At 41.8% G+C, this 89480-nt stretch carries 57 protein-coding genes and 1 pseudogene; 35 read left to right on the top strand and 23 right to left on the bottom strand.

What is annotated here, in order from left to right:
- From G3T18_RS00595 to psbM, 4 genes are all read left to right on the top strand, one after another.
- Window positions 1–443, top strand: a 443-nt coding sequence (locus G3T18_RS00595; RefSeq protein WP_224408570.1) for a pentapeptide repeat-containing protein, incomplete at its 5' end; no start/stop codon positions are given.
- Window positions 444–927: 484 nt separating this feature from the next.
- Window positions 928–3414 carry a TolC family protein gene (locus tag G3T18_RS00590; RefSeq protein WP_224408569.1) on the top strand — a complete coding sequence of 829 codons (2487 nt, stop codon included), beginning with the start codon at window positions 928–930 and terminating at the stop codon, window positions 3412–3414.
- A gap of 188 nt (window positions 3415–3602) precedes the next feature.
- Entirely contained in the window at window positions 3603–3905 is a 303-nt protein-coding gene (locus G3T18_RS00585) for a 2Fe-2S iron-sulfur cluster-binding protein (protein WP_224408568.1), read from the top strand.
- A gap of 92 nt (window positions 3906–3997) precedes the next feature.
- Window positions 3998–4111 (top strand): photosystem II reaction center protein PsbM, encoded by a 114-nt coding sequence (gene psbM / locus G3T18_RS00580; protein ID WP_224408567.1) that lies wholly within the window; start codon window positions 3998–4000, stop codon window positions 4109–4111.
- A gap of 200 nt (window positions 4112–4311) precedes the next feature.
- On the opposite strand, the gene G3T18_RS00575 is transcribed toward psbM, so the two are convergent.
- From G3T18_RS00575 to G3T18_RS00560, 4 genes are all read right to left on the bottom strand, one after another.
- Window positions 4312–5166: a universal stress protein gene (locus tag G3T18_RS00575; protein ID WP_224408566.1), complete on the bottom strand. Its 855-nt coding sequence runs from the start codon at window positions 5164–5166 to the stop codon at window positions 4312–4314.
- 73 nt (window positions 5167–5239) lie between these two features.
- On the bottom strand, window positions 5240–5476 hold the full coding sequence (locus tag G3T18_RS00570; protein ID WP_224408565.1) for a hypothetical protein: 237 nt from the start codon (window positions 5474–5476) through the stop codon (window positions 5240–5242).
- Between the two features lie 736 nt (window positions 5477–6212).
- Window positions 6213–8123, bottom strand: coding sequence for a CHASE2 domain-containing protein (locus G3T18_RS00565; protein WP_224408564.1), 1911 nt, complete (start codon window positions 8121–8123; stop codon window positions 6213–6215).
- Window positions 8124–8194: 71 nt separating this feature from the next.
- Window positions 8195–8383, bottom strand: coding sequence for a hypothetical protein (locus tag G3T18_RS00560; protein ID WP_224408563.1), 189 nt, complete (start codon window positions 8381–8383; stop codon window positions 8195–8197).
- Between G3T18_RS00560 and G3T18_RS00555 the strand changes: the two genes are divergently transcribed.
- From G3T18_RS00555 to G3T18_RS00540, 4 genes are all read left to right on the top strand, one after another.
- A complete protein-coding gene (locus G3T18_RS00555) occupies window positions 8366–9859 on the top strand; it encodes a folate/biopterin family MFS transporter (RefSeq protein WP_224408562.1) in 1494 nt (497 codons plus the stop codon). The two genes, G3T18_RS00560 and G3T18_RS00555, sit on opposite strands and share 18 nt — an antisense overlap.
- Before the next feature lie 79 nt (window positions 9860–9938).
- The gene (locus tag G3T18_RS00550) at window positions 9939–11441 is read left to right on the top strand and encodes a carotenoid oxygenase family protein (RefSeq protein WP_224408561.1); all 1503 of its coding nucleotides are present in this window, start codon (window positions 9939–9941) and stop codon (window positions 11439–11441) included.
- Window positions 11442–11646: 205 nt separating this feature from the next.
- The gene (locus tag G3T18_RS00545) at window positions 11647–12633 is read left to right on the top strand and encodes a glycosyltransferase family 2 protein (protein ID WP_224408560.1); all 987 of its coding nucleotides are present in this window, start codon (window positions 11647–11649) and stop codon (window positions 12631–12633) included.
- A gap of 134 nt (window positions 12634–12767) precedes the next feature.
- Complete coding sequence (locus tag G3T18_RS00540; RefSeq protein ID WP_224408559.1) at window positions 12768–13097, top strand: hypothetical protein; 330 nt, start codon at window positions 12768–12770, stop codon at window positions 13095–13097.
- A gap of 58 nt (window positions 13098–13155) precedes the next feature.
- On the opposite strand, the gene G3T18_RS00535 is transcribed toward G3T18_RS00540, so the two are convergent.
- Complete coding sequence (locus G3T18_RS00535; RefSeq protein WP_224408558.1) at window positions 13156–14598, bottom strand: sensor histidine kinase; 1443 nt, start codon at window positions 14596–14598, stop codon at window positions 13156–13158.
- 123 nt (window positions 14599–14721) lie between these two features.
- On the opposite strand from G3T18_RS00535, the gene G3T18_RS00530 reads away from it, so the two are divergent.
- From G3T18_RS00530 to G3T18_RS00520, 3 genes are all read left to right on the top strand, one after another.
- The gene (locus G3T18_RS00530) at window positions 14722–14859 is read left to right on the top strand and encodes a hypothetical protein (RefSeq protein ID WP_224408557.1); all 138 of its coding nucleotides are present in this window, start codon (window positions 14722–14724) and stop codon (window positions 14857–14859) included.
- A gap of 234 nt (window positions 14860–15093) precedes the next feature.
- Window positions 15094–16938 (top strand): ATP-dependent zinc metalloprotease FtsH3, encoded by a 1845-nt coding sequence (gene ftsH3 / locus G3T18_RS00525; protein ID WP_224408556.1) that lies wholly within the window; start codon window positions 15094–15096, stop codon window positions 16936–16938.
- Between the two features lie 198 nt (window positions 16939–17136).
- Entirely contained in the window at window positions 17137–17481 is a 345-nt protein-coding gene (locus G3T18_RS00520) for an ArsR/SmtB family transcription factor (protein ID WP_224408555.1), read from the top strand.
- A gap of 104 nt (window positions 17482–17585) precedes the next feature.
- Here G3T18_RS00520 and psbA read toward each other — a convergent pair whose 3' ends face one another.
- A complete protein-coding gene (gene psbA / locus G3T18_RS00515; protein ID WP_224408554.1) occupies window positions 17586–18668 on the bottom strand; it encodes a photosystem II q(b) protein in 1083 nt (360 codons plus the stop codon).
- Between the two features lie 168 nt (window positions 18669–18836).
- Window positions 18837–19400, bottom strand: a complete 564-nt coding sequence (locus G3T18_RS00510) for an NUDIX hydrolase (RefSeq protein WP_224408553.1) — start codon at window positions 19398–19400, stop codon at window positions 18837–18839.
- Window positions 19401–19975: 575 nt separating this feature from the next.
- On the opposite strand from G3T18_RS00510, the gene G3T18_RS00505 reads away from it, so the two are divergent.
- The 6 genes from G3T18_RS00505 (at window position 19976) to G3T18_RS00480 (ending at window position 24457) form a co-directional block, all read left to right on the top strand.
- Window positions 19976–21202, top strand: coding sequence for an RRXRR domain-containing protein (locus G3T18_RS00505; protein ID WP_224408552.1), 1227 nt, complete (start codon window positions 19976–19978; stop codon window positions 21200–21202).
- Window positions 21195–22499: an NAD(P)/FAD-dependent oxidoreductase gene (locus tag G3T18_RS00500; protein ID WP_224408551.1), complete on the top strand. Its 1305-nt coding sequence runs from the start codon at window positions 21195–21197 to the stop codon at window positions 22497–22499. Before G3T18_RS00505 ends, G3T18_RS00500 begins: the two co-directional genes overlap by 8 nt.
- Entirely contained in the window at window positions 22490–22987 is a 498-nt protein-coding gene (locus tag G3T18_RS00495) for a DUF3122 domain-containing protein (RefSeq protein WP_224408550.1), read from the top strand. Before G3T18_RS00500 ends, G3T18_RS00495 begins: the two co-directional genes overlap by 10 nt.
- 44 nt (window positions 22988–23031) lie before the next feature.
- Entirely contained in the window at window positions 23032–23754 is a 723-nt protein-coding gene (hetL, locus tag G3T18_RS00490; RefSeq protein WP_224408549.1) for a heterocyst differentiation pentapeptide repeat protein HetL, read from the top strand.
- A gap of 95 nt (window positions 23755–23849) precedes the next feature.
- Window positions 23850–24086 carry a helix-turn-helix domain-containing protein gene (locus G3T18_RS00485; RefSeq protein WP_224408548.1) on the top strand — a complete coding sequence of 79 codons (237 nt, stop codon included), beginning with the start codon at window positions 23850–23852 and terminating at the stop codon, window positions 24084–24086.
- On the top strand, window positions 24086–24457 hold the full coding sequence (locus G3T18_RS00480; protein WP_224408547.1) for a hypothetical protein: 372 nt from the start codon (window positions 24086–24088) through the stop codon (window positions 24455–24457). Before G3T18_RS00485 ends, G3T18_RS00480 begins: the two co-directional genes overlap by 1 nt.
- 212 nt (window positions 24458–24669) lie before the next feature.
- Here G3T18_RS00480 and acsF read toward each other — a convergent pair whose 3' ends face one another.
- The gene (acsF, locus tag G3T18_RS00475; protein ID WP_224408546.1) at window positions 24670–25734 is read right to left on the bottom strand and encodes a magnesium-protoporphyrin IX monomethyl ester (oxidative) cyclase; all 1065 of its coding nucleotides are present in this window, start codon (window positions 25732–25734) and stop codon (window positions 24670–24672) included.
- 280 nt (window positions 25735–26014) lie between these two features.
- Here acsF and G3T18_RS00470 point away from each other — a divergent pair, with 280 nt between their 5' ends.
- The 4 genes from G3T18_RS00470 (at window position 26015) to G3T18_RS00455 (ending at window position 30229) form a co-directional block, all read left to right on the top strand.
- Window positions 26015–26743, top strand: a complete 729-nt coding sequence (locus G3T18_RS00470) for a biliverdin-producing heme oxygenase (protein ID WP_224408545.1) — start codon at window positions 26015–26017, stop codon at window positions 26741–26743.
- A gap of 243 nt (window positions 26744–26986) precedes the next feature.
- Window positions 26987–28372, top strand: a complete 1386-nt coding sequence (gene hemN, locus G3T18_RS00465) for an oxygen-independent coproporphyrinogen III oxidase (protein WP_224408544.1) — start codon at window positions 26987–26989, stop codon at window positions 28370–28372.
- Between the two features lie 139 nt (window positions 28373–28511).
- On the top strand, window positions 28512–29612 hold the full coding sequence (locus tag G3T18_RS00460; protein WP_224408543.1) for an NAD(P)H-dependent flavin oxidoreductase: 1101 nt from the start codon (window positions 28512–28514) through the stop codon (window positions 29610–29612).
- Between the two features lie 17 nt (window positions 29613–29629).
- Window positions 29630–30229, top strand: coding sequence for a 4Fe-4S single cluster domain-containing protein (locus G3T18_RS00455; RefSeq protein WP_224408542.1), 600 nt, complete (start codon window positions 29630–29632; stop codon window positions 30227–30229).
- 69 nt (window positions 30230–30298) lie between these two features.
- Here G3T18_RS00455 and G3T18_RS00450 read toward each other — a convergent pair whose 3' ends face one another.
- The 7 genes from G3T18_RS00450 to G3T18_RS00420 all read right to left on the bottom strand — a co-directional run bounded on the left by G3T18_RS00450 (window position 30299) and on the right by G3T18_RS00420 (window position 40857).
- Window positions 30299–30595, bottom strand: coding sequence for a hypothetical protein (locus G3T18_RS00450; protein WP_224408541.1), 297 nt, complete (start codon window positions 30593–30595; stop codon window positions 30299–30301).
- A 333-nt stretch (window positions 30596–30928) separates the two neighbouring features.
- Window positions 30929–32629: a glycoside hydrolase family protein gene (locus tag G3T18_RS00445; RefSeq protein WP_224408540.1), complete on the bottom strand. Its 1701-nt coding sequence runs from the start codon at window positions 32627–32629 to the stop codon at window positions 30929–30931.
- A gap of 193 nt (window positions 32630–32822) precedes the next feature.
- Window positions 32823–37514 (bottom strand): Ig-like domain-containing protein, encoded by a 4692-nt coding sequence (locus G3T18_RS00440; RefSeq protein WP_224408539.1) that lies wholly within the window; start codon window positions 37512–37514, stop codon window positions 32823–32825.
- Between the two features lie 518 nt (window positions 37515–38032).
- A complete protein-coding gene (locus tag G3T18_RS00435; RefSeq protein ID WP_224408538.1) occupies window positions 38033–38317 on the bottom strand; it encodes a DUF1971 domain-containing protein in 285 nt (94 codons plus the stop codon).
- A 258-nt stretch (window positions 38318–38575) separates the two neighbouring features.
- Window positions 38576–39355 carry an ABC transporter permease gene (locus G3T18_RS00430; protein WP_224408537.1) on the bottom strand — a complete coding sequence of 260 codons (780 nt, stop codon included), beginning with the start codon at window positions 39353–39355 and terminating at the stop codon, window positions 38576–38578.
- Between the two features lie 4 nt (window positions 39356–39359).
- Complete coding sequence (locus tag G3T18_RS00425) at window positions 39360–40298, bottom strand: ABC transporter ATP-binding protein (RefSeq protein ID WP_224408536.1); 939 nt, start codon at window positions 40296–40298, stop codon at window positions 39360–39362.
- Window positions 40299–40464: 166 nt separating this feature from the next.
- Entirely contained in the window at window positions 40465–40857 is a 393-nt protein-coding gene (locus tag G3T18_RS00420; protein ID WP_224408535.1) for a hypothetical protein, read from the bottom strand.
- 552 nt (window positions 40858–41409) lie between these two features.
- Here G3T18_RS00420 and G3T18_RS00415 point away from each other — a divergent pair.
- Window positions 41410–42393: an aldo/keto reductase gene (locus G3T18_RS00415; protein WP_224408534.1), complete on the top strand. Its 984-nt coding sequence runs from the start codon at window positions 41410–41412 to the stop codon at window positions 42391–42393.
- Window positions 42394–42410: 17 nt separating this feature from the next.
- Here the strand turns inward: G3T18_RS00415 and G3T18_RS00410 are convergent, their stop codons facing one another.
- The 4 genes from G3T18_RS00410 to G3T18_RS00395 all read right to left on the bottom strand — a co-directional run bounded on the left by G3T18_RS00410 (window position 42411) and on the right by G3T18_RS00395 (window position 47682).
- Entirely contained in the window at window positions 42411–42800 is a 390-nt protein-coding gene (locus tag G3T18_RS00410; protein ID WP_224408533.1) for a hypothetical protein, read from the bottom strand.
- Between the two features lie 17 nt (window positions 42801–42817).
- Window positions 42818–43165 carry a papain fold toxin domain-containing protein gene (locus G3T18_RS00405; RefSeq protein WP_224408532.1) on the bottom strand — a complete coding sequence of 116 codons (348 nt, stop codon included), beginning with the start codon at window positions 43163–43165 and terminating at the stop codon, window positions 42818–42820.
- Window positions 43166–43292: 127 nt separating this feature from the next.
- The gene (locus G3T18_RS00400) at window positions 43293–44999 is read right to left on the bottom strand and encodes an ABC-F family ATP-binding cassette domain-containing protein (RefSeq protein ID WP_224408531.1); all 1707 of its coding nucleotides are present in this window, start codon (window positions 44997–44999) and stop codon (window positions 43293–43295) included.
- A 187-nt stretch (window positions 45000–45186) separates the two neighbouring features.
- Window positions 45187–47682 (bottom strand): DNA gyrase/topoisomerase IV subunit A, encoded by a 2496-nt coding sequence (locus tag G3T18_RS00395; protein WP_224408530.1) that lies wholly within the window; start codon window positions 47680–47682, stop codon window positions 45187–45189.
- Window positions 47683–47923: 241 nt separating this feature from the next.
- On the opposite strand from G3T18_RS00395, the gene G3T18_RS00390 reads away from it, so the two are divergent.
- The gene (locus G3T18_RS00390) at window positions 47924–48319 is read left to right on the top strand and encodes a response regulator (RefSeq protein ID WP_224408529.1); all 396 of its coding nucleotides are present in this window, start codon (window positions 47924–47926) and stop codon (window positions 48317–48319) included.
- 51 nt (window positions 48320–48370) lie between these two features.
- Here the strand turns inward: G3T18_RS00390 and G3T18_RS00385 are convergent, their stop codons facing one another.
- Window positions 48371–49249: a tetratricopeptide repeat protein gene (locus G3T18_RS00385; protein WP_224408528.1), complete on the bottom strand. Its 879-nt coding sequence runs from the start codon at window positions 49247–49249 to the stop codon at window positions 48371–48373.
- Between the two features lie 286 nt (window positions 49250–49535).
- Here G3T18_RS00385 and G3T18_RS00380 point away from each other — a divergent pair, with 286 nt between their 5' ends.
- Window positions 49536–50975 carry an efflux RND transporter periplasmic adaptor subunit gene (locus G3T18_RS00380; RefSeq protein WP_224408527.1) on the top strand — a complete coding sequence of 480 codons (1440 nt, stop codon included), beginning with the start codon at window positions 49536–49538 and terminating at the stop codon, window positions 50973–50975.
- Window positions 50976–51274: 299 nt separating this feature from the next.
- Window positions 51275–52492, top strand: a complete 1218-nt coding sequence (locus G3T18_RS00375) for an ABC transporter permease (protein ID WP_224408526.1) — start codon at window positions 51275–51277, stop codon at window positions 52490–52492.
- 228 nt (window positions 52493–52720) lie between these two features.
- Here the strand turns inward: G3T18_RS00375 and ilvD are convergent, their stop codons facing one another.
- Window positions 52721–54406 (bottom strand): dihydroxy-acid dehydratase, encoded by a 1686-nt coding sequence (gene ilvD, locus G3T18_RS00370; protein WP_224408525.1) that lies wholly within the window; start codon window positions 54404–54406, stop codon window positions 52721–52723.
- Between the two features lie 439 nt (window positions 54407–54845).
- Between ilvD and G3T18_RS00365 the strand changes: the two genes are divergently transcribed.
- Window positions 54846–55808 (top strand): pentapeptide repeat-containing protein, encoded by a 963-nt coding sequence (locus G3T18_RS00365; RefSeq protein ID WP_224408524.1) that lies wholly within the window; start codon window positions 54846–54848, stop codon window positions 55806–55808.
- A 29-nt stretch (window positions 55809–55837) separates the two neighbouring features.
- On the opposite strand, the gene G3T18_RS00360 is transcribed toward G3T18_RS00365, so the two are convergent.
- Window positions 55838–57067, bottom strand: a complete 1230-nt coding sequence (locus tag G3T18_RS00360) for a serine/threonine protein kinase (RefSeq protein WP_263480219.1) — start codon at window positions 57065–57067, stop codon at window positions 55838–55840.
- A 76-nt stretch (window positions 57068–57143) separates the two neighbouring features.
- On the opposite strand from G3T18_RS00360, the pseudogene G3T18_RS25825 reads away from it, so the two are divergent.
- From G3T18_RS25825 to G3T18_RS00330, 6 genes and pseudogenes are all read left to right on the top strand, one after another.
- Window positions 57144–57311 (top strand): annotated as a pseudogene (locus tag G3T18_RS25825) (DUF3854 domain-containing protein); the annotation flags it as partial.
- Between the two features lie 1283 nt (window positions 57312–58594).
- Complete coding sequence (locus tag G3T18_RS00350) at window positions 58595–79456, top strand: PA14 domain-containing protein (RefSeq protein WP_224408522.1); 20862 nt, start codon at window positions 58595–58597, stop codon at window positions 79454–79456.
- A gap of 23 nt (window positions 79457–79479) precedes the next feature.
- Window positions 79480–80151, top strand: a complete 672-nt coding sequence (locus G3T18_RS00345) for an SMI1/KNR4 family protein (protein WP_224408521.1) — start codon at window positions 79480–79482, stop codon at window positions 80149–80151.
- A 39-nt stretch (window positions 80152–80190) separates the two neighbouring features.
- Window positions 80191–80826 (top strand): RHS repeat-associated core domain-containing protein, encoded by a 636-nt coding sequence (locus tag G3T18_RS00340; RefSeq protein WP_224408520.1) that lies wholly within the window; start codon window positions 80191–80193, stop codon window positions 80824–80826.
- 10 nt (window positions 80827–80836) lie between these two features.
- Complete coding sequence (locus tag G3T18_RS00335; RefSeq protein WP_224408519.1) at window positions 80837–81037, top strand: hypothetical protein; 201 nt, start codon at window positions 80837–80839, stop codon at window positions 81035–81037.
- A gap of 243 nt (window positions 81038–81280) precedes the next feature.
- Window positions 81281–82510, top strand: coding sequence for a HEAT repeat domain-containing protein (locus tag G3T18_RS00330; RefSeq protein WP_224408518.1), 1230 nt, complete (start codon window positions 81281–81283; stop codon window positions 82508–82510).
- A gap of 70 nt (window positions 82511–82580) precedes the next feature.
- On the opposite strand, the gene G3T18_RS00325 is transcribed toward G3T18_RS00330, so the two are convergent.
- Window positions 82581–82781 (bottom strand): hypothetical protein, encoded by a 201-nt coding sequence (locus G3T18_RS00325; protein ID WP_224408517.1) that lies wholly within the window; start codon window positions 82779–82781, stop codon window positions 82581–82583.
- A 183-nt stretch (window positions 82782–82964) separates the two neighbouring features.
- Between G3T18_RS00325 and G3T18_RS00320 the strand changes: the two genes are divergently transcribed.
- The 3 genes from G3T18_RS00320 to G3T18_RS00310 all read left to right on the top strand — a co-directional run.
- Window positions 82965–87878, top strand: a complete 4914-nt coding sequence (locus G3T18_RS00320) for an RHS repeat-associated core domain-containing protein (RefSeq protein WP_224408516.1) — start codon at window positions 82965–82967, stop codon at window positions 87876–87878.
- 238 nt (window positions 87879–88116) lie between these two features.
- Window positions 88117–88872, top strand: coding sequence for a tetratricopeptide repeat protein (locus tag G3T18_RS00315; RefSeq protein ID WP_224408515.1), 756 nt, complete (start codon window positions 88117–88119; stop codon window positions 88870–88872).
- A 135-nt stretch (window positions 88873–89007) separates the two neighbouring features.
- Window positions 89008–89480 (top strand): putative Ig domain-containing protein (locus tag G3T18_RS00310; RefSeq protein ID WP_224408514.1); only part of this gene is annotated, 473 nt, incomplete at its 3' end.

Genomic DNA, 89480 nt, shown 5'->3' with positions numbered 1-89480 from the left:
GCGGATTAGAGTTGAGTGGAGTAAGAATGAGCGGTGGAGATTTTCGAAGAGCAAATTTGCTCGGAGCAAATTTAAGCAAAGCAGAATTGCGTGTAGTCAAATTTGAACAAGTAAATTTGAAACAAGCCAATTTGCATCAAAGTAATTTGAAAGCAGGTCATTTTAATCGAGCGAATTTTACGAAAACTGATTTAAGTGAAGCTGATTTAAGAAAAGCAGATTTGAGCGAAGCCAATCTGAATCTGGCTAACTTAACAGGAGCAGATTTAAGTGGAGCCAACCTCCAGGGAGTGTCTTTATGGGGAGCAAACTTAGAAGGAGCTAATTTACGAGGTGCTGACTTGACTGGAGCCAGTTTACGAGATGCAATTTTGACTGGTGTTGACTTACGAGATGCGATCTTGACAGGAGCAGTAATGCCAGATGGTAAAATTCATGGTTAAGTCCGGATTGACTGTTGAAAACTGAGAATTACCAGGAGAGTACCAGAGATTAGTTAAATTAAGTTGATCGAAGCTAAGTTTAAACTTTGGTTAGAAGGTAAAATTGACGCGATTGGTGCGGTAGCGCCAGCGTCAAAGTTTTCCTGTCTACCATCTGCAATTTAGCTGGAGAAGGAATTGTATGGAAACATGAAAATAAATCGTTAATTCGCAAATAGGCTCATGCCACAGAGAATCACCGCTAAGTTTAAGCTCCATCCACCTCTCTCAAGGACAAAAATGCTGCTTGAGAGAGGTCTGTTTATCTTACTGGGATATCTTAAACTCAGCTTCGCAAGTTGCTTTGCTCAAGGAAAAGACAGCAAGTGGTAGCAAGTTAGAAAAGTTGGTCGCTGTCGATGTCAATATTGACTTGTGCTTGGCAGATGGCTTAATGATTGACATACAATCGCACTCTGAGACTAGAAACTAAACTAAGATACTGATGCTAGCTTTTCGTCATTTCATGGCAGTTTCGAGTGCAGTAATTGCTCTCGGTTACGGTTTATCAACCGATACGCAAGCGTTGCGCTCTTTGCATAAGTCAAAAACTGACTCTAATTCCTCCAGTTCTCCAGAATCGGTGACAAATCGGTTAAATTCCCAACTGGATTCGGCGACAGGTGAGTCAGAAACGGTTTTATTGCCAATTCCGTTGAATTCCCAGCCTCAAGCTAACTCGCTATTGGCAGAAGTTGTTCCCGCTTTTCCGGCGCCGTCCTCTGAAAATAGCGACTTTTTTACCTTGGAGTCTCTTCCAGGAAAGTTAAATATTGAGAAAGAGATTAATTTGGCAGCGATGGCTAATCCGGGAGAAGCGGTTTTTACTCCTAGGGTTTTTCCGTTGCCTTCTCATGAGGCAGAAATGCCTGATTTGGAGGAATCTAACTCTGTTAATGCTAATGAAGGGACGGTGGAGGAGGCGTTTCCTGCGCCGACAGCAGTTAGTGAGAGTCAAGGAGAGGGGTTTTTCCCTTCACCTTACGATGAGGAAGTTGGAACTCAATCTGCTCAAAATTCAGATAACTTGTCTGAGTCAGAATTTCTCTTGGCAGCGCCAAGTGAGTTAAACGATCGCCCTTCGGGAACTCAAGTGAGAGACTTTCTGGCTTCAGCAAACGAGCGGGCTCACGCTACTCAGACTCAATTTGTAGGCAAGTTTGTCGAACAAACCACGGCGACAAATAGTCAAGAAAATACTGAATCGCCCCAAAGACTTGCTCAACTACCGAATGTAGAAACACTTCCGCCCAAACTACCGCAACCGGACAATCGCGAACAGGAACAAACGCGACCTTTTGTTCCGGAAAATCTTCCTCCCTCTGCACCAATTAATCCCGGAACTCCTTTACCCGAAGATTTACAACCTAGTGGCAATCCTTTACTATTTCCCACTCGCAGGAATGAAGTAGAGATTGATACGCTTCAGCCGATTACTCTCCAACAAGCGATCGAATTAGCCAGACGCAACAACCGGGAACTAGAGGTTGCCCGACTTAATTTAGTAAGAGCGAGGGAAAGCTTACAAGAAGCGTTAGCTACGGAATATCCCAACCTTAGCACTCAGGTAGATTTTACTCGTACTGAATCAGCTACTGGTCAGTTACAGATCGATCAACAATTCCTGAATATCGATCGCCAAATTGAAGGAATTCAGACACAACAGCGTCAAGTTGAATCCCAATTAGGTGAAGTTGGGGGGCAAATCAACGAGGTTACTGAACAATTAACTAACCTCGACCCCCAAGCTCCCGATTTTGCTCAACAACAAGCACAACTTCAGCAGCAACAAGCACAACTTCAGCAACAACAAACTCTACTTCAGCAGCAACAAACTCAACTCGAACAACAAGCGACTAATACTGAAGCTTCTCGCCCAATTCGAGATACGACTAGTACATCTTTGGATGCGAGACTACAGTTAAGTTATAACCTTTACACTGGTGGACGTAGACCTGCCCAAATTAAAGCGGCTGAGGAACAAGTACGTTTAAATCAATTGGAGGTGGAACGCGTTTCCGAGCAAATCCGTTTTGATACCACCAGCGATTACTACGATTTACAAAATGCTGATGCTCAAGTGGCGATCGCTCAAGCCGCAGTGGAAGAAGCACAGCAGAGTTTGGCGGATGCAGTTTTGCTCGAACGCGCTGGGTTGGGAACCAGGTTTGATGTTTTACGCGCTGAGGTGGATTTAGCTAATGCACGGCAAGATTTAACTTTGGCTATTTCTAGTCAGCTTGTGGCTCGTCGCCAATTGGTACAGCGTTTGTCTTTAGCTCAAGGGGTAGAATTAGTTGCCGCCGATCCGATTGAGGTTGCAGGTGCTTGGGATTTGGGTTTAGAAGAAACTATTCTCTTGGCTTATCAAAATCGGGCGGAGTTACAACAACAACTTGCTCAAAGAGAGATCGACGAACAACAAAGGCGGATTGAATTGGCGGCAATTAAGCCTCAAGTGAGTTTGTTTGCTAACTATAATGTTTTAGGCGTTTTGGATGATGAACTCGATCCTGGTGATGGTTTTCAGTTAGGCGCAAGATTACAATGGACGCTGTTTGATGGGGGAGCAGCTAGAGCTAGGGCGGAACAGGAGAAAATTGATAAGGCGATCGCGGAAACTAATTTTGCCGATCGACGTAATTTGGTTCGTTTTGAAGTCGAAAGAGCTTACTACAACCTCCTCGCTAACGAGGAAAATATTCAAACGGCTACCGTGGCTGTGGAATTAGCTGAAGAAAGTCTTCGCCTGGCTCGTTTGCGTTTTCAAGCTGGTGTCGGTACTCAAACAGACGTAATTGCTGCTCAAAGCGAACTTACTACTGCTAGAGGTAATTTGTTGAGGGCAATTATTGATTACAATACTGCTCTGGCAGCTCTCCAACGTGCAGTTAGTAATCTTCCTGATAGTAATTTGTTCGATTTACCCTAGTTTTTGACTCCTGACCGTTTCTTCTCTAGAGCCTTTAGCACACCTTAGTATTTTTGTCAAATCAGTTCAAGCGATCGCTGCTCTAGGGAAAACCGAAGTTTTCCGCCTGAATATCCGAACTAGAAAAGGGCGGAATTCCTTATAATTTCTTAATAAAATAGCGGTAGATGTGTCGTCCAGGAGGGCTAATGGCTAACATCAAATTTGTCAAGGAAAATCAAGAAATTGTTGCTGCCGACGGAGCTAATTTAAGACAGAAAGCCCTAGAAAATGGCATTGACCTTTACACCTTAATGGGCAAAATGATGAACTGTGGGGGATACGGTCAATGTGGCACTTGTCTGGTTGAGGTGGTGGAGGGAATGGAAAACCTTTCTCCTCGCACCGAAGCAGAAAAGCAAAAGCTGAAAAAAAGACCAGACAACTACCGCCTAGCTTGCCAAACTTCAGTCAATGGTTCAGTAAGCATTAATACTAAACCAAAACGTTAAGAGAGAAACTTTGCCCGAAAAAGCACTCTTCGGCTCAACTCGATGATATGCTAAAAGTTGTTGGTTGAAGTAACGAGCGAGGCAGTGCTTCGATGCAAGTAAATGAGCTTGGATTTGTAGCCAGCATTTTGTTCGTGCTGGTTCCCGCAGTTTTTCTACTAATCCTGTACATTCAAACAGCTAGTAGTCAAGGTAAGAAAGAGTAACTGCATTCAGAAAATCTCAATCTATTTTTTGATTTGCAGTCTATTGTGACTTACTTTAAAAAACTTTAAAAAGAGGAATAGGGTTACGGTAACCACCGCGACCCTATTCTTTTAGCTGGTTTTCAGGGGGAGATTTTGGCTTTTGAAAGTAAATTTGAATGAAAAATTATACAGCCAAGTTCCCCATTGAAAATCCTCTTTTAAGGACTAATCGGGCGGGTTAAGAGAACTGGACAGTCGGCGTAAACTCTTACATAGTCGGATAGAGAAGTTCCCAATAGCCGATCTAAGTCGGGTAAAGCTTTAGCGATCGAAGGACGGCGATCGGGAGAACCCAGCATGAGTAAGTCAACATTATTGTCCGCAGCAACTTGACAAATTTCTTCTCCCGGTCTGCCCGCCGTGACAATACAACGGTAGCTAATTCCGAGTCTTTTCACCTTGGCAACAGCAGGCGCTAAGACTGGGTTTTTTTCTGCCTCTTGGGGAGGAATAGGTAGCAATTCTTTTTTCAAGTCGGGGTTGACTCGTACCAATAATAGTTCGCCGCCAGGAATATCGCGTACGAGGAACAAAGCTAAATCAAGACATTGTTGGGCAGCCTCAGACCGATCCATTGCGACCATTACCCGTTTGAGTTTTTTAACATAAATGTCATCTTTCACCAGTAACATTGGGCGATCGGTCAGTTGAAAAACGTATTGGCTGACAGAATTTTCTAAGATCGACTCTAGCCGTTTGAGTCCTCGCGAACCCATGATAATTAAATCGGCATCGATTTCTTCTGCTACTTTGCAAACCGTATCTTTGGGATCGCCCTGTCGCAGCATGGTGGAAACCTTGGTGGGATCTAGTTGTAAATTCTGGAGGCTGTTAGCAAGGATTTTGCCACCCTCTTCCCACTTATCAGTCATTGCGTTTGAGCTAACTTGAGGAGAAACCACGTGCAAAATTGCGATTGAGGCATTTTTGAGGGAAGGAATTTCCATCAGGTATTTCAGCAATTCTTCCGAATGTCCTGTTCCGGAATCGGCAAATAAAATTTTCTGGATCATATAACTGTCTCGCGAAGTGGCTATTATTGCTTGTTGACTGCTCTCCGCCGAAGAAGGAGCGGAGATTCTCACTTCATAGGGAGAGTCTAGCTGGAGTATAAACCCCAGCCCCGAAACGGGGCTTACAAGGTGCTTCTATAAATTCCGCACACAGCCCCTCCTCTTTACCCTCAGTGAGCATTATTCCCGTCTGCCCGACGGTACTTAGTCCTCTTTCTTTGACAACTTGTGCTGCGGCTACGATTAAAGTCAGTGAAGGAGTCACCTTCCCCACTGCTCTCCAAAACGGTACGTGAAAGTTTCCCTTCATGTAGATATCTGGATTACTTCGTTCCTAATAACCATTGGTTCGTCCGGTTAGGATGGTACTCTCCGCCTGTGTTCGGGATGTGCTTATCAACTAGGTGAGAACCCTGTTGATTCCCTTAGTATTTGACCTTTTGGTTCGCCTAACGTTTCAATCTCCTTTCGCTAGTAAGACCGTGAAGACGGTTCAAATGTACCTTTGCTTGCGCTATCCATACGGACTTGCTCAGTCTGCCTTGACCCTGAGATTGGGTGTGCTTTTGACCTTTTACCCCCGCTTTACCGATTGATGACCAGTCGCTACAGTAGGGAATATGCTTTAACCCATGCACCTTGGGTGTAGGACTTAGAGGTTCTAGGATACTTCCCCTCACCTACATGGCTATTAAGTTGTCATCTGTAAAGGATTAAAGTGCGAACTCTACCCCATTTAGGTTACTTTACAGATGCCAGTCGTCCCCCTATTTCTAGGTTTAGACTGAACGAATGGCACTCCCTATCAGTTTGATAGCCACAACTATTGCAGTGAAGGATTCTCACAGACAAATCCTTCTTACCACAATTAAACCTACAGTTTGGTAATCGATCTTGAAGAGGTATTTATTATCTAGTGTTCAGGATACTGCTAATTTTGCTGGAAAAATTTAACTTTTTATAACTATCTGACTGTTAATGAAACAAAAATTAATTTAAATTTTATTAACAAATTGTTTTTTTTTGTAGTTTTTATTAAAGAGAAATCACCTACGTCCAAGCACTAGATAAACATCAACCATTTGTTTTTTTCCTTTGAGGGCTAAAAGTCCCCAGGATTCTACTTTAAACTTATCCTCAAGAAAAACTAAGGTTTCTTTAGCAATCAGAATGCGACAGTTGTTAGGTTGGCGATCTTTTTCACAAGCTTCGAGACGGGCAGCAGTATTAACGCTATCACCAAGGACACCGTATTCTAGGCGATCTTTTCCTCCCAAACTGCCCACTACCACAGGACCTGTAAAAATGCCGATGCGCATTTGGATTGTAGGTAAGCCAAGCGATCGCCAATTTTGGTTCATCGCTTCCAGATGTTCGGCGATCGCCACAGCACATTCTACTGCTCGTTGAGCATCGAGAAGCACTTCTTGTTTGTGTTGGCGAGACATCGGGACACCAAAAACTGCCATTACGCCATCGCCAGTAAACTTATTAACTACACCGTGATGGGACAATACCTCATGAGTAATCACTTCTAAGAGTTGATTCAACCAATCCAGCAAATCTGAGGGAGCCATTTGTTCGGAGATGGTACTAAACCCTTTAAGATCCAGAAACAACATCGTCGCCGTTAGTTGCACTCCCGGTAACTTACCCGATTCCAAGAGGCGATCGCGTTTTTGCCAAAGCGCCTCAGCAATCTCTGGCGAAGTATTTTGTCCCAATAACTTCATGACGATTTTATGTTGTTGACGATCCTGATAAGACTGATAAGTCAGCACCGTACCCACAGTGAAGATAAATCCTAAAGCCGGGGTTGCTAAAGGTACCCATCCCGAACGAGTAAATAAATAAAAGCCACTGCCTGAGAGAATAACTAAACAGCCACTAACGAGCAAACTAATCGTCAGAGGATGGCGAAACCACCAAGCAACAATCCCACCCAGTAACACCCAGACAATAATCCAAAATATTTCTTGTTTTTCAGACCAATACCAAAATAAAGGTCTTTCTCCCGTAGCCGCATCCAAGATTTGAGAAACCATTTGAGCGTGAATAACCACCCCTGCCATTTGGCGAGATTCACTTAATCCTGGGCTATAAGGAATAAAATGAGTATCTTTAAGACTAGGAGCAGTGCTACCCATCAAAACAACTTTATCTCTCACCCAATTTGGGTCGATCGAGCCATAGAGAACCTGAGATAACGTCACTTCTCGTGCGAAATTCTGCCGAGAACGGTAGTTGAGTAAAATTTGGTAGCCTTGAGCATCAATATTTTGATAACCACCAGATTCTGGTTGCAGAGGAACAAAAACTTCATCTCCCAACTTTAGATAGTTTGTTCCTTCTTCTCCCTTGGGGAAGATACCTTCTCCTTGTAAATAAGCTAAAGCCAAACGTAAAGAAAAAGAGAAAATCGTGCCATCTTTCGCCTCAGAAAACAAAATATTGCGGCGAACTACACCATCGGGATCGAGGGCGAGATCGTTAAATCCGACTCGCTCCGGAGGAACTTCAGGCGGTGCAGGAGTTCCCGACAGAGTATCGATACTGCGAATCGCAACCAGATTGGGTTTTTCCAGTTGTGCGACTAATTGTTCGTGACCTGGAGGGACAGGAAAATCGCGATAAATATCGATCCCGATCGCTCTCGGTTGATAAGATTGTAATCTAGCTAAAGCTTGGGCGATCGCTGAATCCGGAATTGGCCATCTCTGCTGCGCTCGTAAATCATCTTCGGTAATTGTTACCAGTAATAACCTCGGATCGGTTGGTTCATCCTCTCGCCAACGCATCAATTGGTCATAAGCTAGCAACTCCAGAATTTGCAGCCCACCCCAATGCCGTCCACCTACTAGCACACCAGTGATGGTTAAAACTGTAATCGCAACAAATCTTATCTCAGCCCAGTTTGCCCATGAATGGCGAACCTGACCCATTAGCTTCTTAAGCATAAATATTTTTGTGGCAATTGTCCCAGCCAGAGTGTCAATAAATCAGCGAAAAACAAAATTTTGGTATTATACTATCTTTTGACAGTTTTGCTACTAGGGGTAATACCTCCAAACACTGCTTCTAGTGTAATTCCTCTTTCTCCACATTCAGCGCGATCGAAGCCAATTTGAGAAAACTGGTGACCAGAAAATTCCCAAACCCTAGATAAGATAGAAAAAGAAAGAAAACTTAAAAAATATTCATGATCGTATCTGACCATTGGTTGACTAGCCTGAAAGAAAGCCTCAAAGAGAAACTTTTCTTCGGTAACGAGCCAAACCCAGAGCTAATAGCCATCATAACCGTCTATTTTGTTCAAGGTATTCTCGGCTTAGCACGTCTAGCAATTAGCTTTTTTCTCAAAGACGACCTCGCCCTCAGTCCGGCGGAAGTAGCAGCCTTATCAGGAATAGCTGCCCTCCCTTGGGTAACAAAACCTCTTCTCGGCTTTCTCTCTGACAGTTTGCCCTTATTCGGCTATCGCAGACGACCCTACTTAATTTTGTCAGGAATTTTCGGAGCCGCAAGTTGGCTCGCCCTAGCAACTGTGGTGAATAATGCTTGGACAGCGATCGCCGCAATTTTACTTACCTCCCTTTCAGTTGCCATCAGTGACGTAATTGTAGACTCCCTCGTCGTAGAAAGAGCCAGAAAAGAATCTCTCGCTCAATCTGGTTCACTACAATCATTATGCTGGGGTTCCTCAGCCTTGGGAGGGATAATTACTGCTTACTTAAGCGGTTGGTTATTAGAACAATTCAGCAACCAAACCGTATTCGCCATTACCGCCACCTTTCCCTTAATTGTTTGCGGCGTTGCTTGGTTAATTGCCGAACAACCCGTAGAAAAAGTTTCCCCAGAAAAAGACGAAGACAAAGACGATCGACAAAAACCAAACTTAGGAGTCAAACAGCAAATTAAGCAACTTTGGCGTGCGATTAGCCAAAAAACAATCTTATTACCCACCATCTTTATTTTTATCTGGCAAGCCACTCCCAGCGCTGACTCAGCTTTATTCTTTTTTACCACCAATGAACTCGGCTTTCAACCCGAATTTTTAGGACGAGTTCGTCTGGTTACTAGCATCGCTTCCTTAGTAGGAGTCTGGTTATTTCAACGTTTCTTGAAAAATGTTCCTTTCCGAGTCATTTTCGGATGGAGTACAGTAATTGCCTCCGTCTTGGGTATGACAATGCTACTATTAGTAACTCATACCAACCGAACATTAGGAATTGACGACCATTGGTTTAGTTTAGGAGATAGTCTGATTCTGACTGTAATGGGACAAATCGCCTTTATGCCCGTGTTAGTTCTCGCCGCTCGTCTCTGTCCAGAGGGAGTGGAAGCAACACTGTTTGCTTTGCTAATGTCAGTTAATAACCTAGGCGGACTTTTATCTCACGAAACCGGAGCTTTACTGACGCATTGGCTAGGCGTAACTGAAAGTAATTTTGACAATCTTTGGTTATTAGTTTTGCTTGCTAATCTTTCCACACTTTTACCACTACCATTGTTAGGCTTTTTGCCCGCCGGAGATCCTCAACAAGAAGCAAGAAAATCTTTACCAATGGCAGAAATTTACGAACATCATTCGTTAGGTTCGCAAACAGAAGAGTCTTTCTTGCCAGATGTTTTGCCCGATCTTGCTACTACCAGAACAGCGAAAGAAAGAGATAGTTTGCATCAGCATGAGTGAGACTTGGGCGAATAGGCTTAGGGATGCACGCAGGAGAGTTAAGTACCATTTTGATTGAAATTTTAAGGAAGAAAATTAAATGCAAAATCTACCAACAAAAGAACATTTTTCTGTGCCAACAACTGAGCAAAATTATCAACTTCAAGATTGGCAAAAAGGTTATGAATCTCAACGTCAAGAATCTGCTTATTGGCTAGAAGATATTGAAGGAGAAATCCCCAAAGATTTGCAGGGTACTTTATTTCGTAACGGACCGGGTTTATTAGATATAAATGGTCGAGAAATTGCTCATCCCTTTGATGGAGATGGTCTAATTTGCGCGATTACTTTCAAGGGAGGTCGTGCTTACTTCCGTAACCGTTTTGTGCGTACAGCAGGATTTATTAAAGAACAAAAAGCAGGAAAAATTCTTTATCGGGGGGTATTTGGGACACAAAAACCTGGTGGTTGGTGGGCTAATGCTTTTGACTTTAAGATCAAAAATATTGCTAATACAAATGTTATTTATTGGGGTGAAAAACTACTAGCACTTTGGGAAGCAGCCGAACCGCACAGCTTAAATCCAGCAACATTAGAAACATTTGGTTTAGATTACCTTGATAGTATTTTAGCACCTGGAGATCCTTTTGCTGCCCATCCTAAAATTGACCCCAGTTGTCAGATGGATAATGGTGCGCCTTGTTTAGTTAATTTTGCAATTAAACCAGGTTTTTCGACGACAATTATTGTTTATGAATTAGCTCCCGACGGTCAATTATTGCGTCGTCGGGAACATCAAGTTCCTGGATTTGCTTTTATTCATGATTTTGCGATTACCCCCAATTATTGTATCTTTTTTCAAAATCCTGTTAAGTTTAATCCAATTCCCTTTGCTTTAGGGTTTCAAGGTGCGGGTGAAGGTGTGGAATTTCAGCCTAAACAACCAACTAAAATTGTGGTTATTCCTCGCAATCCCAGTCAGAAGTCAATTCAAATTTGGGAAACTAAAGCAGGTTTTGTTTTCCATCATGCTAATGCTTTTGAAACCGAGGATAATCGGATTTGTATTGACTCGATTTGTTATGAATCTTTCCCAAAAGTTGAAGAAAATACGAGTTACAAAGAAGTTGAATTCGATCTACTTTCTCCGGGACAACTGTGGCGATTTACACTTGATTTAAAAGCTGAAAGAGTGAAACGTGAGTTAGTAGAAAGTCGTTGCTGTGAGTTTCCCGCGTTACATCCGGAGAAAGTAGGACGAACCTATCAATATTTATTTCTGGGTGCTGCACATCAAGCAACTGGGAATGCTCCTTTACAAGCAATTCTCAAATTGAATTTAACTACGGGTGAAAGACAGTTGTGGAGTGCAGCACCAAAAGGGTATGTCAACGAACCGATTTTCGTTCCCAAACCCAATGCAATTAGTGAAGATGATGGTTGGGTGTTAACAATGGTGTATGATGCTAGTCATCATCGTTCGGATCTGGTAATTTTAGATGGACGGGATTTAAATGGTCAACCTGTAGCTAAACTGCACCTGAAGTACCACATTCCTTATGGTTTGCACGGTAGTTGGACACCTCAGTGCTTTAATTTTTAAAGAAACTTCACTGGAGATAATGCGGAAAGTTGATGCTAAACCTTGATTCTTTATTAAGCAATTTTTTTAGGTAGCAAATATTTCTTAAAGAGGATGCGGGAAATTTTTCACGGCGAATAAGTTAGTGATAATTAATTTAATCAGCCCAGATTTCTCTTTTTGAGCGCAAAAATAGGAATAGTGGGGTTCATCAGTAGGTAACTATATGAAATTCAGTATTGTTATTACCACCTACAATCGCTTATCGTTATTAAAACGCGCGATCGCTACTGCTCTTGCTCAAACTATTCCTTGTGAAGTGATTGTGGTTGATGATGGTTCTTCAGATGAAACTAAATCAACGATAATCTCTTGGTGCGAACAATTAAAGGCTCAAGGAAATCAGCATCTAATCTATCATTGTAACTCAGAAAACCTCGGTCACTCAAAATCAGTTAATCGAGGTGTGGAGTTAGCTAGTGGAGATTGGGTTAAGTTATTAGATGATGATGACTATCTGGCTCCTAATTGTATCGAAGAAATGATTCGCGCGATCGCCCTTCGTCCACAAGCGGTTATTTGTTCTGTACAAGCGGCTCAAGTTGACGATCGCGAAACTGTTCTCAGTGTAACTCGACGAGTAGGTCCAGGTAAAGCTTTTTATATTCCTCAAGAGGACATTCATTATGGTATGCTTCTCGAACAAGTTCCTTTTGGAACTCCAGTACAAGTTGCTTTTCGTCGAGATGCTTTTTTAAAGACTGGTGGCTGGGATTCTACTTTAGATGCAAATTTTGATGATATTGACTCTTGGATTAAAATTGCTCAGTTTGGTGATGCAATTTTTATTAATAAATGTCTAGCTTATCGCACAATTTGGGCTGGAGCTTTGAATCAAAAATTTACTTTACAAACAAGATTAAATACTAATATTTTAATTAAAGAAAAAATCCACGCGCTAGTTAACAGCAAGTACCGAGAGCGAATTCCTAGTAAAGAAAATATTAGTAAATATATGAAGTTGCACTGGAGTTTGGTTGCGCTCAAAAAAGGTAATTTAGTTTCGGCTTTACAGTTTTCGTTTCCAGCTTCTCTTTCTTTGGTTGCTTGGAAATTACTTTTAGAAAGAGCTTTGGCTGATGAAAGTCTTACTTCGCAGAATCTATCCGCTCAAAATCAAGAAAAAAAAATTGGTTATGCGCTGAAAATCTAAACCCAAAAACTCAAGAGTATCTCTACAGCTATTTAAAGCTGCGTCTGGGAATTAAAGCATGGCAAAAAGGACAAATAATTAGCGGTAGTAAAATCGCGCTGCTCTCGTTAATTACTCCTTCTGTATGGAAATTATTGCTATTTGCTGTTTTTCCAAAAATAGCGAAGCAAAATGCTATTGTTAAAAAACAAATTAATCAAAATATTTCTGTGATGGAAAGATTATATGGTTTAATTAACGCCAAAAATAATCAGTCTGTCGCTAACTTTCAAGAAATTCAAAATTTTAGCAAACTCCGAAGGTTTTTATTATCTCTTCAAGAAGGGAAGAAAATGAATACGCTTAGGTATGCTTTCCCTACTATGCTATCACCAACAGCTTGGAAAATATTAGCTCGAATTGCTCAGTTGCATCAGCATAAAGAGCAGAGAAATTTAATTCGTAAGTTGGTATTAATCGAATAATATTTATTCTCGATCTCTGGAAAAATTTATTTATAAATTAATTTTATTTAAGTTAAATTTAGTAAATTTCCCCTGGTAAAATAACAGTAAATATGCTACCTTTACTTAATTGAGAACGGACAGAAACGCTACCTCCCATTTCCTCAACTAAAGTTTTCACAATTGATAAACCTAAACCTGTCCCTCCGGTAGAATGAGAACGAGCTTCATCAAGGCGATAAAAGCGTTCAAAAATGCGGGTTTGATGTTGTAGGGGAATACCGTTACCGCGATCGCAAACCTGAACGATCGCTTGGGACTTTGAACTTGCTAGTTTAACAGTAATAGCTTGGTCAGAATCCGAGTATTTAACTGCATTATCAATCAAATTTAGCAACACTTGTTTGAGACGAGAAGCATCTGCTTTGACTAAAATATGCTCTTGATTTGTTTCGAAATTAATAATCCGATTGCTATATTGTTTAGCCATTTCGACGATTTCTTTAACTAAATCATTCAGCAGAAAAGTATCCAAATTTAGATGTAAGTGACCGCTATCTGCTCTTGCTAAATCGAGTAAAGTTTGTAATAAACTAATAGTACGAGCAGTTTCTGAAGAAGCAATTTCTAAAGCTTCTCGCTGTGGTTCCGTCAAATTACTTCCGCGACGCAAAGTGCTTTGGAGATAACCAGAAACAATTGTTAAAGGAGTACGTAATTCGTGAGAAACATTGCTAACAAATTGCCGTTGCTGTTCCCAAGATTCATGGAGCCGCAGTAACATTTCATCGAAAGTTTGTGCTAATTCTCTAACTTCGCTGGGAGCATTATCTAAGTGAATAGTAGCTTCACCGAGACTTTCAGCATCAATTTTTTTGGTTAGCTGACTCATTTTTTGTAGAGGTTGCAGCGATCGCCGTACGTGAAGTGCAATTAAAATTGTAATTGCCGCGATAGAAAGCAAGCTGACAATGCTGAGACGGGGAATCATGTCTAGAAACATTTTTAAGTCTCTGGTAACATCTTTGGCAACGTAGAGTTTCCCTAATGTTTCGCCATCTAGCTGTAAATTTGTTCCGCAAAGTACCCAGTAACGTCCCTCTACTTCTAATACTCTAGGTTCAGGCGGTACTGAGGATAAAGATTTGAGAAAAGAAGTATTGTCTGGCGATTTAAATATACTTGACTGGACAATAATACTTCGATCGGGACGCTGTACCCAGAGTACAGTATTAGCATCAGTGCGATAATCGATCGCCTTTTGCATGGCTGCGGTTGACGACATCATCTGACTGTAAATTTCTATATCTTGGGGCAGTCGTTCGGCGATATATTGGATATCCTCTTTATGTGTGGTAATTAGGATATGCTGCATTTTCAGTGTTGTCCAAATGGTAACACTACCTAATCCGATTGCGGAGACGGTAGTAATTCCTACTGTTAGCCGTACACGCAGTGAATTGAGGTTAAGTTGATGCCAAATTTTCCTCTTGGTTTTGAGAATCCGACTAGGTAGTGTCATTTGTGAACTGTGAGGCTGTAAATTTTTCTCATCTTTGAGCTTAAGCGTAAATGCTGAGAACTAGATTAAAGATGAATAAAGCTGTTTTCGACGCTCCAGCCTAAAACTAGCTAGAATTGGTTTATGCCACCCCTAAGCGTCGGAATTTGGCTAGGGATCGCGCGATCGCCAGTCTTTCCCTTCCTGAAGCGTTACAATCAAACTATTGTCGAAAACTCAGATAATGAGGATTTTGTCAAGGAATTTAGTGGCGATCGCTGACACCAAGTAATACCCCTTCAGACAATTCTCTACCACAATCAAACCTGGCATTACCAAGTTTCTTTCACTAGAGGTGCAATTTTCTGAAAACTGTTAACATAAGTTAATATAAGCGTAGTTAATAAAAATAGCTCGCAAGTAAATTCTCAGTAGAAGCCATCTGGGAAAGTACCAAGGCACAATAATAAGCAAGCAAACTATTCCCAAATCCTCAAATAATAGGAGGTTAACCCTGTGAATAAAAATAAAAAGTGGCGTAACGTAGGGCTATATGCACTCTTAGCAATAGTTCTGCTCGCACTAGCAACAGCATTTTTAGACCCAAAAACTAAAGGACAAATCACTTGGAGATACGACGAATTTATCAATAAAGTAGAAAGCGGTCAGGTAGAAAGCGTTAAACTTACAGCCGATCGCTCTCAAGCCAGAGTTCCCGCCCAAAATGGTAATTGGGTAGTAGTCAACCTACCAAACGACCCCGAACTAATCGACATTTTGACCGAAAATAACGTCGATATTGCCGTTCTCGCGCAAAACAACGATAGCGCTTGGTTCCGAGTCTTAAGTAGCTTATTCTTACCAATCTTGCTACTCGTAGGTTTATTTTTCCTTCTCCGACGCGCCCAAAGCGGTCCTGGTTCGCAAGCAATGAACTTTGGTAAATCAAAAGCCAGAGTCCAAATGGAACCCCAAACCCAAGTTACCTTTGGCGACGTTGCTGGTATCGAACAAGCCAAACTCGAACTCAACGAAGTTGTTGACTTCCTCAAAAATGCCGATCGCTTCACCGCTATTGGTGCAAAAATCCCCAAAGGCGTACTTTTAGTTGGACCTCCGGGAACAGGTAAAACCCTCTTAGCCCGTGCGGTTGCTGGAGAAGCTGGCGTACCTTTCTTTAGCATCTCTGGTTCCGAGTTTGTGGAAATGTTCGTTGGTGTGGGTGCTTCCCGCGTTCGCGACTTATTCGAGCAAGCCAAACAAAATGCTCCTTGTATCGTCTTTATCGACGAGATCGACGCAGTTGGTCGTCAACGGGGTGCAGGTTTAGGTGGTGGTAACGACGAACGCGAGCAAACTCTGAACCAACTACTTACCGAAATGGATGGCTTTGAAGGCAATACCGGGATTATTATCATTGCCGCTACTAACCGTCCCGATGTTTTAGACCAAGCCTTATTGCGTCCTGGTCGTTTCGATCGCCAAGTGGTCGTCGATCGCCCGGACTATGCAGGTCGTCTCGAAATTCTCAAAGTTCACGCTCGTGGCAAAACTTTAGCCAAAGACGTAGACTTAGACAAAATTGCTCGGCGTACGCCTGGTTTTACAGGTGCGGATCTTTCCAACCTCCTCAACGAAGCCGCAATTTTAGCTGCGCGACGTAATCTCACCGAAATTTCAATGGATGAGGTAAATGACGCGATCGATCGCGTGCTTGCAGGTCCGGAGAAAAAAGACCGCGTGATGAGCGAAAAACGCAAAACCTTAGTTGCTTATCACGAAGCAGGTCACGCCCTCATTGGTGCGTTAATGCCTGACTACGACCCGGTACAAAAAATTAGCATTATTCCTCGCGGTCGTGCTGGTGGCTTAACTTGGTTCACCCCTAGCGAAGATCGGATGGACTCTGGCTTATATTCCCGCGCTTATCTGCAAAATCAAATGGCTGTCGCTTTAGGTGGTCGTGTCGCTGAAGAAATTATCTTCGGTGAAGAAGAAGTGACTACTGGTGCTTCTGATGATTTACAGCGAGTAGCTAGGGTCGCGCGACAAATGATTACTCGTTTTGGAATGAGCGATATTCTCGGTCCAGTGGCTTTAGGTCGCCAAAACGGTAACGTTTTCCTCGGTCGCGATATTGCTAGCGATCGCGATTTTTCTGACTCCACTGCGGCGACAATTGATGAAGAAGTTCGTCAGCTTGTGGAGACAGCCTACAAGCGGGCGAAAGATGTCTTAGAAAGTAATCGTCATGTCCTTGACAAATTGGCACAAATGCTGATCGAAAAAGAAACTGTTGATGCTGACGAATTGCAAGAATTGTTAGCCACTAATGATGTGAAAATGGCAACTTTGGCTTAAATTTTTGAGCTTAAGATTAGTTGGAGATGTGGGTTTCGCCCGCATCTCTTTTTTTGTCAAAGTTAATTTCTTGGTTGAAATAATAACTTCACTAGAGTTTCTGTTGATTTGCTCTGGGAAGAAATTATAAAGCAAGGCGAAGAATTAGCTAAAATACTATATAGGAATTTAATGAAGTTAGGAAATCCCAATTCCGTTATGCAAAAATCTCTTTCACCAAAAACAACTCCAGAAGCTTTAGCTCCCATTGCTGAATATTTTAAAGTCCTCTCAGAAGTGAGTCGGCTGCAAATTTTAAGCTGTTTGAGATCGGGAGCAATGAATGTGACGGAACTGGGTGATGCGACGGGGTTGGGACAAGCAAATTTGTCTAAACATCTGAAAATGTTAACTCAAGCAGGGCTTTTATCTCGTCAGCCTCAAGGAGTAAGTGTTTATTACGAAATTAGCGATCCCGTCATCTTTGAGCTATGCGAGTTAGTCTGCGATCGCGTCGGCGATCGTATCCAACAACAAGCAGCTAAATTTGAACGGTTTATTTAATTCCCAACTTTCTTTTGCCACCTCGATAAATTAATCATAAAAAGAAAACGCCCTCCGTAGAGAGCGTTTTTTAACTAATCAGTAGGAAGAAGAATCAAGTTAATCTAGCTATTGATACTGGGAGCAGTGAAAGCTACAGGTTCAGCTTCGTTGAAGGCTAAATCGAGGGGGAAGTTATGCGCATTACGTTCGTGCATTACTTCAATACCCATGTTGGCTCGGTTGATAATATCAGCCCAAGTATTAATTACTTCACCATTGCTGTCTAATAGTGACTGGTTAAAATTGAATCCGTTCAAATTGAAAGCCATTGTGCTAATTCCTAGTGCAGCAAACCAAATTCCGATAACGGGCCAAGTAGCTAGGAAGAAGTGCAGCGAACGAGAATTATTGAAGCTGGCATATTGGAAAATTAAGCGTCCAAAATAACCATGAGCAGCAATAATATTGTAAGTCTCTTCCTCTTGACCAAAGCGATAGCCAGTATTCAAGGATTCGGTTTCGGTTGTTTCTCGAATTAAGCTGGAAGTGACGAGAGAACCGTGCATAGCTGCAAATAAAGCTCCACCAAAAACTCCTGCAACTCCTAGTTGGTGGAAAGGGTGCATGAGAATGTTATGTTCTGCCTGGAAGACAATCATAAAGTTGAAGGTTCCAGAAACACCAAGCATCAAACCGTCAGAAAAGCTACCTTGTCCAATCGGATAAATTAATAAAACTGCTGTGGCGGCGGCTACAGGTGCAGAAAAGGCAACGGCAATCCAGGGACGCATCCCTAAACGATAGCTTAATTCCCATTCGCGACCTAAATAGGCAAAGATACCAATCAAAAAGTGCAAGACAATCATTTGATAAGGACCGCCATTGTATAGCCACTCATCAATTGAACCTGCTTCCCAAATTGGATAAAGGTGTAAACCTACAGCAGCAGATGTGGGAACGACGGTAGCTGTCATGATGTTGTTGCCGTAAAGAAGCGAACCGGAAACAGGCTCGCGAATGCCATCGATATCTACTGGGGGAGCGGCAATGAAGGCAAGAATAAAGACAATTGTTGCGGTTAAGGCTGTGGGAATCAGCAATACTCCGAACCAACCAATATATAGTCTATTTTCGGTGCTGACAATCCAGTTACAGAATGTATCCCAGAGATTAATGCTTCTGGGTTGCTCAAATGTTGTCGTCATGATTTTTGGCTGAATGTTGATTTGAGAATGTATATGTCGATGAATTGCTTGAGCGCAAAACTCGCTTATTTATTTATATAACTAAATAGTTAAATAAAAGTCAAGTTGTTAAGGGGATTTTTTTTCTAGAGAACTTGTATCGACGGCAGAACAAGACTTGTAGCGAATTTAATTTGAGAGAGATTGAGATAACCACCACTCCAATAACACATTGCGGCACTGAAGACAAGTTAAATCTTGGAGTAAATTCTGGAAACCTGTTAAGCTAATTGGATAGGTAGCGCCTAACTGGTCGGGATTGATAGTAACTTGGTTGTCAATTTCGGCGCTGAAGCCGTAAAGTCGTTGATTGGAAAAAGAGCTATTAATCGCCCAACCTTCTTGATTGAGAGATTGAAGCTTGCTAATCGCTGAGGCTTCGATATCTAACTCGCGCTGAAGAATTGCCGCTACAGCCATGACTGGAGTTTGTCCAGCAGGAATTCTGCCCCCAGGAAAATCTAATGTTACTTTACCCACACCGGGACGATAGGATGGAATAGGTAAGAGAAACTGATGATTTTGCATTGGCAAAATGATTGCGGAATCTGGCTTTTCCACACGCCAGTAGTCGAGAATTCGTTGCTGAGAGTCCTCCAGCTTTTCTCCCATGAGAGTCAGCCAAGGAGAACGAATTTCGAGAAAACATTCTAATGTCCGCCAGCGATCGTGGTTGAGATTATCTCCAAGCATATCTATAGCAGTGAACAGCTAACAGTGAACAGTCAACAGTGAACAGTCAACAGGGAACAGCGATCGCAGCTTATTCTAGCAAGGTTTTCCAAAAATGAGGATGTCCTAACCAACTTGTTCTATAGCAGAGGACAACCTTTGATTTTCTAGTCAAAGTTTACCAGGTGAGGATCGAGTTATTTGACGGTTAATTTGCTGAAAATTAGCTGAGATATGAGTTTCAAAGGATGCGGGTGTTTCGATTTGTTGACAAGTGCTGTGAAGCTGATAAAATAAATTTATAACTAATTAATTAAATAAGTTTATAAAATAATGACGATTGAAAGAGTGAAAATTTACTTTTGGTGGAAAAGGAGAGTTCAATAACCCTCACCTGCTGTAAGCGAGGTGGGGGAGTGAGGAGCCAGTCTCACTTTAAACATTGAATAGCCCTTGAGCCGAATCCTGCTACACACTTCCGAGTGCTTCTCTAGTTCGGATTATCTGTAAGCCTCCTGGTTAGAGACGTTGGGAAAGCCAAGCCATGTTGGGTTCGGTGGGCGAAGAGACTCAAACTCGCGTAGAGGTTTATCACCATGTTACGAGTTCCAGTTAGATCGCCTGATGGCAAGCCATTGATGCCTACCAAACCGAGTCGCGCACGTCGTTGGATTCGGGATGGACTAGCAATAGGAAAATGGTCAGATTTAGGAGCATTTTATGTACAACTAAAAAACCAACCATCGGGCGAAAAAACTCAGCCGATTGCTTTAGGAATTGACCCAGGCAAGCGTTATTCAGGAGTTGGAGTACAATCAGCCAAAGTGACTTTATTTATGTCTCATTTGGTGCTACCATTTGAGTCAATTAAAGACCGAATGGAACAGCGTCGAATGATGCGACGTGGACGCAGAGGAAGAAGAATCAATCGGAAGATTCCTTACTCTCAACGCGCTCATCGTCAAGTTAGATTTAATAATCGCAGAGGCAATAAATTACCTCCCAGTATTCGAGCCAATCGGCAACTAGAATTAAGAGTTGCTACTGAGCTATGTCGAATCTATCCAATTAGTCAGATTGTCTATGAGTACGTTAAGGTAGATGTTGACTTAACCTCTGGACGCAAAACAGCTAAGAAAGGAGTAGGTTTTTCCCCTGTTATGGTAGGGCAAAAATGGATGATTAAACACTTATCAAAACTGAGTACTACATCTACCTTGTACGGATGGGAAACAGCAGCTATTCGACAGCAACTTGGATTAATCAAAGAAAAGAAAGCTAAATCAAAGCGATCGCCTGAAACCCATGCTGTTGATGGAATAAGTCTGGCATCAAGTCAGTTTGTTCGGTATCGACAACTCAAGGGGAGACTTGGATGGTGGGATGGATTTGTATCTATCACTCCAGCCCCATTCATAATTATTCGTCGTCCGCCAGTTAGCCGTCGTCAATTGCATTTAATGATTCCTACAAAAGGTGGGAAACGCAGAAAATATGGTGGCACTACAACTCGTCATGGATTTCGTAAAGGAGATTTAGTCAAGGCAGAAAAAGCGGGACGTATTTCTATCGGATGGGTAAGTGGGGACACGCAAAAACTCTTAAGTGTTTCTGACATTAATTGGAAAAGACTTGGGCAATTTAGTGCCTCTAAAGTCCAGTTACTTTGCCGCGCAACAGGGTTGCTGGTGAGTCCCCAAGTTATTTGTCAATTGCTGGGGCATTCAACCCCAGTAGCAGCAATTGACGTTGTTTCCTCCCCCACCTGGTGCGCTCCGGTGGGGGTATCCACAAGAATATTTTTGGTGAATACTCATGGCTGAGGTGGTGGTAATTGGTGCGGGACTGGGAGGACTGCCAACAGCTTACGAATTAAGGAATTTACTGCCCCGTCAGCATACTGTAACCTTAATTTCTGACCAGCCAAAATTTACATTTATACCAGGGTTAATTCAAGTTGCTTTAGGGTTAAAGCCATTAAATAAGCTTCAGCTTGACCTCAAGGAACTAACGAAACGACAGGGGATTAAATGGATACAGGGCAAAGTAACAAAGCTCGATCGCCAAAAAAAACAGTTACAAGTAGGCGATCGCCAGATAAATTATGATTATGTCGCGATCGCCACAGGAGCATCTTTAGCTTTTGACGAAATTCCTGGTTTGGGAGTGGATGGAGGATATACCCATTCAGTTTGTACGCCAGATCATGCTTTAGCTGCTAAAGTAGCTTGGAAGGAATTTCTGCAAAATTCAGGCGCGTTAGTAGTCGGTGCAATGCCCGGTGCAGCTTGTTTTGGACCCGCTTACGAATTCGTTTTAATGGCAGATTGGGAACTACGTCGTCGGGGACTACGAGAACAAGTATCGATTAGCTTTGTTACCCCAGAACCCTATCCAGGACATTTAGGAATTGGTGCATTAAAAAATACCGCAGAATTAACCTCTGGACTCTTGCGAGAGCGAGGAATTAAAGTTATTTCTAATGTAGCGATCGCCAAAATCGACCCTCAAGAAATTCATTTAGCGAACAGCGATCGTTTACCTTTTCAATATGCGATGATTTTGCCTTCATTTCGGGGCGTACAATTTCTCCAAGAAGTGCCAGAATTAACCACACAAAAAGGATTTATTCCCGTACTACCCACTTATCGCCATCAACGATTTTCTTCTATTTACGCTTTAGGAGTCACCGTTGATTTAGAACAACCGGAAAAAACACCGATTCCGATTAGCTTGCCGAAAACAGGTCAGATGACAGAAGCAATGGGACTCGCAGTAGCCCATAATATTGCAGTTGAGTTAGGAGCGATCGCAGCACCTTTCCAGTCAGCAACACTAGAAAGCATTTGTTTCGCTGAATTTGGTAATACAGGTATCGCCTACATTGCTGCGCCGATTTTACCCGATCCTGTAACCGGAAAACGACGCTACTTTGTAGCAATTCGAGGACGTTGGGTGAAGTGGGTTAAAGAAGCTTTTGAGCGTTACTTTCTCTGGAAAATGCGTTTAGGAATGGGTGTACCTTGGTTTGAACGTTGGGGTTTGCGAATTTTGTTGGGACTATCGCTATTGAAACCGCTACCAGAATTTCTGCAAAAGGAAAATAGCTCATGCGCTTGATTTTATCTTTACTTTTAAGTTTAATGCTGCTGTTGGGCTGGAGTTGGGCTAGTTCCGAACTCGCTTGGGCTGCTATCCGACAGCAAGAAGAAGCCCCCGGACAAATGCTCTACCAATCTCGTCATACTTTGCGCGACGATCGCGGACAAGCTTGGCAATTGGTATTGTTTAAGCGGGTGAAAAACGGTACAGTTGCAGAACTTAGCTTGCGCTTAGTTGGGTTTCCTGGTGTAGCGGAATTTGCTCATCCCCAAAGTTTAACTTTGCGTACTTCAGACGGGAAAAGTTTTTTGGGAGGCGATCGCTTTGCGAAAGCTTCTCCGGCTGCTAATGTGGGTGAATATGACTTACAGGAAATTCTGCCCCAATTAGCTCAAACTCAGTCAATTAAACTAATTTTGCCTCTCAAACCTGCCTCACACCAGATTAACATTCCTTTTCCCGTTCTCCTTGAATGGCAGGAAATCGCGAAATCCTCTACCGACTAACTGATATTCTCGAAGACAAACACGAGTAGTCAAAGTGAATTAATATGGATGTTCGGGAAATTCTGACGCGCTATGAACAAGGACAACGTAATTTTTCTCAGCTTAAACTAGTTGAGGCAGAATTGATTAACCTTAATTTGCAGGGTGCAGATTTTAGTTACAGTGATTTTCGACAAGCAAGATTAGGTCGTACTAACTTTAGTCAGAATAAACTGATTGAAGCTGATTTTAGTGAAGCGTTGCTGTGGGGTACAGATTTAAGCGAAGCAGATTTATCGAGAGCTTTGTTGCGTGAAGCAGATTTAAGTGGCGCTAAACTGAGAAAAGCTTGTTTAGAGGCAGCTAACCTGAGTAAAGTTATTTTGAATGGGGCGAATTTGAGTCAAGCTAACCTCTCGAAAGCTATTTTATTTGAAGCTGATTTGCAAGCGAGTCCGGAACGAAGTACCGATTTAGAAGCAGCTAATTTGAGTTATGCTGATTTAAGTTATGCGAAAATTAACGGTGCGATTTTGGTGAAAGCTAATTTAGAGAAAGCTAGACTTTGTCGAGCTAACTTAAGTTTAGGAAGCCGACAGAAGGCGATCGCTACCGATCTCAGTGAAGCTAATCTTCAAGGTGCCGATTTGAGTTATGCTGACTTAAGCGGTGCGATTTTGGTTAAAGCTAATTTGCAAGGTGCAGACTTAACCGGAACTATCTGCGATCGCGCTCTTTTTGAAGGTGCGATTATGCCTGATGGTACTCAATTTAAATCAATCAGGTAACTTAAGTTTTTCCCAATCAACAAAATTAAAAATTTTTTACTTAATGTGACTGTGAGTCCCTAGACTTAGAGTCACATTCGCTTTTCAATAAAAGCATGACAGATGATATTTTGGCTAAGTTTGGCAAATGTTTACGAAAAGCGCGGCTTGACAAGAGATTGTCTCAGGAACAATTAGCTGAAATTGTCGATTTAGATAGAACTTATATTAGTCTTCTAGAGCGTGGTAAAAGAAACCCTTCTCTATTGTGCATTGCTTCCTTATGTGAAGCTTTAGATATAAGCATTGCTGAGTTTTTTACCAAAATGAAAAGCGATCGACTTGAGAACTAATGACATTACCAGAATGGGTAGAAAAGTTAAATCAATTTTGTCAGCGCTATGATTTAGAAGCAGAATATTTGGCTGAGATTTTAAACGATCCTAAAGTTATTCCGATGATTAGAGGAAAATCTTTTGAGTTTACCGTTCAAAAGCTAATCTCGGAAATTTTACCAGAAAAATATCGAGTATTCAATCCTCGTCTTAATGCTCAAACAGCTTTACAAGATGTAGATTTTGCTATTATTAATCGGGAAACAGGTAAACAATATTCCCTCGAATGTAAATTAGCATCTAAGGGAAGTTTTCGGATTGATAAAAAAAGTAAACAACCTTATCTAAAATCTAAAAGTAAAGTGTATGCGCTCAAGAACTTTAGGTGAAGAAGCCGCATCTCAGAGAGCAAAAACAAAAGGAATATCGAAGAGTTTATTAATGACTCACAACGATCAATATCTTCAAAATTAACTAGCGGTCAACTAGACTAAGCAAGAAGATTACAAGATTTAGTCTCAGTAAATACCGCGCGATCGCGTCTCAAAATATTATCAGCCAAGGGCGCAAAACTTTGCGCCCTTTTTGAGAATTAGAGAAATTAACGAACCGTACCCCGCAAAGATTCAACTTCAATCGGTTTAATCAAGTAAAGTCGTAATAAATTCCAAATGATTGCACAGAAGAAAGGAAATTGGCGGAAGAGTTTGATGATTTTAGGTTGCTTGGATTTACCAATTTCGCCTAACTTTTTGTTGTAGTCGGAGCAACGGTGTAACCGACGGAAAAATTGTGGGTGTTGGAGGTTTAAAATCAGTGGAAACGCTCTACCCGAAGTTTCGTTAGTTTTCTCTAGCACTTGGCGATCGTATTCGGTGGGATCTAAACCTACAGAGTGGTAAAAACCCGATCGCTCGTGGACTGTCATGGTGTGGGTAGCAAATACACTTAAGAGAAAGAAGCGAATCCACAATTTTGCTCGCCAATTATTCCACAGTCGAGGCTGCGATCGCAATAATGCTTTGAAGATATCTCCGTGGCGATTCTCATCTTGACACCAACTCTCGAAGTAGTTGAAGAGAGGATAAAATTTGTTCTCTGGATGGGCTTCTAAGTGACGGAACATGATAATGTAACGCCAGTAACCGATTTTTTCCGAGAGGTAAACGGTGTAGATTACCCACGAAAGCGGAAAAAATGTATAGGTGCGAGATTTGGTGAGATCGCGTAAATCTAACGAGAAGTTAAAATCGTTCATCGCCTTATTTAAAAATCCGGCGTGACGGGCTTCGTCGCGAGCCATTAAATGGAAAATTTCTGATAGTAAGGGATTACGCTCTTTGAGGTGACGGGATAATTCTTTAAATAGTAAAAATCCCGAAAATTCGGAAATGCAGGAACGTTCGAGAAATTCTTTGAACGCCGAACGAGTTTCTGCGTCGATATGCTCCCAAGTCTGTTTAAACTGGTCATCGCGGACAAAGTGATAGCGGTTATAATCTGCCCGCATTTCGTTTAACATCACTTCTAAATCGTTTTGTCGAGCCGAGAGATCTAAGTTCGCTGCCGCTTCAAAGTCGGTGATGTAAAATCTCGGTGTAAGTGCTGTTTCTTGAATTTCTGAATTGACTTCTGCGGTTTTTACTGGAGGGGGAGCAGTAACCATGAGTATTTGAATCCCTGTTACAACTTTTGATAACTATTCAGTTATACATGGTTCGGAGAATCAATGCAAGACCCGATCGCTAATAATTTTCTTTTGAGTCAACCAAACCCGATTCTGCTTGAATTTGCGGCTTTTTTACGTCAGCTACACCGCAACCACGTTTGTTAAGTTATGATAAGTTACTTCCCAAAATCCTTTAATCACTATACAGTTATCAAAGGAGGTTCGCGAGAAAACGCGATCGCCAGACCTCCGATACTGTTTTGATGAGGAATTTAGCATGAGTAATAATCTCGCTATCAGCCTACGAGCAGGAACAAAAGAGTCTCATACAGCCGCCGAAAATACGGCATTTATGAAATGTTTCCTCAAAGGAATTGTTACCAAACAATCCTTCCAGAAATTATTGGGAAATTTGTATTTTGTTTATAATGCTTTAGAAGAAGAACTACTACGTCATTCCCAGCATCCCGTAGTTAGTTTAATTTACTTTCCCGAATTAAACCGCCAAGCTAATTTAGAAGCAGATTTAGCCTTTTATTATGGTAATAACTGGCAAAATTTAATTAGTGCTGCTGAAGCCGGAAAAGCTTATGTAAACCATATTCATCACATAGCTAACACCGAACCTGCACTTTTAGTCGCTCATTCCTACGTGCGGTATTTAGGCGATCTTTCCGGAGGACAAGGATTAAGAAATATTGTGCGTTCAGCACTCGATTTACCTTTAGATCGGGGAACTAAATTTTATGAATTTGACCAGATTCCTACGGTAGAAGCGAAGCGAGACTTTAAGCAAAAGTACCGCCAAGCCTTGGATTCACTACCTGTTGATGAAGCAATGGTGCAAAAAATTGTTGATGAAGCAAATTATGTTTTTACGCTCAATCGTAATGTTATGCACGAGCTAGAAGCAGATGTGAAAGCTTCACTCGATCCAGATGTATTTGAGGCAATTGTCAATCAAAATCGACCGGGAAGTACCTCAGAAGAATTAGTTAATGCCTAGACAAAATAGGCAAGCATAATTAATTGATTTTGTCAATAAAAATCAAGCAACTATCCGAAAATTACTTTGAGACAAACTCTGTTTGTAAATCCAGATAAAAGCCAAATTTTTTCAGTATTTAACATATTTTCGGATAGTTGTAAATATCCTCGATAAGTTAACTGTCGCTTGTCATTTTAATTACTTAGCGACACAAGCCAGATTTTTGTTCTCTTTTTTTCTTAGCCAAAGGTAATTTAGAAGATGAAACTTTTGTCCCAGAAAGTAAAATTCGATTCAGATTTACTCATCAAATATGACAAACCACTACCTCGTTATACTAGCTATCCACCTGCTACAGAATTAAAAGAGAACTTTACTGAAACTGACTTTCACAACGCGATCGCAGCAGGAAATTCTCAAAATATACCACTTTCTCTCTACTGTCACATTCCTTTTTGTGAATCACCTTGCTACTTTTGTGGCTGCAATACAATTATTACCCAACGCAAAGAAGTTGTCGATCCTTACTTAAACTATATTGCCAAAAATATCACCAAAGTTGCTTCGGAAATCGACCCCAAACGTCAAGTCGAGCAACTACATTGGGGTGGCGGTACACCAAATTATTTAAACTTAGATCAAGTTGAGAAATTATGGACAATTCTTAACGAAAATTTTAACTTCAGCGATCGCGCAGAAATTTCCATTGAAATTAATCCCAAAAATGTAGACAAAAATTATCTTCTTTTGCTGAAAGATTTAGGCTTTAATCGGATTAGTTTTGGCATTCAAGACTTTAATCCTCAAGTCCAAGCAGCAATCAATCGAATTCAATCAGAAACCATGCTATTTCAAGTCATGGAATGGATTCGAGAAGTAGGATTTGAAAGCGTAAATGTTGATTTAATTTATGGCTTACCATACCAAAACTTAGCCACATTTACAGACACAATTCAAAAGACAATTAAACTCAATCCCGATCGCATTGCCGTCTTTAATTTTGCTTACGTTCCCTGGTTAAAACCAGTACAAAGACGCATTCCTCAAGAAGCATTACCCAAAGCCCAAGAAAAACTAGATATTTTTCATTTTACCATTGATGAATTAACCGAAAAAGGTTATGTTTTTATTGGCATGGATCACTTTGCTAAACCAAACGATGAACTAGCGATCGCGCAACGGGAAGGAAAGCTACACCGGAATTTCCAAGGTTACACGACAAAACCCGAATCAGATTTATTTGGATTTGGCATTAGTTCGATTAGTATGTTACAAACAGTGTACGCTCAAAATAACAAGCGTTTAAAAGACTACTACCAAGCCATCGATAGTGAAATTTTACCTTTAGAAAAAGGAGTAAATTTGCATCGGGACGACCTCATTCGTCGTGCGGTAATTATGGAATTAATGTGTCAATTTCAGTTAGATAAATCTGAATTTGAGACCCGATATCATCTCGACTTTGATACTTATTTCGCCGAAGAATTAGTGAGACTATCCTTATTAGCAAACGATGGCTTAGTCGAACTATTTCCCCATAGTATTGTCGTCACAGCTAGAGGGCGTTTATTAATTCGGAATATTGCTTCTGTGTTTGACAGTTACTTGCAACACAAACAAGTAGAAAAATTTTCCAAAGCTATTTAGCTTAGGCGATCGAGAAGAATTCAGCGTCAAAGAAAATTTGCCTGAATTCTCTGCCAACTTGGTTGTAGTTTAATAATGCCACCAAGCACGCCAAAATCCAATCTAAAAAAATCAGTTCTCCAGTAGAGAAAGGCAAAACATGAAAACTCTTACAACTCTTCGCATCGGCAAATATACTCCCAAATATCCAATTATTCAAGGAGGAATGGGAATTAGAATTTCTGGTGCGAATTTAGCGAGTGCAGTTGCTAACGCTGGCGGAATTGGGGTAATTTCAGCCGTAGGTTTAGGATTAAAATCGCCTTACTTCGACCGTCAAGAAAAAAATGTTAAACAGAGACAAGAAAAGTTTTTTGCAGCTAATCGTTTAGCTTTAATTGACGAACTGAAAAAAGCGCGTCTCTTGAGTCCTAATGGAATTATTGGTGTTAATATAATGGTGGCAGCGCGAGACTACGAAACATTAGTTCGTACTGCTGCGGAAAATGGGGCAAATTTGATTATTTCTGGTGCAGGTTTACCGATGAATTTGCCAGAATATACAGCTAATTATCCCGATGTTGCCTTAGTACCAATTATTTCTAGCGATCGCGCGGCGAAATTGATTTGTCGGCGTTGGGAACGTCACCACCAACGGCTTCCTGATGCTTTTATTGTCGAAAATCCTCAAACCGCCGGGGGACATTTAGGAGTTAAAAAAGAAGAATTAGCAAATCCGGCTTTTTCCGACGCACAAATTATTCCCCAATTAGTTAAATATTTGCGTGACGAACTTGGCGTAAATATTCCCATCATTGCGGCTGGCGGTGTTTGGGATCGCACAGATATCGATCGCGTGTTAGCCTTGGGAGCAAGTGGCGTACAAATTGGCACTCGCTTTATTACCACTCATGAATGCGACGCAGATATTCGCTACAAAGAATTTCATCTTCATGCTACTCCAGAAGATGTCGTAATCGTCCCCAGTCCCGTAGGAATGCCGGGGCGGGCTTTAAAAAATGCCTTTGCCGAAAAAGCGATCGCCAATTCCCCCGATCTCGAAAAACGCTGTCTTGCTAACTGTTTGCACACTTGTCGCTGTCGAGATTCCCAAGAAACCTACTGTATTATTCAAGCTTTAGATAATGCCGTTCGTGGCAATGTAGACAATGGTTTAATCTTTGCGGGTTCTAACGCCGGACGTAGCCAAAAAATGATGTCTGTGGCAGAATTGATGGCAGAACTAACTGACAATAACTGAGAGGAAAAATAAGCAAAATGAGCAATCCTACCCTTCCGGAAATTCCTCCTGGCTATCTAAATGTTATGGGTTATGTTGATGAATCAGAAGTCAACGGACCCGGTTGTCGTGCAGTTGTGTGGCTGCAAGGATGTGCGCGAGAATGTTTAGGATGCTTTAATACTCAATCTTGGTCATTTGAAATTAATCAGTTATTTTCTGTTGAAGAACTTGCCGAAAAAATCCTCAGCAATTCTAACAATCAAGGCGTAACCTTTTCCGGGGGCGAACCTTTTTGGCAAGCAACAGCTTTAGCAGAATTAGCCGCAAAACTTAAAGCAAAAGGCTTAAATGTAATGTCTTTCACCGGATTTACTTTAGCCGAGTTGCGATCGCCAAAAGCCCCTCCCGGCGCAGAAAAATTACTCGCCCAGTTAGACATTCTCATCGACGGACCTTATGTAGAATCTTTAGCGATTAATTCCCCTGATTCTCCCGTATCTTCTCGGAATCAAAAAATACACATCTTTAATCCTGCTTTTGAAGATAAAATTAGTTGGGCAAGCGACCAAATCGAGGTTCATATCCTCAAAGATGGCAGCCGGATTATTACTGGTTTTCGAGGTAAGTTAGGCTAAAATTAAGTTCTGGGTTATTTCCTAAAAAAGCTTTTGTAATTAAATTGTTTCTTGGTTAATTCATAAGATTTAACCAGCTTGGATAAGATTTTCCATATCATCTTCTTGAGCAGTTCCTTCAATTAGTTGTTGAAAATGCTGATTAAGACTAATCTCTCGACTTACTTGTACTAAAATAATTCTTTCGTCATTGAAAATCTCAATTACTTGTTGTGCTTTTTTCCTTTCTAACGAATCGATTTGGCAAAAGCTATTGTCATCTTCACTAAAGGTGAGTAAATAAGTGAGAGCTAAGAAAGCATTCTGTTTATACTGATAATCAAATTCGCGAGGATTTTTGGATAGCAAGTAATCTAAAATTTTCATCTCATTCCTAGGCTCCAGCCAGATAAGAAGACAAATTTGACTGCTCCCCTCCCTCCGCGTTACCTAGGCTCCGCCTGGGTACGCCACCCCAAAGAAACTCTCGTACCTAGGCTCCGCCTGGGTACGCCACCCTAAAGAAACTCTCGTACCTAGGCTCCGCCTGGGTACGCCACCCCAAGGCTCTGCCTTGATTGCCATGGAGGCGGAGCCTCCTTATCTCATTCCCCGGCAGAGCCAGGGAACGAGTTAGCCTCCGGATCTCATTCTCCGGCGGAGCCAGGGAATGGAGGCGGAGCCTCCCGATCTCATTCCCCGGCAGAGCCAGGGAACGAATTATATTATTTGATACAAACCTAACAAACTAGAAATATTATGCTGGATGTAGTCGATGCGAATTTCAAAATTTGTCAGACTACGATGAAAACCACCGATCGCGCGGCGCGGATTTGGCAAATATAAGACTGATTCTGCTTGAAATTGGGTTTGTAATTGAAATTTAATTCCTCGTTTCATGGCTGCTAAAAAGGTTTTTGCGTCTTCATCTTTGCCGACAAATTTTGCTAGTTGATAGGCTGCATAAAGCCCTTCGCTGCGGGTTGCTGTGGGTGTGGATCTGGGGGGTTGGTAATAGCTTCCTTGCCAATCGGGATAACTGGGATTAACATTTTGTTTGTCTGCGATCGCGTGAGCCAACCTCAAACTATGATTCAAGTACAATTGTTCGGGGCGATGACGATATAATTCGTTTAAGCCGTAAAGTAGCCAGTGATCGTGAGGTAATTTGGAGTCGGGTAAACCGCGATCGCGTACTTCTATTAAAAATTTAGCAGCATTGGCGGCGACATCCAACCACCTATCTTGAGAGTCAAGTTGATAAAGCCGTAGCATGGCTAAAATCGCTTCTCCGGGGTAATATTCGGAGAGGAAAGACCTAACTTTGCCTTCGGGGTATGATTGTTTGTGAACGACAAATTCGCCAGTTTCGTTTTGTACGCTTGCCATCCAGGTTGCTAATTCTTGAATAATTGCTAAATACTCTTGACTTTTAGTGACTTGTGTGTATTTAGATAAGGCGATCGCCGCTAGCGCATTTCCTCCTAATTTGACGAAACCGTCTTCAACAACGCATTTCACCTTACCTTGGGGTGTTTCGTAAGGATGGAAGGTTTGTAAGAGAAACGCGATCGCGGTTTCTGCTGTTACTAAAAATTGCTTATTTTGAGTTATTTCGTATAATTCTAACAACGAATAAATTGTCCCAGAATGACGCAAAATGTTATATTTATTGGGGACATTGTTAGTTTTTGGTTGGTAAATATAGACAAATTTGCCGTTAGGTTCGATTGCGCGAGTGAGATATTCACCACCATCAAAAGCAGCCGCTAAAAGTTGTTCTCGTTCAAGTTTATCGAACAAACGATGACCGCGATAAAGTGAAATAGATTGATTATTTTCGCTAAATAAACTTGTTGTGGTGAAGCGATAAATTTGGATGCGATCGGAATCTAATATTCTTTGATATGCTTGTGCTTTTTCCGAGTCATTTCCTAAATATTTGATAATATTTTGCGGACGAATATTTAAATCTGTATTTAACAAATTATTGGTTAATAATTCTTCTGGTAAAAAGGCAATTTGAGATTCGCGATCGAAGGCTAAACCGTAAAGACTTCTTTGTTTATATAAAGGTCGTTTTAAATTCAAACGAGATAAAGAAAAAACACTTTGGACAATATCTAGTTTAATCCATTTAATATTTTGTAGTTGACGAGGAATTTGACTAATAGCTTCCTCAATAGCTTTAGTTATTCCACGTCCAGAACCGAAAATTACGCTAGCAGTTTTTTGTCCGTCACTCAGCGAGAGAAATACTAAACGAGGTTGGCGATCTTCCTGAAGATTATTAGTTAATTTTACCTTTTTTTGCTGTTGCCCTAAAGCTACAGTCACGTATTGAATTAATGATTTTTCTTCCTTTGTTGTGAGTGGCAATGTATTGCGAAAATCGCTAAACCAAAGTTGTTCTTTATTCATTTAATTATTGAGTAAATTCTGGTTATAAATTAATTTTCAGGGGGCAGCCACGGGGGGACTGCCCCTACATAAATATTTGTGTGTTTTTTTATTTTACCTTTCATATTAACCTGACTTTTTTTATTGTAAACCAAGGGGAAAAAAATAGGGGCAACGCGGAACGTTACCCCTATTTTTAATCAGTCAAACTGAATTAAACTGTGAGTGAACTATCGAAGACAAAGCTAGCAGCAGTTAGGTCTTCTTCAACACCTAAAAGTACAGCAATGTCTTGACCTTGGGCTGAGACTGTGGTATTGCCATCAGTTACAGTCAAGGTCAAATCGGCAAATTCGCTGATATTTGCGAATGTACCACCGAAGCCGAGGACATCGACACCAACTTCAAAGTCAGTAATCGTGTTGGCTGCATCGGGTAAGCTACCACCTGTAGCAATCCAGAATTGGTCAGCAGCTTCGCCACCTGTGATGGTGTTACCACCACCGTTAGTAACGAAGAAGCGGTCAACATCATCGCCACCAACCAAACGGTCATTACTACCAAGCAGGAAGTCATCGTTACCGTCACCACCGTAGAGACGGTTGTTACCGCCACCTGCGGTCGCATCAATGAAGTCATCACCGTCACCAGCGATTACGCGATCGCCAGTACCAGCAATAATTTCATCGTTGCCGTCGCCAGCTAAGATGCGGTTGTTGCTACCAGCAGAAGCGTCGATGAAGTCATCACCGTCACCGCTAAAGACTAGGCTGTTGCTGGTGTCGTCGTCAACTTCGATAACGTCGTTACCATCGGAACCGAAGAGAGGTTCGTCAGGAGTGGTTCCACCGTTGTCGGTACCATCGTCAACGCCATCGTCAGTACCGTCATCGGTACCATCATCAGTACCGTCGTCAGTACCATCATCAGTACCGTCATCAGTACCATCATCAGTACCATCGTCAGTACCGTCATCAGTACCATCGTCAGTACCATCATCAGTACCATCATCGGTTCCGTCATCAGTACCATCGTCAGTACCATCATCGGTTCCATCATCAGTACCATCGTCAGTACCGTCATCAGTACCATCATCAGTACCGTCGTCAGTACCATCGTCAGTACCGTCATCAGTACCGTCGTCTTCGCCGACAGTAACAATCACCTTACCAGTATCGACCTTACCCTCTTCGTCGATAATTTCGTAATAGAAATCTTCCTTACCACGGAAGAAGGAAGCAGGAGTAAAGAGAATTTGACCATCTTCGGTAATTTCAATCGTACCGTTAGCAGCACCGACCAGGCTACCAGGAACGATTTGTAAATCTTCAGGACGGCGATCGTCATCGGTGTCGTTAGCCAGAACATCAATCAGGATAGACGTTCCCGGTGTAGTTGTCACCTCATCATCTTCAGCAACAAAGAATTTAGCTGCCGTACCGACATTGATGATTATTGTACCGATGCTGATATTACCTTCTGAATCAGAAACTTCATAAGAGAAGTCTTCGCTACCGTTGAAGCCAGCATTCGGAGTATAGGTAATCGTACCATCTTCGTTAACTGTGACAGTACCGTTACCCGCACCGACAATGCTTTCAGGATCGAGTTCTAAATCTTCACCTTCATCATCGCTATCGTTAGCCAGAGGATCGAAAGTTACAGGTTCGCCATCAGGACTATTTAACTCGTCTTCAGTAGCGATCGGTGCATCGTTAACTACATTAATTGTGAAGTCAACGCTGATTTCCTCACTCTGAGTACCGTCGCCATCATCAACGGTAAAGCTAAAGCTATCGTCGGTAACATCGCTACCATCGTTTTCGTAACTGACTAAACCGTTGTTGATATCTTCTTGGGTGAAGGTATCGCCAACTGCTAATTCTTCTCCGTCGAGGAAGATGGTACCGTAATCTGCTAAATCAGTGAGAGTGTAAACTACTTCACTCGCAGCAGCATTAGTGTTTACCAGTTCGAGGTTACTGTCGTCAAAAACTTGACTTCCACCTTCATCAAGGGTGATATCAAAAGCTTCGATATAGGTATCAGCAGTGATGTTTTCTTGTCCTTGGATTGCTTCAGCATTACCTCGGACAATCAAAGTCTTGACGTTGAAGCTGCTATTGACAACTAAGCTTCCTGAGAACAATTCAAACTTGGTTAAGCTGAATTCTTCATCAATGGTAAGGGTTCCGCCAGTTTGTTCAAATCCAGTTTCGATGGTGATGGATTTGTCGATTGTCAAATTGCTGGATGATTCAACTGAACCTTGACCTGTGATGGTTGTTCCTTCGCGGAAGGTTTGAGTTTCTCCGGTGAACTTCAAGAAACCATTAGCAGAGATTTCGTATTCTCCATTGATTTCACCGCTAAAGGCGAGTGAAAGTTTGGCTTCTTGTTCGATCTTGACGCTACCGCTATTTTCAAACTCAACTTCGATGGTGACTGTATCTTTGTCGTCGCCGTTTCCGCCGTCGTCGTCATCATCATCGTCGTCGTCATCGTCGTCATCGTCGTCGTCGTCGTCACCTACGCCGCCGTCATCATCGTCGTCATCGTCGTCATCGTCGTCATCGCCGTCGCCATCGCCATCGCCATCGCCGTCGCCATCGCCATCGCCATCGCCATCGCCATCGCCATCGCCATCGCCATCGCCATCGCCGTCGCCATCGCCATCGCCATCGCCATCGCCATCGCCATCGCCATCGCCATCGCCGCCGTCGTCATCGCCATCGCCAACGTCAATGACGAGGGTACCACCTTCGAGTAATTCGAGTAAGCCTTCTCCGGTAATGTCGATACCAGTCTCGAAAGTGACTTCACTGCTTAACTCTAGGGATGCTTGTTGAGAGATTTCGATGCTGCTTTCAAATTCAGCACCTTTAACTAAAGTTAGTACGCCTCCGCTTTCAATTTCGACGATACTGCTGCTGGAGAAGAAAGTTTCCAGACTGAACGATCGCTCGATACTGAGGAAGCTATTTTGGGCTAGTTCGAGGATACCTTCACCAAAGAAGCCAGCGCCTTCAGCAAACGTAAATGCTGCACCAGTTAGGCTGACAAAAGCATCGGTATCAATTTCGTAGTTACCAGTAATTTCTCCCTCGAAAGCGAGATCTAAACTTGCGCCAGTTTCGATCGCGATCGTGCCTTTGTTGACAAGGTTGATGTCGATGGTTAGAGATTTCTTACCTTCGTCATCGTCATCGTCGTCGTCGTCACCTGTACCGCCGTCATCGTCATCATCGTCGTCGTCGTCACCTGTACCGCCGTCATCGTCATCGTCATCGTCATCATCGTCATCGTCATCGTCATCGTCATCATCGCCATCGCCATCGCCATCGCCATCGCCATCGCCATCGCCATCGCCATCGCCATCGCCATCGCCGTCACCATCGCCGTCACCATCGCCATCGCCATCGCCATCGCCATCGCCGTCACCAACGATCGCTTCGGTAATCGTTACGGTACTACCTTCTTCAATTTCTAAAGTACCTTCTCCTTCAAAGACGGTTTCGGTGTCGAAGCTATTTTCCTCTCCACCTAACGTGAGGCTACCACCTTCACCGATCTGGAAGCGATCGCAGTTTCCGGTTACTTCCCCATTAACTAGCAAGATAACGCCATTTTCAATTACGACTCTGCCGCTATTGAAAAAGTCAAGATCGAGAGTAAAATTTCGACTGACGGTGAAAGTAGTTTGTGCGTCGATGGCGATCGATCCTTCACCAGCAAAACTAACTTCTGAACCAAAAGTTTGTGTTTCACCACTAAATTCTATCGATCCATTAGCGCCAATTTGGTAGTTACCGCTAATTTCACCGCTAAAGGCTAACTCTAATGATGCTTCGCTGCTGACTTCGACTGTACCGTTGTTAACGAAGTTCACATCGATGACTAAAGATTTGCGATCTTCTCCATTACCATCGCCATCATCATCGTCGTCGTCATCGTCGTCGTCATCGTCGTCGTCGTCACCTACGCCGCCGTCATCATCATCATCATCATCATCATCATCGTCGTCATCGTCATCGCCATCGCCATCGCCATCGCCATCGCCATCACCATCGCCATCGCCATCGCCATCGCCATCGCCATCGCCATCGCCATCGCCATCGCCATCGCCATCACCATCGCCATCGCCATCGCCATCGCCATCGCCATCACCACCAGTAGCGACATTAACGACAAAGCTACTGCCTGCTTCAATTTCTAAAGTACCTTCTCCTTCAAAGCGGGTTTCGGTATCAAAGGTATTAGTTGCCCCACCGAGAAGTAAAATTGCACCTTCAGCGATCTCAAAGCGATCGCAGTTTCCGGTAACTTCACCATTGAGAATTAATGTCCCAATGTCTAATTCGACGGTTCCGGTATTGAGAAAAGAAATGTTTTCACTAAAAGAAGTTTCAACATCTACCGACTTAGTAAAAGTACCTACATTAGAAAAAGTACCACTCCCGTCACCTTCAAACTCGAAGTCGCCTTCTCCAGTAATTTCAAATGTAGCGTCTACTTCATTAGTAAAGGTTGCTTCTCCACTAAAAACAAAAGTTGCGACACTACTAAAAGTTCCCGTACCAGCATTAATAAAAGTACGTTCGGAGAGAAAGTTGTCTACATCCCCACCAATTGACAAAGTAGCAGTTTCTGCTACGGTTGTGGTTCCCGTACCAGACATCGTACCACCAGTCCAGTTTAAGGCTTGTGTTGTAGTTAGCCCACCACTACCAGTTAAAGTACCGCCATTGAGATTAAGTACCGCAACGGTAACATCTTCGTCGAGAGTTACACTGTCTCCGTCGTTAATAACAACCGTATTTGATAATCCTGGGACTTCACCAGTATCCCAGTTAGCTGGATCGTTCCATGACGTACCATCGCCACCTCCAGTCCAGATAATTGTCATCAGAGTCACCTCAAAATTTGTAAATTATTTTTCTCTGCACCCTGCTTGTTAGTTGGGCGTTAAAAGAATTTATGCTTAAATCGCCCTATATGCGATCGCCTACTGGCTACAGTTTGGCTTTTAGTAATTCCAGAGAAATTTAGCATTAATCTTCAACTAGCTACTCTAAAACGCCCACTACCTTCCTGGTTGTCGAGTTTATCGCGTCTTAAGTTTCCTTTTTCCGAGTTTTTACTTAAGTATGGGGGCTGGTGACTGGTGAGGAGGGGACTGGGTTCAGTTAGCAGTGAACAGTGAACAGTAAACAGTGAACAGTTTATCTCCTAAGTCTCCCCCGTCTTCCCCCTCTCCCCCAATCCCAAGTCTCCCTAGTCTCCACTCTCTATGGATAACTGATAACTTACAACTGATAACTGTTCACTGTTCACTGAAAACCCCCTCTTGCTTGCTTGTCTCTAATCTCTACTCTCTACTGATAACTGATGACTGTTCACTGAAATCCCCAATCCAAGGGTTCCCTATTTCGGTAAGCGGTAAAATTCCACGTAAAATTCAACCTCACCAAGGGGTTGTACTTGATGCGGAACTTCTGGTTCGACTATGCCAAACTTAGTGGGTGTAAGGGTATGTTCTTCAAGTATATCTGCGTTAATGCGATAACGCAGAGATCCTGAAACGACGTTAATTTTTCCCCAGATACCTTTTTTCGTCGAATGTCGAGTCAAAAAGCCTTCGGGGATTTGATCTTGGGTAAATACGGGTGTTTTCCGATAACAAATTGCGTCTTTAGGAAGTGTTTTCATTAGTACAAAAGTCTCCAGATCGACAAAAGGGCGACGTAGCGATCGCCCTTAATTTCATTTAAGCTGTTATTAACCACGGCTTCTCTTCACACACGCCATGATTTGTCTTTTCTGTCCTGCCAAACTGGTACTACTAGGATCTTTCTGTTTAGTTCTCCTGACGCGAGCCAAGATGCTTTGTTTCTTTTCTTCCAAGTTAGCCATACTTAGTAGTTGATTGGTAATGGTACTGTTTACTAAGGTAGCGAAAAAATCATCTTAACGGAATAGTTGGGGATAGATTCGTCGCCAAGCTAAAATTGCAGATATTCCTGCCAATGCGACTAACCCAATTAAGGACAAAAACCACCACGGCGATAGTCCTAGATGCCAGCGTAGCAAATCGACTAACCAGGCTAAGGGTAAAATATTTGCTAGTGCTTCTAACCAGGAAGGTAAGGTGTCGCGAGGGAAGTAAGTACCACAGAGAGTAAACATCGGGATGATCAACAAAAATATGGGTACGTTTAATTGATCGACGGTTCGTACTGTTCCTGCGGTTAGTAATCCGATCGCGCTAAATAGTAAACTTCCTAAAAGCATTATTGGTAAGGATACCAATAAATTCCAACCGGAGTAAAGTCCCCAAATTGATGCTACTATTCCGGTTAAGGTTCCGGCAAATAATCCTTTGGTTGTCGCCCATAACCAATCGCCAACAAATACTTCGCTAAAGGTTAACGGTGCAGTTAATAAAGCTTGCCAGGTTTTTTGAAAGGTTAAACGAATAAAACTACCATAAGACCCTTCAACAAATGATTGAAATAATACGCCAATGGCAATCATTCCTGGTGCAATAAATTCTAAATAGCTAACTGTTTCACCTTGATAAGTTATTTCTCCGATTAAGGGAGTTAAACCATAACCAAAAGCTATGAGATAAATTATTGGTTCGGAAAGCGGGGGTAAACTATTTACTAACCAGGTTTTCCGATAAACTCTGGCGTGACGCAGCCACACTGAATATACGCCCCAAATTGTTAGCGGATTTTCTTTCATTTTCTTAATCCAAAATTTTTCCAGTTAGTCGTAAGAATACGTCTTCTAAGTTGGCTTGACGACGACTGAGTAAAATGGGTTTAGTATTACTTAAATTTTCCCACATTTTCTCTGGGTTATCTATTGGTAAACCAATTAAATAACTACTGCCAAAAGGACGATACCAAGTGCTAAATTTGTTTGTTAACTGTTGCAAAATTTCCTCTTTTATGCCGGCAATCTCTACAACTTCTAAACCTGCTGTCCGGGCGATTAATTCCTTGGGAGTTCCTTCATCAATTACTTTTCCTTGTTGGATTAAAATTAGGCGATCGCATAAACGCTGCGCTTCGTCCATGTAGTGTGTCGTCAGCAATATGCCAGCCCCCTTCTCTTTTAATTCTATTACTAACCGCCAAAAATCTTGCCGCGCATCTGGGTCTAATCCGGTGGTTGGTTCGTCTAAAAATACTACCTGGGGATGATTGATTAATGCCCTCGCTAATACTAAGCGTCTTTTTAACCCTCCGGAAAGTTCGTCGATGCGATGTTGGGCGTAATTTTCTAAGCCAACTCTTGCTAATAATTCTCCTGCCCTCGCTCTTGCTTTTTTGCCAGTAATGCGGTAAAATTGAGCAAAATAAATTAGATTTTCGATTACCGTAAAATCAGGATCGAGATTGTCTTCTTGGGTGACAATTCCCATCCGCATTCGAGCTTTTCTACCTTGGTTTTTGACATCATAGTTACCCAATTTGACAAAACCGCGAGTAGGAATTACTGCACCATATAACATTCCCACTGTGGTTGTTTTTCCGGCACCGTTTGCGCCTAGTAAACCGAGAACTTCTCCCCGATCGAGGTTAAAGCTGACTCCTTGGACTACGGCACGCTGATTGTATTCTTTCCAGAGATCGTAGGCAGTTAGCGCCGCCGTTTCTGGTTCGTTCCTTAAGGAAACCATTGTTAGTTTTCTAGTCGATTGTTAATCTAATATATTTTATACTACATTGATAATTCAAATGCAACAACTAAGCAATTTTTTTCCTCAAGAAGTGAAAGGCAGCGAGCGAGCGAGTAACCAGATATAATTGAGAAGCGGAAGGTGGGCTTAACCCACCTCAGTAAGTTTACTTACCTGTAATATTTTCGATCGCGTCTTTGGTTTTTTCCACCAAACCTTCACCAGGATTACTTTCTTTGTATTCCTTGAGGTTTTCTTCGTATAATTTCTCTACAGCTTTAGTACCTGTACCTGCTTCAACTTCCTCCTCATAGGATTTTTGTCGCATCTCTTCCTGTATCCCAGTCCCTTCGCGGAAAGTATAAGCGCGATCGATTTTATCTTCTGGAGTCAAGGGGGTTGTTTGTGGGTTAGCTGGAGGAGGTGGGGGCTGAATTTGCGCGTAGCTAGGTTGACTGGTAGTGAGGAAGATACCTCCCAAGCTGAGTAAACAGGTTAAAGCGAGAAATAACAGACGTTTGGCTAATTTTTGTCCAAAGTTGGGAAGAATTTGTTGCATATATGCCTCCGATCGCTTTTTTTGGTTAAAAGTGAGATTTCTGGCGCGATACCTTTTTCTCAAGACAATATCCTACGCTTTTGGTAAGAAAGGTTACTTCAACCAAAAGATACATTTGCTACAATTCAGGCAAAAGTTGCGATCGCGGATTTACCAAAAAAAATGGGTTTAAAGCCTCGCTGTTCTACGGCGACTTTGATTGAAAAGAAACTAGAAAGTTAGTACAATAGTTGATAGCGAGTAAAACGAAAATCTACGTGATTCTTCGCTCTAGTAGGTCGAAAACCCGGTAAGTAAGAAACAACGGTTAGATTGGCTCTAACGGCAGTATGACTAAACCACTGCCAGCTTTCTTCAGAGCGAGGAGCGTACTAAACTAGCTGAGTGATGGATGTTTGAAAGCATAAAACTCAAAAAAGTAAGCGCAATATATGCGGCTATATGTCAACATATTGAGCGTCTAGAGGCAACTTGACTGTGCCTGCAAGAGGAAAGAGAACTACTTGTGAATCCCCTCCCTTTAGCAACGCGGAGGGAGGGGAGTAGTCAATTATGACCAGCAGACGCAAATTTATCACCACTTCGGTTAGTGTTGCTGGTGGAGTTATTGGAGGAGTAGCTTTGACAAAAACTCTTAACTCTACCCAGCAACCAATATCGTCAACTACAGTTTCTCTTCCTACCGTCACTATGCCCAAACGAGTGTTCGGAAAAACAGGAGTTTCTGTTCCAATTTTAGGCTTAGGTGGTGCAGGACAAACGCCTTTGTCTTGGGATGGTCGGGAAAAAGAGGCGATCGCGATCGCACAACGGGCTTTAGAATTAGGTATCCGCTATTTTGATACTGCCGCGAGTTACGGTCCTTCGGAGGAATATCTTGGTAAAATTTTACCCAACTATCGCCAAGAAATCTTTCTAGCCTCCAAAACAGCCAAGCGATCGCGTGACGATGCGTGGCGAGAATTAGAGCGATCGCTAAAACGCCTAAATACAGATTACCTCGATTTGTGGCAACTGCACCACGTTTCCTTCAGCGAAGAATTAGACGAAATTACCGCCCCCAATGGCGCAACCAAAGCCCTCGCAGAAGCCAAAGCCCAAAAAATCGTCCGTTTCGTGGGTATCACCGGACACCACGAACCAGATATAATTGCCGCAGGACTACGCCGCTATCCCTTCGACACTGCCCTCATTCCCGTCAACGCCGCCGATAAACATCACCCTCGTCCTTTCATTCCCGTCGTCCTTCCCGTCGCCCAAGAACTAAATGTTGGTATAATTGCCATGAAAGTACCAGCCTACGGACGCATCTTCAAACCGGGCGTACTCAACGGAATGCACCAAGCCCTCGGTTATACTTTATCTCAGCCCGGAGTCCACAGCGCCGTTATTGCTGCCGAAACACCAGCACAACTTGAGTCAAATGTCAAGGCTGCCCAAGAATTTCAAATTTTGACAAATCGTGAGATAGTAGCGATCGAACAACTGACAGCCAACGCTTGGGAAGATAACACCTTCTTTCGCAGTTGGACTTAATTATCATACCTTGATTTTTATTTACGTTTAATCGCAGTTTGTTTAATTTGCTTATTCTCATTCTTCGCTATTTCTTCCAACCAGTCTCCATCTAAACTTTTATCTCGCTGTTTAAACTCCTCTAACAACTTAAAAAAATATGCAAAACCCTCCTCTTCATCAACAGAATAAAGCATAATCATTTTCGCCCAAGAATTTACCGTTTGTACCTTCAGCCTTCGTTGTAAAAAATTCTGAAACTCCCTATAAAATTCCTTTTCTGCTGTGGTTGGTTCAATTTTCAACTCTCGTCTCGCAGTTTTGTATCCTGCTAAAAACATAAATAAGTTACTAACTGAAGGCTGACCAATATACATTCCTGGTCTTGCTTTTATTTTTGCTAAAATATCGAATAATCCGTCGTCCATATTACCTCAAATTGTAACTATTCTAACTCCTCAAGAATAAACTCTTCACTTGGACAGTGAAAATCATTTAGCCAGTCTTCGCGTCTCATTCCCTCATTTGAAAGATTATCAAATACTTTCCCTCTCACTTCTACCCCATAATGCCTACCATTAATAGTAATCGATTCAGCCACGTCTACGCGATCGCTAACAATATAATCTTCATCTGGATATCTCGTTCTCAGCCGCAAAACTTTCCCTTCAATACCGTTAGCTGTTAACCAATTTATCACAGCTAAAGCACACTCATCACATTCAAGTAGCTGAAATTGACTTGTAATTGTGCCAATTTCAGCGTATATTTCTTCATCACTTAAATTACTCACACTTGATTTTATGCAAGTTATTTTTTATCAATTTATTTTAATTTTTTCTAGCTGAATTTAACTTTAGAGTCACTAATATCTTTTTTAGCTGATAGAGACGTTGCACGCAACGTCTCTACAACTGAAATCACTTTGCGCCGACTTTTTTCTTATTCTTTTTCTTCGCTTCCTTGGCGGCTTTCTTCGCAGCTTTTTTCTCCGCTTCTATGCGACGACGTTCCGCTTCTTTTTCCTCTGCCAATTTATCTAAATAATAGTGATAATCTCCCAAATAACTAATCAATTCACCGTTACGAATTTCGACAATTTTATTAGCCACCTTAGAAATAAAGTAGCGATCGTGAGAGACAATAATTACTGTACCATCGTAATTATGTAACGCCTCTTCTAACATCTCCTTCGCGGGAATATCTAAGTGGTTTGTCGGCTCATCTAAAATTAGCAAATTCGCTGGACGTAGCAACATTTTCGCTAAAGCAACGCGGGCTTTTTCGCCACCACTTAAAGCTTCGACTTTCTTAAATACTGTGTCACCACTAAACAAAAATTGTCCTAACAAATTGCGAACTTCTTCGTTTTTCCAGTCGGGTACTTCGTCATGAATAGTATCCATAACTGTCTTATTTAAATCGAGAGCTTCCGCTTGATTTTGCTCGAAATAACCGGGAATGATATTATGTTGACCAAGGCGAACAATTCCATCTTCTGGTTGTTCCATTGCCATCAACATTCGCAGTAAGGTTGATTTCCCGCAACCATTAGGACCGAGGAAGGCAATTTTATCGCCTCGTTCGATTTCTAAATTTGCGCCTAAAAAGAGAATTTGGTCGTTATAAGTATGACTCAAATCTTTAATTAAACCTACTTCGCGTCCGCTACGAGGACAGTCGGGAAAACGAAAGCGTAACGTTCTTAAATTTGCAGTCGGCGCTTCAATTTTCTCAATTTTTTCTAATTGTTTCTCGCGGCTTTTCGCTTGGGTGCTGCGCGTCGCACTAGCGCGAAATCGTTCGATAAATACTTGCTGTTTGGCAATTTCTTTTTGTTGCTGTTCGTAAGCACTTTCGGTAGCAGCAAGATTTTCAGCTTTTTGAGTTAAATATGAGCTATAATTACCTAAATAGGTTGTAGAAACACCGCGCTCAGTTTCGACAATTTTTGTGCAAAGACGGTCGAGAAACTCGCGATCGTGAGAAACAATTACCATTGGCGTGTTTAAATTTTTCAGGTAATTTTCCAGCCATTCGATTGTTTCTAAATCCAGGTGGTTAGTCGGCTCGTCAAGTAACAAAACATCCGGATTTTGGAGGAGAATTTTACCTAAACTCATCCGCATTTGCCAGCCACCACTGAAAGAAGATACCAGGCGATCGCCGTCTTCGGGAGCAAACCCCATTTCTGGTAAAATTTTCTCAATTTGGGCTTCTAAACCATATCCGTCGAGAGCCTCAAACTTACGTTGTAGCTTATCCAACTTCTTGATTAATTGGTCAAGTTCCTCTCCTGACGCCGTTTCCATCTCGCGAGTCGTCTTTGCAATACCTTCCTGGACTTGATTAGCTTCGCGGAAAACCGTCCAAAACTCTTCCCTGACAGTGCGACTGGGTTCAACTTCAAACTCTTGCGTCAGATAAGCAATGTGCATTGATGCAGGACGAATTACCTCACCAGTCGTCGGTTCCACCTCTCCTGTGATAATCTTCAACTGAGTAGACTTACCTGCGCCATTCACACCAACCAAACCCACTCTTTCTCCCGGTTTTACCTCCCAGTTGATGTCTTTCAGCACTTCGCCCGTCGAATAAATTTTAGTAATATGTTCCAGTCGCAGCATTCGAGTCTCCAAGATAGATCGCAGCTTGAGGGATTAACTTTTGTAACAGCTTCTCGATCGATTGTAGCTTATCCTTGGTTCTTGTTCCGTCGGTGAAAAGCTTTGACAATTAAGAATAATCAACTATCCCAGATTCGGGAATACCCAAAACCGAGAGTTTCCGCTCGAGCCAACTCTCGGTTAGTAGCTACAAACAAATAACAGATTCGACAGTTTCATTTGCTTTCAATTTCGGAAGCCGATCGCCGATACCGTCTTTACCCCAAAATGAAACAGACTCAGTAACAATGGGTATTTTTCTTTGAGTGTTAGTAAGGGCGATTATTTGAGTATTTGGTCGATCTAATACCATGGCAGCTAAAGTATCTTTTTTGGCAAATTGAAGGGCGTTTGTGCCGATATCGCCGAGACTTCCTAACCTAATTTTACTAACCCTCAAACCTTTAATGTAACCTTGTTGAGAAATTAGGAGTAAGTTATTGTCTGAATTAACAACGTAACAGCCAACTATTTTTTCATGAAAACGCAGTCTGACAGCAAGATTTCCTAACGCATTACGCCCCATAACTGGTAGCTGTTCGTCATTAACTACAAAGCGTAAAATCCGACCTCCAGAAGTAGCGATCGCCATTTCCATTCCTTCTTTAACAAAATCAATCTGCTGGAGGCGATCGCCATCTTTGAATTTAATCAGCATCAAGCCGCGATTGGTTAAGTTTTCTAATTCTGAGGCGGGAATGCGTTTAATTCGCCCCTTCTCGCTGAGTAAAATCAGGTCGAGGGGTTTGGCGTTATAAGGACGGAAAAACTGCGCGACAACTCGATTAGCGTCTCTTTGAGCGCTTGCTGGTAATAAACTTAGTAAAGAAGTTGGCGTGGTTTGGGAAGCCGGGGGAATCTCGTTAATATCTACCGGATAAGCTTTTCCCGTATCCGCGATCGCAATTAATTGGGCGTTTTTAGCTACCGGTTCGCTATACACGACCAAATCATCACTTTTTTTCGCGGATATTTCTGGCTGTTGCCAATAAATATTACCTTTCTCAGTAACTTCGATCGCCGCATTATCGGGTATTGTCGGAGTAGATTCAGAAACGGTAGCAACGGTGGCAGTTGTTTCCTTAGTTTTCCTAGTAGCCTTAGAAGTAGCAGAAGTCAGCGCTGATTTTTTCACTTCCGCAGGGCTGAGGATGCGAGTACGACGATCGTCCCCATATTTACGCTTGAGCGATCGCAACTCTTTTTTCAGCGCCTTCATCAATTCGTGGCGAGATCCGAGTAACAACTCCAATTCGCCAATTCTCGTTTCTAACTCTTCGTACTCCGACTGTAACTTTTGCCGTTCTAAACCCGTCAAACGGCGCAAAGGCATCGCTAAAATCGCATCAGCTTGAGCCTCGCTAATGGCTAACTCTTCAATTAAAGCGATTTTAGCCGTACTACCATCAGCAGCTTGACGCAGAAGATCGATCGCGCGATCGATCTTCTTCAGCGCCGCTAATAAACCTGCTACCAAATGTAACCGACGTTGGTTAAGTTCGAGTTCGTGGTTATATTGTCGAGTGAGAGTTTCCTCGCGAAAATCGATAAACTCCTGCAAAATCTTCCGTAGCGGTAACTGAAGCGGTTCATTATCCACCAGCGCCAACATAATCGCCCCAAAATTAGATTGTAGAGGCGTTTGCTTGTAAAGTTGACGGAGAACCTTTTTCGCCGTCGCATCCCGTTTTAGTTCGACCACCACCCGCATCCCCGAGCGATCGCTTTCGTCGCGAATATCCGCAATTCCTTCCAGTCGCCCTTGATTCACTAAATCCGCAACTTTTTCAATCCAAGCTGCTTTATTCACCTGAAACGGCAACTCAGTCACCACCAGCGCAGTTCGTTCCTTCCTACGTCTACCAGGAATAACTAAGCGCTCAGTTTTCACCACCCCTCGAACAGGAATAATACCTCGTCCAGTCGCATAAGTATCTTTAATTCCCGCAGTATCGACAATTTCCCCACCCGTAGGAAAATCAGGTCCGGGAATCAACTCCCATAACTTCTCATCCGGCAAATCTGGCTTATCGATCAAAGCAATTATGCCATCTACCACCTCAGTCAAATTATGAGGCGGAATATTAGTTGCCATCCCGACAGCAATCCCAGCACAGCCATTGAGCAATAAAATAGGTAACTGGGCAGGCAGAACCACCGGTTCTTGCTGAGAGTTATCAAAATTGCTAGTAAAATCAACTGTTGCTTCGCCAATCGAAGTCAACATTGCTTCATTAGCAATTTCCCCCAAACGCGTTTCCGTATAACGCATTGCCGCAGGAGGATCGTTGTCCACCGACCCAAAATTACCGTGACCCTGTAACAATGGATAGCGACTGGAAAAATCCTGCACCATCCGTACCAAGGCATCATAAACTGCCCGATCGCCGTGAGGGTGATATTTACCCAAAACATCCCCCACCACGCGAGCGCACTTACGGAAAGGTCGGTCGGGAGTTAAGCCCAGTTCGTGCATCGCGTACAAAATACGTCGATGAACTGGTTTCAAACCATCGCGGACATCGGGCAAAGCTCGCCCAACGATCACACTCATGGCATATTCCAGATATGACCGTTGCATCTCCGCGTGTAACGCCGTGGGGATAATTTGTCCCGACCCCAGGAGATTTAGCTGTTTTGCCATGAGTTTTTTCTCACCTACAATTTCTAGAGCAAAAAGTGAAGATTTAATTAACGATCGGGTTTTGGTTTAATGGTTAAAAACCAAAGTCAGTATTTCAAGGCGATTTTTCATTCGCTTTTGCTGACTATATCTCTAGGCGACGAACCAGAGAAGCTTTTTCTTTGAGCTTCTTTACAAAAGAGCAAGTGTTTCTTAGTATCAAGTTCGCCCCAATCTCAGATTACTTTCTTGATTAACACCTATGGCGACCGTTTTGATTGTAGAAGACGATCCGATCAATGCTCGCGTTTTTTCTAAGATTTTGACTAAACGCGGTGGATTGGAGGTAAAGCATACAGAAGATGTAGAAGAGGTAATGCAAATTGCTCAAGCTGGAGAAGCTGACATCATTTTGATGGATGTGTCTCTTGCTCACAGTGTTTACCAGGGCAAATCGGTAGATGGGATTAAGATTACGCAAATTTTGAAATCTGACCCAAAAACTTCTTCTTTACCAGTTATCCTTGTCACCGCACACGCGATGGAAGGCGATCGCGAAAGCTTTCTTAAGCAAAGCGGTGCTGATGGTTACATTTCTAAACCTGTTGTTGACCATCAGCAGTTTGTCGAGCAAATTCGCGAATTACTGCCTAAGTAATTTTGCTACTTTGGTTGCTTGGGCAGCCAGCTACAGGCAGTTTCGCTTTGATTAAGGGGCGATCTCGATTTCTTCGAGTTCCCCAAGACGAGCTAGAATCGCTTGCATTTGCGGTGTGGCAAGGAATTTTGCCGTATCGGAGAGAAGTGTTTCGCCCCAGAGATTTTCTTCGAGAAATTCTAAGTCAGCGTAGCGACTATCGATCGCTAAAGCTGTTTCTCCTAGGGCTACTGCCTTTTCTCTTTCACCATTAGCAAATAAAGCTACAGCTACCGCAAGTTGGGGTTCGGCTGCTTGGTTGTCAATGGCGATCGCTTGTTGCCATTTTTCTAGCGCTGCTTCGAGATCCCCTTGTTCGTATTTGACTAAGCCGATATTGTTGATCGCAGGCCAAAAGTCTTTGTCTTCGGCGAGCGATTTTTCATAGGCAACTACGGCTTTGTCGAATTGCTTTAACATCATGTAAGCATTGCCTAAGTCAAATAAGGCTTCTTTTGACTCTGGCTGTAGCTTTAAGCCTCTTTCTATTTCGCGAATAGCGCCAGCATAATCTTCTTTTTGAAAATATGCTGAACCCAAGGTAAACAAAATTCCGGCTTCGTCTGGTGCTAGAGTACGAGCTTTTTCTAGGGTTTCGATCCCTTTATCTAACTCTTCTAGCTGCACGTACAGGCTACCTAAGATAAACCAGGTTTGATAAGCATCTGGTGCTAGCTGGGCTGCTAGTTTGGCTCTCGGTAATGCTTGCTGATATTGCTGGAATCTTACCAGTTGAATCGCATCTTGGGCTAGAGCTAAGCCATTTTGTTCGAGTTGTTCTGAGTTTAGTTGTAGGCTATAAGGTAGTAGTGCTTGTGCTGATGCAGGCACGGCTGCACTCCACAATCCTACAAAAGCCAAAACCGATAATAAGAAATTACGTTTAGGCACGATGCCGCCTCAAAATAACTGTTCAATGAGAAATCCATATTGATACATTAGCTTATCGTTTACCTTGTTCGCGAAAGGATGAGTTTGTGCAAGTTAGCTTCACAAATTTTGTTATAATACAGTAAGTATGTACTGATGTCAAGATTGGTGATTGGGGACTGGTGACTGGTGATTGGGGATTGGGAAATAGCAGTAAACTGTTATCAGTCTATCCTCCCCCTCTCCCTTGTCTCCCCCCTCTTCCTTGTCTCCCCAATCCCCAATCCCTAATCCCTAATCCCCAATTATGCAACTTCCTCTGCTTGGTAAAGTTAAAAGCCCCCTCCGTTGGTTTCTGGGGTTGATGGCAGCTAGCATTTTACTGGTTGGTAGTGGCACTTATTTTCTCTCTGGTAGAGAAGCAAATAAACTGGATCTCGAACAATTGACAGTATCTGTTACTGAGCAAGATTTAACCGTCAAAATCGAAGCCAATGGCACAGTTGTCCCAGTTAAGAGCGTAAATATCAGCCCCAAAAATGCGGGTATCTTGGCAAAATTATACGTCGATCAGGGCGAGATCGTCGAAGAAGGACAAAGATTGGCAGAAATGGAAAATGCTGAACTGCAAGCACAGTATTTACAAGTAAAAGCCAATCTCGAAGAAGCTAAGGCGAGATTAGCTGAAGCACGAGCAGGATCTCGTCAAGAAGAAATTGCCCAAGCTCAAGCTCGTTTAGGGCAAGCAGAAGCTCGTTTACAGGAGGCGCGATCGCGCATTCCCGAACAAATCCAGCAAGCTGAAGCTCAAGTTGATGCAGCTAGAGCAAGGTACGACTTAGCACAAAAACGTCTCGATCGCAACCAGGAATTAGTGGCTCAAGGAGCGATCGCCCAAGATCGCTTTGATGAGGTGGAAAATGAAGTTCGCAGCGCGCAAGCAAATTTATTAGAAGCACAGCGACGACTGGAACAAACTCGGAATACCAATAACCCTGAAATTGCCCAGCTACAAGCTTCTGTAGCCGAAGCAGAGGCAGCTTTAGCACAGTTACGAGAGGGGGCGCGTCCAGAAGAAATTGAACGCTTACAAGCCGCAGTAGCCGCAACCGAAGCCCAAGTGGTAGCAGCAGAAGTAAGGTTGGAAGATACGGTAATTACTGCGCCCTTTGCGGGAATTATTACCCAAAAATATGCGACAGAAGGCGCATTTGTCACGCCGACGACTTCTGCATCTAATACTGCAAGTGCAACTTCGAGTTCAATTTTAGCGATCGCGGAAGGATTAGAAGTGCTGGCGAATGTTCCGGAAGTGGATGTGGGACAATTAAAGCCAGGACAACCTGTGGAAATTATCGCTGATGCTTATCCGGAAGAGGTATTTCAAGGAGAAGTGGAATTAATTGCCCCAGAAGCTGTAGTTGAGCAAAATGTGACTTCTTTTGAGGTACGAGTTAGTTTGCAAACAGGTCAAGATCGGTTACGTTCGGGAATGAATGTCGATGTGACTTTTTTGGGGAATACACTTAAGGATACTTTGGTTGTACCGACAGTGGCGATCGTTACTCGAGAAGGTGAAACTGGGGTGATGGTTCCTGATGAAGATCGACTTGCCGAATTTCGTCCGGTAACAATAGGATTAACTTTGGAAAATCAAACGCAAATTTTGTCTGGTTTGCAAGCAGGTGAACTTGTGTTTATTGATTTACCTGAGTCTAGTCAACCGAAGTTAGGGGTTGGAGATTAGTTTAAGCTAAGTAATTCTTAAGTATAATTTACTGGAAATTTCACGCATACTCCGGAGGAGAACTCGCTTCGAGTAGGCGCAAAGTCGCAAAGAAGAATGCTAATTAAGGGTGGATTTGCGTTTATTGATTTATTTGAGTCTAGTTAACTGAAGTTAGGGGTTGGAGATTAGTTTAAAGTTATTTTTATCTCGCGCATTCGGCGTTAGCCGTTCTCGTTAGAGTAGGCGCAAAGTCGCAAAGAAGTACGCTAAGTAATTAGCTTTTTTGGATCGAATGGTTGGATTATTAAGTACCTGAAATGAATATTATTGATAATTTGAAAATGGCAACTACTACTTTGGTGGCTAATAAGCTACGAAGTAGTTTGACTATGTTGGGAATTGTGATTGGTAATGCTTCGGTTATTGCGATGGTGGGAATCGGACAAGGGGCGCAAAAGTTAGCTTCAGAACAGTTTGAGTCTCTTGGTCCGAATGTGTTATTTGTGGTTCCTGGTTCGCGAGAAACGCGCAATACTTCTTTTGAAATACCTAAGACTTTGGTGTTAGCTGATGCAGAGGCGATCGCGACTCAGGTTCCTTCAGTGACGGAGGTTGCACCTCAGATTAATTCTCAACAGTTGGTTACTTATCGCAACCAAAATTCGAGCAATTTAGTTATGGGAGTAACGCCGGAGTTTCTTCCGGTGAGAAGTTTTGATGTTGCTAAAGGTAGGTTTATTCGGGATCTAGATTTGAAACGAAATAATCGTGTGGTGGTTTTGGGGGCGGAATTGGCTGAGACTTTTTTTGGTTCTCGCAATCCGATTGGCGAACAAGTAAGAATTAAAAATATTAGTTTTGAAGTTGTTGGGGTGATGGCAGCGAAAGGTTCTTTTTTGGGTACTAATCAAGATGATACAGCTTATATTCCTCTGACAACGATGTCGAATCAAGTGGTGGGAAATACTTCTCCTTACGGTACGGAAGTAACTTTTATTGCTATTTCGGCAACTAGTGAAGATGATATTCGCGCAGCTAAGTTTCAAATTGAAAATTTACTGCGGTTACGTCATAAAATTACTGGTGAGGATGATTTTGGGGTACAAACTCAACAAGATATTTTAAATATTGTCGGTACAGTAACAGGCGGATTGACAGTTATGCTAGCAGCGATCGCTGGTATCTCTTTGTTGGTTGGCGGAATCGGTGTGATGAATATTATGTTGGTTTCTGTGACTGAACGTACTCAGGAAATTGGACTGCGTAAGGCGATTGGTGCAAAGGAAAGAGATATTTTGACTCAATTTCTCATTGAGGCGACGATTCTCTCGGCTATGGGTGGTCTTTTTGGTACTTTGGCTGGTGTGAGTGGAATTTTATTGGTTGGGGCTGTCACACCCTTGAAAGCCGGAATTGACGCGATCGCGATTTTGGTTGCTGTAGGAGTTTCTGGGGGAATTGGTTTGTTTTTCGGCGTTTTTCCCGCGCGACAAGCTGCTAAACTCGATCCCATTGTTGCTTTGAGAAGTTCTTAATTCCGGATCGAAGACAACAATTATTTTTAGTTTGCCCACTATCTTGAGAAACAGCTCGATCTCTTGAGTCAGGAAGAACATTTTTATGAATACTTCCATTTTTACTGAGTAGCGATCGCCTTCGCTGCCCCTAGTAAAATGAGACAAAAGCGATCGCCAATAACTATCAAAGTCCATTCATTTCTAAAAACTACAAAAGCCAAAGAGACTTTTGTAGTTCACTCTTGATTAAATCAAGCCCATGTCGGTAACAGCCCCAAAACTACTGCTGGAAACCAATTTGGCATATTTAGCTAAGACACCACTGGTATAACGAGGCTGAGGGGGTTGCCAATTAGCGCGACGTTGTGCTAATTCTTCATCAGAAACGTGCAAATGTAGCGATCGCGTTTGAGCATCAATCGTAATTTTATCTCCTTCTTTGACCAAGGCGATCGTGCCACCGACAGCAGCTTCTGGTGCAACATGACCTACAACCAAACCGTAACTCCCGCCAGAAAAGCGTCCATCGGTAATCAAACCAACCCGATCTCCTAACCCAGCACCAATAATCGCCGAAGTAGGAGCGAGCATTTCGCGCATTCCCGGACCACCTTTAGGTCCTTCATAACGAACGACAATTACATCGCCAGCTTGAATTTTACCCGCCAGAATAGCATCTAAACAATCTTCTTCCGACTCAAAAACCCGAGCAGAACCAGAAATTGTCGGCTTTTTCACCCCACTAATCTTCGCTACCGCCCCTTCTGTCGCTAAATTACCCTTCAAGATTGCCAAATGACCTTGAGCATAAATCGGATTTTGCCAAGGATGAATGACATCTTGATTTGAGGGAGGTTCATCAGGTACATCAGCCAAAACTTCAGCTACAGTTTGACCAGTAATTGTCAAAGCATCACCGTGTAACAAATCGTGTACCAGTAACATTTTCATCACTTGGGGGATACCACCCGCCTTGTGTAAATCCGTAGCCACATATTTCCCACTCGGCTTAAGGTCGCACAAAACCGGAACGCGATCGCGAATCACCTCAAAATCATCAATCTTCAAATCGACCCCGATGGTATGAGCGATCGCCAACAAATGTAGCACCGCATTTGTCGATCCTCCAATCGCCATAATTACCGAAATCGCATTTTCAAAAGCCTTGCGAGTCAAAAGCTGACTGGGAAGAATTTGCTTCTTAATTGCCTCCATCAAGACAAAAGCACTTTTTTCCGCACTTTCTGCCTTTTCCGCATCTTCTGTCGCCATCGTCGAAGAATAAGGCAAACTCAACCCCATAACTTCCAAAGCCGAAGACATCGTATTCGCCGTATACATTCCCCCACAGGAACCCGCACCAGGACAAGCATTACGCTCGATCTCCAGTAATTCCTCATCCGCGATTTTACCAGCACTGTACTGTCCAACCGCCTCAAAAGCACTAACCACAGTCAAATCTTGACCATTGTAATGTCCCGGCTTAATTGTGCCACCATAGACAAAGATAGCGGGAATATTCATTCTGGCAATCGCGATCGCGGCACCAGGCATATTTTTGTCACAACCGCCGATCGCCAAAACACCATCCATACTTTGCCCTTGGCAAACAGTTTCAATTGAATCAGCAATCACTTCCCGGGATACAAGGGAATACTTCATTCCCTCAGTACCCATTGAAATGCCATCGCTAATGGTAATCGTGCCAAATAGCAACGGCATTCCACCCGCCGACTTCAAACCTTTCTCTGCTCGCAGAGCAAGGTCATTTAAACCGATATTACAGGGAGTAATAGTGCTATAGCCATTAGCAATACCAACAATTGGTTTCTGAAAATCCGAATCGTTAAAACCAACCGCTCTGAGCATAGCACGGCTAGGCAATCGCCGAACTCCTTGAGTTACGGCAGCGCTTCTTGAGTTGTTTGGCATTGATTTATTCTCCTCTTGCAGGCGTATATCTACTGCTCGTCTTGTTCGATCGCCGGAAATCTACCGATGAGAACAATCGCAGAATCTGGGGACATTTGAAAAATTTAAGCTTTCCCAAAATAGCATCCCCACTGCTATTTGGGACGATTGTGGTTAACAGAAGCCAAAATTAATGAGGATTTAGATTGCTTCAGTTAGTAAAAAGTTGTTGATGGGAATGGATACCTTTAGCATAAAAAGATTACCACAAGACAATCTTAACTGGTTGGGTCTAACTATTAAATTTACAATCGTTGCCAAGTCTAGCTGGCTCGACTGTAGCGATCGCCAGGGCAACTTATTGGGGTGCAACTACAAAAATTATCGAAAGGCTGAGGTAATTCAGCTTCACCAAGAATCAAGTTGTATTGCGAGAAAATCAAACATGAGAGAGGGGCTAATGACTATGCAATCCGGTGAACTATTAGAGAGATACGCCGCCGGAGAAAGAGACTTTCGGGGGGCGCAACTGCGAGGAGCCTTTTTAAGCAAGGTAGATGTTAGTGGCGCTGATTTCCGAGGTAGCGATTTGAGTGGTGCTTATCTTACCGAGGCATCTCTGAATGGAGTTGACTTGCGAGAAAGCAATTTGAGCGATACTAACTTTCTCGGAGCATCTCTGATTGGAGCAAATTTACGAGAAAGTAATCTCAAGGGAGCAAATTTTACTCAGGCGATTATGATTCGCGTTAATCTCCGGGAAACTAAACTTTCTGGAGCTAGCTTATCAAAAGCTAATCTCACTGAGGCAAATTTGATCGATACTAATCTAAGTGGTGCAAGTCTGAGTGGGGCGAATCTGACTGATGCTAGTCTCAGAGCTTCAAATTTAAGTGGCGCAAATCTGAGTGGAGCGAATCTAAGTTATGCTCTTTTAAATGATGCTGATTTACGAGAAGCCGATTTGAGTAGGGCAAAATTAAATCGTGTTTGCTTAAGTCGGGCAAAGTTAATGAATTGCTTTCTCAAGGATGCCGATTTACAAGGAGCTAATTTAACTAATGCGATTTTGACAGAAGCTCACTTACAGGGAGCAAACTTTTCTAATGCTGTTTTAAATGGAGTTAATGCTTCTCGCGCTAATGCTAGCGATACTGATTTTAGTTGGGCAAACTTGAGTGGCGCGAATCTCACGGGAATTATCTTGAATAGAGCTAATCTTAGAGCTGCTAGTATTACTTGGACTACCTTACGAGGAGCGGATCTGAGTTCGGCTAAACTAACGCGAGCAAAACTCAGTTGGTCTAATTTAACTGGAGCAATTCTGGCAAAAGCAGTTCTGATTGATGTTAATCTTGATGAAACTAATTTGCGTAATGCGGAGTTAAATGGGGCGATTATGCCTGATGGCTTTGTTTATTAGTCATCGATCTGATTGAGATTTGGCGATGGCTACTTTAGTTTGCGGTAAGCTGTTTGCGGCACCCTGGATCTAGCTCCATCGCCACTGGTTTTGAAGCTATAGCCGAGCGTTTTTCTGCTACTGACGTTTTTGTCTTTGGTTAAAGGGACAATTGTTTCTTGATAAATTCTTTCGCCAGCAATAAATAAGGAGACAAAAAAGGCGATCGCTAGCAGTCGTTGGAGCAATTGGGCTTTTTGAAGCTTAGTTTTCTTTTCTAGCTGGCGATACTTAGGTGTAAAATTTTTAATTCGAGGTTCGCTAGGAATAAACTGGGTGCTACCGCGCCAATCGCCAAAATCTAATGGTTGAAAACTACGCTCAATTCGGCGCAATTGCTGTAAAATAATTTCTGCGTTATGGGGACGATCTTTACTCTCAGGAGCCATTAAATAATCAATTAAATTAATCGTTTGCTGAGATATTCCTGTGACTCGATGTTGCCAAAGTAACGCTCCTGTACGGGGATCTTCTACTAAATCTGAAGGCTCTTTCCCTGTTAATAAATATACAAATGTTCGCCCTAGAGCAAAAAAATCTGATTGGGGTACTGCTTTGCCGATCGCTTGCTCTCCTGGAGTATAACCCGGTGAGACTATCCCATAACCTTTACTCGTACCACATACTCCAGCTAAATGCGCGATCGCTACTTCTTTCGTGCTCCCAAAATCAATTAATCCTAACTGACCGTCTGCTTGCAAAATAATGTTAGAAGGTTTAATATTTCTGTGAAAAAATAGTTGTTGATGAACTTTTTCTAGTATTTCTACTAATTGCTTTAACCAATTAATTACTGTGGCTTCGTTAATTGGTTTTATTAGTTGCTGTTGATCCCATTTTTCTAAATTAATCCCTGCTAAATATTCCATTACTAAACAATAACTTTTTTCTTGACTATTAGGGAAAGATATGGTAAAAAAACCATCTTTTTCCACTGTGGGTAAACCAGGATGACGTAGCTGCATTAAGGTTTGAGCTTCTTGTTGAAAAAGCGCCACGGACTTAGGATGATTAATCGTTAGCACTTTCATCACCTTAGCTGTCTCCAAGCGGCGATCGTATACTTGATAGGTTTTCCCGAAACCGCTTTCCCCTAAAACATCGCTAACGCTATAACGTCCTCGAAGCAACAAAGAATTACCACAATGCTGACAGATTTCTTGGTCAGCATTCACAATATCTCTAGGATTAGGGCAGCTTGGGTTAAGGCAAAGCTTCATAACACGAGGAGATTGAGATTAATAATCTAACTATAACGACAGGAATTGGAGACAGGGAAGAGGCTACTTCGCCTTCGACCAAGACACCAAAGCCAAAACTGTAACAAATTTTAACACTGCCATCAAAAACACCGGAAAACTTCTTCAAGCCAAAGGCTGTCCTGTCAACGTAACTCGCTGGAGTAACGAACAGCGTAGACGACTTAATCGTTGCTCAAGGGACACAATGACGCACTCAGCTTGAAATCCTGGGAAGCAATAAGTAGGTGGGTCTAATTAAACGTTAAAAACGCGATCGCATTATTTCTCTATATTTAGAAAAATTGAGTTTAGATGAAATTGGTGGAGATCTTAACCACCTTGGTCACTTCTGTTCTTAAGGCTTTCCTTAACCGCTAAGGCAAGATCATACAGTTCTGATTTATACCAGAGTCCGAACTTGTTTGACGTATCAAGTTCAACTGTTCCACTAAAGACCCCCAAACTCACCTAAAATTGGCGATGGTTCCAAATCACAATATTAAGTCGGAACTTTTTAGCCTTTGCTGGCACTTCGTCACAGCAACTCTTACCAAAAAAAATGGGTTTAAAGCCTCGCTGTTCTACGGCGACTTTGATTGAAAAGAAACTAGAAAGTTAGTACAATAGTTGATAGCGAGTAAAACGAAAATCTACGTGATTCTTCGCTCTAGTAGGTCGAAAACCCGGTAAGTAAGAAACAACGGTTAGATTGGCTCTAACGGCAGTATGACTAAACCACTGCAAGCTTTCTTCAGAGCGAGGAGCGTACTAAACTAGCTGAGTGATGGATGTTTGAAAGCATAAAACTCAAAAAAGTAAGCGCAATATATGCGGCTATATGTCAACATATTGAGCGTCTAGAGGCAACTTGACTGTGCCTGCAAGAGGAAAGAGAACTACTTGTGAATCCCCTCCCTTTAGCAACGCGGAGGGAGGGGAGTAGTCAAATTAGCCATAAATCCAGATTGTCAGCTTCTGGTCATTACCACAGAAAAGATAATTTGTCAACTATTTGTCAACAATCTTCATCGCCGCCGGATTGGGAGCAATTTAGTTCTTGCTCCTAACTTCCCTAACACCCACCCCTTCTAGCTTTCAGCAAGGAAGTCGAGTCAACCTACTCACAAATACTGAACGACCAAACTCTCAAATCCCTCTTAAATCAGTAAAACTAACTACTACTTAAGTAATCTTACAGATAGAAAAATTACCGTTGTTTCTCTTTAATAAATCTTAATTGGAAAAGCCATAACTATTACTCTCATTCTCAAAACTCTTTCGGTGGATAAGCTTTCAATTTACATCAATTTTCCTTGATTATGCTTCAACTCAGTATTAACCACAGTTGCTCGACTTACTTCATCAAATTTTCAAGTAACTTATTTAACAAATCGTCAAAAAATCAACATAAAACTTTATCAAATTTTGAAATTTTTTCCGTAAATTCCCCCTTAACAGCGACCCCCCAAGAAGAGATGGTAAAGTGACAGGGTGCAGGAAAAATTCATGTCTACCGAAGATTTCTTTCAACAAGAATCAACTACTTTTTCTTCAAACCACTTCTCAACAATTCCGGAAAATTTGCCTGAGACTCTCAATCTCATGCAACTGGAAAATTCCCGCCAATTTTCAGCGACATACTCACGAGAAATAATTAGCGAAAATTCTTTAACTATTTCTCAAGAAAATTTGCCAACTTTAGAAACCGGATTGTTGCCAAATCTGACAAACAAACTAATTTATCAAGCGAAAACATGGCAACTGGAAACCCCGGAAACTCCTCACCAACAGGGACAAGAACGAGCGAATTTTCAGGGAAACCACACCCCAATTGATGAGTTAACCGGAATCACCCCAATAAGATCAAATACATTGGGACCAAACCACACCCCAATTGATGAGTTAACTGGAATCGCCCAAATAACCTCAAAAACATCGGAATTAAACCACACCACAATCGACAACAAACCAACCACCCCCAATCAAACCCTCCAAACAGGAATAACCACAGCCCTCACCCACCTAACCAACTTTACCAATCAACCAAACTCTACCACTAAACTACAACAAATCTTCCCCAACATACCCGAATCAATCGATAACCTCATCAACCAAGCAATCAACACAATTACCATCATCGATAGTAACAGCTTTCCAGCCAACGGTGCATATAGTATTGAAACAAACACCATCTACATATCCCAACAATTCCTCACACTTAACTCTAGCAACCCAGAAACAATAGCTACTGTCATTATCGAAGAAATCGGACATTATATAGACGCATATCTCAACCCGAAAGACACCCCAGGAGACGAAGGAGAAATCTTTGCATCTTTAGTAACCAAAAAAACCTTAAGCGACAGCGAATTACTCCGCATCAAAACCGAAGACGACACTACTACAATCACTCTCAACAATCAGCAAATAACCATCGAACAAAATCCCACCACAGTCCCCGGTTTAAAAGCAGAATACTTCAATAACTTAGACTTAACTGACTATCAATTTACACGTACAGATAATCAAATCGACTTCGACTGGTCAACCGACACACCCGACCCTAATATAGAAAATGATACCTGGAGCGTACGCTGGACGGGACAAATTGAAGCCTTATATACAGAAGAATACACCTTCACCAGCGCTGCTGACGATGGAATGCGTGTCTGGATAAATAATCAACTCATAATTGATAACTGGGATGACGGAGATGAAGGTTCCAGTACGCGTACCAAAACAGGTACAATTAATCTTGTAGCAGGAGAAAAAGCTGACATCAAAGTCGAATATCGCGATCGCTGGTGGACAGCTAATGCACAATTATATTGGGAAAGTATCTCACAAACACAACAAATCGTTCCAGAATCAGCATTTTCATATACATTTACCCCACCCCCACCACCAGGAAACGGAACAGGTTTAAAAGCAGAATACTTTGATAATCTAGACTTAACTAACCCAATACTTACCCGTACAGATAATCAAATTAACTTCGACTGGTCAACCGACACACCCGACCCTAACATAGAAAATGATACCTGGAGTGTACGCTGGACGGGACAAATTGAAGCCTTATATACAGAAGAATACACCTTCACCAGTGCTGCAGACGATGGAATGCGCGTTTGGATAAATAATCAACTCATAATTGATAACTGGGACGACGGAGACGAAGGTTCCAGTACGCGTACCAAAACAGGTACAATTAATCTTGTAGCAGGAGAAAAAGCTGACATCAAAGTCGAATATTATGACCGTTGGTGGACAGCTAACGCACAACTATACTGGGAAAGTACCAATCAATTTCGCGAAATCATACCCCAAAGTCAATTATACGAACCAGAAACCCTACCACCCCCACCACCAGGAAACGGAACGGGTTTAACAGCAGAATACTTCGATAACCTTGACTTTAGCAACCACAAATTTACTCGTACCGACCCCATTGTAGACTTTAGCTGGGGTAACAGTCCTCCAGATACCTCAATGGGAAACGATACCTTTAGTATCCGTTGGACGGGACAAATCGAACCACTATATTCTCAAACCTATACCTTTACCACCAATAGCGACGACGGAGTTCGTTTGTGGTTGAATGATAATTTAATTATCGATAACTGGACAGATAACGCAAATAGTGGTACTGGTACGATTGACTTAAGCGCTGGGGAAAAATACGACCTTAAATTAGAATACTACGATCGCTGGGGCGAGGCGAAAATCGATTTAAAATGGTCGAGTGATTCTCAAGCTGTAGAAGTTATTCCTACTACCCAACTTTATCCTACAGCAACAACAACTATCTTACCCGATGCAGTAACTCAGGTACCGGGAAATAACGGTGAAATTATCAACACTACCGTCACCGTTACCGCTAGAGATGCTTCCACAAGTAACGAATATGGTTTCTTTTTAGTTGACGACCCCTCCGGACGGGTTGATAATTTATTACCAGGAGATGTCGGTTATGCAGCAGCAGCATTAGCATCATCGAGACGTTTATTAACTTTAACTAATAACGAAACTACAGCTACAGTCGCATTGAATAGTGGTAGTTATTTGGGGACATATTTAATTGGTAACGGTACGACTGCGGAATTTTTCGCCCAAAATCCTGATAATCTTTTATCAGGAGAACCCAAAGTTTACTTTTCTTTAACTGCGGCTAATCCTGATTCATCAGACCATAATAATCAAACAACTATTAATGAGTATCAGTTTACCCAAGCTTGGGAAGATTTAGTTTATAACGGAGATTACGATTTTAACGACTTAATCGTTCAAATTGATTTTGAACAACCAGTAAATAATTCTCCTAATCTTGAAATTAATAATGTAACTGTGGTTGAGTCGGATAGCGAAACCACTGATGCAGTTTTTACAGTTAGTTTAGATTCTCCTAGTAATGAAACTGTTACTGTAGATTTTACCACTGTTGATGATACGGCAAGAGCAGGTGAAGATTATCTAACTACCAGTGGAACAATTACCTTTAATCCTGGTGAAACCACGCAAAATATTACGGTTTCTATTCTTGATGATTTAGTTGCAGAATCAACTGAAAGTTTTCAGATTAATTTAAGTAATTCTCTTAATGCAGTTATTGAAGATAACCAGGGTTTAGGAACAATTATCGATGATGATGAATTACCAAGTCTAAGTATAAATGACATCAGTACCATTGAAGGAGATGGGGAACCAAATCAACTACAATTTACAGTTAATCTTTCTCTTGCTAGTAATGAAAATGTAACCGTAGATTTCACTACCATTGACGATACAGCAATAGCAGGATCAGATTATCAAGCAATTAATGGGACGCTAACATTTGTACCGGGAGAAACCAGTAAAACCATTACAGTTGAAATTCTTGGTGACACCGAAGACGAATTAGATGAAACCCTTACACTTCAACTTAGTAATTCCACTAATGCAGTTATTGAAGATAATCTGGGTTTAGGAACAATTATCGATGATGATGATGAATTACCAAGAATAAGTGTAAGCGCTCTCAGTACCATTGAAGGAGATGGGGAACCAAATCAACTACAATTTACAGTTAATCTTTCTCTTGCTAGTAATGAAAATGTAACCGTAGATTTCACTACCATTGACGATACAGCAATAGCAGGATCAGATTATCAAGCAGTCAATGGGACGCTAACATTTGAACCTGGAGAAACTACGAAAATCATTGCAGTTGAGATTATTGGTGACATCGAAGACGAATTAGATGAAACCCTTACACTTCAGCTTACAAATCCTAGTAATGCAGTTATTGAAGATAGTTTTGGTATAGGGACAATTATCGATGACGACCAATTAATTAACAACGAAATCATCTTAAGCGAAGATAGCAATTTCCAGACCACCTACCAACAAACATTAGAGATTCCCGCCAACCCATCTCAATTAAGCTTTAGCTTCGCCGACCTCAATTTTGACACTTCAGACCTAAACTTCATTAACGATGCCTTTGAAGCCGCTTTAGTAGACTCTGAGGGCAATTCTCTAGTACATACCATTGGAGAAACAAAAAACGCTTTTATCAACTTTACCGAAAGTCAAGCCCCCAAACTAGCTGACGGTGTAACCCTAGACAATACCACCGTCACCGTCAACCTCTCTTATTTAGAACCCCAAACCCCAGCCACCTTAATTCTGCGCTTAATTAACGACGACAGCGATACCACCACCTCAGTACGCATTACCAATATCGAACTCCAACCCAGTGACAGCACGATTGTACCCACCGTCACCCCAACAATCGAAACAGCCAGCGATCGCCAAATTATCGACTTTAACTTACTCAGCGACGTTTCTCCTAGTATTCTAAGCGAATACGGACAAACTTCATTTAACCCCCAAACCCAGATTCTCAGCGTCGAACTAGGATTAAATAATGCTGGTACTTACTGGTTTAACTCTCCCTTACTCGTAGCGGTAACTCAAATCAGCGACCCTAGTATTCAAGTCTTGAAAGCCGATGGTACGACTCCAGAAGGACTACCATACTACGATTTTAGTAACTTAGTAACTGAAGGTACTTTAGCACCCTCCCAATCAACCGCATCTCAACTAATTCACTTCTTTAATCCCGAAAACATTCAATTTACCTATGAATTAGTAGTTCTCTCTCAACTTAATGTCGCGCCAATTATTGAGTCTAAACCAAACAAAGAAATTTTAGGTGGACAACCTTACAGCTATCAGGTAATCGCAACCGATGCCAACGATGACGAACTAAGCTACTCTTTATTAGTAGCACCTTTAGGGATGACAATTGACCCAGCTACAGGTTTAATTAATTGGCAAACCAATCTTGCAGATGTAGCTAATCATTCTTTGGTTATTGAAGTTAGCGATAGTAAAGGTGGTAAGACGCAGCAAAACTTTACCTTAGCTGTATTAGGAGATACACCAAATCGACCACCTAATTTTACTTCTACCCCGGTAGTGGATGCGTGGATTAATCAGCCTTACAATTACGATGCAGATGCCATTGACCCCGACCAAGATAACTTAAATTACAGTATTATCAAAGGACCAGATGGACTAACAGTTAACTCCCAAACAGGTAATGTCGAATGGACACCACCAGCAGTAGTCGTCTTAGGAGATACCGTACTCGGTCAAATTAGCTTACCAGGAGAACAAGACGAATTCAGCTTTAGCGGAAGTCGAGGACAGCGTATTTACTTCGACCCCTTAAGATTTAGTGGGAGTACATATGATTGGGATTTTCAAGTTTTTAGTCCCAGTGGGGAGCAGTTAGTTAATACAGATTTAAGCTACTATAACAACAAACTGCTAACGCTACCGGAAAACGGAAACTATCGGGTTGTCGTTTCTACCTCCGACGATACCACAGGTAATTACGGCTTTAGCGTTATCGATATCGCTCAAGTCCCCGTAGCCGAGTTAGATAGCTTAATTGAAGGTCAACTTGCTCCCGGTTCCGAAGACGATATTTACCGCTTTACAGCAAGTGTGGGACAAAAGCTATTCATCGACCAAATCAGCAATAGTGGTAGTTTAGACTGGGTACTTTATGGTCCCGACAATCAAGTAGTTTCCAGCAGTAATTACAGCGATATGGAGCTATATTTACCTGAAGACGGGGAATATTTGCTCTCGTTAAGAGGAAAATCTAGCTTCACGAGTAATGTTGAATACGCTTTTGAGATAATTACCCCAGATGAGGTCGAGAATGAGATAAGTATTGGTTCTCATCTAGCCCCTGTAGTCGTCACAGATGCAATTGCCGAAAAAGGGGAAGAAGACCTTTATACTTTTACAGGAACACCCGGACAGCGCCTTTATTTCGACCGTTACTTCCGTAACTCTACTAATTCCTACTCACATACAGCTTCAATTATTAGTCCCAGTGGTGAAGAGATTCTTGGCTATATCTTCAGCTCTAGCGACCCAGAACCCCTGACACTCAAAGAAGCAGGAACTTATACTGTTATTATTGACGCTGTTTCCGAATATACAGGCAGTTACAGCTTCAGTCTTTTAGACCCAGATTTAGCCACGGAAATCGACCTCGATACCAACATTAGCGGTACGATTGAACCAGGTCAAGCAACCCATGCCTATCAGTTTAATGGTACAGCAGGACAGCACCTCTATTTTGATAGCGTAGGCGGTACGAGTTATACGAACTGGACGCTTTATGATTCAGGTAATAACCAACTAACTACAGCTTACTTTAATCGCGACCTGGAAATTGTTCTTGATGATAGCGATACTTATACCCTACTAATTCAGGGAGATAATAGTAGCAGTGCAGTTAACTATAATTTCACCGTAATTACTCCCGATACCGTAACCGCACCCTTAAACTTAGACACTACAGTTACAGGTGCAATTAGCGAAAAAGGCGAACAAGATGTTTATACTTTCACAGGAACTCAAGGACAGCACCTCTTCCTCGATACCTTAATTGATACTTCCAACCTTAATGCCACTTTACTAGACCCCAGTGGGAATTCGGTTTTCAATACCTCAATGTATGCAGATTCCTATCGAGACCCAGTTATCTTACCAGAATCGGGAACTTATCAACTAATTATCGATGGTACACGAGAAGCCACTGCCAACTATAGTTTCCGTCTTACCGATTTAACTGCCGCACCGATTCTAGATTTAGAAACTCCTACCAGTGGTATCATCGAACCAGGTTCGGAAATAAAAGTATATCGTCTCAATGCCAATTCTGGAGAACGGCTTTATTTTCAAGGACAAGCTAGTAGTTATAACCCCAACTGGTTATTATACTCTCCTGGTAATGAAGAATTAATTAACCGACAGCTTGACCAAGATTTTGAGTATGTTTTCTCCAGTGATGGCGTTTACTACCTAATTTTACGCGGTGATGGTAGCACCAGCGATCGCTTCGATTACACTTTACAGGTAATTCCCTCTACCGATACCACCTCTTCCCTCAACCCGAACACTTTAGTTAGCGCTGAGATTACCACACTAGGGGAACAGCATAACTATACCTTTACAGGTAACGCTGGTCAGCAGCTTTATTTTAATGCTATAGCCGGAGATAGTAACCTCACAGCTATCTTACGCAATCCTAGCGGGAATATAGTTTGGAGTGGAACAACTGCTGACGATAGCATCCCCATTATCCTCACCAGCGACAGTACCTACGAGTTGAATATTGATGGTAAAAATGAGGCTACGGGTAGCTACAACTTCAAATTACTTACAGCTGCTGCACCTTTGAGTCTCAGTAGCCCCACAAGTGGTAGTATATCCGCTCAGGAAACAGCCCTTTATCAGTTTAATGGTACAGCAGGACAGCAGCTTAGTTTCGAGAATTTAACTGCGGTAGCTGGGGCTGAGTGGACTATCTACTCTCAAGTACCTCTGCTAAATGGTACTACAGTAATTGATTCTGATTCGTTTGATAGTAATCTTGCTGTCGTCTTACCTAGTAACGGTAGCTATACCCTCGCAGTGCGAAATTTGAGCGAAACCCAACTTAATTATGAGTTCCAGGTTATCGATACCTCAACTGCACCCATTGGAAATAATGGAGTAGAAACCCTTCATAGTGGTAATATTGCCGTGGCTGGGGAAGTAGATAACTATACTTTTACGGCGGATGCTGGAACTTTGGTTTACTTCGACGGACAGCAGGGTAGTAATATTGTTGTGAAACTATCTGCTCCTGATGGTAGTAATGTCTTTAATGGTAAATATGCCAGTTATGACGATGGAGCATTTTTCCTCGCACAAACTGGTACTTATACCCTAGAAGTTAATGGTACTGGCTCAAATACAGGTAACTATAGCTTCAAACTGGTAGAGCTAACTAATGCTTCCAACTTAAATCTTAATACCATCACTAATGTTCCTTTAGTAGCTAAGGAAACCAAAGCTTATCAGTTTACGGGTACTGTCGGTCAAAAAATCCACTTTGATGGTTTGAATGAAAGTAATCCCTCGATTACAGCGAGATTACTTAATGCTAACGGTCGGCAGATTGCTTATATAAGTGACTTGAGGAGTAATATCGACTTACAAACTCTTCCTGGTAACGGTACTTACTACCTAATTCTTCAATCTAATAGCACTTCAACTAAGACTGCTAGCTTCCAAATTCTTGACGATAACAATGCTACACCTTTAATACTCGATAGCGAAATTTCTGGTGACTTTGGTACGAGTAAGCGCGAGTCACAACTTTATAAGTTTACAGCTAATGCAGGACAGCGCCTTTATTTTGACCATAGTGAAGGAGACTACTATTACTCACTCTATGCACCCGACGGGAAAAAGTTATTTGACAGCAATTTCTCTTCTGACTATGAAATAGATATATTACCCAGTGATGGCGAATATACTTTAGTAGTTTCTGGTTATGGCTATAGCAACGATAACTACCGTTTGCGGGTAGTTACACCGGATGAGATAACTACTCCAATGACGGTAAATAATACGGTTACTGGCGAACTATTAGAACTTGGAGAACAACATATTTATACCTTCACTGGTAACAATAATCAACGTTTGTTCTTTGATAGTTTAACAGGGACGGGAGGGATAACTGCTCAACTTTTTAGCCCCAGTGGAAAAACAGTTATCTCCACTAACGTCAATAGCGATGAAGAACCAGTAATGCTTTCAGAAACAGGTACTTATCGCTTAGTAATTGATGGGAGATGGGACGATATCGGTACTTACAGTTTCCGTCTTCTAGACTGGACTTCCACAACACCTATTAGTTTCGATACACCTATTTCTGGTGACTTTGGTTTATCTCAGCGTGAAACTCATCTTTATCGCTTCTCTGGTACAGAAGGACAAGAACTTTTCTTTAACCAAACCGCAGGTGGCTACTGGAATTATTACATTCTTTATGGGACTGATGGAAAACAAGTTTTTAACCAAAGATTAAGTTCCGATAAAGAACTAACTTTACCGTACACTGGCGATTATATTCTGGCTTTACAGGGTCGAGGTTCTAGCAATGATACTTATGAATTAGAGATTGTTACTCCTGAATCTCTTACTAACACTTTAACCTTCGGCGAAACCATTAGTTCTAGTATTAGCGAAGCGGGGGAAACAGATAGCTATACCTTGGCTGGAACTCCCGGACAAATCCTTTATTTCGATAGCTTATTTGCTAGTTCTTATTCCATTAACGCCCAACTATTTACCCCTTCTGGTAAGCAACTTTGGAATCAAGTTGTGGGCGGAGACCGTCAACCATTTATTTTACCAGAAGTTGGGACTTATACCCTCAAGATTGCTAGAGAATCTACTAACAACGATATCACTGATAGTTATAGTTTCCGCCTACTCGATTTTAGCCAAGCAACACCAGTAAACTTTGATACTTCTCTCTCAGGTAATTTTGGTTTATCTCAGCGCGAAACCCATCTTTATACTTTAACTGGTACAGAAGGACAAGAACTCTTCTTTGACAGGACCCAAGGCGATTATTATAATCGTTATACTCTTTACGACCAGTTTGGTCAAATCATCCTCGACCAACATTTAGATAGAGATAAGGAAGTAATTTTACCAAATGATGGAACTTATTATTTAGCTTTACGTTCCTTTGGTGATAGTAATGATAATTATCAATTAGAAGTAGTCACTCCATCTGCTTTGGTTACTCCTTTAAATTACGGGGAAACTATTAGCAGCGAAATTACCGAACCAGGAGAACGAGACCTCTATAATTTCACCGGAACTGAAGGAGAAGTTTTGTACTTCGATAGTTTGAAGTATCAAGGAACTCTCCGGGCTAAATTAATAGCACAAGATGGGAAAGAAATTTGGAATCAATATGTAATAAATGACAAAGTACCTTTTGTTTTGCCGTCAAGCGGAACTTACACTTTAGAAATTAATGCTACTGAAAATAATGACGAAACTGGTAGTTATGATTTCCGGTTGTTGAACTTTGCTGAAGCAACAGAATTAACTTTGGATTCTACTATCTCTGGAGATTTTTCAGCAAGTCAGCGCGAGACGGTTTTGTATCGTTTTATAGGTAATGAAGGAGATTATTTGTACTTCGATAGTGTAGCGGGTAGTAGCAATGATTATTACACTCTTTACAATGCAGATAGAAGAGTTTTCAACCAAAGACTATCTCACGATTCGGAGTTAGAGTTAACTGTAACTGGCGAGTATATTTTGGCTTTACGTTCTGATGGTTCTGAACTAGATAATTACAAACTCAAAATTAATACGCCCGAACTGATAGCAACTACTTTAACTTTAGGCGAGGCTATTAATAGCGAAATTAGCGAATCTGGAGAGAAGGATACTTATACTTTTGTTGGGGCTGTCGGACAAAAATTGTTCTTTGATACTATTGAGGGAAATAGTAGTCTCAAAGCTCGTTTATTTAGTCCGACTGACTTAGAAGTTATTGATAATCATCTTGGGGGAGATTGGCAACCTTTTACTTTAACTGAAGCAGGAACTTATCGTCTGGAAATTGATGGTAGTAATAATATTATTGGGGATTATGGGTTTGTTTTGAGGGATCGCTCTTTTACTACTCCCTTAGAACTCAATACCCCCACTACAGGAACCTTAGAGTTGGGTAACGATGTCGATATCTATCGCTTTGAAGGACGAATTGGTCAGGTATTAAACTTTGATTTGGACGCACAGCAGTGGAGTAATGCTAACTGGGTACTTTATCAGCCGGATAATCGAGTTTTAGTTCAACCATCTGGAAATCAACCTGACTTTAAAGCAACTTTACCTTCTGATGGTTTATATACTCTGGCAATATCTGGTAGCAGCAACTCACCAGTCAGCTATGATTTTCAGGTGATAGAAGAGACTCAAATGCCTGTTATTAGTGATGGTTTGAATGTCGTCGAATCGGGAACTATAAGTGAAGGAAATGTAGACGAGTATACCTTCACTGCCAATGCCGGAACGAAAATTTTCTATGACAGTCAGACAAACACGCCGGGACATATCAGAACATCTCTAATCGCACCCGATAATAGCTATGTTGTTAACAATAGTTATTCAAGTTCCGATTGGTTGCAAATATTAGAGCAAACCGGAGAGTATAAGTTACAGGTTTCTAGTACAAACAATACGACAACAGATGACTATCAATTCCAACTTTTAGAGTTACCAAAGGATTTAACTTCCACTGCCTTAAATCCCCTAGAACTCAATAGTATTGTGGCTGGAGAAGCGAATCCCAGTTTGTCAGCTAACATCTACAGTTTTGAAGGGAATATAGGTCAGCAGATACTCTTTAACCAGATCGATGGCTGGAGCGAACTTGCTACCCTCTACAATCCTAACGGGAGTAAGGTTTTCTCTCGTTATTTACAACAGAAGGATAGCGAAATAATCACCTTGACTCAAGAGGGAATGTACCACCTACTAATTCAAGGAAGGGAATCGCAGCCACAAGATTATTCATTTCAAATGTTAGATTTTGGTTTCGGTTTGAACTCGAATTTCAACGTTCCCGTAAGCGGCTTTTTACCATCCGGTCAACAAGGAGAAGTTTATAAATTCATGGGAACCGAGGGAACGCGTTTATTTTTCGACTCTATCAAAGGAACTAGCACGAACTACTGGAAATTATACGGACCAGATAACGTCATTGTCGATTTCGAGCGACTAGATCTAGACTTTGAGGTCGAACTACCATCAGACGGCAGCTACACCCTCTACATTGAGGGTGGAAATTCTGCCAGTGCTGTAGATTACGAATTCCGAATTATCAACCACGATGACAGCATCGACATCATCACTCCAGGTACGGGAGAAAGAGGTAGCAGTGAGGAAGAAAATCAAGCCATCTTCCCAGTTCGAGTTCAAGTAGAAGACGAACATGGCGATCTCGATGTTCAGGAGTATAATATTCGTGTTGGGGCAGATCCAGATAATGCCGCACCCGCAATTATCAGTACGCCACCTTCCCGATACGGATTAAATCAAAAGGCGTATCGCTACCAAATCGAAGCGGTAGATCCTGATCGTGACGAACTCGCATATCAGTTACTCGAAGGACCTAACGGTGCAGTTGTTAGCAGAGAAACCGGGGAAGTAATCTGGTTTCCAGAATCGGTACAACCGGGAGACAGTGCTACATTCACCGTAGCGGTAACCGACGGACGGGGTGGTACCGACTCTCAAAGCTTTACCGTGGATGTCGAAGGTGCTTTGGGCAAGATTCAGGGAGCTGTATTTGAAGATTTAAACAACAACGGCTATCGCGATACTACCTTGGTCAAAGGCGACAATCCAGATCTTGTCTTTGTCATCGACGTTTCTGGTAGTACGGGTGGGGATTTCGTCGATTGGGAAACAGCGGACATAGAAACTGTAGCAGAAGAGCCGATGGGTATTTTAGGCATGGAAATAGCAACCGCCGTAGCTCTTTCAGAACAGTTAATTCTGCAAGGTCGCGGCGATACTGTCAAAATCGGCGTAATTCCTTTTAATAATGGCGCTTCGATCTTAGACATGAACCCCGCGACACCAGAAGTTGATTTATATACGACACCCCTCGCAGATAACGACAATAACGGGATAAGAGATTTGCGTCAAGTTATCAATGGTCTGAGTGCTGAAGGCGGTACTAATTTTACTTCTGGTTTGGAAGTAGCCCAGGGTTGGCTTGACAGTCTCTCTGGCGACCCGAACATCATTTTCCTCTCCGATGGTTTTGGTGGTTTAAACGTAGAAATAGTTGAGGAATTAAACGCAGATAACGTCAACATCACTGCCTTCGGTATCGGTAGTGGTGCGGAAATAAGTCAACTGCGAAGAATCGACCCGGATGCTATCCAAGTTACCGACCCGCAAGAGATTATCGATATATTCAGTGGCTGGGATAATCGCTACACTACCGAACCTTTGATAGAGGGCGTTACTGTCTATCTGGATTTGAACGATAACGGCGAATTAGACTTTGGCGAACCGCAACAAGTAACCCAGAAAAATAATACCGAATCGCTATTGGGTTCGACTCCTTTTTACTTCAATTTTGACAACTTGCTGCCTGGGGAGTACAAATTACGACAAGTTATTCCTAACGGTTATGCAGAAACTGCACCGTCGAGCGGAGTTTGGACTGATACGATTACGACTGAGGGCGAAACTATAGGTCATTTATTTGGTCTTCATCAAATTAGCGACCCTCCTAATGCCGCTCCTGTATTTACTAGCACGGTTCCTACTGATAGCATCAAGATTGGCAATACGCTGCAATATCTAGCCTCGGCTATAGATGTAGATGCAGATATAGTTAGCTACGATTTGACTTTAAAACCGGAGGGGATGACCGTCGATGAAGAAACGGGTACTCTGCTTTGGAAGCCGACGGTAGAACAGGTAGGAACCTTTAATGCGATTCTGCGCGTTAGCGATGGGAAGGGCGGTCAGGATTTACAGTATTTAGCTGTGGAGACAATTCTTCCTAATAATGCCCCTGTCTTCACTTCGGTCTTACCGGAGAATGCTAACGCTAAAGTAGGACGGCAATTTAAATATCAAGCAGTAGCTATCGATGCCGATGGCGACTCTTTAACCTATTCCCTAAATAACGCACCAAGCACGGTTACGATTGATGCAGAAACAGGGCTGTTGAGTTGGACTCCAACTACAGTCGTCGATAACCTTGAATTTGAGATTAAGGCGACAGACGATCGCGCTGCCTCCACTGTACAAAAAATTAATCTGACGGTAAATCCCGCACCTTTATTGCCACCTTTGAATTTAGATACGGTTCCCCAAACTGCGGTGAAAATCGGCTCGGCTTATACTTATCAATTACCATCGGGTTTCAATTATCATCTCACTGCCGCTCCAGAGGGCATGACCGTGTCTGAAAGTGGTTTAGTGAGTTGGAACCCCACACAAAGTGAAATCGGTCTTCACGATGTCGTTATCGAGGTCACAGACAACAATGGCGATCGCGTCCTACAGTCTTGGCAAGTAGAGGTTTCTAACCTCGGCGTAAATCGTCTCCCGGTAATTATTACTACCACTGACCCGAATTTTGCTAATCAGCCACCCGAAATTCTCAGCAGTCCCCGGATGGAGACTCGCAGTGGCAAAACGTATCTCTATCAATTGGCAGATGCGGTAGACCCAGACGGAGATTCTTTGACTTTCGAGTTGATTTCTGGACCGTCGGGAATGGAAATAACTCAAAGCGGTTTACTCAATTGGTCGCCAACTCCAGATGACTTCGGCTACCATAATCTCGCAGTAGCCATCAGCGACGGACAATGGCAAACAGTACAATCTTGGAGTTTATTTGTCAGCAACCAAACAACCAACCGACCCCCAAGCATCACTTCCGTACCGAAAACAGTAACCAATATCGAACGACTTTACCAATATCAATTAGAAAGTTTTGATCCCGATGGAGACTTAATGCTTTGGAGTTTAGACGAAGCACCTACGGGAATGGTTGTCAATCCAGAGACAGGAATGTTAACCTGGCAGCCAAAGAGCGCGCAAATCGGTACTCATCCCGTCTCGGTAAGAGTTACAGATACCGAAGGGACCTATGTAGGTCAAGGGTTTGAGTTGCGCGTCACGGGGATTAATACACCACCACAGATTGTTTCTACTCCTATTACCCAAGCATCTCCACAACAAAACTACACCTACCAAATAATCGCCACCGACCCCGAAAACGACACTTTAGAATTCGCTTTAGGGCTTCACCCAGCCGGAATGCACATCGATGCAAAGACAGGTTTAATCGAATGGTTACCTACGGCCGACCAATTAGGAGAAGTTACAGTCGAAGTATTAGTCACAGACACCCAAGGTGCGACCAATCGTCAGAATTATACCCTCGTCGTCTCGGAAGAAGCAGCAGTAAATAACGCTCCAGTTATTGTTTCTACTCCCGTGTATCGCCTTGATGTGGCTTCGGTTTATAGTTACGATGTGGATGCCACGGACCCGGATGGAGATAGTTTAACCTATCAGTTAATTTCCGCTCCCGAAGGATTAGTATTAAATGAAGAGACGGGAGAGGTTAGTTGGTCAAATCCCACCTTGGGAAATCATTCAGTAGTCGTAGGAGCAACGGATGGTAATCTGGGAGCAGCCCAAGGCTTCATCCTCACAGTAAGCGAAAATGCCGCCCCCATCTTTAACGATACTTCCATACCCCCAACAGCAGCGACCCCTGGAAAGCTTTATAGTTACGACATCAAAGCTACCGACCCCAATGGCGAACAACTACACTATAGCTTGGATGAGGAGTCAAGAGCTTTAGGCATGGTAGTAGACCAAGAAGGGCGCTTACGCTGGACTCCCACACCAGCAGATACCGGGTCTCATGAGGTGACTATTAGCGTCGCTGATGGCACACTAGAGACCGTAGAGCAGACATTTACCTTGACTGTGGTGGCAGATACCATTGCTCCAGTAGTGGATTTACGTCCCTTGAGCGGTTATTATCTTTCTGGGGAGGATTATTTAGCCCAACTCGGTGAGGAAGTAACCTTTAGCGTTAAAGCCACAGACAACATTAACGTCACAGGATTACAATTAAGTGTCGATGGTGTAGCAATTCCCCTCGATGGTAATGGCATTACCTCAGTATCTTTCAATACCATCGGTGAAACAACTCTCACAGCTTTAGCAGTAGACGCAGCCGGGAACACTGGCTACGCTACACTTGAATTACTCGTACAAGATTTTAACGATGTCTCCCCCCCAGTAGCAATTTTAGCCCCCCAGATTAGCGACAATCCGATTACAGCCCCCACAGACATTATCGGTACCGTAACCGATGAGGGAGAGGTAGAGTACATCCTCGAAGTAGCACCCCAAAAAGGTGGCGAATTTGTAGAAATAGCCAGGGGGGATAGTGCAGTCAATGACGGTAAGTTGGGCAAATTAGATACCTCATTATTAGAGAATGGTAGTTACATCCTACGTTTGACGGCAACCGATAGTGGTGGTAATAGTGCCATTGACGAGGTAATTGTTGATGTAACTGGGGAGTTGAAGCTGGGTAACTTCCAATTATCCTTTACCGACTTAGAAATCCCGGTAGCGGGGATTCCCATATCGCTGACGAGGACTTATGATAGTTTAGGTGCTAATCGAAGTGATAACTTTGGTTATGGTTGGCGTTTGGAGTTTCGCGATACAGATTTACAAACTTCGGCACGAAAACGTACCGCACAAGAAGAATTATTAGGCATAGAGAGTGCATTTTCATCAGGGGAGAAGGTTTATCTAACGCTTCCTGGTGGAGAACGAACCGGCTTTACATTTAAACCCAAGGGTAGTATTCTCAATCAATATTTACTGGGTTTTCTCGGTTCTGGGGCTGCTTCAGGACTGATGTATCATCCGGAGTTTGTCGCCGATGATGGCAGCGATTTGACTTTGAGAGTGAAAAATGCACAGAATACTTATTTAATTCGCAAAGCGGGTAGTGATGAGTATGTCGAGGTAGCAAGTGCGGTTCCCTATAATCCCGCAGCCACGCGTTTTGGTGGGGTTTATATTTTAGAGACTGGTGATGGTGTTGAGTATGAGATTGATGCAGATAGTGGCGATTTAATTACGGTTACGGATACGAATGATAATCAGTTGAGTTTTAGTGAGGGAGGGATTTTCTCAGATACGGGAGTTGGAATTACGTTTGAGAGGGATAATCTTGGTCGGATTGTGGGGGTTGTTGACCCAGAGGGGAATAAGATTAAGTATGAGTATGATTTGTCGGGTGATTTAGTTGGGGTTATTGATAGGTCCGGGAATAGGACTGGGTTTGAGTATGATGAGGAGAGGAAGCATTATTTAACTGAGATTATCGACCCGTTGGGAAGAAGTGGGGTGAGAAGTGAGTATGATCAAGAGGGTCGCTTAAAGAGGATTATTGATGTTAATGGGGAAGCAGTAGAGTTAGTATATGACCCGGATAATTCGCTACAGACAGTACGGGATGTATTTGGTAATGAGACTATCTATGAGTATGATGAGCGGGGTAATGTTGTTACCGAGATTGATGCGGTTGGGTTAGTTACTCAGCGTAGTTATGATGATGATAATAATTTGAAGACGGAAACTCTGATTACGGATGAGAGTGGAGTTGAGGGTTGGACTACTAGGTATAGTTATGATGAAGATGGGAATAAGTTGAGTGAGACTGATGCGTTAGGGAATGTGACTCGCTGGACTTACAATAAATTTGGGGATGTTCTGACTAAAACTAATCCTCTTGGTTACACAACTACTAATACTTACGATAGTAAAGGTAATCTTCTTACTGAAACTAACGCTGAAGGTGAAACAAGAAAGCGAGTTTACGATGTTAAAGGAAATATTACTTCTCTGATTGATGCAGAAGGTAGAGAAACTAAATTTGAATATGACTTATTTGGTCAAGTTACTCATCAAATTGACACATTAGGAAATGAGACAACTTATACTTATAATGCCAATGGTATCCCACTGAGTGAAACCAAAACAGTAACTACTGCTGAAGGTATTCAGACACAAACAACTAGCTGGACTTACGATACAGAAGGTAACGTCATTTCTGAGACTCGTCCTTCTGGTGATATTGTTCAATATGAATACGATTCATTGGGTAATCGAATTGCCAGTGTTGAGGTTGGAGTAAATAATAATCGTCGTACCGAATATGAATACGACAATAAAAATCAGGTCACTAAAGTCTTATATCCTGATGGCACATCTGAAAGTTTTATTTACGATGAAGCGGGAAGAGAAATTGCTATTATTGATGCTGCTGGTCACACTACCAACTTTATTTATGATCCTTTAGGACGAGTCATAGAAACTATTTATGCAGATAATACCCCTGAAGATTTAAATGACAGTCCTAGAAGTAAAACTGAATACGACCAAGTGGGTCGAGTAGTTGCTGCTATTGACGAATTAGGCAATCGCACTGAATATAAGTATGATGCAGTAGGTCGTCTAATTTTAGTTCGTAATGCGGAAGGAAATGAAACCAAGTATACTTATAACGCTGCGGGTAGGCGATTAACCGAGACTGATGCTCGAAATTATACAACCGAATTTATTTATGACAAAGTAGGTCGCTTAGTAAAAACTAAATTCGCTGATGGCACGTTTACAACTACTGCTTATAATGATGTTAATTTCATAGCTTCTGAAACCAATCAAGCAGGTCAGACAACCTACTTCACTTACGACGATTTAGATAGGTTAATTGAAGTTATTCATCCTGATGAAACCCCTTCTAATCTTTTAGATAACCCCAGAACCAAAACTGAATACGACGAACTAGGTAGAACAACTGCTTCTCTTGACGAATTGGGTAATCGCACCGAATACGAATACGATCTCGTAGGTCGTCAAACCCTGGTTCGTGATGCAGAAGGAAATGAAATAACTTATACCTATGATAATGCGGGAAATCTTTTCACTGAAACTGACCCTAATGGTCATACCACTCGATTTGTTTACGATGAATTAGACCGTCTCAAAGAAACTCATTTTCATGATGGTACCTATATAACTACTACCTACAATGAATTAGGACAAGAAATTGCCACTACCGACCAAGCAGGAAAGACAACCCAATTTGAATATAATTCTCTAGGTAGACTAACAGCAGTCATCGACGCAGCAGGACAAAGAACAGAATATACCTACGACCTTGCAGGAAACCATATTGCTACTAAGGATGCCAACAACCATCTGACTCAATATGAATACGATGAACTAAACCGTCGTACACTCACCATCTTACCAATGAGTCAACACTCAGAAACTACTTACGATGAAGTAGGTAATGTAATTAGCTTTACTGACTTTAACGGCGACACCATTGAATACGAATACAATGAACTAAACCAATTAACCACCAAAGAATTCCCAAATAATACCTCAATTGAATATACCTACACACCCACAGGTCAAATAAAAACTGTTACCGACTCTTTAGGTACGACAACCTATGATTATGATGTTCGAGACCGTTTAATCGAACAAATCAACCCAGATTCTCAATTCATTCGCTATACATATGATGATGCTGGTAATCGCACTAGAGTTATCACCAATAGTGATACAGTTACCTACACCTACAACCAAAATAACAGACTAGAAACTGTTACTAGCTCTTTGGGAACAACTCAATATAGTTACGATGCTGCTGGTAATCTTATTCAAACTGAATTTCCCAATAATACAGCCGAGATTCGTACCTACGATGATTTGAATCGCTTAAACTTCTTGAAAAATCTTGCTCTTGATCCTGATACAGGAGAAGAAACAGGCATAATTTCTAGCTATGACTACACTTTAGATAATATAGGAAATCGAATTGCTGTAGAAGAAGATAATGGTCGCATTGTTAATTACGATTACGATGACCTTTATCGCTTAACTCAAGAAGCAATTACTGATGGAGGAATGGTTCGCACTATTGATTACACATACGATGCAGTAGGTAATCGTTTGAGTCGTGATGATTCTCAGTTAGGGTTAACCACCTACATTTACAATGACAATGACTGGTTATTGAGCGAAGAAATTAATGGAGAAGTAACTACCTATACCTACGATAATAATGGTAATACTCTATCCCAACTTAAAGATGTTAACGAGCAAACAATTTACACCTGGGATTACGAAAACCACTTGCAGAGTGCAGAAATAACTACCGATACTGGTACGACTGTTACAGAATACAAATATAATACTGATGGAGTAAGGATAGCATCTATTGTCGATGGTGTAGAAACTCGCTATCTGGTTGATGCTAACCATCAGTATGCTCAAGTGTTAGAAGAATATACGACCGATGGTACAGTTGAAGTGGCTTATGTTTACGGACATGACTTAATTTCTCAGGTCAGAGATGATCAGGAGTCGTTCTATCATGTAGACGGATTGGGTAGTACCAGAGCTTTAAGTGATGCTAGTGGTAATGTTAGTGATGTTTATATTTATGATGCTTACGGTAATGTAATTAGTTCGTCTGGTAGTACGGTTAATAGTTATCTGTATACTGGAGAACAGTATGACTCGAATTTAGAGGATTACTATTTAAGGGCAAGGTATTACGACCCAAGCATCGGAAGATTTACTGCTAGAGATCCGTTTGAGGGATGGTTGAGTGAACCTTTGTCTTTGGCTAAGTATCCTTATGTTCATGGTAATCCGGTTAATGCGACCGATCCTAGTGGACTTTTTCTGCTTGATCTTAAGACGGCTTTATCTATTGCAACTCAATTAGCTTCTAGAGCAACTCAATTAGCTTTTAGAACAACAGCAACAACAACATTAGCTGTTTATATTGCTCATCAAGTAAATCTGGCTATTAGTCGAGCAAAAGTTAAAACTTGTGCTGTTACAGGCGATAAAAATTGTTCCACTGGTATTCCTATTGTTTTTTATGGACAGACATTCAATGGTCTTCCTCTTTATGAAACTACAGAACATATAAGAACTGCTATAATATTCGACCAAAGACCAGCAGTCGTTAGTGCTTATTCTAAAAAACCTAGCGACCATGGCTCAGACGGATGGTACAAAAACAAGGGAAAATGCAGGGAAAAAGCTCAATATAAAGAGAAAGTAAGGAGGGAAAAAGGAATAAATATTGTCAATAGACAGATAGGTTGTGATGAATATCCTTTCAATCGGGTTGAACAAGGCGGGCTAAAAAATTATAATGCGGGATTAGTATCGCTTAGATTAGTTCCAGTCACAGAATCCCCTCCTCAAGGACAGCTGATGAATGACCAACAGTTAAAAAAAGCTGGAGTTGTCAAGGGAGATCCTTTTAAAAAATGGTTTGGTGTTGTTCCCGTACTAGAACTACCTCAATCATTTTGGCGTAAAGCCAATATAAATAGATGATTTAGATAAATATTCAAGTCAAAATGTCAGGAATTATACAAGCTTTAGAAAGAATTATTAACTGGCTACAAAAATACGATCCAGAGCCAGAAACTATCCCTCCAGGATTTTCACTTCTGCAAATTCAAGAGTTGACTAAAAAACTCCCTTTCAAACTGCCTTTAGAAGTATGTAAACTTTATCAATACTGCAATGGCAAAGTTGGCATCACCCCCTATTCGAGACTTTTTTCTCTAGAAGAAGCCCTTAAAATTTGTCTTTCATATATTTATACAGAAGTTTTTTTAATACATTATTCTTCCGAGGAACTGAGTAAAAATTTTTGCAATTTTATGAGTCACCCAGATGCACAACAGTTTTTGTTTGCTTATTATCCTTTAACCACCTACAGATTTCCTTTATTTGTAGAAAATGATGGACTTTGTTATGTAATTTGCGATGAGAATGAAAAAAAAGTTTCTCCGATTTGGTATGAATTTATAGGACGAGAACCAGTAATATATTCAGCTAGCTTAACTAGCTTAATGTTGACATTCGCAGAATGTTATGAAACTGGAGGTTATTATGTTACTTCTGAGTACAAAGCAGGAGTAACATATTCATATACAGAGATAGATGTAGAAAAAGCCGAAAAAATTTTCCAAAAATATAATCCAGCACAAATTGATGTTTGGCGAGAAATTTGGATAGATTAATTCGGAAGATTTACTGCTAGAGATCCGTTTGAGGGATGGTTGAGTGAACCTTTGTCTTTGGCTAAGTATCCCTATGTTCATGGTAATCCGGTTAATGCGACCGATCCTAGTGGACTTTTGGCTTATGACACTTCAGCCGCTATAAACATATTTGCTATTCTTGCAGTTAGCTCTCTTGTTTCTCGTAATGTTCCAGTAGCTACTATCAGGAGAGAGGATTCTGATAATATTGTGGTTCCTGGTTATTTAAAAGATATTAATCATCGAGGAGTGGAAACATTTCTTAGTATTCCTATAAGGAGTGAACATTACCAAGTTGTCAGAGAAAAAGTTGAAGAGTGTAATGGAACACAAGGGGCTGATAACTGCGATCTCGAAGGATTTCCTGTTATTGTTTGGGGACTTTCTGACACAACAATAACTGAAGCTGCACAACATACAAGAGATGCCATAGTACAAACTGGACAATCATTTTTAGCTTATATTGCTCCTGGATGGAATGAATGGAGTGGACCTGCTAGTCCACCTAATAGTGGTGGTCCTATATCTTGGTATAATGCGGTTCAAGGTCCTTGCCAATGGATTAGTGGTGTGTACCAACCACAGTTTAATAATAGAGATTGTGACGAGTATTCCTTACAACTCAACTTTGCAAGGTGGACCGCTAAATTATAACGCTGGGAGAGTGGATTTAAGACTTATAAATAGACAGCACAATCGCACAGCAGGAAGATATCTTGGCAGTTTTTATCAATTAGCACTCACAGTAAATCATCCTTACTATAGTTGGTTTGGAGTCAGAGTAGATAATATACCAACAACTTATTGGGAAGACAGACAAGGATTGCCACGATGGATCGAGACTGGACAAGAAATTCCTTTCTAAGCGTGGCGTTTAGCAATTGGGTGAACTCATAATTTTACCTTGTTTGAGATGTAGAATTACTAGGTCTCTACAGGACAGAAAACTGTTAACCTAAGTCTAAGGGCGACTCTCCGGCTTAGGCTAACATATCTACTCTTATAGCAATAGCAATTTCACGCTTATTCCAAAATGTAAAAAAATGTAATTCATAGCTTAAGCTAGCAACGCTCTGTTCTAAAATCAAGAAAAAGTTTTATTTCTATTATGGTTTCACAATTAACAAATGCTTTAAACAGAATTTTTAGTTGGATTGAGCAACATAGGTCGTATTATGTGAAATATCTACAACCTGGCTTATTAAAAGGTAAAATAAATAATCTAATTAAAGATTTACCATTTCAATTGCCTTCAGAAATTTATGAACTTTATCAATGGAGAAATGGAGCATTATACCAAGGAAAAAATTTGTACGATGAAGGTCTGATTTTCAAACATAGTTGGTCATTTAGACCTCTACAGGAAGTTGTTAAAATATACTTAAAAAATTTAAATAAACAGAAATACTTAGAGAATCATCTTCTGTATTTATATTCCCCAGATTGGGAAAATTATCTAAAGAAAATTGAGATTTTACCTATTTTTTATACCATCCGTTATTACGATATAGATTGCTATCATTCAGGAAATCTATGGATTAATCAAGAAAAAAACCTGAATCCTGTAATATTTAATTCTTTTGAAGAAGGAGAGAATGTTTTAGACAAATACAGTAGCGTAACTTCTATGATGTTAACAATAGCTGAATGTTACGAAAATGGAATTTATGATCGATATACTTTTGGTAAGTATTACGAATCAGAAAATAAAATTTGGCGGAAATATAATTCCGAGCTTCGAGAGTTTGCTTCAGAAATTATCCAAGAACAATCATTCTCTCAATTAGCTTGGACATATACTATATATGAACTTGTAGAATTTAAAGATTTAAGAAATTGTCAATCCTTAATTCAGTGGTTGACTGATTTAATTAATGCGTATAAAAAACCTGATTTTAGAACAAATTATCTTGGTATAGACTTAAAATTATATAGAAAAAATCCAGATCTCTTTGACTATTTTAAATTAGAAACAGGACTACCAAAGCTTTTAGGAGAACTAGGAGACATCAGATCTGTTCCTATTCTAATCGCCGCTTTACAAGATAATACCTTTTTTCAAGCAAATCCTTTTAGTCGAGTTTGTGCAGCTAAAGCTTTAGGTCAATTGAAAGACAAGCGAGCTACTTTACCTTTAATTTATCTCCTCAAAGACGACTGGGAAGAATCCCGAAAAGCAGCAGCTTGGGCATTAGGAGAAATCAAAGATTCTCGTGCAGCAGAACCATTGATTAAAGCATTGCAAGACAACAATAAAGAGGTCAGACAGGCAGCAAGAGAAGCACTATCAAAATTAGTTTTACACTCTCCCGAACTAGAAAACATAATTCCTTTCTAAGCCGTATTCGGGCGTTAACCTAGGGTTCGTGGCGTTACCTTACCAGAAAAAATTCTGACAACACATCAGACTACACAGATTTCAGTTTTTCGGCGATCGCTTCCCGAACAAACTCTTGCCAATTCTCTCGACTTTTAAGTTGTTCTTTCATTGAAGCAGAGATTCTCAATTGAAGATTTTCTCGTAGTGGTTCAGATCGATCTGTTTTAAATCCGTAACTCTTGATGTTAGGATTCCCCCCTGGACGACCACTGGACTTAGTTCCTGGCATTTTTTTCTATCCTTGACCTCCATTAGATTAGATATCCTAGCAAATCTCCAACTTTAAGTTTAGAACAAGAAAACCAACAACTCACTGAAGAACTCCAACAAACCAAACAAACCCTACGTCGCGCCAAAGACCTTACTCCTATCATCCGACCCAGCCTCAAACGAGTCCTACGCTTGGCAAAAGATGCCTGTATGGAGGTCAAACGCACCGTCAAAGGGTGTTTCCCCAGTAGCAATTTTAGCCCCCCAGATTAGCGACAATCCGATTACAGCCCCCACAGACATTATCGGTACCGTAACCGATGAGGGAGAAGTAAACTACATCCTCGAAATAGCACCCCAAAAAGGTGGCGAATTTGTTGAAATAGCCAGAGGAAATACCTCCGTCAATGACGCTAAGTTAGGTAAATTCGATACCTCATTATTAGAGAATGGTAGTTACATCCTACGCTTGACGGCAACCGATAGTGGTGGTAACAGTGCCATTGACGAAGTAATTGTCGATGTAACTGGGGAGTTGAAGTTAGGTAACTTCCAACTCTCATTTACCGACTTAGAAATACCCGTAGCGGGGATTCCCATATCACTGACCAGGACATATGATAGTTTAGGTGCCAATCGAAGTGATAACTTTGGTTATGGTTGGCGTTTGGAGTTTCGCGATACCGATTTAACTACTTCAGCACGAGAACGTACCGCACAAGAAGAATTATTAGGTATTTATAGTGCATTTTCATCACAAGAGAGGGTTTATATAACTCTTCCTGGTGGAGAACGAACCGGCTTTACATTTAAGCCAAAGGGTAGTATTCTCAATCAATATTTACTGGGTTTTCTCGGTTCTGGGGCTGCTGCGGGACTGATGTATCATCCGGAGTTTGTCGCCGATGATGGCAGCGATTTGACTTTGAGAGTGAAAAATGCACAGAATACTTATTTAATTCGCAAAGCGGGTAGTGATGAGTATGTCGAGGTAGTGAGTGCAGTTCCCTATAATCCCGCAGCCACGCGTTTTGGTGGGGTTTATATTTTAGAGACTGGTGATGGTGTTGAGTATGAGATTGATGCAGATAGTGGCGATTTAATTACGGTTACGGATACTAATGATAATCAGTTGAGTTTTAGTGAGGGGGGGATTGTTAGTTCGACTGGGGTATCGGTTACTTTTGAGAGGGATGTGCACCGAAGGATTGTGGCGGCGATTAACCCAGAGGGGAATAAGATTAAGTATGAGTATGATGCTCAGGGTGATTTAGTTGGGGTTATTGATAGGTCCGGGAATAGGACTGGGTTTGAGTATGATGAGGAGAGGAAGCATTATTTAGCAGAGATTATCGACCCGTTGGGTAGAAGTGGGGTGAGAAGTGAGTATGATCAAGAGGGTCGCTTAAAGAGAATTATTGATGTTAATGGGGAAGCAGTAGAGTTAGTATATGACCCGGATAATTCAATCCAGACAGTACGGGATGTATTTGGTCATGAGACTATTTATGAGTATGATGAGCGGGGTAATGTTGTTACCGAGATTGATGCGGTTGGGTTAGTTACTCAGCGTAGTTATGATGATGATAATAATTTGAAGACGGAAACTCTGATTACGGATGAGAGTGGAGTTGAGGGTTGGACTACTAGGTATAGTTATGATGCTGATGGGAATAAGTTGAGTGAGACTGATGCGTTGGGGAATACTACTCGCTGGACTTATGGTAAATACAACCGTCTTTTGAGTGAAACTGACGCATTAGGAAATACCACAACTTATAGCTACGATAGCCGTGGTAATCTTTTATCCAGTAAAGATGCAGCCGGAAACATTACCAAATATAGTTATGACAGTAGCGGTAACTTACGCTTCCTCACCGATACCCAAGACAAGATTACCTCCTTTAGCTATAATAGTCGAGGTAATGTAACCAAAGTAACTGATGCAGCAGGTAATCAAACCACCTATACCTACGATTATCAAGGAAACCGAGAAAGTGAAACGCGCACAGTAACAACAAATAACGGTATCGAAGAAATAGTCACTCGCTCTCGCTACGATAAAGAAGGAAATCTTCGAGAAGTTACCGATGCCGAAGAATTTACCACTCATTATGAATATGATGCTAATAACCAACAAACTGCGGTTATTGATGCACTCTTAAGAAAAACTGAATATCGTTACGACGCTCAAGGTCAGTTAATTGAGACAATTTATCCCGATAATACTCCAGAAACCCTTGACGATAATCCACGTATTATAACTCTTTACGATAAAGGAGGTCGCCAGCGTGCTGAGATTGACCAAACCCGAAGAGTTACTTATTACAATTATGATCCAGTCGGGAGATTAATTGAAACGATTTATTCCGATGAAAGTGAGACCTTAGAACAACTTTTAGCACAAATCGCTCCAGGTGAGACTTTAACTACTGTAGACTGGACTGAAATTGTTTATCCCGACGCATCCCCCGCTTACCTAAACGATAATCATCGAATACGCACCGAATATACTCAAGACGGTCGCATCCAAGCTAACATAGACGAACGAGGAAATCGTACCGAATATCGTTATGATGCTCTCGGACGACGCACAACCACCTTCTACCCTGACGATACACCATTAGACCTTAGCGATAATCCCACAACCACAGTAGAGTATGATGCCACAGGTCGCAAGTTAAGCGAAACTAATGAAGAAGGTCATACCACCAACTACGAATATGACGACGTAGGACGACTCACCAAGACCATCTTCCATGATGATACCAGCACTCACATCAGTTATGACTCTCTCGGTCGTCGTGAAAGCGTAACCGACCAAAATGGTAAAGTTGTAGAATTTGAATACAATGATTTAGGACGTTTAACGGCTGTAGTTCAATTCCTCAACCAGGAGAGTGAAAATCGCCGAGAACTGAAAACTGAATATCGCTATGATGAACTAGGTCGTCTTCTTGAAGTTGAAGATGCTAACGACCAGATTACTAAATACTCGTACGATAAGCTAGGTCGTCGCATTGCTGTAGAATTACCTCTCGGACAAAGTTCCCTTAGTACCTACGATGCTGTAGGAAATTTAAAGACCTATACTGACTTTAATGGGGAAGTTACTGGGTATAACTATGATGCCATGAATCGCATTATCTTCAAAGACTATGAAGATGATGCTGATGTCAGCTATACCTACACCGCTAATGGACAAATTGAATCGATTACTGACGGTCGTGGAGTCACAGAATTCGGTTACGATGAGTTAGGTCGTCTACTCTGGCGTAATGACCCAGAGGGAGAAACCACCGATAATGGACATACGATTGAATATGAATACGATGCAGCCGGAAATCGTACTACGGTAATTACTCCTAATGGTAGGGTGGATTATACCTATGATGAACGGAATCGTTTGGAAACGGTTACTGCTTCTGAGGGAGGAACTACTATTTATGCTTACGATGATGCGAATAATTTGATTCGTACTGAGTTTCCTAATGGGGTGGTGGAGACTCGCAAATACGACGATCTGAATCGTTTGGTATGGTTAGAGAACACTTTGAGTGATGAGGTGCTTTCTAGCTATGATTATCAGTTGAATGATGCGGGTCATCGTCTCTCGGTAACTGAAGCGAACAATCGTCGGGTAGAGTATGAGTATGATGACCTTTATCGGTTAACCCAAGAGAAGATTAATGATGGTCAACGGGTAATTAGTTATAGCTATGATGATGTGGGGAATCGTACTCTGCGGGATGATTCTCAATTGGGGGTTACGAGTTATGTTTATGATGATAATGACCGTTTGTCAACAGAAACTTTAGTCAAAGATGGAGAAACGGTTCATAGCATTACCTATAACTATGATGATAATGGCAATCTGATTAGTCGTACCAAGGTTGTAGATGGGGTAAGCGAAACAACCACTTATACCTGGAATGACGATAATCGCTTGGTACGGGTTAAATTGCCGAATGGGGATGTGGTTGAGTATGAATACGATGATGAGGGTATTCGAGTTAGTAGTACGGTTAATGGGGAGACTACCGAATATCTGATTGATAAAAATCGTCCTTATGCTCAGGTATTAGAAGAGTTTAGCACTGTTGAGTTACAGGCGTTTTATGTCTATGGTCATGATTTGATTTCCCAGAGTCGTAATGGGGAGAAGGATTTATATCAGGTTGATGGTTTGGGTAGTACCCGCGTGTTGACTGATGAGATGGGGGTGGTTACTGATACTTATGATTATGATGTTTTTGGGGAGGAGATTGAGTCTACTGGGGAAAGTGAGAATAGTTACCTGTTTGCGGGGGAACAGTTTGATGAGGAGTTGGAGGAGTATTATTTAAGGCAGAGGTTTTATGATCCTGGGTTGGGGAGGTTTACTCGACGGGATAGTTATGAGGGTAGGTTAGGGGAACCGATTACTCTGCATAAGTACCTTTATGGGAATGGGAATCCGGTTAGTTATATTGATCCATCAGGATTATTTAGCATAAAAGAAGTTTTGGGAACGCTGAGTGCTGTCTCAGCACTTATAAATGCAACCAAAGCTGTCCATCACAGCTATAAAGCAGCGGTAGCCGAGACACCAGAGGAATTCAATCGCGAAATATTTTGGGCTGGAGCAAACACACTTGGAGTGTTTCTGGGATTGGCTGGTGGAGGCTTTACTGGACCATCAGGTTCTGTAGGTTTGGCAGGAGGCGGCACAGTTCCCGCAGTGGTTAGTGAGGGGTATCTCATTGGTTCGGTAGCAATACCAACTACTCAGACAATTTTAGCTATCTCTACAACTGGAGGTGGAGGTTATGGCTTCAGCATAGATGTAAAGGACGATCATGTTAACAAACCTAAACACTGTCTTGACGATCTTGCTCCAACATGGTCAGAGCAAAGGGATCTATTGGTCAACACTGTTAGTTCTGTAGCTTCAAGCCTGACAGGGACTCCTGGGTCAGTAGGCTCCCCTGGTACGTTGATTACTGAAATTCCAAGCTCTACTTTTCCAGGTCGCAATGTTACAACTACGATTAGGTATTTTAGATACAATACTGGTCGGATAATAATTAACACTGCTTTTGTTCCAATCAGTGAATGTTCGCACCCCATTCCTTAATGTAAGATTAGCGCGTCTAGCTTAAATTTGTGGATTACGTTCAAACGCAGTAATGCTTTCGAGTAAAACAATACGCGATTTGCAATTTTCTACATACTAGTCATGGTTTCTGGGTCTTGGGTTGAAAGTATGCTTCTCCAAATTCCCTAAATCTCCTTGTAAAATCAGACTAAGATTGATTCACAATCTTAGTCTGACTCTATTAAGATTAGAGTAAAAATATAGAAGGATCAAAATAATGAAAACCCTTGAAGACCTGATTTTAACTTACAGCAGTAAGGAAGAAATGAATAATGAAGACAGACAGCAGTTTGAAAGTTGGCTGGGTCGAGAAACTAATACGATTCAGTTAAAACGTATGGCTAAACTAGATATGGTGTACCAGGAAATTGCAGTTTTTCTGTTTGAGCGAGCTATCGAGCTAAATTCCCAGGACATTGAAGCAATTGTCGGGATGGGATTGAGCTTATGGTGTTTGGGGAATGAGCAAGAAAGCAAAGTCAAACTCAAAGTAGCCAAAGAAATAAGACCTGAAAGACTAGATGTACTATGTTTGTCACACTTAAATGGAGGTTTGAACAGTCAAGAAATGGCACTTTTTGAAAGACTGCTAGCGAAAGAGTATAACACTAATGAATTAAACTATCTTGGTCGAGTAAGCTATCCAGAGTCAGAAATTTCTGTTCCTTTATATCAAAGGCTTATCGAACTTGAACCCAAAAATGTTAAAGCTATTCTTCACCTCGGTGGAGTTTTTTGGCTGATAGGAGAAGATGATAACAGCAGAATTCAACTAAATAAAGCTAAAGAAATCAATCCAGAAAGAGTAGATGTGTTATTTTTAGAAGCTACTTTAGCATCTGACGAGCAAAGCAAAATTCAACTGTGCGAAAAAATTCTAGAAAAAGAACCAGACAATAAAGTGGTTAGAGCCAACTTAGAAAATCTAAAATCCTCTGATATAAACAAAATTTGGCAGTTCCCAGCATCTTAATTTTATATTTAGCCGTATTGCTAGAGAAACTGCTATAAGGTGTCAACACGCTGCAACTCTTGCATTAAGTTGAATCTTACTCTTTTGTTCTAAATCCAAATCAAACTCTGGAATCTAACCACCGCACCCGTGGGAATGGTCATCGACCCCCAAACAGGTACAATTAGTTGGCAACCCACCCCAAACCAAATCGGCACTCATCAAGTTACAATTCAACTAAGTGACCATCTCGGACTATCCACCACCCAAGAATTCACCCTCGAAGTCAAAGGAATCAACACACCACCCCAAATCCACTCCACACCCATCACCTCTACCAGCATAGACCAAGCATACACCTATCAAATCGCCGCCACCGACAGCGACAACGACCCCTTAACCTACACCCTAACTAGCGCACCAGACAACCTCACCATCAACCAACTTGGACAAATAAATTGGACTCCCCAACTCACTCAAATAGGAAACCATGAAATCACAGTCATGGTAAGCGACACAGTCGGTGCAACTACCACTCAAACCTATAACCTCATCGTCCAATCAACCCCAATCAATCATCCACCCACAATTACCTCCACACCCATTCAGCGAGTAGATACCAACAGCAC

The organism is Oscillatoria salina IIICB1 (assembly GCF_020144665.1).
In the GTDB taxonomy this organism is placed as follows: Bacteria; Cyanobacteriota; Cyanobacteriia; order Cyanobacteriales; family SIO1D9; genus IIICB1.
The sequence above is the reverse complement of the archived record's forward strand: the minus strand, read 5'-3'. Positions and strand labels throughout refer to the sequence as shown.

Excerpts from the sequence above, each read along its gene's own strand:
- psbA (WP_224408554.1), bottom strand. The coding sequence starts at position 18,668 with ATGACGACAACATTTGAGCAACCCAGAAGCATTAATCTCTGGGATACA.
- ilvD (WP_224408525.1), bottom strand. The coding sequence starts at position 54,406 with ATGCCAAACAACTCAAGAAGCGCTGCCGTAACTCAAGGAGTTCGGCGA.
- G3T18_RS00440 (WP_224408539.1), bottom strand. The coding sequence starts at position 37,514 with ATGACAATTATCTGGACTGGAGGTGGCGATGGTACGTCATGGAACGAT.
- G3T18_RS00460 (WP_224408543.1), top strand. The coding sequence starts at position 28,512 with ATGAAAACTCTTACAACTCTTCGCATCGGCAAATATACTCCCAAATAT.
- G3T18_RS00575 (WP_224408566.1), bottom strand. The coding sequence starts at position 5,166 with ATGATCCAGAAAATTTTATTTGCCGATTCCGGAACAGGACATTCGGAA.
- G3T18_RS00445 (WP_224408540.1), bottom strand. The coding sequence starts at position 32,629 with ATGAATAAAGAACAACTTTGGTTTAGCGATTTTCGCAATACATTGCCA.
- G3T18_RS00415 (WP_224408534.1), top strand. The coding sequence starts at position 41,410 with ATGACCAGCAGACGCAAATTTATCACCACTTCGGTTAGTGTTGCTGGT.
- G3T18_RS00380 (WP_224408527.1), top strand. The coding sequence starts at position 49,536 with ATGCAACTTCCTCTGCTTGGTAAAGTTAAAAGCCCCCTCCGTTGGTTT.
- G3T18_RS00565 (WP_224408564.1), bottom strand. The coding sequence starts at position 8,123 with ATGCTTAAGAAGCTAATGGGTCAGGTTCGCCATTCATGGGCAAACTGG.
- G3T18_RS00330 (WP_224408518.1), top strand. The coding sequence starts at position 81,281 with ATGGTTTCACAATTAACAAATGCTTTAAACAGAATTTTTAGTTGGATT.
- G3T18_RS00560 (WP_224408563.1), bottom strand. The coding sequence starts at position 8,383 with ATGGTCAGATACGATCATGAATATTTTTTAAGTTTTCTTTCTTTTTCT.
- G3T18_RS00520 (WP_224408555.1), top strand. The coding sequence starts at position 17,137 with ATGCAAAAATCTCTTTCACCAAAAACAACTCCAGAAGCTTTAGCTCCC.
- G3T18_RS00485 (WP_224408548.1), top strand. The coding sequence starts at position 23,850 with ATGACAGATGATATTTTGGCTAAGTTTGGCAAATGTTTACGAAAAGCG.
- G3T18_RS00400 (WP_224408531.1), bottom strand. The coding sequence starts at position 44,999 with ATGCTGCGACTGGAACATATTACTAAAATTTATTCGACGGGCGAAGTG.
- G3T18_RS00510 (WP_224408553.1), bottom strand. The coding sequence starts at position 19,400 with ATGCTTGGAGATAATCTCAACCACGATCGCTGGCGGACATTAGAATGT.
- G3T18_RS00430 (WP_224408537.1), bottom strand. The coding sequence starts at position 39,355 with ATGAAAGAAAATCCGCTAACAATTTGGGGCGTATATTCAGTGTGGCTG.
- G3T18_RS00350 (WP_224408522.1), top strand. The coding sequence starts at position 58,595 with ATGTCTACCGAAGATTTCTTTCAACAAGAATCAACTACTTTTTCTTCA.
- G3T18_RS00420 (WP_224408535.1), bottom strand. The coding sequence starts at position 40,857 with ATGCAACAAATTCTTCCCAACTTTGGACAAAAATTAGCCAAACGTCTG.
- G3T18_RS00495 (WP_224408550.1), top strand. The coding sequence starts at position 22,490 with ATGCGCTTGATTTTATCTTTACTTTTAAGTTTAATGCTGCTGTTGGGC.
- hetL (WP_224408549.1), top strand. The coding sequence starts at position 23,032 with ATGGATGTTCGGGAAATTCTGACGCGCTATGAACAAGGACAACGTAAT.
- G3T18_RS00505 (WP_224408552.1), top strand. The coding sequence starts at position 19,976 with ATGTTACGAGTTCCAGTTAGATCGCCTGATGGCAAGCCATTGATGCCT.
- G3T18_RS00435 (WP_224408538.1), bottom strand. The coding sequence starts at position 38,317 with ATGAAAACACTTCCTAAAGACGCAATTTGTTATCGGAAAACACCCGTA.
- G3T18_RS00555 (WP_224408562.1), top strand. The coding sequence starts at position 8,366 with ATGATCGTATCTGACCATTGGTTGACTAGCCTGAAAGAAAGCCTCAAA.
- G3T18_RS00500 (WP_224408551.1), top strand. The coding sequence starts at position 21,195 with ATGGCTGAGGTGGTGGTAATTGGTGCGGGACTGGGAGGACTGCCAACA.
- G3T18_RS00550 (WP_224408561.1), top strand. The coding sequence starts at position 9,939 with ATGCAAAATCTACCAACAAAAGAACATTTTTCTGTGCCAACAACTGAG.
- hemN (WP_224408544.1), top strand. The coding sequence starts at position 26,987 with ATGAAACTTTTGTCCCAGAAAGTAAAATTCGATTCAGATTTACTCATC.
- G3T18_RS00480 (WP_224408547.1), top strand. The coding sequence starts at position 24,086 with ATGACATTACCAGAATGGGTAGAAAAGTTAAATCAATTTTGTCAGCGC.
- G3T18_RS00390 (WP_224408529.1), top strand. The coding sequence starts at position 47,924 with ATGGCGACCGTTTTGATTGTAGAAGACGATCCGATCAATGCTCGCGTT.
- G3T18_RS00450 (WP_224408541.1), bottom strand. The coding sequence starts at position 30,595 with ATGAAAATTTTAGATTACTTGCTATCCAAAAATCCTCGCGAATTTGAT.
- acsF (WP_224408546.1), bottom strand. The coding sequence starts at position 25,734 with ATGGTTACTGCTCCCCCTCCAGTAAAAACCGCAGAAGTCAATTCAGAA.
- G3T18_RS00425 (WP_224408536.1), bottom strand. The coding sequence starts at position 40,298 with ATGGTTTCCTTAAGGAACGAACCAGAAACGGCGGCGCTAACTGCCTAC.
- psbM (WP_224408567.1), top strand. The coding sequence starts at position 3,998 with ATGCAAGTAAATGAGCTTGGATTTGTAGCCAGCATTTTGTTCGTGCTG.
- G3T18_RS00360 (WP_263480219.1), bottom strand. The coding sequence starts at position 57,067 with ATGAAGCTTTGCCTTAACCCAAGCTGCCCTAATCCTAGAGATATTGTG.
- G3T18_RS00545 (WP_224408560.1), top strand. The coding sequence starts at position 11,647 with ATGAAATTCAGTATTGTTATTACCACCTACAATCGCTTATCGTTATTA.
- G3T18_RS00410 (WP_224408533.1), bottom strand. The coding sequence starts at position 42,800 with ATGGACGACGGATTATTCGATATTTTAGCAAAAATAAAAGCAAGACCA.
- G3T18_RS00455 (WP_224408542.1), top strand. The coding sequence starts at position 29,630 with ATGAGCAATCCTACCCTTCCGGAAATTCCTCCTGGCTATCTAAATGTT.
- G3T18_RS00530 (WP_224408557.1), top strand. The coding sequence starts at position 14,722 with ATGCCACCCCTAAGCGTCGGAATTTGGCTAGGGATCGCGCGATCGCCA.
- G3T18_RS00585 (WP_224408568.1), top strand. The coding sequence starts at position 3,603 with ATGGCTAACATCAAATTTGTCAAGGAAAATCAAGAAATTGTTGCTGCC.
- G3T18_RS00570 (WP_224408565.1), bottom strand. The coding sequence starts at position 5,476 with ATGAAGGGAAACTTTCACGTACCGTTTTGGAGAGCAGTGGGGAAGGTG.
- G3T18_RS00325 (WP_224408517.1), bottom strand. The coding sequence starts at position 82,781 with ATGCCAGGAACTAAGTCCAGTGGTCGTCCAGGGGGGAATCCTAACATC.
- G3T18_RS00365 (WP_224408524.1), top strand. The coding sequence starts at position 54,846 with ATGACTATGCAATCCGGTGAACTATTAGAGAGATACGCCGCCGGAGAA.
- G3T18_RS00375 (WP_224408526.1), top strand. The coding sequence starts at position 51,275 with ATGAATATTATTGATAATTTGAAAATGGCAACTACTACTTTGGTGGCT.
- G3T18_RS00470 (WP_224408545.1), top strand. The coding sequence starts at position 26,015 with ATGAGTAATAATCTCGCTATCAGCCTACGAGCAGGAACAAAAGAGTCT.
- G3T18_RS00345 (WP_224408521.1), top strand. The coding sequence starts at position 79,480 with ATGTCAGGAATTATACAAGCTTTAGAAAGAATTATTAACTGGCTACAA.
- G3T18_RS00395 (WP_224408530.1), bottom strand. The coding sequence starts at position 47,682 with ATGGCAAAACAGCTAAATCTCCTGGGGTCGGGACAAATTATCCCCACG.
- G3T18_RS00315 (WP_224408515.1), top strand. The coding sequence starts at position 88,117 with ATGAAAACCCTTGAAGACCTGATTTTAACTTACAGCAGTAAGGAAGAA.
- G3T18_RS00320 (WP_224408516.1), top strand. The coding sequence starts at position 82,965 with ATGCCTGTATGGAGGTCAAACGCACCGTCAAAGGGTGTTTCCCCAGTA.
- G3T18_RS00535 (WP_224408558.1), bottom strand. The coding sequence starts at position 14,598 with ATGACACTACCTAGTCGGATTCTCAAAACCAAGAGGAAAATTTGGCAT.
- G3T18_RS00590 (WP_224408569.1), top strand. The coding sequence starts at position 928 with ATGCTAGCTTTTCGTCATTTCATGGCAGTTTCGAGTGCAGTAATTGCT.